We start from the raw sequence: 112,880 nt of genomic DNA on the forward strand, positions 1-112,880 counted from the left end.
GCGACGTCTTCCTTGACGTAGTCCTTGTACAGCTTGTCGGCGTACCAACGCGACTTGAAGTCGGTCGTGACACCGAGCCGGAACCCGTGCGGGTTTACCTTCTGGCCCATTACCGGGTTCCTTCCTTGCTGCTGACGACCACGGTGATGTGGCTGGTCCGCTTGCGGATCCGGTAGGCGCGGCCCTGGGCGCGCGGCCGGAACCGCTTCAGGGTCGGGCCCTCGTCGACGTAGGCCTCGGAAATGACGAGGCTGTCGGCGTCGGTGTGGTCGTAGTTGTGCGCGGCGTTGGCGATGGCGCTGTCCAGCACCTTGCCGACCGGCACGCTCGCGGCCTGCGGGGCGAAACGCAGGACCGCCTGAGCCTCCGTGGCATCCATGCCACGGATAAGGTCCACCACGCGGCGGGCCTTCATGGGCGTGACGCGGATGTACCGCGCCTGGGCCCTGGCTTCCATGGTTGTCCTTCCAGTGTCTGTCATGGTCATTCCACCCCGCTGCTAGCGGCGCTTCGACTTCCGGTCGTCCTTGACGTGACCCCGGAAGGTGCGCGTCGGCGAGAACTCGCCGAGCTTGTGGCCGACCATGGACTCGGTGACAAACACCGGGATGTGGGTCTTGCCGTTGTGCACCGCGATCGTGTGGCCGAGCATCGCCGGGACGATCATCGAGCGACGGGACCAGGTCTTGATGACGTTCTTGGAACCGGCTTCGTTCTGCGTGTCCACCTTCTTGATCAGGTGGTCGTCGACGAAGGGTCCCTTCTTCAAGCTACGAGGCATCTCAACCCGTCCTTAGCGCTTCTTGTTCGTCTTGCGGCGGCGGACGATGTACTTGTTCGACGCCTTCTTGGGCGAACGAGTACGGCCTTCCTTCTTGCCCCAGGGGGACACCGGGTGGCGACCACCCGAGGTACGGCCTTCGCCACCACCGTGCGGGTGGTCCACCGGGTTCATGACCACACCACGCACGGTCGGGCGAACGCCCAGCCACCGCTTACGGCCCGCCTTGCCCCAGTTGATGTTGCTCTGCTCGGCGTTGCCGACCTCGCCGACCGTGGCGCGGCAGCGCTGGTCGACCAGGCGGATCTCTCCGGACGGCATGCGCAGGTGGGCCATCGAGCCCTCCTTCGCGAGCAGCTGCACGGAGGCACCGGCGGAGCGGGCGAACTTGGCGCCGCCACCGGGACGGAGCTCGATCGCGTGGATCGTGGTACCGACCGGGATGTTGCGGAGCGCCAGGTTGTTGCCCGGCTTGATGTCGGCCCCGGGACCGTTCTCGACGCGGTCACCCTGCTGCAGGTTGCGCGGGGCGAGGATGTAGCGCTTCTCGCCGTCGGCGTAGTGCAGCAGCGCGATGCGCGCGGTGCGGTTGGGGTCGTACTCGATGTGCGCGACCTTCGCCGGCACGCCGTCCTTGTCGTGCCGACGGAAGTCGATCACGCGGAAGGCGCGCTTGTGGCCACCGCCCTGGTGGCGAACGGTCACACGACCGGAGTTGTTACGGCCACCCTTGCTGTGCAGGGGGCGGACCAACGACTTCTCCGGCGTGGACCGCGTGACCTCGACGAAGTCGGCGACGCTGGAGCCACGACGGCCCGGCGTAGTCGGCTTGTACTTGCGGATTCCCATTTCTCAGTCCTCGTCCGATTCCGGACGATCCGGACCTCCGTCAGGAGGTCGGACCGCCGAAGATGTCGATACGGTCGCCCTCGGCAAGGGTCACGATCGCGCGCTTGCTGTCGGCACGCTTGCCGAAGCCGGTGCGGGTCCGCTTGCGCTTGCCCTGGCGGTTGATCGTGTTGACCCCGGTGACCTTGACCGAGAAGACCGCCTGGACGGCTTCCTTGATCTGGGTCTTGTTGGAACCCGGGGCGACGACGAACGTGTACTTGTTCTCGTCGAGGAGCGCGTAGCTCTTCTCGGAGACGACCGGCTTCAGCAGCACGTCACGGGGGTCCGTGAACGACTTGCTGACCGGCGTGACGACGGTGTTCTTGCCCTCGGCCTCGTGGCGACGCGCCTTGGCGACGCGCGCTGCCTTGGCGGCCTTGGCCGCCTTGGAGGCGATGCTCGGGTGACGCGTAGCCATCAGGCTTCGCTCCCTTCGGTGTCAGCGGCCTTGTTGGGGCCAGACACGAAGGACTCGAAAGCGGCCTGGGTGAAGACCACGTCGTCCGAGACGAGAACGTCGTACGTGTTCAGCTGGCCCGGCTCCAGGATGTGGATCTGGGGCAGGTTGCGGGCAGACAGCCACGCGGCCTCGTCGGCGCGGTCGACGACCAGGAGCAGGTTCTTGCGCTCCGAGATCTTGCCGAACAGCGTCCGGGCGGCCTTCGTCGACGGGCTGTCGCCCTCGATGACGCCGGAGACGACGTGGATGCGGTTGTGGCGGGCCCGGTCGGTGAGGGCGTGGCGCAGGGCCGCGGCCTTCATCTTCTTCGGGGTCCGCTGCGAGTAGTCACGCGGCTGCGGGCCGTGGACGACGCCACCGCCGGCGAACTGCGGCGCACGGGTCGAACCCTGGCGGGCGCGGCCGGTGCCCTTCTGGCGGTACGGCTTCTTGCCGCCACCACGGACCTCGCCGCGACGCTTGGTCTTGTGCGTGCCCTGGCGGGCAGCGGCGTTCTGCGCGACGACGACCTGGTGGATCAGCGGGATGCTGATCTTCTCCACGCCGAAGATCTCCGCGGGGAGCTCGACGCTTCCGGTCTTCTCGCCGGCAGGCGAAAGGATGTCAACAGTGCTCATCGGTTACCTCAGGCCCCCTTGGCCGCAGTGCGGACCAGGACGAGGCCGCCGTTCGGACCAGGAACCGCGCCCTTGATGAGGAGCAGGCCCTTCTCCGCGTCAACGGCGTGAACGGTCAGGTTCTGGGTGGTGACCCGCTCGTTGCCCATGCGACCCGCCATGCGCATGCCCTTGAAGACACGGCCGGGGGTGGCACAGCCACCGATGGATCCGGGCATGCGGTGCACACGGTGGGCACCGTGCGACGCCTTGCCACCCTTGAAGTTGTGGCGCTTCATGACGCCGGCGAAGCCCTTGCCCTTGCTCTTCGCGGTGACGTCGACCTTCACGCCGGACTCGAAGGCCTCAGCGGTGATCTCCTGGCCGAGGGTGTACTCGCTGGCACCAGCGGTACGGATCTCGACGAGGTGACGACGGGGGGTGACGTCGGCCTTGGCGAAGTGGCCCTTGAGGGGCTTGTTCACCTTGCGCGGGTCGATCTCGCCGAAGGCGATCTGGACCGACTCGTAGCCGTCGACGTCGTTCGTACGGACCTGGGTGACGACGTTGGGGCCGGCCTTGACGACGGTGACCGGAACAACACGGTTGTTCTCGTCCCACACCTGCGTCATGCCGAGCTTCTCGCCCAGGATGCCCTTGATCTGCTTGTTCATCTTCAGATCACCGGCCCTCAGAGCTTGATCTCGATGTCGACACCGGCCGGGAGGTCGAGTCGCATCAGAGAGTCAACGGTCTTGGGGGTCGGGTCGAGGATGTCGATCAGGCGCTTGTGCGTGCGCATCTCGAAGTGCTCGCGCGAGTCCTTGTACTTGTGCGGCGACTTGATGACGCAGTACACGTTCTTCTCAGTGGGCAGCGGCACCGGGCCCGCGACCGACGCACCAGTGCGAGTCACCGTCTCGACGATCTTCTTCGCCGAAGAGTCGATGACCTCGTGGTCGTAGGCCTTGAGCCGGATGCGGATCTTCTGTCCCGCCATGGCTACTCAGCAGTCCTGTCTCTCGTAACGCTCTGGACCCGGTGGTCCCTTTTCTTTCGCTCCCCCTCCGACCCACGCGGTCGGGCGTGTCGCGCTCTCGCTGACATGGATGTCCCTTTTCGGGACTTCCCTGCAGTGGGAGTCGCGGGCCCTTCCGGAACCGCAGACCGGGGGCGAGAGGCCCACCGGGTGCCTGGCCTGCACCCCGCTGACGCTTCCCGGAAGATTCCCGTACGTCCGCCCCTACACCTCTCGATGTAATGCGTGGAGCGACGAGTACTGTGGGACTCGCTTCCGGTCCCCCCGGCGGGAGGCGCGCAGCATCGGCACTCGACCGAGCAACCCCGTTAGTCTGCCATACGGGGTGGGAGGCTGGCGAATCGAAGCGGATGACTGTACCCCACGTCACCGAGGGGTACACGTCGCGGCGTTTTCACCTCGGCTCCAGGCGGCAGCCCGACGGCCTGAGTGATCAGGCGGGCCGGCTCGTCGGGGCGGAGGACACCGACCGGTCGACGGCACACCTCGTTGATCGCCTCCCAAGCCGACGCAGTGTGATCACCTGGCCGCTGACTCACTACCGCGACTGGGACCGACCAGGCCCTCCAAGGCACGCTCGTATTGCCTGACGGCGCTTTTGAAGCCCTCTCGCACCGGGGCGTCGGGACGCAGGATGTCCGGAAGGAACTTGACCCGCCACATCCGGAAAACGTCTGCGGAGGCCCGCTCGTCCCTGATGCCCAGCAACGAACTCGCTTTGCGCACCGCAGAGGCGATGAGCGCCGAAGCCGATTCCACGCCAGGGCCTCTCACAGCAGCAGCACTCACGAGCGCGTGCATGAATGTGGCGAGTTGAAGATCGCTGCCCGCCTGAACCATGTGCCGCAACACTGTCGGGTCACCGATGTCAGGCGGGTAGCTTTCAATGCAACCGGAGTACATCATCAAGTACTCGACGGTGACCTGCCGCTCGACGTTCCACCCTCCCTGCTCTTCGAAAATCACCATGGTTTCATCGGAGAACCTCCCGACCCGTCGGACAGCTCCGAGCAGGTCGTCCAGCTCTTCGCGATTATCCGCAACGAACTGGGCGAGAGACACATGCCGCAGGGATTCCATCCTCGAAGACGCCACGGCAGCCAGTTCCAAAACCCCCCACAGTGGAGAGAATACGTCGTATCCGATACTCGTTTCCGAGACTGGGGCGTACTGGTCCATCAATACCTCACTAGTGATCAGAAGAGCCCGGCAAAGTGGCGCAGCGTCGCCTCCTGCGTGGGAAGAATGTCAGTGATCCCGTTATTTACAATGTCGAGCCCTTCGGGCGTATTGACGAAGAACTCGGGCTGATTGCCGGCGGGTCCGCCCATTTGCCGAATTGATTGTGCGAACTCTTCGGGAACCTGAACGCGCACCATGTGTCCGCCTCGTCCGTAACCTGTTGCGGCTCTGGTGAAGTCGTCGGTCAGGTAGACCCCGGCCTCGGGCGTCCCTGGCCGCCTTCCCGACGCCGACAAATCCAAAGCGAATTGACTCCCTTGCCAATCCATGGAGCCATGATACAGAACCGTGTATGGAGAAAGTCCGAACGGGTCGATCTGGCGAAATGGATTGTTCACATACCCGTACGGGTTCGGCGCGGGATCCAAGCCCAAAGGATCCGAGGATGCGAATCTGGCAGTTTCGGGGTCGTAATATCGATGATAGTTGTAGTGCAGGCCACTTTCGGGGTCGTGATACTGCCCAGCGAACCGTAGAGGCGTGAAAGCCGTACTGGATGTTTTCCAGGTAGTGACTCCCCATAGGGTTCGACGAGCTCTCCAGGCGATGCCTCCCGTTTCATCGACAAGTTCGGTGGGCGTTCCGACGAGATCGGTGACGATGGCGAAGAATCGGGAGTCGATCTCTTCCTGAGTAGCCCGGTCGAGAAGGCACTCGGTTTGAGCCACCGGGCTGAGACCCTCGTGGTTCCACGTCAATGTGACCGGGTGCGGCAGGTCCGGCGCTGTGGTCGTCTGCTCCGCGAGGGTGGCACCGTCCCAGGTGAACAGAACTTCTTCCGTAACGGACACGCCGTCGGCGGCCATGCGGTGCTTGGCGATGCGACGGCCGAACGGGTCGTAGCGGTAGCGCCACACAGTCCCATCCGGCGTGGTCACGGCCACGAGACGGTCTTCCCCGTCCCACTCGTACCGCCAGAGGTCAGGCTTTCGGGAAAGGCGCGCCTTACGCCGTGTCACGATGCGACCGGCCACGTCGTACTCGTATCGCACGGAGCCGGCCTGGGTCAGGCGATTGCCGCCGAGCGTACGGTCGCCCCGTGCCTCTCGACCGGGTTGCTGTTCGTGCCAGACCGCCCGCGTCTGGTTACCCAGTGAGTCATAGGCATAGGACTCCACCCAGTCACTGGCCCGGATCTCGTTCACCCGACCGACCGCGTCCAGGTCCCGGCCCTGTCCGTCGTCCAGCACGAAGGCCAGGTCCGGGTCCAGGTGTTTACAGCGCTCGTTCGTTCGACGGAAAGGTGAGCCGCCCGGGCGTCGGCTCGGCCCTCACCGCGGGCTCGCGGAGGACAACCGCGATCATCACGGGGGTGTCGGTGTCGCTCTGCCTGACGCCTGCCACGAGCTCCCTGCCCGCGACTCTCCATGCCCGGTACTGGATGAAGTCATCCACGTCCGCGACGTTGTCACCCGTCGCTTGCAGTCGCTCGCCGAAGTCTCCGGACGAGAGGTCCGCAACGACCTCCGTGAGTTCCGCTTCGGCGGCGGCGTAGAGGCCGTCCATGAAGGTGTCCAGGTCTGCTCGGGCCTCCTCCTCGACCTCGCGGAACCACAGGGTGAACTCCACGGCGACCGGTCCATCGCCCTGAATCCACGCATGCGCGTCACCACGGCGCCATGTGGTGGCCCAGGACTTCGTCGGGTTTCGCCGCTCACGCGACCACCCCGCCGCTGCGAGTACGGACGCCGCCGCTGAGCCACTTAGTTCGTCGAGATCAGCGAGGTGGGAAAGCTCAGCGCTTATCTGGGACATCCGGCCATCGTCACCGCTCGGTCGACGGAGCCGTCATGACTCCTCGGGGAGCAAGGAGAGGAAAGCGTCGACCTCGTTTCGTACCTGGCGCGAGAGGCCGACCAGTGACTGGACAGCCGCCCTCAGCTCGCGGGCCAGGCTCGGGAACCGTTCCCATACGTACGGCTTCCGGGTCACAACGGCGTACAGCAGGTCGTCGTCGTACCAGCCGCTGTGGTGGCCGGCTGCCGAAATGGCGATCCCGTGGACATCCGGGTTACCGGTACCAGTCCTCTCCGTCACTTCCCAGGGCACTGCACACATAGGCTTCCAGTGTCGGCGATACGAGATTCCGACTGTCCGTTTCGTGGTCCCACACGAACACTTCATTGCGAGGAGGGCGACAGACGAAGGCGAACTGGTCTCCGCCGCCATTGTCCCCGAAGAAAACGAGACAGTCGAAGGGCATGTACAGCGACCGGTACCGTTCGTCGCTGCGGAAAGTCACATTGTCGCCGAGAATCCGTTCCGCAGACCAGACCACTTCGGTACCGTACTCATCCAGCAACCCGTCACTCTCGAGCAGGAGCGAGCGGAGTTCGGCCGGCAAGGCCAGTTCGAGTGTCGTCTGTATCCGTTCCAGGTCGCGAGGCGTCGCAGCTGCTCGGAGTTCGACCGAAGGAAACTCGTGGATTACCTCATGCCACATCGCGTGCACCGACCTTTTCGCGTGCCGCGGAGTTTCGATGGCAGGTTCCAGTCCGATGATTCACTGCCATTCCTGGGGGTTTAGGGACGCCGCGACGAAGCCACCGCCCGTGGTGACGGTCAGGTCGGGCCGGCTCACTCGGAGTGCGATCGCTTCAGCATCGAAGTCGCAGAACTCGAAAACAAAATGCTCAGAGATGGCGGGCCGGTCCAAGAGACAACCATCAGTGTCGACCGATGAGTTCGCACGAGCCGCGCCCTGGCAGAGGACCGACACGAATAGGGGGAAGTGTTCGACGTCCAGGAGTCGATCCGCATCATGAACGACGACCGCGACACCTGCCCTGCCCGTGACATCGCCGCACAGATCGTCCAGACAGTCCACCAGTGCGTCCCAGTTTCTTCCGTAATACTTCGGGAACTGTAAGGCTGCTGCGAATGAGCGATGAATTCCCTGCTCGGTCACCAGGTCGCGGGAGTCGAAACGGTAGACGCGACCTCCCTGCGACTCCAGCTCCGATAGCTGCGCACAGTTCGCGCCCGCACCTTCTCCTTTGGGGATGCAAAATACCCAAGGTTCCGAGGTTCCCGTGAGTTTGAGATCAGTCATTTTCACTTACCCGTCAGGGCCGTCGGCGCAAGGCCTTCCACACGTCACTGACCGCGTAGGTGGCCTCCAGCCGCCAGGTCTCCAGTTTGTCCTGCACCTTTGACACGAGCTTCCACCACTTGAGCCACAGCGGCAGCTGCCGGAACGGCACGTAGTCGAGAGTGTCGTCGACTGCGTTCACGGCGATGCTCTTGCCGCCGGGGCCTTCCGCCCGCAACGCGGCGTACAGCTCCGGCGTCAACTCTCCGTTGAGCCGAGCCGCGGTGCCCGCCGCGGTGAACGCGAATCCACGCTGGGCGGCATCCGGCAGCCGCATCGCCCGGACGATTCGCGGCGACGCCTCCTCCAGCGAGCAGTTGAAGGCCAACCCGATCGCTGCCGTTCCGAGGTGGTCCTCACCGCGCTCGAGCGCGCCGTCCCATTCCTCGGGGTTGTCCAGACCCAACAGGCCCTCGCCGCTCCCCCAATCCCACCCGGCTGCCATACCGGCTTCGCCTCCCCTACTTCGAACAGTCGCGGACCGCACCACACCGCAAGGGGACTGTCCGATCACCACGTTAGGGTCTTTCGGCAGAGGACCGTCGAACAATTGGGGGACGACATGACGGCAGCCGACTCGGGTGGGGTGAAGGCCGGCGAGGGGCAGGAGTCGCGGGCGCTTCGGGACGCCGGCCGTGCGGACAAGTGGTCGGTCGGGTGGATCCTGGTGGCGGTCGGGCTGTGGATGTGGTTCGCCTTCCTGATGCTCTCCTCGTACGGCCCCGAGTCCTACGACGGTGTGCCGCGCTGCGAGGGCCCGCTGATCGCCCCGCTTCAGCGGGACGGCTACTTCTGCGACAGCGAACTACGCCAGTGGCCGGCACTGCTCGGCATCCTGGCCCTGTCGAGCATCGCGACCGTGGTCGCGGCGGCGACGACGGTCTACGCCAAGCTGCTGTCCCGCCTGGTGAAGGTGTCCGGTCCCGAGACGGCGGAGGCGTCCGGCCCCGAGACGGAGCGGTGAGGCACCGGTTCGACCACTGGCGTGCCGAGACGGTCAGCGGATCTGCCTGGTGAGGCGCTCCATGGCCTGGTCGGGTGTGGGTGCCAGAAGCCAGACGTGGTCCATGCCTTCGGCCGGGGCGGTCAGAAGCTCAGCCCACGAACCGGAACGTCGACGTGATCGCGTCGAAGATGTCGAAGAAGGAGTCCGCGAGGTCGAGGACCTGGCTGCTGCCCGCCACCAGGGCGACCTTGCCCTCCTGGCCGGGGACCGGGATGTACGTCTGCATCAGGACGGCACGGACGGTGCGGTTCAGGGCGTCGCCGGGGACCGGGATGTCCTCGATGCCCTGGGTGCGGGCCGCGGGGCCCACGTCGGGGATGTCGACCGTCGTCACCTTGCGCCAGGAGTCGCCGGGCTTCTTCGCCTCCTTGACGGCGAGTTGGCCGGCGATGGCTGCCGGGTCGGTGGGGAGCGGGTCGCCGGACGACGTGCGGCCGCCGACCAGCGACACCGTCACCGAGCCGGTGATCGGGGTGTCGCCGCCGAAGCTCTCCGCCATGCAACCGCAGTACATCGCGCCGGACTTCCACGCGTCCGACGCCGCCTTCTGGAGGAAGGTGACGTAGGCGGAGCGGGAGGGCTCCAACTCCGGGTGCCGGCGGACGCGGTCGTCGACCATGCGGCGGATCGAGTCGTCCCGTGACTCCGGGCGTACGTCGAACTCCCACCACGATTCCGGCACCTTGATGCGGAATCCGCCGCGCTCGACGGTCAGTGCCTCCGTGTAACGGGCCATGTGGTTCCCGGTCTCCCCGTTCGTCACTCGATCAGGTTTTCCGACATCGTCCCATTGATCGAGTGATCGAGTTGGAGGAGACCGAGACGCCGGATTCGTCAGATGACACCCTGCGCCAGCATCGCGTCCGCCACGCGCTCGAAGCCCGCGATGTTCGCGCCGGTGACGTAGTCGCCGGGGGCGTCGTAGCGCTCGGCGGTTTCGTGGCAGGTGGTGTGGATGTTGTTCATGATGTCGGTCAGCTCTTCCTCGACCCGTGCCGACGTCCACGACGTACGGGCGTGGTTCTGCGCCATCTCCAGGGCGCTGACCGCGACGCCGCCCGCGTTGGCCGCCTTGCCGGGGCCGAAGGCGACGCCGGAGCGCTGGAGGAGGTGGACGGCCTCGGGGGTCGTCGGCATGTTCGCGCCCTCGGAGACCGCCTTGACGCCGTTGCGGATGAGGGTGGCGGCGGCGTTCTCGTCCAGCTCGTTCTGGGTGGCCGACGGGAGGGCCAGGTCGGCCGGGACGTCCCACACGCTGCCGCCGGGGACGAAGCGGGCCGAGGAGCCGCGGCGCTCGGCGTACGTGTCGACCCGGCCGCGCTCGACCTCCTTGATCTGCTTGAGCAGGTCGAGGTCGATGCCCTTCTCGTCGACGACGTAGCCGGAGGAGTCCGAGCAGGTGACGGGGTTCGCGCCGAGGGCGGTGAGCTTCTCGATGGTGTAGATCGCCACGTTGCCCGAGCCCGACACGACCGCCGTCTGGCCCTCCAGGTCCTCGCCGCGCTCGCGCAGCATCGCCGCCGCGAAGAGGACGTTGCCGTAGCCCGTCGCCTCCGGGCGGATCAGCGAGCCGCCCCAGCCCGCGCCCTTGCCGGTGAGTACGCCGGCCTCCCAGCGGTTGGTGATCCGGCGGTACTGGCCGAAGAGGTAGCCGATCTCCCGGCCGCCGACGCCGATGTCCCCGGCCGGGACGTCCGTGTGCTCGCCGATGTGCCGGTACAGCTCCGTCATGAACGACTGGCAGAAGCGCATGACCTCCGCGTCGCTCCGCCCGTGCGGGTCGAAGTCGCTGCCGCCCTTGCCGCCGCCGATGCCGAGGCCGGTCAGCGCGTTCTTGAAGATCTGCTCGAAGCCCAGGAACTTGATGACGCCCAGGTTGACGGACGGGTGGAAGCGCAGGCCGCCCTTGTACGGGCCCAGCGCGCTGTTGAACTCGACGCGGAAGCCGCGGTTGACGTGGACCCGCCCCTTGTCGTCCTGCCACGGCACCCGGAAGATCACCTGCCGCTCCGGTTCGACCAGTCGCTCGACCAGCCCCGGCTCGGCGTACTCGGGGCGGGCCGCGAGCACCGGCGCGAGCGTCTCCAGGACCTCGTGGGCGGCCTGGTGGAACTCGGGCTGGGCCGGGTTGCGGTGTTCGATCTCGCTGAGCAGGTGGTCGAGCGCGGTCCTGGTCTCGCTTCGCGTCGTCACGTGGGCCCTTTCTGGCACGGCTGACACCGGAGACCGGGAGAGGACGAGGGGTGCGGACTTCGTCGTGTCGTCCGGTCGGTCCGGTGGTGGGCGCTCGGCGCCGTTGCCGCGCGCGGGACACTTCAGTGTTACGCGCATGTAAACGTCCTGGCCAGCACCAGGTGCCGGGCGCGACCACTATGTGAGACCGCGCTTCCGTATATCGGGGGTTTTCGTGACGTATGAGACGAAGGTCACCTGGACGGCTCGGGCTGCCCAGTCACGCGTCACGCGTCGGCGTTCAGCATCGCAGCCGTGAGGACGCTCCCGGCGACGCCCCACCCGCCGTCGGCGACTTCGTCGACGAGCACGACGGTGGTCGGGCGGGCCCGGTCGCCGTAGATCTCCGCGTAGAGGTCGGTGGTGCGTTTGATGATCTTCTGCTTGTCCTCCGGGGTGAGGGTGCCCTCGGGGACCTTGAAGTGGGCGAAGGGCATGTCAGATCATCCCTCCGTTGGCGCGCAGGATCTGGCCGTTCACCCAGTGACCGGCGGGGCTGCCGAGGAAGGCGACCACGGCGGCGATGTCCTCGGGGGTGCCCAATCGCTCCAGGGGCGGGGTTTTCGCCAGCTGGTCGATCTGCTCGGGGGTCTTGCCGGTCAGGAACAGGTCCGTGGCCGTGGGGCCGGGCGCGACCGTGTTCACGGTGATGTCCCGTCCGCGCAGTTCACGCGCCAGGATCAGGGTCATCGCCTCCACGGCGCCCTTGCTCGCCGCGTACGCCCCGTAGGTCGGGAACTGCGTGCCGACCACGGAGGTCGAGAAGCCTACGAAGCTTCCTCCCGCCCGCAGCCGCCGGGCCGCCTCCCGGGCGACCACGAAGGTGCCGCGGATGTTGGTGCGGTGCATGGCGTCCAGTGCGGCCAGGTCCAGGTCGGCGATGGGTGACAGGGCCATGCGGCCGGCCGAGTTCACCACCACGTCGATCCCGCCGTACTCCGCCTCCGCGCGGTCGAACAGCGCGGCGATCTCCGTCTCCTCCGCCACGTCCGCCTGTACGGCGACCGCCCGTCCGCCGGCCTCGGTGATCGCCGCCACCGTCTCCTTGGCTGAGGCCTCGTCGCGGGCGTAGTTCACGACGACGGCCAGGCCGTCCTCGGCGAGCTTCTCGGAGACCGCGCGGCCGATGCCGCGTGATCCGCCGGTGACGACGGCGACGCGGGTGTCCGCCGCTGTGGTCCGGTTCGTGTTCGCGTTCGCGTTCGTGGTCATGCGTCCACGATGCGCCGCCTCCGCCTGCCCAGCCAGGGGATGTCATCCCATGGGTCACCGGCCTGGTCCGGCGCAGAATGGAGGGCATGAGCGCTGTGAAGTACGCCGAGCTGGGGGCCTTCCTGCGGTCGCGGCGGGAACGCATCCGCCCGGCCGACGTCGGGCTCCCGGCCGGGCCCCGGCGCCGGGTGCCGGGGCTGCGGCGCGAGGAGGTCGCCCAGCTCGCCGGGGCGTCGGTGGACTACTACAACGAGCTGGAGCGCGGTGCCGGGTCCCAGCCGTCCGAGCAGATGATCGCCGCGCTGGCGAGGGCACTGCGGCTGTCCGCCGACGAACGGGACTATCTGTACCGGCTCGCGGACCGGCCCGTGCCCGTGCAGGGCGGGGCCGCCTCGCACGTGCACCCCGGCATGCTCGACCTACTCGGGCGCCTGGCCTCGACCCCGGCACAGGTCATCACCGACCTGCACGTCACCCTTGTACAGAATCCGCTGGCGGTGGCGCTGGTCGGGGACCAGTCCGGGCTACGGGGGCCGCGCGCCAGCTTCGTGCACCGGTGGTTCACCGAGCCCGACACCCGGCGCCTGCATCCCGAGACCGACCACGAGGGCCAGTCCCGCGCCTTCGTCGCCGACCTGCGGGCCGCGGCGGCGCGGCGGGACGCCAAGGACCCGGAGGCCGGGTCCATGATCCGTACGCTGCTCGACGTGTCGCCAGAGTTCGCCGCGCTGTGGGCCGACCATGACGTGGCCTTCCGGCGGGATGACCGGAAGCGGATCGTCCATCCCACGATCGGCGTCATCGAGGTCAACTGCCTCAACCTCTTCAGCGAGGACGGGCGGCAGCGGTTGCTCTGGTTCACGCCGGCCGTGGGGACGGAGAGCGCGGGGTTGCTGGATCTGCTGGCGGTGGTCGGGACGCAGGAGGTCGTCAGCTCTCCGAGGCGTACGGGAGGAAGTTCGTCCACGCGGTCGGGGTGAGGGCGAGGCGGGGGCCGTCTTGTACGTGCTTGGAGTCGCGGACGTGGATGGTGCCGGGGGTCGTCGCGATCTCGATGCAGGACTCGCCGTTGGTACCGCCGCTGTAGCTGCTCTTGAACCAGACCAGTTCGGCCTCGCGGATCATGTCTCTCCCAGCAGTTGCTCGATGAAGGCCAGCGACTCCCGAGGGGGGAGTGCTTGCGCCCGGATGGTTCCATACTGCAGCTCCAGGATGCGGAGTTGCCTCGGTTCAGAGATGGGACGTCCGTTGAACAAGCCGTCGGCGCGCCCCACCGCTGTACCGTCCGGGAACTTCAGCAACTCGATCCTGCCGTCAAGCCCTGGATGGGCGTCAACGTTGGTCGGCATGACTTGCAGCGTGACACTGGCCAACAGCCCAACCTCCAACAGACGTTCGAGCTGTCGTCGCCACTCCATTGTGCCCCCGATCTGCCGACGCAGGGGCGCCTCTTCCAGCACAAAGTGCATCGATGGAGCCGGGTCGCGCTCGTACACCGATTGCCGGGCCAGCCGCGCGGCCACCATGCGTTCGACATCGTCGGGTGAGTAGGGCGGCTGCGCCGCCTCGATCAAGACCCGCGCGTGCTCCGGCGTCTGCAACAACCCTGCGATGATGTTGCATTCGTACACACCGATCTCAACCGCCTTCGCCTCCAGCTTCCCCAGCTCCCGAACCTTCTTCGGGTACCGGACCTTCTTCACGTCCTCCCAGGCCGCCGAGATCAGCCCGGCCGCGTCCAGCACCTCGTCAGCCCTGTCCAGATACTCCTGCCGGGGAATCCGCTTGCCACCCTCGACCTTGTAGACGAGGTCCTCCCCGTACCCGACAGCCACTCCGAAGTCGGCAGCCCGCATCCCCACCGCCTCGCGGCGGAGTTTCAACTGCCGTCCCACCGTGGTGATGACCGCGACGCCCCACTCGTCGTCGGGGTCCACCTCCCACCCCGGCTCTTCCGTCTCGACCGTCATCCCGCGCCCCTTCGTCGTGCTGGCAGCTTTGCCCCAGCGCCCTACCCGCAGGCCCCTCCCGACAGCACCGACACCACCGGACAACAACCGGACAGTCACCGTACGTACCCGCTGAGTCACTTCTCACCGTACGCACGCACCGCCACGCTGAGTGACGTGAACCAGAAATCCGCCGAACTCCCGACCCGTGTCCGCAACTTCAGCGTGCAGCTCTCCCCCACGCCACGCGGCGCCCGCCTCGCCCGCCTGCTCGCGACCGAGCAGCTCCGCACCTGGGGCCTGCCCCTGGACCCGGCACGCCAGCTCATCGCCGAGCTGGCGAGCAACGCGGCGGCCCACGGACGCGTCCCCGGCCGCGATTTCCGGCTCATGCTCTACGTCGTCGGCGACACCCTCCGCATCGAGGTCACCGACACCCGGGGCGAGCGGCTGCCCGACGTCCGGACGCCCGCCCCCGACGCGGAATCCGGCCGTGGCCTGCTGCTCGTCGAGGCGTTGGCGGGCCGTTGGGGAGTGGCCGAGGGCCGCTTTCCGCGCAAGACGGTGTGGGCGGAACTGTGCTGCACACCACCGGAACCCACCTTCTGAGGTTTCGGTGCCGTCGGCGCCCTACCAAGGAAAGAACCCGGAGAGAAAGAACCCGGCCAAGCCCCACCTTTCCGCCCGAGGCACGTAATCACTCGGGCGGGTGAACATCACCGGCTCAGCTGGATTTCCGAGCCCCCAACTCCCCTACGCTCAGCGCAAACAACCGAGGAAAGACATCGGCCCCCGCCAGGACTGCAATCCCAGTGCGAGGGCCTACCACCAAGGAAGAAACGAGCTTCCCGATGGGTACCCAAAACCCTAGCGCGCCCTCGCGCGCCCAGTCAGCCCCTGCAGCCGATCCGCCCCGTACGCATCACCACGGCAGCGGCGGCGTCATCCACGAGAACACCCGCCACACCACCCGCTTCGTGGTGATCGGCAACCACCTGGCCCAGCACAAGGAGCTGTCGCTCCTCGCGATCGGCCTCGCCTGCCACATCCAGTCGCTGCCCACGGGCGCGAGCATCGACATCAAGTCCCTCACCACCCGCTTCCCCGAGGGCCCGACCCGGATCGCCTCCGCCCTGCGCGAGCTGGAAACCTACGGCTACCTGCGCCGCGAACTCGTACGCACGCCCACCGGCCGCATCGTCACCCGCACGGTCTCCTGCAACCAGCCGACGCACCGGCGTGAGGCAGCCGACACCGGGTGTTCCGACCAGCCGGCCCGGCAGCCCCGACCGGCAGTGGAGCAAACGCCCCAGTCCCAGCCCCAGCCCCGGCCGCCGCACGGCGCCCGCACCCGCGCTCGCGCCCGCAAGGCCCTCCCCGCCGTACCGCAGCCCAGCGGCAAGGCCCCCTCGCTCCTCCGGGCGGCCACCGACCTCCTCACCAGCCTGCGGCGACACGACTCCCGGCTGCTGCTCTCCGCCGCCGAGACCGCGCACCTGGCACCCGGCGTCGCCACCTGGCTGGAACGGGACATCGGCTCCATCGCCGTACGCCAAGCCCTGACCACCGATCTGCCGGACGAGCCGCTCCGCCGCCCGGCCGCCCTCCTGGCCCACCGCCTCACCGACCGGCTGCCGCCCCCGGCCCCGTTCCGCGCCCCGACGGCTGCCCCACCGCTCCGACACCCGGTCCGGAACTGCGACGGCTGCGACCGCGGCTTCCGCGCCCCCGAGACCGAAGCCCGCTGCCGCGACTGCCGAACACCAGCCGCCATCCATCCCTGAACCCGGAAAGAACCCACATGGTCAGCTCGTCCCACGAGGCGATGCACCGCATCTTCCAGGACTACCCGGGGCTCTTCTCCCGGGTCTCCGAAGCACTCAGCATCCCGTTTCCCCAGGCCACCGCGGTCACCGTGCTACCCAACGACGTGACTGAGACAAGGCCTGTCGACCGTCGGATCGACACCCTGTTGAAGATCGACACAGAGGGACACGGACCCTTTCTCCTCGCGGTCGAGGCGCAGAAGAAGAAAGACCCGGAGAAACCGGCCAGCTGGGGCTACTACCTCGCGTATTTGCGCAGCAAGTACCGACTGCCGCCGCTGCTGCTCGTGGTCTGCCAGGACCGCGCCACGGCCGAGTGGGCGACCCGGCCGGAGCCCATCGGGTTCTGTTCCTGGCCCTCTCTGACCGTACGGCCGATCGTCGCCGGACCCCACAACATGCCGGTGATCACCGACCCCGACGAGGCACGTACCGACCTTGCTCTGACCGCCTTGGCGGCCATCACGCACGCGGCGAACCCGGACATCGGTGCCATACTGAAAGCCCTGTCCACCGCGCTGCGGGACGTTCCCGAAGGCGTGGCCGACCCCCTCGTCGAATTCACCGCTCAAGGCCTGGGAAACCGCCCGGCCCAATATCTCTGGAGGAAACTGGTGGCCGTGGACCTCTCGTTCTACAAGTCCTACATCTCCGAAGAGATCCGCGACGAAGGCCGCGCCCAAGGCCGCGCCGAGGACATCCTCCTCGTCCTGGAGCAGCGGGGCCTCGCCGTCTCCGACGACGTCCGCAGGCGCGTCACCGACTGCGACGACCCCGAGGTCCTGCGCCACTGGCTCGCCCGTGCCGTCACCGCGCCGAAGGCCGAAGAGATCTTCGAAGAGGAGTGAGCCCGCCTGGCGGTTCCGAGTAGACCCGGACGCTCTGAGGACCGCACTCGCCGCCGTCACCCCGGGTCGCCTGCCGTAGATGCAGGGGCCCGCCCAGAGCCGCGCGACGAGGCGATGAACGCAGTACGCGCTTGAGCTGGCCCCTGACAGGGGGCCTCCCCGTCACAGGTCCGGACCAACCTCTTGCCCCCGCCCCTCCCTCGTCGCAAGCTCCCCTTATGGAGCTGGAGTTGCGGCATCTCAAGACGGTACGGGCCATCGCCGACGCCGGGAGCCTCACCAGGGCGGCGACGGCTCTCGGGCTGGCGCAGCCCGCGCTGAGCGCACAGCTCAAGCGGATCGAACGGGCCCTGGGCGGCGCGCTGTTCGTGCGCGGTCGGCACGGCGTGCGCGCCACCGCGCTGGGCGAACTGGTGCTGGAGCGCAGCCGGATCGTGCTGCCCGCGGTGACCGAGTTGCAGCAGGAGGCGGCCCGGTTCGCGCGGGCGCCGCATACCGCCGAGCGGCTTCGGCTGGGCGGAACGCACGGCCCGCTGCTGGGCGCGCTGGTCGACCGGCTGGCCGATGTGGCGCCCGAGGCCCGGATGACGACCTGCACCTCGTGGTCGGAGCGGGAGCTGGCCGAGCAACTCGCCGAGGGGCGGCTGGACTTCGCGCTCGCCGGGACCTGCGGCTCCGCCGCCCCGCCCGGTGCCGAGGGGCTGGTCTGGCGGGAGGTCGCCGTCGACCCGGTATTCGTGATGATGCCGGTCGGTCATCGGCTCGCCCACCAGGCCGAGGTGGACCTGACCGAGCTGGCGGGCGAGGAGTGGGCCTGCGTACCCGGCGACGGCTGCTTCGGCGACTGCTTCTCCGCGTCGTGCGCCCGCGCCGGGTTCACCCCGCGCCGCATGTACGAGACCGACACCGCGTCCACGGTGCATCTGGTGCAGGTGGGGCGGGCGGTCGGACTGTGCCGGGCGACGTTCCCGACCACGCCCGGCATCGTCACCCGGCCGCTCACCGGCACGCCGCTGGCCTGGCGGCACCTGCTCGGCTGGCACGCGGTGACGCAACGGCAGGACACCGCCGCGACCGTGCTCGCGCAGGCGCGCATGGCGCACGCGGGGGTGGCGGCGAGCAGTGACAGCTACACGGAGTGGATGGCGGCGCACCGCGTGCCCTGATCGCCCCATCACCCTCCTCGTCACCCTCCTCGCTTCCCTCGCACGCCTTCCATAACGCCGGGGAGAGGGCCGACCGACGTCTTATGGCCGCCGGTCGTCCCTCCCTACGGTTTCGGCACCTCCCCACCGAGACCGAGGAGATCCCCCATGCCCCACCGACACCGACACACCAGAGCCATGGGTGCCGCCGTCGCCGCGACGGCCGCCCTGCTCGTGGCCGGGCTCAGCGGCTCCGCGAGCGCCGGGACGGCACCCTCCGACCCCGCACCCGGCGCCCCCACCGCCGCCGAGAGCCTGCGTGTGGACGCCGCTCCGCCCGGCCTGCTCCGGGCCATGCAGCGCGACCTCGGCCTCGACGGGGAGCAGGCCCAACGCCGACTCGTCAACGAGGCCGACGCGGGCGCCACGGCGGGCCGGCTCCGCGCCGCGCTCGGCGGCGACTTCGCGGGCGCGTGGGTGCGGGGCGCCGAGTCCGGCACGCTGACCGTGGCGACGACGGACGCGGACCACGTCGCGGCGATCGAGGCCGAGGGCGCCGTGGCGAAGGTCGTACGGCACTCACTCGGCGACCTCGACGCGGCCAAGTCCCGCCTCGACCGGGCGGCCGCGGGGCTGGACGGGGACGCCACCGACGCGGCCGTCCGGTACGTCGACGTGCGCACGAACACGGTCACCGTGCAGGCGGTACGGCCGTCCGCGGCCCGCGCCCTCCTCGACGCGGCCGGTGTCGGCGCCGGGCTCGCCCGGGTCGAGAAGTCGGCCGAGAAGCCCCGCCCCTTCTACGATCTGCGGGGCGGCGAGGCGTACTACATCAACAACAGCGGACGCTGCTCGATCGGGTTCCCGGTGACCAAGGGGACGCAGCAGGGCTTCGCCACCGCCGGTCACTGCGGGCGGGCCGGGGCGAGCACGAGCGGCGCCAACCGGGTGGCCCAGGGCACCTTCCAGGGGTCGATCTTCCCCGGCCGTGACATGGCGTGGGTGGCGACCAACTCCCAATGGACCGCGACTCCGTACGTCAACGGCGCCGGCGGTCAGAACGTGCAGGTCACCGGTTCCACCCAGGCGCCGGTCGGCGCGTCCGTGTGCCGCTCCGGTTCCACCACCGGCTGGCACTGCGGCACCATCCAGCAGCACAACACCAGCGTGACCTACCCCGAGGGCACCATCAGCGGCGTCACCCGCACCACGGTGTGCGCCGAGCCCGGCGACTCGGGTGGCTCGTACATCTCGGGCAGCCAGGCGCAGGGCGTCACCTCGGGCGGCTCGGGCGACTGCCGCAGCGGCGGTACGACGTTCCACCAGCCGATCAACCCGCTGCTCCAGAACTACGGCCTCACCCTGAAGACCACCGACGACGGCGGCCCCGAGGAGCCGCCGCCGGGTGAGGGCGGTACCTGGGCGGCCGGCACCGTCTACCAGCCGGGCGACACCGTGACGTACGGCGGCGCCACCTACCGCTGCCTCCAGGGCCACCAGGCCCAGCAGGGCTGGGAGCCGTCGAACGTTCCGGCGCTGTGGCAGCGGATCTGAGCGGCTGAGCGGCTGAGCGGCTGAGGAACCCACGGGGGACGGCCCCCGGGACGGCCCGCGGGGGGCGTCCCACGGGGACTACGGGACGGGCCCGGGTGCGCAGTGGGAGAGCGCCCGGGCCCGGTCACGGTCACCGTCGCCGTCGCCGTCGCCGTCACGTGCGGGTGACCCTGCCGCACTCCTCCGACTCGGCCCCCGTGAGGGGCTTGCTGCGGTCGTACGGGTCCGTCCGGGGCCCGGTGGCGGGGTCGCCGCCGGCCGCGTCACCGCTGAACGCAGGGTGCAGATAGCCGTCGTTGATGCCGCAGGCGGTGTTCCCGTGCTCGGAGAAGTACTTCTCCACCAGCAGCTTGCCCTCGGTCACGTCCCACCTCTCGGGGTCGTTCAGCGTCAGGGTGAGCACGCGCCGCACGATCGTGCGCGCCACCTCGCCGTCGTCCCCGTCCGCCCGTACCAGCGGGTAGACGAAGGTGTAGTCCGCGTTGACCTTCACCACGCCCGGCTTCCCCGCGGCAAGCGTCATGCGGCCCCTGACCTTAACCACGTCGCCGACCAGGCGGGTCTCGTCCGGGTCGAAGCGGGTGAAGAGCTTGAGCGGGTCGTACTCCTCGTCCGGCGCGCGCAGCGACCGGCGCAGCTTGGGCAGCAGCTCCGGCTGCTTCGGGTCGAGGACGGCCAGCGCCTTGTCCGGCCGCTCGCCGCGCAGTACGCCGGGGTCGAGGTTGGCGGCGACCAGTAGCTCCTTGGTACGGCGCAGCGCGAACGCCACGTCCTTCTCGCTCATGCCGGAGAGCGCCTTCGCCTCCGGTATCTCGATGGCGTCGGCGCCCTCGGCCCACCGCTCTGCCGGTGAGCCGCGGAAGGGGTGCTCGCGCGTGGCCCGCCCGGACTCGGCGGGGTCCCCGGGAGCACCGGTAGGCCGCGCGTTCTCGGCCGCCAACGGCGGTTGCTCGGTGCCGCCGTCGTCGCCGGGCAGCACCAGCGAGGGGCGCACGGCGACGACCGCGAGCGCCGCCACGACCAGCACGCCGATGACGGCGCCCACCCGGCGCCGACGGGAACCGCCGTTCCCCTCCTGCCCCACGGGGCCCGTGCGCCATCCCGGCGGGGGCGGCGGGCCCTGAGCCTTTCGCTTGCCGCCCGGCCCTCGGCCACCACGACCGCCGCCGGCACCGGCGCGCCGCGCCGCCTCGTCCTCCTCCCGCAACCGCCGGGCCACCATCCGCGCCCGCGCGGAGGGCTCCTTGGGCGTGGCGGTGCCCCCACCCTCGGCGGCCTCCCGCAGGAACGCCTCCAGTTGCTCGTCGGACAGGGGGGAGGCCGACTCGTCGTCGGAACGGTCGGGAGGCGGAACAGTACTCACGGACTCACTTCCGGGGGGGCGGGACGGCACAGGGCTGGGGCTTTCGACGATCAATGGTGGCCTCGGGTGGAGGAGGAGTGCAGCCCCGTGGGGGAGTTGTGACAGAACTGCTGCGCCGTCCGGGGCCACGAGACGCACCCGGCGCTGCCGCAACGGCCTGCCGGGGGGTATGGCCTGCCCTACCCGAGGACTCGCCCCTGCCGCACTGCGCCGGGGTGGGCGCGGACGGTTTCGTGGACTCACCGACGGAGAAGCCCGAGAACCGACGAGTGGGGACAGATGAACAACGACGCCATCGACGCCATCGACGCCATCGACGCGACCGACGCGACCGACGCGATCCGGTTGAGCCGCGTCAGCAGACGGTACGGGTCGGGCGACAGCGCCGTGACGGCCCTCGACGAGGTCTCCCTCACCTTCCCCAGGGGCACTTTCACCGCCGTGATGGGCCCGTCCGGCTCGGGAAAGTCGACCCTCCTGCAGTGCGCCGCCGGCCTGGACCGGCCCACGTCGGGATCGGTCGTCGTCGGCGGCACCGAGCTGACCGGACTGAGCCAGAGAAGGCTGACCCTGCTGCGCCGTGAGCGCATCGGGTTCGTGTTCCAGGCGTTCAACCTGCTGCCGTCGCTGACCGCCGAGCAGAACGTGGCGCTCCCCCTGCGCCTGGCCGGCCGCCGCCCCTCCCGGGCACGGGTGCGCGAGGTGCTCGCCCAGGTCGGCCTCGGCGACCGGGCCCGGCACCGGCCCACGGAGATGTCCGGCGGCCAGCAGCAGCGCGTCGCCCTGGCCCGCGCGCTGATCACGCGCCCCGAGGTGCTGTTCGGTGACGAGCCGACCGGCGCGCTGGACTCGCGGACCGGCCGTGAGGTGCTGGCGTTGCTGCGCGGCATGGTCGATCGCGAGGGCCAGACGGTCGTCATGGTCACGCACGACCCGGTGGCCGCCTCCTACGCCGACCGCGTGGTCTTCCTCGTCGACGGCCGGTCGGACGGCGAACTGACCGGCGCGGGCGCCGACACCATCGCCACCCGCATGACCCGCCTGGAGACCACCCCGTGCTGACCAGCACTCCCACCCACACCCTCCGCACCCGCCCACGCCGACGGGCCGGAGGCCACCCAGTGCTGACCAGCACCCCACCCACGCCCTCACCCCGCCCCGCCCACACCCACACCCGCACCCACCGGCCGGAGACCACCCCGTGCTGACCCTCACCCTCCACACCCTCCGCACCCGCTGGGCCACCTTCGTCGGCAGCTTCGTCGCGTTGTCGCTGGGTGTCGCCCTGCTCGCCGTCATGGGGCTGGCCCTGGCCTCCTCGCCGGACGCGCCCGACCGCTCGCCGGAGCGGTTCGCCGCCGCGCCCGTCGTGGTCCGGGGGCAGGACACCCTGCGGGTGCCGACGCCGATCGGCGACCGTACGGAGAAGCTCGCGCAGCCGCGTGCCGTGCCCGCCCCGACCGTGGCGAGGCTGGCGCGGCTCGGCACGGTCGTCGAGGACCGGTCCTTCCCCGTACGGGCCCACGGCGGGCCCGACGGCCTGGTCGGCCACCCCTGGTCCACCGCCGCCTTCGCCCCGTACGACATCGACGCGGGCCGCGCGCCGCGTACGGCCGACGAGGTCGTCGTCACCGGCGGCTGGGCCGCGCCGGGCGAACGCCTGCGGACGGACCGGGGCACCGTGCGCGTCGTGGGCACCGTGCCCGACCGCGGGTTCGAGGACGCCGTGTTCTTCACCGACACGCGTGCCGCCCGTATCTCCCCCGTCAGCCTCCAGCTCGTGGTGGACGCGGACGCGGCGGCGGTACGCGACGTGGTGCGCGGCAGTGCCGGTGTGCGGGTGCTCACCGGGGACGACCGGCGGTACGCGGACGCCGACCCCGACCAGGACAGCGAGGCGCTGACCGCGATGAACGCCCTGTTCGGCACGGCCGGCGGTGTCACCGCGTTCGTCTCGGTGTTCGTCGTGGCGTCCACCTTCGCCTTCGCGGTCGCCCAGCGGCGGCGGGAGTTCGGGCTGCTGCGCACGGCCGGTGCGACGCCGGGGCAGATCCGCCGCCTGGTGTTCGGTGAGGCGCTTCTGGTCGGCGTACTCGCCGCGGCCGCGGGCTGCGTACTCGGCGCGTACGGTGCGCCGCTGCTCGCCGAGTGGGTGGTCGACGGCGGACTGGCGCCGGCCTGGTTCACCATCGGCGACCACACCTGGCCGTACCACATGGCCTTCTGGACCGGGCTCCTCGTCGCCCTGTGCGGAGTGGTCGCGGCGTCCTGGCGGGCCGGGCGGACCGGCCCCGTCGAAGCGCTGCGCGAGGCCTCGGTGGACGCCGGGGCGATGACCTGGGGCCGGTGGCTGTTCGGCCTCGGGCTGCTGCTGACCGCCCTGGTGACGCTCGGCACGGCCCTGGCCCACGACCCCGGCGACCTCCTGCACCGCAAGACCTACATCAGCCGGCCGATGCTGCTGATCACCGCAGCCGCACTGCTCGCACCGCTCGTGGTGCGTCCGGTGACCCGGCTGCTGGCCTGGCTACCGGCCCGGCTGCCCGGCGCGGCGGGCATGCTGGTGCGGGAGAACGCGGCCACCGGCGTGCGCCGTACCGCGGCCGTCGCGGCACCCGTGCTGGTCACGGTCGCGCTCGCGGGCTCGCTGCTCGGCGCCACCGCGACGCTCAACGCGGCGAAGGCCACCGAGACACGCGAACGCACCACCGCCGACTTCGTGATCACCGCGCCGGGCGGCGGCACGGGCTTCGACGCGCGGGCCGTGGAGCGGCTGCGCGCCGTGCCCGGCACGGCCGAGGTGTCGCCGACCTCGGCCGGCGCGGTGTACGTCCTGGAGGAGGGCGTCGCGCTCATCAGGTCCGAGGCCCGCGCCGTCGGCGGTCCCGAGGCCTTCGCCGCCACCGCACGGCTGCCGCTCGCCGCGGGGACGGTCGCCGACCTCGACGACGGTTCGATCATCGTCAACGAGGAGTGGGAGCGGCACTCCGTGGGGCAGAGCGTGCGGGTGTGGCTCGGGGACGGCACGGAGAAGACGCTGCGCATCGCCGCGGTGATGCACACCGGCACCGGCGACAACGGCGTCTACGTCACTCCCGCCAACGCCCCCGACGCCCCCGTGGACCGGGTGGACGTCGCTCTCGCCGACGGCGCCGACGCCGGGGCCGTGGCCGCGGGGCTGCGCGATGCGGTGCGGTCGGCCGGCGGGCAGGTGTACGGGACGGACGAGTGGGTCGCGGCGACGTACCCGGAGACCAACCGTCCGACCCGGCTCGGGCTGCTGCTCGTACTCGGCATCGCCCTGCTCTACACCGGCATCTCCCTGGTCAGCACGATGGTGATGGCCACCTCCGACCGGGTCCGTGACCTGGCGGTACTGCGACTGGCCGGGGCCACCCACGGGCAGGTACTGCGGCTGGTGGGTGCCGAGTCGCTGATGGTCGTCGCGGTCGGCGCGCTCCTGGGGCTGCTCGTCGCCGGCCTCAACCTGGCCGGGATGTGGGCGGCGCTGGGCCTGCTCTCGGTGCGCCCCGCGCTCGAACTCCCGTGGGCGGCCATCGGTACGACGGTGGGCGCCTGCGCGGTACTCGCGCTGATCGCGTCGGTCGCCCCCGCCGGCCTTGCTCTACGGCGCCAATGACAGAGAGGCATGGCAGAGAGGCATGGCAAAGGGGCCCGTACGACCGAAGTCGTACGGGCCCCTTTGTTCAGGCATCAGCCCATGTCAGGTCAGTCGACCGACAAGCAAGCGGAGCTTACTTGTTGATCTTGGTGACCTGGCCGGCGCCCACGGTCCGGCCACCCTCGCGGATGGCGAACTTCAGGCCCTCTTCCATGGCGACGGGCTGGATGAGCTCCACCTTCATCTCGGTGTTGTCACCCGGCATGACCATCTCGGTGCCCTCGGGGAGGGTCACGACGCCGGTCACGTCCGTCGTACGGAAGTAGAACTGCGGACGGTAGTTGTTGAAGAAGGGGGTGTGACGGCCACCCTCGTCCTTCGACAGGATGTAGGCCTGGGCCTCGAACTCGGTGTGCGGCGTGACCGAACCGGGCTTGATGATGACCTGGCCGCGCTCGACGTCCTCGCGCTTGATGCCACGGAGGAGCAGACCGACGTTCTCACCGGCCTGGCCCTCGTCGAGCAGCTTGCGGAACATCTCGATGCCGGTGACCGTGGTGGTGGTCTTCTCGGTCTTGATGCCGATGATGTCGACGGTCTCGTTGACCTTGAGGACACCACGCTCGATGCGGCCGGTGACGACGGTGCCACGACCGGTGATCGTGAAGACGTCCTCGATCGGCATCAGGAACGGCTTGTCGACGTCGCGCTCGGGCTCCGGGATGGCCTCGTCCACGGCCTTCATGAGCTCGAGGACCGAGTTGCCCCACTCCTTGTCGCCCTCGAGGGCCTTCAGAGCGGAGACCTTGACGACCGGCAGGTCGTCGCCCGGGAACTCGTACTCGGAGAGGAGCTCACGCACCTCGAGCTCGACGAGCTCCAGGATCTCCTCGTCGTCCACCATGTCGGCCTTGTTCAGGGCGACGACGATGTACGGAACGCCGACCTGGCGGGCCAGGAGCACGTGCTCCTTGGTCTGCGGCATCGGGCCGTCGGTGGCCGCGACCACGAGGATGGCGCCGTCCATCTGCGCCGCACCCGTGATCATGTTCTTGATGTAGTCCGCGTGACCGGGGCAGTCGACGTGGGCGTAGTGACGCGTCTCGGTCTGGTACTCGACGTGCGCGATCGAGATCGTGATACCGCGCTGGCGCTCCTCGGGAGCCTTGTCGATCTGGTCGAAGGCCGAGGCCTCGTTCAGCTCGGGGTACGCGTCGTGCAGCACCTTGGTAATGGCGGCCGTGAGGGTCGTCTTACCGTGGTCGATGTGACCGATGGTGCCGATGTTGACGTGCGGCTTAGTCCGCTCGAACTTCGCCTTCGCCACTGGGGTCCTCCTGTGGAGTGGTTCTGTACGCCTTACTCATCGGCGCCAGGTGATCTTTGCTGGAAAGCCCGGGTGCCGGGGGCATTCCGCCGGGTTCACGACGGAATGCCCCATGCAGGCTCCGGGGTCAAGCCTAAAGCGTGAGAACGGGGTCCGTTAAACGGAGTAGTCCGTTACTCGCCCTTGGCCTTCGCGATGATCTCCTCGGCGACGTTCCGGGGAACCTCGGCGTAGGAGTCGAACTGCATCGAGTAGCTTGCGCGACCCGACGTCTTGCTGCGGAGGTCGCCGACATAGCCGAACATCTCCGAGAGGGGCACGAGGCCCTTCACGACGCGGGCACCCATCCGCTCCTCCATGGCCTGGATCTGGCCACGGCGGGAGTTGATGTCGCCGATGACCTCACCCATGTAGTCCTCGGGCGTGGTGACCTCGACGGCCATCATCGGCTCCAGGAGCACGGGCGAAGCCTTGCGCGCGGCTTCCTTGAACGCCTGCGAACCGGCGATCTTGAAGGCGAGCTCGGAGGAGTCGACCTCGTGGTAGCCACCGTCGATGAGCGTGACGCGGACGCCCGTCATCTCGTAGCCGGCCAGGATGCCGAACTGCATGGCCTCCTGCGCACCGGCGTCCACCGACGGGATGTACTCCCGCGGGATACGGCCACCGGTGACCTTGTTCACGAACTCGTACGAGGCGTCGCCGTCCACGATCGGCTCGATCGCGATCTGCACCTTGGCGAACTGACCGGTACCACCGGTCTGCTTCTTGTGGGTGTAGTCCACGCGCTCGACGGTCTTGCGGATCGTCTCACGGTACGCGACCTGCGGCTTGCCGACGTTGGCCTCGACCTTGAACTCACGGCGCATACGGTCGACCAGCACCTCGAGGTGCAGCTCGCCCATACCACCGATGATGGTCTGGCCGGTCTCCTCGTCGGAGTGAACCTGGAAGGAGGGGTCCTCCTCGGCCAGGCGCTGGATCGCGACGCCGAGCTTCTCCTGGTCGCCCTTCGACTTGGGCTCGATGGCGACCTGGATGACCGGCGCCGGGAAGTCCATGGACTCCAGGATCACCGGGTTCTTGTCGTCGGACAGCGTCTCACCGGTGGTGGTCTGCTTCAGGCCCATGACGGCGACGATGTCACCGGCGCCCACCGACTCGATCTCCTCACGCTTGTTGGCGTGCATGCGGTAGATCTTGCCGATGCGCTCCTTCTTGCCCTTGACGGGGTTCAGCACGGCAGTGCCGGACACCAGGCGGCCCGAGTAGACCCGGACGAAGGTGAGCTTGCCGAGGTGCGGGTCGCTCATGATCTTGAAGGCGAGCGCGGCGAGCGGCTCGTCCTCGGACGGCTTGCGCTTGACGACGACCTCGGGGTCCTTGACGTCGTGGCCCTCGATGGCCTCGACGTCGAGCGGGGTCGGCAGGTAGCGCACGACCGCGTCGAGCAGGGGCTGGACGCCCTTGTTCTTGAACGCGGTGCCGCAGAACACCGGGGTGACCGTGGTGTCCTCGGACTTGCCGGAGGCGATGGTGATGCGACGGATCGCGGCGTACAGCTGCTCCTCGGTGGGCTCCTGGCCCTCCAGGAACAGCTCCATGATCTCTTCGTCGTTCTCCGCCACGCCCTCGACCAGCTTGCCGCGCCACTCCTCGGCGGCCTCGGTGTGCGTGGCCGGGATGTCGACGGTGTCGTACATCTCGCCCTTGGCGGCCTCGGCGGACCACACGAGCGCCTTCATGCGGACCAGGTCCACGACGCCCTTGAAGTCGGCCTCGGCACCGATCGGGAGCTGCATGACGAGCGGCTGGGCGCCCAGACGGTCCGAGATCATCTCCACGCAGCGGTGGAACTCGGCGCCGGTACGGTCCAGCTTGTTCACGAAGCAGATACGCGGCACGCCGTAACGGTCGGCCTGACGCCACACCGTCTCGGACTGCGGCTCGACACCGGCGACACCGTCGAACACGGTCACGGCACCGTCGAGCACACGCAGGGAGCGCTCCACCTCAACGGTGAAGTCGACGTGCCCCGGGGTGTCGATGATGTTGATCGTGTAGTCGTTGTCCTCGAGCGGCCAGTGACAGGTGGTCGCAGCAGACGTGATCGTGATGCCACGCTCCTGCTCCTGCTCCATCCAGTCCATCGTGGCGGCGCCGTCGTGGACCTCACCGATCTTGTACGAAACGCCGGTGTAGAACAGGATCCGCTCGGTGGTGGTCGTCTTGCCCGCGTCGATGTGGGCCATGATCCCGATGTTGCGGACCTTGGCCAGGTCAAGTGAAGTGGTAGCCATAAGGCTTCAGTCTTCTCTCGGTCTCGATGTGGGTAGCGACTACCAGCGGTAGTGCGCGAAGGCCTTGTTGGACTCGGCCATCTTGTGCGTGTCCTCGCGCTTCTTCACAGCGGCACCGAGGCCGTTGGAGGCGTCGAGGAGCTCGTTGAGCAGACGCTCGGTCATGGTCTTCTCGCGACGGGCGCGGGAGTAACCGACCAGCCAGCGCAGCGCGAGGGTGTTGGCCCGACCGGGCTTGACCTCGATCGGCACCTGGTACGTCGCACCACCGACACGGCGGGACTTGACCTCGAGGGTCGGCTTGATGTTCTCGAGAGCGCGCTTCAGCGTGATGACCGGGTCGTTACCGGTCTTCTCGCGCAGACCCTCCATGGCGCCGTAGACGATGCGCTCGGCGGTGGAGCGCTTGCCGTTCAGCAGCACCTTGTTGATCAGGGAGGTCACCAGAGGAGAACCGTAGACCGGGTCGATGATGACCGGGCGCTTCGGGGCGGGGCCCTTACGAGGCATTCTTACTTCTCCTTCTTGGCGCCGTAGCGGCTGCGGGCCTGCTTGCGGTTCTTCACACCCTGGGTGTCAAGCGAACCGCGGATGATCTTGTAGCGAACACCCGGCAGGTCCTTCACACGGCCGCCGCGCACGAGCACGATGGAGTGCTCCTGCAGGTTGTGCCCCTCACCCGGAATGTAAGCGGTGACCTCGATCCCGCTGGTCAGACGCACACGCGCGACCTTACGCAGGGCCGAGTTCGGCTTCTTCGGGGTGGTCGTGAACACACGCGTGCAGACGCCACGACGCTGGGGCGAACCCTCGAGTGCGGGCGTCTTGTTCTTCTCGACCTTGTCCTGCCGGCCCTTCCGGACCAGCTGCTGGATCGTAGGCACTACTTCTCCGGTTTCTGTGTGCCGAATGGTGAAGCTAACCTGGAACGTCTCCGACCCACGCGGTCGGGTGTGTCGAAGCCGCGAACCCCTGCCGCGAGGCGGAGGAAAGCGCGGATTGCGGTGGCCGGTCACGACCCTCACTGCGGTTGAAGGCACGCACGAGGGCCAGGGCACACCCCAGGCACAAGGTCTGAGCGTACCTATCGCATTCGCTGCGGTCAAAACAAATGCGCGGGACCGGCAGCGGCACCCGGCTCGCCCCGTTTCCTCCCGACCCGCACACGGCGCCTCCACGCCCCTGGGAGCACCTACGCGGTGACTCACCGCCGTCCCGGCGCGTCAGGCCCGCGGGCCCCGGCGTCTCAGGCCCGTGGGCCCCAGCGCGTCGGGCCCGCAGGCCCAGGCGCCTCAGGCCCGCGGGACCGGAACGCGCGCCCCGCCGGGGGCGGGCGCGGCGGCCGCCCGTGGTTCCGGCGGGCCGACGGAACCACACGCGGACGCGCCGGACGCCTCGGACACGCAGGACGCACCGCTCGCGTCGGACGCGAGGCCGTCCGGGTCGCCGTGACCGTCGGCGGCGGCGGGCTCGGCGGAACGCTGCGGCCGATCCGTGGCGGCGTCGGCGGCGGGCTCGGCCCGTCGGTCCGAAAGCCCGTCCGGGACGGCGTCCGGGGCGGGGGCGGTGCCCCGGGCCGGTGCGGCCCGTGCCGCCGATGCAGGCGGTGCGGCCGATGCAGTCGGTGACACCGGTGCAGCCGGTGCAGCCGGTGCAGCCGGTGCAGCCGGTGCCGCCGGTGCAGCCGGTGCCGCCGATGCCGCCGTGTCGTCGCGGACGAAGTACGTCGGACGGTTCTGCACGGCCGTGTATATGCGGCCGACGTACTCGCCGAGCAGGCCCACGCAGATCAGTTGCACCGCGCCGATGAAGACGATGCCGGTGAAGAGCGACGTCCAGCCCGGCACCGTGCGGCCCAGTGCGAAGGCGGTGAGGGTGTAGACGAGCAGCGCCAGGCAGACCACGAAGGCGCCGGCGCCCAGCCAGGTGGCCAGCCGCAGCGGGGCCGCGGAGAAGCCGGTGACGCTGTCGACCGCGAGGCGGATCATCCGGCCCAGCGGATACTTGGTGCGGCCCGCGGTGCGCGGAGCGCGCTCGTACGTCACCCGCCCGCTCGGGAAGCCCAGCCAGGGCACGAGGAGCCGGTAGACCCGCTGCTGGTCCGGCAGGGCCTTCAGGGCATCCACCGCGGCCCGGCTGAGCAGCCGGAAGTCGCCGGCCTGCGCGGGGACCGACGGGCCCGCCAGGCGCCGCATGAGGCGGTAGTAGAGGCCCGCGCTCCAGCGCTTGAACCCGGTGTCGCTGCTGCGGTCGGCACGGACGCCGTACACGATGTCGAGCCCCTCCGCGCGGGCCAGCGCCAGCATGTCGGGGATCTTCTCCGGCGGGTCCTGGAGGTCGGCGTCCAGGCTCACCACGTAGGCCCCGGACGCCCGGTCCAGGCCGGCGGTGAGGGCGGCCTGGTGGCCGGAGTTGCGCCGCAGCGCGACCACGCGCAGTTCCGGCCAGCCCAGCCGGAAGGCGGCGAGCAGTTCCGCCGTACGGTCGCCGCTGCCGTCGTCCACCGCCACGACCTCGTGGGGGACGCCCAGCTCCGTCAGGACCGGCCGCAGCCTGCTGACCAGCGCGGGCAGGACCTCTTCCTCGTTGTACATCGGAATGACGACCGACAGCACGATCGGTTCGTGCAGTTCCTCGTCCCGTCCCTCGGGCACCGCGCCTCCCCTCCCCTCCCCCGAACATCGAGCACAGATGTGCGACTCTTGTGCGATCTTATGGCAGCAATTGACGGTTGAGGGTGGACTGAGGGGGATGACAGCCATGGACACGGCTGCCGACGACACGGTGACCGACGGATCGCGCGGCGCACCGGACGGGCAGCCCGACGACCGCCTGGAACGCTCCTGGCGGACCTGGCTTACCCGGCGTACATGGCGTCCGACGTTGCCCGACGGCGCCCGCCCCTACCTGCCCGCGCTCGTCCTCTACGGCGTCACGAAGCTCGTCGGCCTCGCGGTCTTCGCCTCCCTGCTGGAGTACGCCGGCGACTACAAGGGGAAGAACCCGCGCTTCGGCGGCGGCGCCCACTGGTGGGACGTCCTGGCCACCTGGGACGGCTGGTGGTACCTCCAGGTCGCCGAGCACGGCTACAGCCCCTCCCTGGTGCGGCTCGGCGGCGACGGCCTGTTCACCGTCCAGCAGAACTCCGTCGCCTTCTTCCCGCTCTACCCGGCGCTGATCCGCATGGTCTCGGAGACCACGGGCCTCGGCCTGTACGGCTCCGGCATCCTCGTCTCCGTCGTCTCGTCGTTCGTCGCGGCGGCGGGCATCTTCGCCGTGGTCCGCCTCGTCGCCGGAGCCCGCGCGGGCACCGTCGCCGCGGGGCTGTGGGCCGTGGCCCCGGGTGCGGGCGTCGAGTGGGCGGTGTACTCCGAGTCCCTGTTCGTCGCCATCGCCGTCTGGGCCTGCTACGCCGTGATGACCGGCCGCTGGGTGACGGCCGGGCTGCTCGCCTTCACCGCGGGCCTGAACCGCCCCACGTCCGCCGTGCTCATAGGCGCCGTGGGACTCGCCGCGCTGGTGACGCTCGCCCGTCCGGCCGGCCGGCGCGAGCACGGGGTACGCGGCCCGGTCTACGCCATGATCGTGGCGCCCCTGGGCCTGCTCTCCTACATCGCCTGGGTCGGCTACCGCACCGGCGAGGCCACGGCGTACTTCACGCTCCAGCGCGAGGGCTGGGCGCACTTCTTCGACTACGGCGCCTACACCCTGGACGTGCTGCGCAACCTCGCGGTGGGCAAGGGCGACTACCACTTCGCCTTCTCCACCCCGGACCTGCTCTCCCTCCAGCTGGTCCAGGCGCTGCCCTTCCTCATCGCCCTGATGCTGCGCAAGAAGCCCCCGCTGGTGCTCGTCGCGTACACCCTGGCGACCATCATCACGGTCCTCGGCACCCAGCAGATGTTCGGCAACACGATGCGCTACCTGCTGCCCGCCTTCCCCCTGCTCCTCGCCCCCGCCGCGGCCCTCAGCCGCCTGAAGCTCCCGAGCCTGGTGGTCTTCTTCTCCACCGCCGCGCTCGCCTCCGGCTGGTACGCCCACTACGTCATCTTCGAGCTGGGCGTGCCATAGCCCTCCCCGCACACACGCCGAAGGGCGGCCACCCCGTGGGGGTGACCGCCCTTCATGCGATCAAGCGACAGCTCGCTTACTGGTTGTACGGACCGTAGTCGTAGTCCTCCAGCGGAACGGCCTGGCCGGAGCCCGTGCCGAACGGCGAGTAGTCGATGTCGTCGTAGCCGACGGCCGAGTACATCGCGGCCTTGGCCTCCTCGGTCGGCTCGACCCGGATGTTGCGGTAGCGGGACAGACCCGTACCGGCCGGGATGAGCTTACCGATGATGACGTTCTCCTTGAGGCCGATGAGGCTGTCGGACTTGGCGTTGATCGCCGCATCCGTCAGGACTCGGGTCGTCTCCTGGAAGGAGGCGGCCGACAGCCAGGACTCCGTCGCCAGCGAGGCCTTGGTGATACCCATCAGCTGCGGACGACCGGAGGCCGGGTGACCGCCCTCCTGGACCACACGACGGTTCTCGGTCTCGAACTTCGTACGCTCGACCAGCTCGCCGGGCAGCAGCTCGGCGTCGCCGGACTCGATGATCGTCACGCGGCGCAGCATCTGCCGGATGATGATCTCGATGTGCTTGTCGTGGATCGACACGCCCTGCGAGTTGTAGACCTTCTGGACCTCGCCGACCAGGTGGACCTGGACGGCACGCTGACCCAGGATGCGCAGCACGTCGTGCGGGTTGGTGGCACCCACGGTGAGCTTCTGGCCCACCTCGACGTGATCGCCCTCGCCGACCAGGAGACGGGCACGCTTCGAGATCGGGAACGCCGTCTCGTCGCTGCCGTCGTCCGGGGTGACGACGAGCTTCTTGGTCTTCTCGGTCTCCTCGATCCGCACGCGGCCGGAGGCCTCGGAGATCGGGGCGACACCCTTCGGGGTACGGGCCTCGAAGAGCTCGACGACACGCGGCAGACCCTGGGTGATGTCGTCACCGGCCACACCACCGGTGTGGAAGGTACGCATCGTCAGCTGGGTACCGGGCTCACCGATGGACTGGGCGGCGATGATGCCGACCGCCTCACCGATGTCGACCAGCTTGCCGGTGGCCAGCGAGCGGCCGTAGCACATGGCGCAGGTGCCGACCTGGGACTCGCAGGTCAGGATCGAACGGGTCTTGACCTCCTCGACGCCGTGGGCGACCAGGGCGTCGATCAGGACGTCACCGAGGTCGACGTTGGCCGGCGCGATCACCTTGCCGTCGATGACGACGTCCTCGGCGAGCATGCGGGCGTAGACGCTGGTCTCGACGTCCTCGGTCTTGCGCAGCGTCCCGTCCGCGTCGCGCGAGGCGATCGGCAGCTTGAGGCCGCGCTCGGTGCCGCAGTCCTCCTCGCGAATGATGACGTCCTGGGAGACGTCGACCAGACGACGCGTGAGGTAACCCGAGTCGGCGGTACGCAGAGCGGTGTCCGCCAGACCCTTACGGGCACCGTGCGTGGAGATGAAGTACTCCAGCACGGACAGGCCCTCACGGAAGGAGGCCTTGATGGGACGCGGGATCGTCTCGTTCTTCGCGTTCGACACCAGACCACGCATACCGGCGATCTGACGCATCTGCATCATGTTGCCTCGTGCGCCCGAGTTCACCATCATGAAGATCGGGTTGGTCTTCGGGAAGTTGTCGTTCATCGCCTCGGCGACCTCGTTGGTCGCCTTGGTCCAGATCGCGATGAGCTCCTGCGTGCGCTCGTCCTTGGTGATCAGACCGCGCTCGTACTGCTTCTGGACCTTCTCGTCCTGCGCCTCGTAGCCCTTGACAATCTCCTTCTTCGCCTCGGGAACGACGACGTCGGAGATGGCCACGGTGACGCCGGAACGGGTCGCCCAGAAGAAGCCGGCCGCCTTCAGGTTGTCGAGCGTCGCCGCCACGATGACCTTCGGGTACCGCTCGGCGAGGTCGTTGACGATCTCGGAGAGCTGCTTCTTGCCGACCTCGTAGTCGACGAAGGGGTAGTCCTCGGGCAGCAGCTCGTTGAAGAGCGCGCGGCCCAGCGTGGTCTTCAGGGTGAAGGTGTCACCCTGCTGCCACTCCGGCTCACCCTCCTCGCGGGCCGGGGGCTCCCAGCCGCGGGGCGGGATGGTGCCCACCGGGAAGCGGATGTCGACCTTCGACTGGAGGGACAGGTCGCCCGCGTCGAACGCCATGATCGCCTCGGCGGCGGAACCGAAGGCACGGCCCTCACCCTTGAGGTCGCGGCCCTCGCCGTCGGTGGTGAGGAAGAACAGACCGAGGACCATGTCCTGGGTCGGCATCGTCACCGGACGGCCGTCGGCCGGCTTCAGGATGTTGTTCGAGGACAGCATCAGGATGCGGGCCTCGGCCTGCGCCTCCGCGGACAGCGGCAGGTGCACGGCCATCTGGTCACCGTCGAAGTCCGCGTTGAACGCGGTGCAGACGAGCGGGTGGATCTGGATGGCCTTGCCCTCGACCAGCTGCGGCTCGAAGGCCTGGATGCCGAGGCGGTGCAGCGTGGGCGCACGGTTCAGCAGAACCGGGTGCTCCGCGATGACCTCTTCAAGGACGTCGTACACGACCGTGCGGCCGCGCTCGACCATGCGCTTGGCGCTCTTGATGTTCTGCGCGTGGTTCAGGTCGACCAGGCGCTTCATCACGAACGGCTTGAAGAGCTCCAGCGCCATGGCCTTGGGCAGACCGCACTGGTGCAGCTTCAGCTGCGGGCCGACGACGATGACGGAACGCGCCGAGTAGTCGACTCGCTTACCGAGCAGGTTCTGACGGAAACGGCCCTGCTTGCCCTTGAGCATGTCGCTCAGGGACTTCAGCGGGCGGTTACCCGGACCGGTGACCGGGCGACCACGACGACCGTTGTCGAAGAGGGCGTCCACGGCCTCCTGGAGCATGCGCTTCTCGTTGTTCACGATGATCTCGGGCGCACCGAGGTCGAGAAGGCGCTTCAGGCGGTTGTTGCGGTTGATCACGCGGCGGTACAGGTCGTTCAGGTCGGAGGTCGCGAAGCGGCCACCGTCCAGCTGCACCATCGGACGCAGGTCCGGCGGAATGACCGGCACGCAGTCGAGCACCATGCCCTTGGGGCTGTTGCTGGTCTGCAGGAACGCGGAGACGACCTTGAGGCGCTTGAGCGCACGGGTCTTCTTCTGGCCCTTGCCGGTACGGATGATCTCGCGGAGGCGCTCGGCCTCCTCGTCGAGGTCGAAGGACTCCAGGCGCTTCTGCAGGGCAGCGGCACCCATGGAGCCGTCGAAGTAGGTGCCGAAGCGGTCGCGCAGCTCGCGGTAGAGCAGCTCGTCGCCCTCCAGGTCCTGGACCTTGAGGTTCTTGAACCGGTTCCACACCTCGTCGAGGCGGTCGATCTCGCGCTGCGCACGGTCGCGCAGCTGCTTCATCTCACGCTCGGCACCCTCGCGCACCTTGCGGCGCACGTCGGCCTTGGCACCCTCGGCCTCCAGCTCGGCCAGGTCGGTCTCGAGCTTCTTGGCCCGGGCCTCCAGGTCCGAGTCGCGGCGCTGCTCGACCTGCTGGCGCTCGACGGAGACGTGGGCCTCCAGCGAGGGCAGGTCGCGGGTGCGGCGCTCCTCGTCGACGTACGTGATCATGTACGCCGCGAAGTAGATGACCTTCTCGAGGTCCTTCGGCGCCAGGTCCAGCAGGTAGCCCAGGCGCGACGGGACGCCCTTGAAGTACCAGATGTGGGTGACGGGGGCGGCGAGCTCGATGTGGCCCATCCGCTCACGGCGCACCTTGGCGCGCGTGACCTCGACGCCACAGCGCTCACAGATGATGCCCTTGAAGCGGACGCGCTTGTACTTGCCGCAGTAGCACTCCCAGTCCCGGGTCGGACCGAAGATCTTCTCGCAGAAGAGTCCGTCCTTCTCGGGCTTGAGCGTGCGGTAGTTGATCGTCTCGGGCTTCTTGACCTCGCCGTGGCTCCACTGACGGATGTCGTCAGCGGTGGCCAGACCGATCCGGAGCTCGTCGAAGAAGTTGACGTCGAGCACTATGCGTCAATCCCTCTCAGGGTTGTAAGTCTTGGGGTCTGAAACGGGGGTCCTGGGGCCGGCCGGAGGCTCAGGGATCTTCGTCGCTGAACCTCCGGACCGGACTCCCGTCAGACCTCTTCGACGCTGCTCGGCTCGCGCCGGGACAGGTCGATGCCGAGCTCCTCCGCAGCGCGGAAGACGTCCTCGTCGGTGTCACGCATCTCGATGGACATGCCGTCCGAGGACAGCACCTCCACGTTGAGGCACAGGGACTGCATCTCCTTGATGAGCACCTTGAAGGACTCGGGGATGCCGGGCTCTGGGATGTTCTCGCCCTTGACGATGGCCTCGTAGACCTTCACGCGGCCGGTCACGTCGTCGGACTTGATGGTCAGCAGCTCCTGGAGGGCGTACGCGGCGCCGTAAGCCTCCAGCGCCCACACCTCCATCTCACCGAAGCGCTGGCCACCGAACTGGGCCTTACCACCCAGCGGCTGCTGGGTGATCATCGAGTACGGACCGGTCGACCGGGCGTGCAGCTTGTCGTCGACCAGGTGGTGGAGCTTGAGGATGTACATGAAGCCGACGGAGATCGGCTCCGGGAACGGCTCGCCGGAGCGGCCGTCGAACAGCCTCGCCTTGCCGGACGGGAGCACCATGCGCTCGCCGTCGCGGTTCGGGATGGTGTGCTGGAGCAGACCGGCCAGCTCGTCCTCACGCGCACCGTCGAAGACGGGGGTGGCGACGTTGGTGCCGGGCTCGACCTTGTCGGCGCCGATGGCCTGGAGGCGCTCGGCCCACTCCTCCGCGAGGCCGGAGACGTCCCAGCCGCGGCTGGCGAGCCAGCCGAGGTGGATCTCCAGGACCTGTCCCGGGTTCATTCGGGACGGGACACCCAGCGGGTTGAGGATGATGTCGACCGGGGTGCCGTCCTCCAGGAACGGCATGTCCTCGATCGGGTTGATCTTGGAGATGACGCCCTTGTTGCCGTGACGGCCGGCGAGCTTGTCACCGTCGGTGATCTTGCGCTTCTGCGCGACGTAGACGCGCACCAGCTGGTTCACACCGGGGGGAAGCTCGTCGCCCTCTTCGCGGTCGAAGACGCGGACGCCGATGACCTTGCCGATCTCGCCGTGCGGCACCTTCAGCGAGGTGTCACGGACCTCACGGGCCTTCTCACCGAAGATCGCGCGGAGCAGGCGCTCTTCCGGCGTCAGCTCGGTCTCACCCTTGGGCGTGACCTTGCCGACGAGGATGTCGCCGGCGACGACCTCGGCACCGATGCGGATGATGCCGCGCTCGTCGAGGTCGGCGAGGACCTCCTCGGAGACGTTCGGGATGTCCCGGGTGATCTCCTCGGGGCCGAGCTTGGTGTCACGGGCGTCGACCTCGTGCTCCTCGATGTGGATCGAGGAGAGGACGTCGTCCTGCACGAGGCGCTGCGACAGGATGATCGCGTCCTCGTAGTTGTGACCCTCCCACGGCATGAACGCGACCAGCAGGTTCTTGCCGAGCGCCATCTCGCCGTTCTCGGTGGCCGGACCGTCGGCCAGGACCTGGCCCTCGATGATCCGGTCGCCCTCGGCGACGATGACCTTCTGGTTGACCGAGGTTCCCTGGTTGGACCGGGAGAACTTGGCCAGGCGGTACGTGATGTACGTGCCGTCGTCGTTGGTGGTGGTGATGTAGTCCGCGGAGACCTCCTGGACCACACCCGCCTTCTCCGACTTGACCACGTCGCCGGCGTCGGCGGCGGAGCGGTACTCCATGCCGGTGCCGACCAGCGGGGACTCGCTCTTGATGAGCGGCACCGCCTGACGCATCATGTTCGCGCCCATGAGGGCACGGTTGGCGTCGTCGTGCTCGAGGAACGGGATCATGGCGGTCGCGACCGACACCATCTGGCGCGGCGAGACGTCCATGTAGTCGACGTCGTCACCGGGGACGTAGTCGACCTCTCCGCCACGGCGGCGGACCAGGACGCGGGCCTCGGAGAAGCGCATGTCGTCGTTGAGCGTGGCGTTGGCCTGCGCGATGACGAAGCGGTCCTCCTCGTCGGCGGTCAGGTAGTCCACGTCGTCCGTGACCTGGCCGTCGACGACCTTGCGGTAAGGCGTCTCGATGAAACCGAACGGGTTGATCCGGCCGTACGAGGCGAGCGAGCCGATCAGACCGATGTTCGGGCCTTCGGGCGTCTCGATCGGGCACATGCGGCCGTAGTGCGACGGGTGAACGTCGCGGACCTCGAAGCCGGCCCGCTCACGGGAGAGACCACCCGGGCCGAGGGCGTTCAGACGACGCTTGTGCGTCAGCCCCGACAGCGGGTTGTTCTGGTCCATGAACTGGGACAGCTGGCTGGTGCCGAAGAACTCCTTGATGGAGGCGACGACCGGCCGGATGTTGATCAGGGTCTGCGGCGTGATCGCCTCGACGTCCTGGGTGGTCATGCGCTCGCGCACGACGCGCTCCATACGGGCGAGACCCGTACGGACCTGGTTCTGGATCAGCTCGCCGACGTTGCGGATGCGGCGGTTGCCGAAGTGGTCGATGTCGTCGGTCTCGACGACGATCTCCCGGCCCGACTCGCCGACCGTCTCGGTCTCACCGGCGTGCAGCTTCACCAGGTACTTGATGGTGGCGATGACGTCGTCGGTGGTGAGCACGCCGGCGTCCAGCGGCTCGTCCGCGCCGAGCTTCTTGTTGACCTTGTAGCGGCCGACCTTGGCGAGGTCGTAGCGCTTCGGGTTGAAGTACAGGTTCTCCAGAAGCGTCTGCGCGGCCTCACGCGTGGGGGGCTCGCCCGGACGCAGCTTGCGGTAGATGTCGAGCAGCGCGTCGTCCTGGCCCTGGGTGTGGTCCTTCTCCAGAGTGGCGCGCATGGACTCGTACTCGCCGAACTCCTCGAGGATCTGCTCGGTGGTCCAACCGAGGGCCTTGAGGAGGACGGTCACGGACTGCTTGCGCTTGCGGTCGATGCGCACACCGACCATGTCGCGCTTGTCGATCTCCATCTCCAGCCAGGCCCCCCGGGACGGGATGATCTTGGCGGAGAAGATGTCCTTGTCGGACGTCTTGTCGATGGAGGAGTCGAAGTAGACACCCGGCGAACGGACCAGCTGCGACACCACGACACGCTCGGTGCCGTTGATGACGAAGGTGCCCTTGTTGGTCATGAGCGGGAAGTCGCCCATGAAGACCGTCTGGGACTTGATCTCGCCGGTCTCGTTGTTGGTGAACTCGGCGGTGACGAAGAGCGGGGCCGCGTACGTGAAGTCGCGGTCCTTGCACTCGTCGATGCTGTTCTTGGGGGGCTCGAAACGGTGGTCGCGGAACGTCAGCGACATCGACCCGGAGAAGTCCTCGATCGGCGAGATCTCCTCGAAGATCTCTTCCAGACCGGACTTGGTGGGGACGTCCTGACCGGACTCCAGAGCCGACTCGACGCGAGCCTTCCACGCGTCGTTGCCGAGCAGCCAGTCGAAGCTCTCGGTTTGCAGCGCGAGAAGGTTCGGAACCTCGAGGGGCTCCTTGATCTTTGCAAAGGAGATGCGCAGCGGGGCGGTGCTGGCAGCGTTGTTCGTATTCGCGGTCGAGGCATTGCGCGAGGCGGCCAAGAGGGGGTCCTTCCGAGGGCTCGGACTCACTACGCGCGTACCGGCCCCTCTTCCGTGCACGAAGACAGGGGGCGCCTGATGTGGCTGTAAAGCCAGGTCAGGCATGCTCTGGTCGTCGGTGCTCGGGCGAGGGCAGACCCCTGGTGACGGGCAGGGGGCAACTAACAGGCAGCGCAAAGGGTCAGTGTAGCCACATGGCACACTGATGTCCAGTGCGGGTCTCGATGACCGTGTTCGCTCCTCGTTGTTCTCACCACCTGCGGCAAGGCCTCGCCCTCAACGCACCGTGATACTGCCCTCTTCGCCGTGGATCCATGCCTCGGATTCGGATCCGTGTGACGACGCGTCCTGAGAATCGCGCGCTGCGTGCGGTTCGTCAAGGCCCCCCTTGCCCGAACCGCCTGCCGCCTGGGGCTCTCAGGGCCCCGGCGACGGCACGACGAAGATCACCATACTCTTCGCCGTCGCGCGTGCAAGGCAGCCGCCGCCGGTCCCCCGGATACGCCGAAGAGCGACCACCCGGATGGATGATCGCTCTTCGGTGCTGTGGCGTTACAGATCCTGACGGATCCGTGGAGCCTTCGCGGTCTTACTTGACCTCGACCGAGGCGCCGGCGCCCTTGAGGGACTCGGCGGCCTTCTCGGCGGCGTCCTTGGCGACCTTCTCGAGGACGGGCTTCGGGGCGCCGTCCACGAGGTCCTTGGCCTCCTTCAGACCCAGGGAGGTCAGCTCGCGCACGACCTTGATGACCTGGATCTTCTTGTCGCCGGCACCGGTGAGGATGACGTCGAACTCGTCCTGCTCGGCCTCGGCCTCGACCGGGGCGCCCGGGGCGGCGGGGCCGGCCACGGCGACCGCGGCGGCGGCGGTGACGTCGAACTTCTCCTCGAAGGCCTTCACGAACTCGGAGAGCTCGATGAGGGTCATCTCCTCGAACTGGGCGAGCAGGTCGTCCTGGCTGAGCTTCGCCATGATGGCGGTCCTTCCACTAATTCGGCAGGTGCCGGATGTACGGGGTGAGGCGGGCGTACGTCGGGCCCGCGTCGACCCTCACCTCATGCGGTTATGCGGCGAGGATCGGAAAGCGAGCCGAATTACTCGGCACCGCCCTGCTCGTCCTGCTTGGCACGGAGCGCGTCCACGGTGCGGACGAGCTTCGAGGGAAGCGCCTGGAAGAGCTGCGCAGTCTGGGACTGCTTGCCCTTGAAGGCACCCGCCAGCTTGGAGAGCAGAACCTCGCGGGACTCGAGGTCCGCAAGCTTCTTGATCTCGTCGGCGGACAGCGCCTTGCCGTCAAGGACACCGCCCTTGATGACGAGATTCGGGTTGTCCTTGGCGAAGTCGCGCAGACCCTTCGCCGACTCCACCGGGTCACCGGTGACGAAGGCGACGGCCGTCGGACCAGCGAAGAGCTGGTCGTCGAGCGTGATCCCGGCCTCGTTGGCCGCAATCTTGGTCAGCGTGTTCTTCACCACGGCGTACTGGGCGTTCTCACCGAGCGACCGGCGCAGCGTCTTGAGCTGCGCCACGGTGAGACCGCGGTACTCGGTCAGCACAGCGGCGTTGGAGCTGCGGAACTTGTCCGTCAGCTCGGCAACCGCGGCAGCCTTTTCGGGCGTCGCCATAGAGCCTCGGCCTCCTTCCGGGTGATTCGGACCGCGCGGACCCGAAGGAGGACTGGGGAAAACGAAACGCCCCGGCGCAGGCGCACGGGGCGTGGCTCGACCGTTCGTCATCCGCACGGGGCGGGGACTTCCGGGAGCTCATCCACAGTCACCTGCGCGGGTCGTCCGCAGTTCAGCGGATCCTTCGGCCACCGTGTCCTCTTTCGAACACACGGCAACGACCAGCGGTCTTTGGCTTCTGGGGAAGCGTACGTGAACGGGGCAGTGTCAAGCAAATCCGCCCGTACGGCGACTCAGCCCTGCTGGGACTCCTGCATCATCTCGGCCAGGTCGACGGTGTCCTTGGCGGGCGGGGCGGTGACCTTCACGGGCTCGTTGAAGCCGAGGAAGGTGACGGTCATGTCCAGCGGGCCCTTGTCGGCGTCGCCGCGCATGCGGAACTGCTTGGTGCGGTCGTCGCCGTCGATCCACATGTCCATCGTGAGCTTGTCGACGCCCATCTTCTCGTACTGCTCGATGCTCTTCTGGCGCTTCTCCCGGGTGTCCTTGTCCTCGTCCCCGATGGACTTCTCCAGGTCGGCGAGGGTGACCGTGCCCTTGTAGTGGGTGGTCTTCACACCGTCGACGGTCTCGGTGCCGGCCTTCTCCACGTCCTTGGCGCCGGTGAGGAAGGTGGACTCGGTCGCCGGGTTCTTGTCGGCCTGGGAGGCGCCGCCGAGCTGGTTCAGCTCCTTGTCGGCACCCAGCGCGGCCAGGTCGAACTTGATCCAGCTCTTGCCGTCCATCTCCTTGGCCGCCTCGGCGCCGCCGCCGATGTACATGGCCTTGTCGACGAGCCGGATCTCCGCCTTGGCGTCGGCGCCCTGGTCGAGTGCCGTCATCTTCATGCTCATCGCGAGCGTGGGCTTGATCTGCATCTCGGCCTCGGCCTTGACCCGGCCCTCCTCCGGGGCCCGTCCGGTCATGCGGTAGCGGAGGGAATCGATCTCCTCCGTGTTCTTCGCCGCCTTGGCGACGGCCGCCGCCGGCGTCATCTTCGGGGACTCCTCGGCCCCGTCACCCTTGGAGCAGCCCACCGCGCCGGCGGCGAGCAGCAGCGCGGCCAGCCCGGCACCCACGGGCATGCGCACGGAAGTCTTCATGGAGTCCCCCCACGGAACACAGAAAGAAACAGCCTTTACACAGCAGGACGCGAGCGTACCCAAGTCGGTTCGAACGGTCTTGTGAATTCTGTGGATCAGCTGCCCTCCCAGCCGCCCTCCTGCGCCTTCAGGAGTTCCTTGAAGTCCGCGGTGTCGGCGGCCGGAGGACGCTCGGCGGAGACGGCGACGCCGTAGTCGCTGTAGTACGCGGTCTGGCTCAGCTCCCCGGTCTCCGTCCGCCCCCGCTCGACCTTCTTGACCAGCAGGTCCCGGTCGTCGACCCAGATGTCGACGGTCTGCGCGGTGGCGCCGCCGATCGTGCCGGTCCAGTGCGTGGTGCGTCGGCCGCGGGTCGTCTCCTCCCCGACCTTGCGTACGTCGTCGGAGGCGAGCAGCCGCTTCACCGCCTCGTGGGGCGTGGTCTTGCGCATCTGGTCCGCGAAACCGGCGCCCGCGCCGTCGCCGAGGCTCTCCAGGTCGGCGTAGACGTACTTGATCCAGTGTCTGCCGCCCACGCGGTCGGCGAACGCGTCGCCCATCCGGGCGTAGTAGGCGTCGGGCAGGTACCGGGCCTCCATGGCGGTGGTGCCGAGCCGGCGCATGGTCTCGGCGGTCGTGCCGCCGGTGTACGTGATCGTCAGGGTGCCGGTGAGGCCGTCGCGCCAGCCGAGGGCTCCGTCGGCGGCCAGGGACAGCTCGCGGCCCATGACGGTCGTGGACTCGACCCTTGCCGAACCCGCACGTCCGGTGGCCCGCTCGACGGAACGCAGCGACTGCTCCGACCGGTCGGTGGCGCCGGTGGAGTCGGTCGGCCCGTCGGCGGAGGTGCAGGCGGTGGCGCACGCCAGCGCGGCCGTCACCGCGATCGAGGCGACCGTATGGCGTGCCGTCGCGCCCGTCATACGCCCACCCCTTGTCCCCGTGTGCCCCCGCGCGCGATTACGCGCTGCCCGCACGCTAACCCAGCGTTTGGACACCCGTACGGGAAAAGGGAACGGGCCCCGCACCTCGGAAGGTGCGGAGCCCGTGAACCGGTTGGGCGAGCCGTGGGCTCAGACCGCCGCCGGGTCCTCCTCGACGAGGAGGTTGCGGGTGCGGTTGGAGTCGATCGGAATGCCGGGGCCCATCGTGGTGCTGATGGCGGCCTTCTTGATGTAGCGACCCTTGGCGGCGGACGGCTTCAGACGGAGGATCTCCTCCAGCGCCGCGGCGTAGTTCTCCACCAGCTGGGTGTCGTCGAAGGACGACTTGCCGATGATGAAGTGCAGGTTCGAGTGCTTGTCGACGCGGAACTCGATCTTGCCGCCCTTGATCTCGGTCACGGCCTTGGCCACGTCCGGGGTCACGGTGCCGGTCTTCGGGTTCGGCATCAGACCACGCGGGCCGAGGACGCGGCCGAGGCGGCCGACCTTGCCCATGAGGTCCGGGGTGGCGACGACGGCGTCGAAGTCCAGACGGCCCTTCGACACCTCGTCGATCAGTTCGTCGGAGCCGACGATGTCGGCGCCCGCGGCGGTCGCGGCCTCGGCACGGTCACCGGTCGCGAAGACCAGGACCCGGGCGGTCTTACCGGTGCCGTGCGGGAGGTTCACGGTGCCACGGACCATCTGGTCGGCCTTGCGCGGGTCGACACCCAGGCGGAAGGCGACCTCGACGGTGCCGTCGAACTTGGTCGTGGAGGTCTCCTTGGCGAGACGGACGGCCTCGAGCGGGGCGTAGAGCTTGTCCCGGTCGATCTTGGCGTCCGCAGCGCGGAGAGACTTGCTGCGCTTGCTCACTACTGCTCCTGTTGGCTTCTGAGGAGTCGTGGTGCGGGCCGAGCAGGCCCTGCCACTACTACTGCTGTCTTACGGGGGTGGAGGTCAGCCCTCGACCGTGACGCCCATGGAACGCGCGGTGCCGGCGATGATCTTCTCGGCGGCGTCCAGGTCGTTGGCGTTGAGGTCGGGCATCTTGGTGGTGGCGATCTCACGGACCTGGTCGCGCGTGATCTTCGCGACCTTGGTCTTGTGCGGCTCGCCGGAGCCCTTCTCCACGCCCGCGGCCTTGAGGATCATCTTCGCGGCCGGCGGGGTCTTGGTGATGAAGGTGAAGGAGCGGTCCTCGTAGACCGTGATCTCCACCGGGATGACCCAACCGCGCTGCGACTCGGTCGCGGCGTTGTAGGCCTTGCAGAACTCCATGATGTTGACGCCGTGCTGACCCAGCGCGGGGCCGACCGGCGGAGCCGGGTTCGCGGCACCGGCCTGGATCTGGAGCTTGATGAGCCCCGTGACCTTCTTCTTCTTGGGAGGCATTCCGGGTCCTCTGTTCCTATGTCTCTTTCCTGATGCCAAAAGGCAACCGCACTACCCTAACGGGTATATCAGCGCGGCTAAAAACCGAGCAGGTCAGACCGGCTGCGGGAGCCTGTCTGACCCGTTCGGTGGCTTGGGACGCCGAAGGCGCTAGTTCTTCTGGATCTGGTCGAAGCTCAGCTCGACCGGGGTCTCGCGGCCGAAGATCTCGACGAGGCCCTTCACCTTCTTCGAGTCGGCGTTGATCTCGTTGATCGTGGCCTGCAGCGTCGCGAACGGGCCGTCGGTGACGGTGACCGAGTCGCCGACCTCGAAGTCCAGCACCTGGACCTCGACCTTGCGCTGCGGCGCCGGCTTGCCCTCGGCCTCGGCGGCCTCGCGGGCGGCCTTCTCCTCGGCCTCCGGGGCGAGCATCTTGACGATCTCGTCCAGCGTCAGCGGGTACGGGTCGTAGGCGTTGCCGACGAAGCCGGTGACGCCGGGGGTGTTGCGGACGACACCCCAGGACTCGTTGGTCAGGTCCATGCGGACGAGGACGTAGCCGGGCAGCTTGTTCTGCCGGATCGTCTTGCGGTCGCCGTTCTTGATCTGGACGACCTCTTCCTGCGGCACCTCGGCCTGGAAGATGTAGTCCTCGACGTTGAGCGAGACGGCGCGCTGCTCGAGGTTGGTCTTCACGCGGTTCTCGTAACCGGCGTACGTGTGGATCACGTACCACTCGCCGGGCAGGACGCGCAGCTCCTGGCGGAGCTTCTCGATCGGGTCGATCTCGGGCTCGGGCTCCGCGGCCTCGGCGGTCTCCGCGTCGGCGTCCTCGGCCTCCGCGTCCTCGCCCGCCTGCTCGGCGGTCTCGTCCTGGGCCTCGGCGGTCTCGTCCGCGTCCGCGACGACGGCGTCGTCGGCAGCCTCGGCCTCGGCGGAGGCCTCGGTGTCCTCGTTGTCGGCGCCCTCGACGATGCCGGGCTCGTCCTCGACGGACTCGACCGGCTCGATGGCGTCGTTCACGTTCGGGTCAGACACGGTGGCTGCTTCTTCCTGGATACATAGGGGTGGAACACGCGAAAGGGGCGCCGGGTACCTCGGCGCCCTTCGCTCTCGACTCAGCCGAAGACGTACTTGGCGGCGTGAGAGAAGCCATAGTCAATCAGAGTCACCAGGCCGATCATGATGACCACGAAGATGATCACGACGGTGGTGTACGTCGTCAGCTGGTTGCGGGTCGGCCAGACGACCTTGCGAAGCTCCGCGACGATCTGGCGGTAGAAAAGCGCGAGGCGCTTCAGCGGGCCCTTCTTGGCGCGCTTGCCGCCCTTGCGCGACTTCTTCTTGGAGTCCGGCGCCTCGTCCTGGGCATCAGGCATGTCGATGGAGCCCACGGCGTCCGTCACTCGTCCTCACCTGATTCCGGGTCGTGGCCGTGCCGCGCCCGGTTGGAGCCGCACGGCGGTGCATTGCTGTACGTACATGCGCACACATCCTGGCGAAGGTGTGTGTAGCAGGGCCGGAGGGACTTGAACCCCCAACCGCTGGTTTTGGAGACCAGTGCTCTACCAATTGAGCTACGACCCTTTGTGTGTCCCCAACGTACCGCATCCGCCCGGATGCTTGGTGTGCACCGAGTGGGCGCGGACCGCTGAAGGCCAACGAGGTGAGAGTGTACGTGCTCGGGGGCCGGGCGTCGAACAGAAAGGACGCGTGGGAGGCTCTGCCGGGTCGTCTTGGCCGAAGATCGCCCTGGCCGCGGGGTGGATCCGGGACGTTTCCGCGGCGGATCCGGACTGTTGTTCAGGCGTTTGCCCCGTCCTGTCCCGGCGCCGTCCGGCCTCTGTCTCGCCTCCCTCTCGCCTCCCTCTGGCCTCCGTCTCGCCTCCGTCTCGCCTCTGTCTCGGCTCCGTTCCGTCCCGTTGAGTGCTGTTCAGTCCGTGAAACCCGTGTGCCCGGGAAGTTTCCGGTCTGGAACGATGGGCCCATGAGCGCTGCAACCCCTCCCACCGAGCGCCGGGTCTCCGCCCGAGTCGGCGCGATCTCCGAGTCCGCCACCCTCGCCGTGGACGCCAAGGCCAAGGCCCTCAAGGCCGCCGGGCGTCCGGTGATCGGCTTCGGCGCCGGTGAGCCGGACTTCCCGACCCCGGACTACATCGTCCAGGCCGCCGTCGAGGCCTGCCAGAACCCGAAGTACCACCGCTACACGCCGGCCGGCGGGCTGCCCGAGCTGAAGGCCGCGATCGCCGCGAAGACGCTGCGCGACTCCGGCTACGAGGTCGACCCGTCGCAGATCCTGGTCACCAACGGCGGAAAGCAGGCCATCTACGAGGCGTTCGCCGCGATCCTCGACCCGGGCGACGAGGTCATCGTCCCGGCGCCGTACTGGACGACGTACCCGGAGTCGATCCGGCTGGCCGGCGGTGTCCCCGTCGAGGTCGTCGCCGACGAGACGACCGGTTACCGGGTGAGCGTGGAGCAGCTGGAGGCCGCGCGCACCAAGAAGACGAAGGTCGTCCTGTTCGTGTCGCCGTCGAACCCGACGGGTGCCGTGTACAGCGAGGCCGAGACCGAGGCGATCGGCCAGTGGGCCGTCGAGCACGGTCTGTGGGTGCTGACCGACGAGATCTACGAGCACCTCGTCTACGGCGACGCGTTCTCCGTCTCCATGCCCGCGCTGCTGCCCGAGCTGCGCGACAAGTGCATCGTGGTCAACGGTGTCGCGAAGACGTACGCGATGACCGGCTGGCGGGTCGGGTGGGTCATCGGCCCGAAGGACGTCGTCAAGGCCGCGACGAACCTCCAGTCGCACGCCACGTCCAACGTGTCCAACGTGGCCCAGGCGGCGGCGATCGCCGCGGTCTCCGGCGACCTGGACGCCGTGGCGAAGATGCGGGAGGCCTTCGACCGGCGCCGTCAGACCATCGTGCGGATGCTCAACGACATCGACGGCGTGCTGTGCCCGGAGCCCAAGGGCGCGTTCTACGCGTACCCGTCGGTGAAGGCGCTCCTCGGCAAGGAGATCCGCGGCAAGCGTCCGCAGGACACGGTCGAGCTGGCCGCGCTGATCCTGGAGGAGGCCGAGGTCGCGGTCGTGCCCGGCGAGGCGTTCGGCACGCCCGGGTACCTGCGGCTGTCGTACGCGCTCGGGGACGAGGACCTCGTCGAGGGCGTGAGCCGGATCCAGAAGCTGCTCGCGGAGGCGCGGGACTGACCGCGCTCGCACAAAGAAACAGGGCTCCCCGGAACGTTCCGGGGAGCCCTGTTTCTTTGTGCGAGCAAGACCACGTACGGGGAAAGTGCTGTCGGGCCGGGCGTGTCGTGCGGCAGGATCACGGAATGCTGTGCTCTTCAGGGGGACACCCCCCGAACCCCCCGCGTGTACGTGATGTCTCTGAACTGCCGAAGGCCCATCTCCACCTGCACTTCACCGGGTCGATGCGGCCCGCGACCCTGCTGGAACTGGCCGACAAGCACGGCGTGCGTCTGCCCGAGACGCTGACCGAGGCGCTGGGCCGCGGGGAGTCCCCGAAACTGCGGGCGACGGACGAGCGGGGCTGGTTCCGCTTCCAGCGGCTGTACGACGCGGCGCGGTCGTGCCTCCAGGAGCCGGAGGACATCCAGCGGCTGGTCCGCGAGGCCGCGGAGGAGGACCTGCGGGACGGGTCGGGGTGGCTGGAGATCCAGGTGGACCCGACGTCGTACGCGCCGCGGCTGGGCGGGCTGATTCCGGCGCTGGAGATCATCCTGGACGCGGTGGAGACGACCGTGCGGGACACCGGGATCGGGATGCGGGTGCTGGTCGCCGCGAACCGGATGAAGCATCCGCTGGACGCGCGGACGCTGGCCCGGCTCGCGGTGCGGTACGCGGGCCGGGGCGTGGTCGGGTTCGGGCTGTCCAACGACGAGCGGCGGGGCATGGCCCGGGACTTCGACCGGGCGTTCGCGATCGCGCGGGACGGGGGGCTGCTGTCCGCGCCGCACGGGGGTGAGCTGACCGGGCCACTGTCCGTGCGGGACTGCCTGGACGACCTGGAGGCCGACCGGATCGGGCACGGGGTGCGGGCGGCGGAGGATCCCCGGCTGATGAAGCGGCTGGCGGACCGGCAGGTGACGTGCGAGGTGTGTCCGGCGTCGAATGTCGCCCTGGGCGTGTACGAGAAGCCGGAGGACGTACCGCTGCGCACCCTGTTCGAGGCGGGGGTGCCGATGGCGCTGGGCGCGGACGACCCGCTGCTGTTCGGGGCGCGGCTGGCCGCCCAGTACGAGATCGCCCGGGACCACCACGGGTTCACGGACGCGGAACTGGCGGAACTGGCACGCCAGTCGGTGCGGGGGTCGGCCGCGCCGGAGGATGTGAAGGGGAGGCTGCTGGCGGGGGTGGACGACTGGCTGACCGAGTAAGGAGGGGTCGTCTCGCGTTCGGTGGTGGTGTGGCGGGGCCCGTCCCGCCCGCGCGCCGGGCGGCGGTTCAGCAGATGCCCGCGAGCAGCGTCCGGACCAGTCGCCGCGCGAAGTCGTCCACCGGTGGGCGGCCGCCGCTCCGCGTCGCCTCGTATGCGAACGCCCGCTGCGAGCAGGCGCCCAGCAGGAGCGACGCGGCGGCGAAGGTGTCCGCGTCGGCGCGAACGCGCCCCGCGGCCTGCTCGGTGCGCAGGTAGGCGTCGAGGCCCTCGATCGGCAGGTGCGGCCCGGTGCCGAGCTCCCGCATCGCGTCGTCGTGCCGTCGCTTGAGCTCCGTCTGGGCGTACAGCGAGGCGGCGATCGGGAAGCTCTGCTCGTAGAAGAGCGCGGCCTGGCGGGTGATCTCCGTGAGGTTCTCCTCCAGTGAGGCACGGCCCGGCTCCGTGGCGAGGCCGTGCAGCAGAGGGGCCAGCCGCGGCAGCCGTTCGGACAGGACGCGGATGAAGAGCTCTTCCTTGCTCGCGAAGTGCTTGTACAGCGCGGCCTCGGAGCAGTCGGCTCCCTTGGCGATCTCCTTGGTGGTGGCGCGGGCCAGCCCGACGGTCAGCATCAGCTCGTGGGCGGCGTCCAGGATGCGTTCCCGGGCCGGCTTGGCGGACGGCATGGCTGCTCCAGTCGGGGCTTGACGTGTGGGTGAGTACTTACTCACCCTAGTGGAGGGGCGGGTGAGTGAGTACTCACCCACCCGCCCCCTCCCCCAGAGCGCAGTCTTCACCAGAGCGCAGCCACGACCCGCCGTGCGGAACGGAGTACGCCATGAAGCTCACCGTCTTCGGTGCCACTGGAGGCATCGGCCAGGAGGTCGTCCGGCAGGCACTCGACGCCGGGCACCAGGTCACGGCCGTCGTACGGGACCCGGCGCGGCTGTCCGTCACCGGCGAGCGCCTGGAGGTGTTCCGCGCGGATCTGAGCGACCCGGCGGCGTTGCGGCCGGCGGTGGCCGGGCGGAACGCCGTGCTGTCCGGGCTCGGCGCACGTCGCCGCGCCGACGCCGGGATCGCGACCAGGCTGACCCGGACGGTACTCGGCGCGATGGAGGCGGAGGGCGCGCGCAGGCTACTGGTCGTCAGCGCCGCCCCGGTCGGGCCCGAGCCGCAGGAGTCCGCACTGCTGGACCGGGGCGTGCGGGGCGTCGTGTCCGCCGTTCTGAAGGACATCTACGCCGATCTGCGCGCCATGGAGGCCGAGTTGGCGCTCAGCGCCACCGACTGGACGGTCGTCCGGCCGCCGCGGCTGCAGGACAAGCCGCTGTCCGGCCGGTACCGGACGGTGGTCGGCGGCTTCCCGTCCAAGGGCCGTGTCATGGGCCGCGCCGACGTCGCCCACGCGATGCTCGCGATGACCGGGGACGCGGGGACCGTGAAGCAGGGTGTGGGTATGGCCTACTGATGCCCTGGGCTTCGGCTAGAGGCTGACGCCGACCGTCACCGGTTCGTTGACCAGTGTGACGCCGAAGGTCTCGCGGACGCCGGTGACGACCTCGCGGGCCAGGGCGAGCAGATCCTCCGTGGTCGCGTCGCCGCGGTTGGTGAGGGCGAGGGTGTGCTTGGAGGAGATGCGGGCGGGCCCGGTGCCGTAGCCCTTGGTGAAACCGGCCTTGTCGATCAGCCAGGCCGCGGAGGTCTTGATGCGGCCCTCCCCGGCCGGGAAGGCGGGCGGCTCGGCGCCGGTACCGAGGCGCTCGTCCACGCGCGCGCGGAACGCGGCGAACTCCTCGTCCGTGAGGATCGGGTTCGTGAAGAACGACCCGGCCGACCAGGTGTCGTGGTCCTCGGGGTCCAGGACCATGCCCTTGCCGGCGCGCAGCTTCAGCACGGTTTCACGGGCTTCGGTCAGCGGGACCCGCTCGCCGGGTTCCACGCCGAGGGCGCGGGCCGTCTCGGCGTAGCGGAGGGGCGTGGAGAGCCCGTCGGCGTTCTCCAGCTCGAAGCGGACGCGCAGGACGACGTACCGCTCGGGCTCGGCCTTGAAGCGGCTGTGGCGGTAGGAGAAACCGCAGTCGCTGTTGGTGAGGGTGACCGTCTCGCCGGATCTGCGGTCGTACGCGGTCACCTCGGTGATCGTCGAGGAGACCTCCTGGCCGTACGCGCCGACGTTCTGGATGGGGGTCGCGCCCGCCGAGCCGGGGATGCCGGCCAGGCACTCGACGCCGGCGAGTCCGGCCTCGACGGTGCGGGCGACGGCGTCGGTCCAGAGCTCGCCGGCCGCCAGCTCCAGCGTCGTGCCGTCGAGGGAGAGGCCGCGCGTGGCGATGTGCAGGGCGGTGCCGTCGAAGCCCTTGTCGCCGATGACCAGGTTGGAGCCGCCGCCGATGAGCAGCAGGGGCGTGCCGGTGTCGTCGGCCTCGCGGACGGCGGCGATCACCTCGGCGTCGGTCGTGGCCGTGACCAGCCGGGTGGCCGGTCCTCCCAGCCGGAAGGTGGTCAGCGGGGCGAGGGGGGCGTCGTGGAGTTCCTGCACGCGCTCAAGACTACGAGACGGCACCGACAGCCCGGAGCAACGGGAAACGCCCCGACCGGTCGGCCGGGGCCTCCTCATGTCCGGCCACGCCCGGCCCTCACCTCAGGCGCTCCCGTACCTCCGCCCAGCTCACCGGGAGCTCGTCGCTCGGTGCCGGCCAGGAGGCGAACTTCGAGTCCCGCATCTGCGCGGACAGCCCGCGGGAGGTCGGCGCGTGGGTGCCGGAGTGCGCGAAGGTCTTGAGGGCCTCGGGCGACTCCCAGGCGGACACCGTCCAGAAGGTCCGCTTGAAGGGCTCCGCCTTCAGGGAGGCGCCGTACGCTCCGGGCGCGCCCCTGACCTGACGCCACACGCCCGGCGTGCGCGCCAGGAACTTCAGCGCTCCCCACAGCGTGCGGGTCTCGAAGCGGGAGGCGAAGACGTGCACCTCGGCGGCCCGCGGCGGCCGGTTCGGCACGGTCCAGGGAAGGGTGGCATGCCGGCTCCTTTCGTTTCCGCTTTCGTTTCTGCTTTTGTTCCTGATGTCGTTTCTGCTTTCGTTTCTCTGCTTCTCGCGTGGCGTGCGGTCAGCGGGAGGCCGCCTCCCCGGTCGTGACGAGCGCGGGTTCGGCTGTCGGTGCCGGTCCGGTCCCGGGCCCGTCGGTGGACGCGTGGTCGTCCCGGCGGCGGCCCGGGATCAAGAGGGCCGCGAAGCCTCCGAGGGCCACCACGCCGGCGCCCACCGCGACCGCGGGCCGCAGCCCGTCGACGAAGGACTGCCCGGACTCGTAGCCGCCCTGTGCCGCGAAGATCGAGCCCATGATCGCGATGCCGAGCGCGCCGCCCACCTCGCGCAGGGCGTTGTTCGCGCCCGACGCGATGCCCTGCTCCTTCGGGACGACGCTGGACATCACCAGGGCGGAGGCGGGGGCGAAGAACAGGGCCATGCCGATTCCACTGATGATCAGACCGGGCAGCTGGCTGCCGTAGGAGGCGTCGACCGTGATCACGTAGGCGAGATAGCCGAGGCCGGCCGCCTGGAGGAAGAGTCCGGCGGCGACGACCGGGCGCCCTCCGATCCGGTCCGAGAGGATGCCGGCGATCGGAGCGACCAGCATCGGCATCCCGGTCCAGGGCAGCATGCGCAGGCCCGCCTCGGTGGGGCGCCGCTCCTCTGCGCTCACTAACTACGTCAAGAGCGGCCGCCTCCTCCGCTCGCCGCCGGCACAGGACGTCGTAGGTCAGTCGTCACAGGACGTCGCAGGTCAGTCGTCACAGGACGTCGTAGGTCAGGTGGGTCGCGGTCGACGTCCGGGTCACATCGCGCTGCACCAGCGTGCGCGGCGCTCCGCCGGTGAACAGCGGCGTTCCGGCGCCCAGCACGACGGGCGCGAGGTGCAGGGACAGGCCGTCGACCAGCCCGGCGTCGAGCGCCGAGCCGATCGTGGCACCGCCGCCCATGAGGACGACGTCGAGGTCCTCGGCGCTGTCCGACGACGCCGCCTCGGCGCGCTCCCGCGCGGCGGTGAGGGCGTCGGGCAGACCGGTGGTGACGAACGTCCAGTCGAGGTCGGTGAGTCGCATCGACTCCGGCGGCGAGCTCGTCACGACGACGAACGCGGGCTTGCCGACCTCCCCGGCGCCGTAGCCGGACGTGTCGTCCCAGCCGTTCGGCCCGTCGACCAAGTCGAAGAGCCGGCGGCCGAGAACGACGGCACCCGAGCGCGCGGTCGCCTCGCGCAGGATCCGGCGGTCGTCGGGATCGTCGGAGAACGCCCAGGTGTGCAGTGCCTCCCCGCCGGCGCCCAGACCGCTGTCCGGGCCGGGGTCGGGTCCGGTGACGAAACCGTCGAGGGAGATCGAGATGTCAGCGATGATTCGGGTCATACAGGGCAGACCCGATCCAGCACCCGGATTCATCGCTCACGCGTGAAACGGGTGCCGGACGGACCGGCGGCCGGCCGCCCCTGTCGCTTCCCCGGGGAAGCCCGGTAAGCCGAAGAGCCAACCGGACATCACGACCGGCCACCCGGTCTCAAGCGAGTCGTACGACCGCCCGGGACATCCCGAGGACCTTCTGGCCGGCGCTGGTGGCCGTGAGGTCGACGCGGACGGTGTTGTCGTCGAGCTTGGCCGCGACCTTGCCGCTGACCTCGATCACTGCACCCTGGTCGTCGTTCGGGACCACGACGGGCCGGGTGAATCGGACGCCGTACTCCACGACCGCGCCCGGGTCGCCGAGCCAGTCGGTGACCACGCGGATCGCCTCGGCCATGGTGAACATGCCGTGCGCGATGACGTCCGGCAGGCCGACCTCCTTGGCGAACTTCTCGTTCCAGTGGATCGGGTTGAAGTCGCCGGAGGCACCCGCGTACCGCACGAGCGTGGCGCGGTCCACAGGAAAGCTCCGCGCGGGCAGTTCGGTGCCGACCTCGACGTCGCTGTAAGCGACCTTCGCCGTCATGGGATGCTCACGCCTCCTCGGCCGCGCGGGCCACGAGCTTGGTCCAGGCGGTCACGACGTGCTCGCCGGCCTCGTCGTGGACCTCGCCTCGGATGTCCAGGATGTCGTTGCCCGCCATCGACTTGATCGCCTCGATGGTCGAGGTCACCGTGAGCCGGTCACCGGCCCGCACCGGACGGACGTAGGCGAACTTCTGGTCGCCGTGCACCACCCGGCTGTAGTCCAGGCCGAGCTGCGGGTCCTCGATGACCTGACCGGCCGCCTTGAACGTGATCGAGAACACGAAGGTCGGCGGAGCGATCACATCCGGATGGCCGAGCGCCTTCGCGGCCTCCGTGTCCGTGTACGCCGGACTGGCGTCACCCACCGCCTCCGCGAACTCGCGGATCTTCTCCCGGCCCACCTCGTAGGGCTCGGTGGGCGGATAGGTCCGCCCCACGAACGACTGGTCGAGCGCCATGGGCTCGCAACCTCCTGCTGCTCTGTGCGGCTGTGGGTGCCGTCTCGGGCCCCGCTGAACAAACGACACGAGGCCGCCCCCAAACCTCGGGGACGGCCTCGTGTACGAGCCTGTTTCTATCGCGTTTCGCGGTGCGCGGTGTGCGCGTTGCAACGCGGGCAGTGCTTCTTCATCTCCAGTCGGTCCGGGTTGTTACGCCGGTTCTTCTTGGTGATGTAGTTCCGCTCCTTGCACTCCACGCAGGCCAGCGTGATCTTCGGGCGGACGTCGGTGGCAGCCACGTGAGTGCACTCCTTGACGAACGGATTGATGGTATTAACGCAAGAAAGAGTAGCCGATTGAAGGACCGACCCCGCAATCGGCTACTGAGAGTAGCGGTGACCGGACTTGAACCGGTGACACAGCGATTATGAGCCGCTTGCTCTACCGACTGAGCTACACCGCTGTGATGCGATCGGGCCCCGCCTCGCGGCGGGAACCTCTCACACCAGAGCCCCAATACGGAATCGAACCGTAGACCTTCTCCTTACCATGGAGACGCTCTGCCGACTGAGCTATTGGGGCGAGCGATGAAGACATTACACGGTCGCCCGCCGTTCGCCCAAATCCGTTTCGCCGCCCCTGCCCCAGCCCGTCCCCCGTCCCGTCCCCGGGCCCGCCGGCCTTGCCGCGCGTACGCCCCGGGGGCCTCCGGCGGGGCCTCCGAAGGGGCCTCCAGCGGTCCCTCCCACGGGCCTTCGGCACGGCAGACCGCGCCGGTACGACTATTGCGCTCCTCCGCGCCACGGACTGATCACCGTCCTAGGCTCGACTCACTCTGCGTGATCTTGCGTCCCCCACTGCGCAGTCCCGAGCCCAGAGGAGCGCGATGCCCGACAGCCAGCCGCAGCCGCCCCACTCGCCCTCCCCCTCGGGCCCCGCCGACCGCGGCTCGCTCCTGCTGTCCGGGGCGCGGCTCACCGACGGCCGGACCGTGGACGTACGGCTGTACGGCGGGCGCATCGAGGCGGTCGGCACGGCCGGCAGCCTGACGGCGGCCCGCACACCCGGCCCCGGCGCCCGCGTGGACCTCACCGGCTACCTGCTCCTCCCCGCCCCCGCCGAACCCCACCTCCACGGCGACACGGCGCTGACCGCCGACGCCCCCGGCCCCGTCTCCCACGACCCCCAGGACGTCCAGCGCCGGGCCACCGAGGCCGCCCTGCTCCAGCTGGGACACGGGGCGACCGCGCTGCGGGCACACGTGCGCGTGGGCGACGTCGCGGGGCTGGGCGCGCTGACCGCCGTGCTGCGGGCGCGGCGGTCGCTGCGCGGGCTGACGGAGCTGACCGCGGTGGCGATGCCGAGGCTGCTGACCGGGGTGGCCGGGGCCGACGGGCTGACGATGCTGCGGGACGCGGTCAGGATGGGCGCGGACGTGGTGGGCGGGTGTCCGGACCTGGACCCCGATCCGGCCGGGTACGTGGAGGCGGCCCTGGAGGTCGCCGCCGAGCACGGCTGCCCGGTCGACCTGCACACGGACGCCGCCGACCCGGCACGGCTGGCCCGGCTGGCGGCGATGGCGGGCGGGCTGCGCCCCGGAGTGACCCTCGGCCCCTGCGACGGGCTGGGCCGGCTGCCCGCCGACGCGGCCTCCCAGACCGCCGACCGGCTCGCGGCGGCCGGGGTGACGGTGGTGTGCCTGCCGCAGGGCGCCTGCGGCGCGGTCGACCACCGCGACGGCACCGCTCCGGTACGGCTGTTGCGCGCGGCCGGGGTACGGGTGGCCGCCGGGAGCGGTGCGCTGCGGGACGTGTCCAACCCGGTCGGGCGCGGTGACCCCCTGGAGGCGGCCTACCTGCTGGCCGCGTGCCACGGGCTGCGCCCCGAGGACGCGTACGACGCGGTGAGCACGGCGGCGCGGGCGGCCCTGGGGCTGCCCGAGGTGCGAGTCGAGGCGGGCTTCCCGGCCGAACTCCTCGCGGTACGCGGGGACCGGCTGGCGGGGGCGCTGTCACTGGCGTACAGCCGGATCGTGGTGCACCGGGGGCGCGTTGTGTCACGGACCAGCGCTGTGCGGGAGTACGGCGACTCGACGACCGCGACTGACCTGGGGCTGCCTCGGCAGGGGCGCGGGGGGCCTGCGGGGCGTGGGGAGGCCTCCTGACGGAGGGAGCGCGACGCGCACGTCCGGTGGATGCGGCCGAAGTCGTGCGGCGCGGGCGGCCGTCGGGGCGTACGGTCGAAGACATGCGCATTGTCATCGCTGGTGGTCATGGTCAGATCGCGCTGCGGCTGGAGCGCTTGCTCGCCGCGCGTGGTGACGAGGTGGCGGGCATCATCCGCAAGGCCGAGCAGGCCGACGATCTGCGTGCGGCCGACGCCGAACCGGTCGTGCTCGACCTGGAGTCGGCCTCGGTCGAGGAGGTCGCGGAGCGGCTGCGGGGCGCGGACGCGGCGGTCTTCGCGGCGGGCGCGGGCCCCGGCAGCGGAGCGGCCCGCAAGGACACGGTGGACAAGGCGGCGGCGGTCCTCTTCGCGGACGCCGCGGTCCGGGCGGGCGTACGGCGCTTCGTCGTCGTGTCCTCCATGGGCGCCGACCCGAGTCACCAGGGGGACGAGATCTTCGACGTCTACCAGCGGGCCAAGGGCGAGGCCGACGCGTACGTGCGCTCCCTGGACGCGCTGGACTGGACGATCCTGCGCCCCGGCGCACTGACGGACGACGCCGGTACCGGCCTCGTGCGCCTGGAGGCACACACCGGCCGCGGCCCCGTCCCGCGCGACGACGTGGCCGCCGTACTGGCGGAACTGGTCGACACCCCGGCCACGAACGGCCTGACCCTGGAGCTGATCAGCGGTTCCACACCCGTGTCGGTGGCGGTGAAGTCGGTGGCCGGGAACTGACGGCGGGGCGCGGGGCGCATGGGGTGCGTGAGGCGCGCCCCGGCACGCACAGTCAGAACAGCGGCAACTGCCCGGGGAAGTCGGGGACCACGTACCCGTCCAGGGACGGCTGCACCGCACCGCCGAGTTGCGCCGTGCGACGCGACCCCGGGCAGGAGACGAGCTCGCCGCTCTCCCGCGTCCCGGGCGGATCGTGACGCGCGTACCGCCCCGCGACGACGGCGATCTCGCGACGGCACTCGGGGCAGGTTCTGCGACGGGAGGACGAGACCATGTCCCCAGTCTGCCCGGCAGCACCCACAGCGAGAGCCCCTCTCTCGGGCCGACACATGACGAAGACCCCGTGACCTGCTGTTTGGGCAGGTCACGGGGTCTTTCGTTCCCGTGTGGCGGCGCCAGGATTCGAACCTGGGAAGGCTGAGCCGGCAGATTTACAGTCTGCTCCCTTTGGCCGCTCGGGCACACCGCCGGGGTTCGCTGCCCGTCGAACCGCCTTTCGGCGGCGCTCCGTGGCAACGACGTAAACAATACCTGATGTGGAGGGGTGCTTCGCCACCCGATTGATCGCCGCTCGGGGGGCGGCGGGTGACTAGGCTGGTCCGGATGCGGCCGAGGCCCCCTGCGGGCTCGCCGGCCGCCGTTGTACGCCGGTACGGACCCGATACGCGGCCCGACACGCACCCAGATACAAGGAGCCACAGGACATGGCCGACTCCAGTTTCGACATCGTCTCGAAGGTCGAGCGGCAGGAGGTCGACAACGCCCTCAACCAGGCCGCCAAGGAGATCTCGCAGCGCTACGACTTCAAGGGCGTGGGCGCCTCGATCTCCTGGTCCGGCGAGAAGATCCTCATGGAGGCCAACTCCGAGGACCGGGTGAACGCTGTCCTCGACGTCTTCCAGTCCAAGCTGATCAAGCGCGGCATCTCGCTGAAGGCTCTGGACGCGGGCGAGCCCCAGCTCTCCGGCAAGGAGTACAAGATCTTCGCGTCGATCGAGGAGGGTATTTCCCAGGAGAACGCGAAGAAGGTGGCCAAGCTCATCCGCGACGAGGGCCCCAAGGGTGTGAAGGCCCAGGTGCAGGGCGAGGAGCTGCGGGTCACCTCCAAGAGCCGGGACGACCTGCAGACCGTGATCGCCCTGCTGAAGGGCCAGGACTTCGACTTCGCTCTGCAGTTCGTGAACTACCGGTGATCTGCTGAGCCGACGACGCGGGCGATGAGGGTGGGCACCTACGGTGCGTGCTCTCATCGTCCGCCGTTCGACTGCCGTGGCCCCACCGCGTTCAGTCGCGCGAGTTGCCGAACAGGAGCCGGTAGGCGACCAGAAGCACCAGGGAACCGCCTATCGCCGCCGCCCACGTGGCACCGTCGTAGAAGTCCTTGCTGACCGGGTGGTCCAGCCAGCGGGCCGATATCCAGCCACCGATGAACGCCCCCGCGATGCCGATGAGGGTCGTGCCGACGAGCCCTCCCGGGTCGCGGCCCGGCAGCAGGAACTTGGCGATGGCTCCGGCCAACAGTCCGAGGATGATCCAGCCGATAACGGTCATGCCGTGAACCTGCCCTTTCTCGCTGTGCCCGCGCTGTCCCAGTGCTGTGGGCTCGTTCCTCCGCGCGTCTTCATGTACTGCTGGTGAGGAAGACGTTCCGGTTGCGCCCGGTGGTTGCGCTGATCACCGGGGCGCGGCCGGCCGCGGGGAGCATGTCGGGGCACCGAGAGCGGTGAAGAACAGGGCTGCTACCAGCCGGCCCGCTGCGTGGGGCCGGTGGCCGTGAACGGCTGGTCCGTCCGCACGATCTCGCGCCCCATCGGGAGCAGCGAGACCGGGATCAGCTTGAAGTTGGCGATGCCGAGCGGGATGCCGATGATCGTGACGCACAGCGCGATGCCGGTGACGACGTGGCCGATGGCAAGCCACCAGCCGGCGAGGATCAGCCAGAGCACGTTGCCGACGCAGGACGGCGCCCCCGCGTCGCGGCGCTCCACGGCCGTGTACCCGAAGGGCCACAGAGCGTAGACACCGATGCGGAAGGCCGCGATGCCGAACGGTATTCCGATGATCGTGATGCAGAGCAGCGCGCCCGCGACCAGGTAGCCGAGGAACAGCCAGAAGCCGCTGAGCACGAGCCAAATGACGTTGAGGATGGTCTTCACTGCTGACGACCTGCCATCTTTTCGAGTCGGGCGATTCGCTCCGCCATCGGCGGGTGGGTGGAGAACATCTTTGAAAGTCCCTGTCCCGGCCGGAAGGGGTTCGCGATCATCATGTGACTGGCGGTCTCGATCCGGGGCTCCGGGGGCAGCGGGAGCTGCTTCGTGCCCATCTCGAGCTTGCGCAGGGCGCCGGCGAGGGCGATCGGGTCACCGGTGAGCTGGGCGCCGGAGGCGTCGGCCTCGTACTCCCTGGAGCGGCTGATCGCCAGTTGGATGACGGTGGCGGCGAGCGGACCGAGGATCATGATGAGGAGCATGCCCAGCAGACCGGGTCCGTCATCGTCGTTGGAGCGTCCGATGGGGATCAGCCAGGCGAAGTTGACCAGGAACATGATCACGGAGGCCAGGGCACCGGCGACGGACGAGATCAGGATGTCGCGGTTGTAGACGTGGCTGAGTTCGTGTCCGATGACGCCGCGCAGTTCCCGCTCGTCGAGCAGGCGCATGATGCCCTCGGTGCAGCACACGGCCGCGTTGCGCGGGTTGCGGCCGGTCGCGAAGGCGTTCGGTGCCTCCGTCGGCGAGATGTAGAGGCGGGGCATGGGCTGGCGGGCCTGGGTGGAGAGCTCGCGGACCATGCGGTACAGCGCCGGGGCCTCGAACTCGCTGACCGGGCGTGCGCGCATCGCGCGCAGCGCGAGCTTGTCGCTGTTCCAGTACGCGTACGCGTTCGTGCCCAGGGCGATGAGGACGGCGACGACGAGCCCCGCTCGGCCGAAGAAGCTGCCGATGACGATGATGAGCGCGGACAGTCCCCCGAGGAGTACTGCGGTCCTGAGCCCGTTGTGCCGGCGGTGCACGGTACGCCCTCCAAGTGGTGCAGCAGGGGAACCCTTTGCTTGCTGGTGTCGCTCGCTGTGGTTGCTTCCTGGTCTCCGATGCCACCGGTGCCGTGGCATCACGTCCAGTGGACCCTTCTGTACTGGTCAACGCCAGGCGAGGGCCGCCAGTTCCCTGGCGCCCACGAGAGCGCGCTTGGTCCGGACGGGTGATGGCCGGCGGCGGGCGGCACACGCGCGTGGAGGACGGGCAGCGCACGCGCGCGTGCGCTAAGCGGCTGCGGCTGCGGCTGCGGCTCAGAAGAGTGCGGTGTCGGCGAAGCGCAGGATCAGCTGGGGTGCTCCCGAGAGGGCGACGGCGAGGACCGCGGTCACGGTGATCGCGGCCGTGAGGGGGACGGGGACGCGGTGCTTCACGGTCGCGCCCTCGGGCGCCCGGAACAGCAGGGCCGTCCACTGGAGGTAGTAGAACAGCGCGATGACGACGTTGACGGCCATGACGACGGCCAGCCAGCCGAGACCCGCGTCGACGGCCGCGGAGAAGACGGTGACCTTGGCGAAGAGGCCGATGATGCCGGGCGGCAGTCCGGCGAGGCAGAGCAGGAAGAACGCCAGGAGCAGGGCCGCCAACGGGTGGGACGCGTACAGGCCGCGGTAGTCGGCGACGCGGTTCATGGACTTCGTGCGGGCGACGAGTGCGGCCACCGCGAAGGCGCCGAGGTTCACCGCGGCGTACATGAGGGCGTAGGCGACGGTGGAGCCGATCGAGCGTTCGGGGGCGCCGGAGTAGGCGGCTGCGGCGATCGGGACGAGGAGGTAGCCGGCCTGGCCGACGGACGACCAGGCGAGCAGGCGTACCGCGCTGTACGCGCGCGTGGCCTGCTGGCGGAGGGCCCCGACGTTGCCGACGGTCATGGTGAGCGCGGCCAGCGCCGCGAGGGCCGGCCCCCAGACGTCGGCGTAGGACGGGAGGGCGATGACCGTGACGAGGATCAGACCGGAGAAGCCGACCGCCTTGCCGACCACGGACAGGTAGGCCGCGATCGGCAGGGGCGCGCCCACATAGGTGTCGGGCACCCAGAAGTGGAAGGGCACGGCGGCCGCCTTGAAGGCGAAGCCGACGAGGGTGAGGACGACGCCCGTCTGGACGAGGGTGGTGAGCTGCCCGTCGACGTGCTGGATGCGTTCGGCCACCTGGGTGAGGTAGAGGGTCCCGGTGGAGGCGTACACGAAGCTGATGCCCATGAGGCTGACCGCGGTCGCGGTAACCGACGACAGGAAGAACTTCAGCGCCGCTTCGGAGGACCGGCGGTCGCCCTGGCGCAGGCCCACGAGGGCGAAGGCGGGCAGCGAGGCGACCTCCAGGGCGACGATGAGGGTCGCGAGGTCGCGGGAGGCGGGCAGGAGCGCGGCGCCGGCCGCGGAGGAGAGCAGCAGGAACCAGAACTCGCCCTCGGGCAGCCCGCGGTCGGCGTCCTTCACGGCGGTGACCGAGAGCAGGGCGGTCACGAGGGCGCCGCCGAGGACCAGGAACTGGATGGCGAGGGTGAAGGTGTCCGCGGTGTAGCTGCAGACGTCGGCGTCGCCGGTAAGGCAGAACGTCGAGCGGTCGCCGTTCACCAGGGGCAGCAGCATGAGCGTGGCGGCGGCGAGTCCGGCGACCGACATCCAGCCGAGCAGCGACTTGCGGGCGTCCTTGACGAAGAGGTCGGTGACGAGGACGACGAGGCCTACGACGGCCGCGATGGTGGGCGGTGCGATGGCGAGCCAGTCGACGGACTGGACGAGGTTCTGGGCCAGTGGCGCCGCCACGACCTGGGCCGGGGAGCTCATCGGGTGCCTCCTGAGAGGAGCTGCTGCACGGCCGGGTCGGTCAGCCCGAGGAGGACCTTGGGCCAGAGTCCGGCGACGACGGTGAGGGCGACGAGCGGCGTCCAGGCGGCGAACTCGTAGGTGTGTACGTCGGCGAGCTTCGGGGCTTCCTGCGCTACGGCGCCCATGCAGACGCGGCGGACCACGATCAGCATGTACGCGGCTGTCAGCAGGGTGCCGAACGCGGCGACGGCCATGAAGGTGAGATAGGCGGGGCGACTGAGGTCGTCGTGGGGGTCGAAGGCGCCGAACAGGGCGAGCATCTCGCCCCAGAATCCGGCCAGGCCCGGCAGACCGAGCGAGGCGACCGCTGCGAAGGCGAGCAGGCCGCCGAGGCGCGGCGCCTTGCCGTACAGGGCGGCCCCGGTCTCCTCGGCGAGGGTGTCGAGGTCGGTGGTGCCGGTGCGGTCCTTGAGCGCGCCTACCACGAAGAAGAGCAGGCCGGTGATGAGGCCGTGGGCGATGTTGGCGAACAGGGCGCCGTTCACGCCGGTCGGGGTCATCGTCGAGATGCCGAGCAGGACGAAGCCCATGTGGCCGACGGAGGAGTAGGCGATGAGGCGCTTGAGGTCGCCCTTCGCGCCCCGTTTGGCGAGGGCCAGGCAGGCCAGGGAGCCGTAGATGATGCCGACGACCGCGAGGGCGGCGAGGTAGGGCGCGAAGGTCTGGAATCCGTCCGGTGCGACCGGGAGCAGGATCCGGACGAATCCGTACGTACCCATCTTGAGCAGGACACCGGCCAACAGGACCGAGCCGACGGTCGGAGCGGCGGTGTGGGCGTCGGGCAGCCAGCTGTGCAGCGGCCACATCGGGGTCTTGACCGCGAGCCCGATCCCGATCGCCAGAACGGCGATGACCTGCACGGATGTGGTCAGCGACCGGCCGTTGTCAGTGGCGAGTGCCACCATGTCGAATGTGCCCGCCGTGATTCCGATCAGGAGCAGGCCGAGCAGCATGACGACGGAGCCGAGGAGGGTGTAGAGGATGAATTTCCAGGCGGCCCCGGCCCGTCCCTCGCCGCCCCAGCGGGCGATGAGGAAGTACATCGGGATGAGGACCATCTCGAAGGCGAGGGAGAACAGGATCAGGTCGAGGACGGCGAAGGTCGCGAGGGTGCCGGACTCCAGGACGAGCAGCAGCGCGACGAAGGCCTTCGGGCTCGGGCCCGACGCCCGCGGCGTCAGCCGCTCATGTTGCTGCTTGAAGTACGAGTAGAGCGCGCAGAGGAAGGTCAGCAGCGCGGTCAGGACCAGCAGGGGGAGGGAGATGCCGTCGATGCCGAGGTGGATGCGCACGTCGAGTGCGGGGATCCAGCTGATGTCCGTGCTGGCCTGCATCTTCGACGGATGGTCGTGGTCGAAGCCGAGCACGAGGACGATCGCGGCGATGAGGACGGCGCCGGTGACGGTGACGCCGTGCCGGAGGACTGCCTGCTCGGGCGACTTCCCCTTCAGCCCGGGCGGAGCCGGCAGGAGAGCGGCGGCGGCGCCCAGGAGCGGGCCGACGACGATCAACGCCAGAAGGAACTGCATCACGGACTCGTTGATATCGATCACGCCTGCTCACGCTCCCGTGGCGACGAGGACGGCGGCGACCGTGAGGACGACGGTGCCGGCGAGCAGCGCGCTCACATAGGTCTGCACATTGCCGGTCTGGGCCCGGCGTACGGCGGTCCCGAGCCAGCGGGGCAGGGTGCCCGCCCCGCGCACGTAGGTGTCGACGACCTCGCGGTCGAGGAACCGGACGAGACTCGCGCCGGCCTGGACCGGACGGACGAAGAGGGTCGTATACACCGCGTCCAGGTGGAAGCCGACGGCCGCGTGCCGGTGCAGCGGCCCCAGCAGCAGCCGTCCGGGGTCCGACGGGTCGGGGGCGTAGGCGATGTCTCCGTAGGCGGGCTCGTGGCTGGCGATGGCCTCGGCCTCCACCAGGGCGGCGTCACCCTCCGGGTGGGCCGCGACGGCGCCCAGCGGGGTGCGGTCCGCGAGCGCCGTGGTGTGGCGCCAGGCGGCGTAGGTGACGATGCCGCCGACCAGCGCCACGCCCGTGCCGAGCACGGAGGTGGTGAGGGTGGGGGTGAGGTCGTGTCCGTCGAACCAGTCGGGCAGCAGGCGGAAGGCGAGTCCACCGAGGGCGAGTGAGGGGATGGCCAGGACCCAGAGCACGGCGTTCATGGCCACCGGCTGCCTGCCATGGTCGGGGGCCTCGGCGCCCCGCCCGCGGAAGGCCAGCAGCCACAGACGCGTCGCATACGCGGCGGTGAGCAGGGCCGTGAGCAGGCCGGCGACGAGGACGGTCCAGCCCGCGGCGCCGGGCGCGTGCTCGGTCTGGCCGGTGGCGACGTGTTCCGCGGCGACGAGGACGGACTCCTTGGAGAAGAAGCCGCTGAAAGGCGGGATCGCGGCGAGGGCCAGCAGCGCCACGGTCATCGTCCAGTAGGCGTCCGGAACGCGGTCGCGCAGGCCCCGCATGCGGGACATGGCGGCCAGCGAGTTGGTGCCGGCGGCGTGGATGATCACGCCGGCGGCGAGGAACAGCAGCGCCTTGAAGGCGCCGTGCGAGATGAGGTGGAAGACGGCGGCACCGCGGTCGCCGGCGGCGAGGGCGCCGGTCATGTAGCCGAGCTGCCCGATGGTCGAGTAGGCGAGGACGCGCTTGATGTCGTCCTGGGCGAGCGCGGCGAGCGCCGAGCCGACCATCGTGACCGCGGCCATGACGGCCAGGACGATCATCGCGGCCCGTGAGGCCTCGAAGAGCGGAAGGAGCCGGGCGACGAAGTAGACACCCGCGGCGACCATCGTCGCGGCGTGGATCAGCGCGGAGACGGGTGTCGGGCCCGCCATCGCGTCGGGGAGCCAGGTGTGCAGCGGGAACTGCGCCGACTTGCCCGCGACACCGGCCAGGAGCAGCAGGGCGATCAGCGTCGGGTGGTCGAGCGAGCCGTTCGCGACCGCGCCGAGGATCTTGGTGATGCGGAAGGAGCCGGCCTCGGTGGCCAGCGCCAGCAGGCCGATCAGGAAGGGGACGTCGCCGAGCTTGGTCACCAGGAAGGCCTTGAGGGAGGCGGCGCGGGCCTCCGGGGTCTCCCAGTAGTGGCCGACCAGGAAGTACGAGCAGATGCCCATGATCTCCCAGCCGACCAGCAGCACCATCAGGTCGCCGGAGTAGACGACGAGGAACATGGCGGAGGTGAAGAGGGAGACGAGAGCGGCGTACGAGGGGTAGCGCGGGTCGTCGCGCAGGTAGCCCGTCGAGTAGATCTGCACACAGGTCGCGACGGTGCCGACCAGTACGGCGACGAGGGCGGCGAAGCCGTCGATGCGCAGGGCGAGCTCGACGGGGACGGAACCGGTGGGCGTCAGCTCCGTGACGGCGTCGACGGCCCGGCCGCCGCCCTGACGGGCCGCGACCACTACGGCTAGGACGAGGGCCGCCAGCGTCGGCAGGACGGCGAGCGGGCGGACGAACCCGGGCGCGGTGCGGCCCAGCAGGAGGCCGACGACTGCCCCCAGGAAGGGGAGGAGGGGGACGAGTACGGCGAGGGTGGTCGTGGTCACGCGGTGGCCTCAGCCTTCTCGGCGGCCGTCCCGGTCGCGGGAGCATCGGGGTCGGGGCTGTCGGGGTCCTCGCTGCCGTGGCCCTCGGCGGTGTCGCGGAGCTTGTCGATGTCCGACGTGCCGCGGTTGCGGTGGACGGCGAGCACGATCGCCAGGCCGATGCCGATCTCGGCGGCCGCGATGGCGATCGTGAACAGCGTCAGGGCCTGGCCGGAGTGCAGGGTCTCCTCGGCGGCCTTGCTGAGCCAGACGTCGAAGGCGACGAGGTTGAGGTTGACGGCGTTGAGCATCAGCTCGACCGACATCAGGACCAGGATCGCGTTGCGGCGGGCGAGGACGCCGTACAGGCCCGTGCAGAACAGGAGGACGGAGAGAACGGCGGGATAGGCGAGGTGCATCAGCGGTCACCACCCTTGTCGGCACCGTTCGGGTCGGCAGGCCGGTCGGTCTCGGTCGTACGGCTGGTGTCGGCTGTGCGACCCGTGTCGGCTGCGGGGCCCGTGTCGGCTGCGGGGCCGGTGTCGGCTGTGCGGCCCGGGCCGGGCGCGCGGTCCGTCCTGGCCTTGCGGGACAGGACGATGGCGCCGACCAGGGCGGCGAGGAGGAGGACGGAGAGGGCCTCGAAGGGGAGGACCCAGTTCTGGAAGAGGCTCGCTCCGGTCACGGCTGTGGAACCGGCGGCCGGGCCGTCCAGGTCGATCCAGGTGGTACGGAAGGCGTCGACGACGACCCACACCAGGGCCGCGGCGGCGGCCACGGCCACGGTGAGGGCGGCCCAGCGGTTGCCGGAGTCCGCGTCCGGGGACCGGCCGATGGGTGCCCTGGTGAGCATCAGGCCGAACAGGATGAGGACGACGACGGCACCGACGTAGATGAGGACCTGTACCCACGCGATGAACTCGGCGGTGAGCAGGAGGTACTCGACGGCGAGGCCGCCGAGGGCCACGACCAGCCACAGGGCGGCATGGACGAGCTGCCGGGTGGTGACGGTGACGACGGCGGCGCCGAGGGTGACGAGGCCGACGAGGAGGAAGGCGATCTCGACGCCGGTCGGGGAGAGGAAGCCGTGGGATTCAGCGGCCATGGTCGTGGAGTCCGCGGCGAGGTGACCGACGGTCGTTGCGAGGGTCATTCCCGGCCCTCCTGATCCGGCTGGTCCGGCTGGTCCGGCTGGTCCGATGTGGGCTCCGACTGATCCGACGTCGGCCTCGGCTGGTCCGTCTGCTGCTTGGAGTCGCCCATCGGGCGGGTGGGCTGCTCGGCGGCGCGGGCCTGCTCGTCGGCGTGCGGTTCGGTCGCCCGGGCCGTCTCCTGTTGGACCGTCTCCTGCTGGGCCGTCTCCTGTTGGGCGGCCAGCTTGTCGGCGGTCTTACGGGCGGCGGCGAGTTCCTTCGGTTCCTCCGCGCCGGGGTCGAGGGCGGGCGGGGCCGGAACCGTCCACATCCACTCGCGGAGCTTGTCGCGTTCGTGGGTGAGCTCACGGATGTCGGTCTCGGAGTACTCGAACTCCGGGGACCAGAACAGGGCGTCGAAAGGACAGACCTCGATGCAGATACCGCAGTACATGCACAGGGAGAAGTCGATGGCGAAACGGTCGAGGACGTTGCGGCTGCGGTCGCGTCCGCCGGGGGTCGCCGCCGGGACCGTCTCCTTGTGGGAGTCGATGTAGATGCACCAGTCCGGGCACTCGCGGGCGCACAGCATGCAGACCGTGCAGTTCTCCTCGAACAGGCCGATCACACCGCGGGTGCGGGGCGGGAGTTCGGGCTGGGCGTCCGGGTACTGCTCGGTGACGGTCTTCTTCGTCATCGTGCGGAGGGTGACGGCCAGGCCCTTGGCCAGGCCGCTGCCGGGGATCGACTGGCGGGACATGGTTACTGGATCACCACCTTGACGATGCCGGTGAGGGCGATCTGGGCGAGGGACAGGGGGACGAGGAGCGTCCAGGACAGTTTCTGGAGCTGGTCCTCGCGCAGGCGCGGGTAGGTCACGCGCAGCCAGATCACGACGAAGGCGAGGACGGCCGTCTTCAGCAGCGTCCACACCCAGCCGAGGCCGTCGGCGCCCCAGGGGCCGTGCCAGCCGCCCAGGAAGAGGACGGTGGTCAGCCCGCACAGGACGACGATCCCGGCGTACTCGGCGAGGAGGAACAGGGCGAAGCGCAGGCCGGTGTACTCGGTGTAGGCGCCGAAGATGATCTCCGAGTCGGCGACCGGCATGTCGAAGGGGGGCCGTTGCAGCTCGGCGAGCCCGGCGACGAAGAAGACGATCGCGCCGACGATCTGCCAGGGCAGCCACCACCACTCGAAGGCGTCGAGGATGCCGACGAGCGAGACGGTACCGGCCGCCATCGCGACCGAGGCCGCGGTGAGCAGCATCGGAAGTTCGTACGCGAGGAGCTGGGCGGCGGTCCGCAGGCCGCCGAGGAGGGAGTACTTGTTGGCGGAGGCCCAGCCGGCCATGAGCGAGCCGAGGACGCCCACGCCCATGACGGCGAGGACGAAGAAGATACCCGCGTCGACGACCTGGCCGACCGCGCCCTCTCCCGGGCCGATGGGGATGGCCAGGAGAACCAGGAGGTACGGCAGGAGGGCCACGGCCGGAGCGAGCTGGAAGATACGGCGGTCCGCGTCGGCGGGGACCACGTCCTCCTTCTGCGCGAACTTCACGCCGTCCGCGACGAGCTGGGCCCAGCCGTGGAAGCCACCTGCGTACATCGGGCCGAGGCGGCCCTGCATGTGGGCCATCACCTTGTGCTCGGTCTGGCCGACGAGCAGGGGGAAGGTGAGGAAGACGACGAAGACGACGAGGAGGCGCAGGGTGACGTCGAGCGCGTCGTTCACTGCGGGCCTCCTGGGGGGTTCGGGCGGTTGTGGTTCTTGGGGGTGCCGGAGTCGTCGGGGGCGCCGGCTTCGTGAGGGGCTTCGGTGTCGTCGGTGTCGCCGTCACGGAGGCCGGTGTCGTCGGGGGCGCCGGTTTCGTCGGACGTCTCGTGGGCTCCGGGTGCCTGGTCAGGTCCCTGTTCCGGCTCCCGCGCCTGCCCCTTCCCCTGCCCCTGCCCCCGCACGGGCTTCTCTTCCGCCGTGACGTCCGGGGCCGCCCTGTCCGGCCCCGGCTCCGGCTCCGTCCCGGGGCGCGACTCGGGCTCGGCCTCGTCGAAGGCAGGGCGGGCGTGGTGCCACGGGGCGTCCGGGCTGCGCGGTGTGGAGGGGGCGGTCTTCGGGGCCGGTTCCTCCGTGCGTGGGGACGTGGCGGGGTCGTCGCCGACGGGGGTGGCGGGGTCGGCGGCCGTCTCGTCCGGCGTCCCGGCGTCGGAGGCGGAGCGCATGCTCGCCGAGCCCTCGGACGCACTCCGGGCCCGCCGGGGCCCCCCGGTGTCGCCTGTTCCTGCCCGCTGCGACGCCGAGCCCTCACCGGCGCTGCGCGCGCGTCGAGTCGGCGGGGCGGCCGAGGGTTCGGCAGCTGAGGGTTCGGCAACCGCGGGCTCGGCCGCCGCGGGCGTCTGACTGGCGGAGCCCTCCGCCGCCGTGCGGGAGCGGCGGGGGGTGGCGGGGGTGTCGGTGCCGGGAGCCGTCTGGCTGGCGGAGCCCTCGCCGGCCGTGCGGGTCCGACGGGCCGGGCGGTCACCTGCCGCGCGGGCCGGACGCTCCCCGGCCGCACGCCCCGCCCCACGCGCCGGGCGGGCCGGAGCGGGAGGCAGCTGGCCCTTCAGCGGGCCCCACTCGTTGGGGTCGGGGACGCCCGGCGGCAGCATCTGGCGGCGCCGGGGGCCGCCGTGGTCGGACTCGCCCGGCTCCTTGGCCCCGGGCCAGGCCTTGGCGACGCGGGCGGCGAGGACGAAGTCCTTCCGCAGGGGGTGTCCCTCGAAGCCCTCCGGAAGGAGCAGGTGGTCCAGCGCCGGGTGGTCCTCGAAGGCGACGCCGAACATCTCGTGCGTCTCGCGCTCGTGCCAGGCCGCGCCCGCGTACACCGCGACGGCGGTGGGCAGCACCGGGGTCTCGTGCGGGACCGTCGTACGCAGCAGCAGCCGGCGTACGGGGCCGAGGGCGACGACGTGCGCCGCGACGCGGAACCCCGTGCCCGGTTCGTCGACCGCGCTCAGCCAGTCGAAGTACGTGCAGCCCAGCCGGTCACGCGCCGTCTCCAGGGCGGAGATCCAGGACGCCGGCGGCACGTCCACGGTCAGGACGTCGTACGACTCCTCGGCCGTGGCCTGTGCGCCGAAGAGTTCCTCGGCATCGGCGGGCAGCCAGCCGACCGCGGTCATCGGGCCTCCCCCGAGCCCGAGGCACGGTCCTCGGCGGAGTCCGGGGCCGGGGCCGCGTCAGGGGACGGTGGCCGCACCAGGCCGCTCTGCAGCGCGGCCGCCGACGGCCGGGGCGAGGTGCCGTACCGCTCCCCCAGCGACTCCCGAGCGATCTTCTCCTGAAGTTTCAGGATCCCCTGGAGCAGCGCCTCGGGGCGCGGCGGGCAGCCGGGGACATAGACGTCGACCGGGATGATCTGGTCGACGCCCTTCGTCACGGAGTAGGAGTCCCAGTAGGGGCCACCGCAGTTGGAGCAGGCGCCGAAGGAGATGACGTACTTCGGCTCGGGCATCTGCTCGTACAGGCGCTTGACGGCCGGCGCCATCTTGTCGGTGACCGTGCCGGAGACCACCATCAGGTCGGCCTGACGGGGGCCCGGCGCGAACGGGATGACGCCGAGCCGGATGAAGTCGTGGCGCGCCATCGACGCGGCGATGAACTCGATCGCGCAGCAGGCGAGGCCGAAGTTGAAGACCCACAGGGAGTACCGGCGGCCCCAGTTCAGGACGACCTTCATCGGTTCCGGTGCGAGACGGGCGAGCGCGCCGAGCCGCTTGGGCTCCGGGAGCGGCACGGGTCCGGCGGGGTTCACGTCCACGACAGGACGCCCTTCTTGTATGCGTACAACAGACCCACGGCGAGGAATCCGAGGAAGATGAACATCTCCACGAGGGTCGTCGCGCCGTAGCCGGGGTCGGCGAAGACCGTCGCCCAGGGGAACAGGAAAATCGAGTCGACCGCGAAGATGACGTAGAGGAACGCGTAGACGTAGTAGCGGACCTGGGTGTGCGCCCAGCCGTCGCCGACGGGGTCCACCCCGCACTCGTACGTCAGCAGCTTCTCGGGGGTCGGGACCACGGGCCGCAGCAGGTGCCCGGCCCCGAATGCGACGGCGACGAAGAGCACGCCCACGACGGCGAGCAGCCCGACGACCGAGTAGGACTGGAAATAGTCCGCGGCGAGCCCGACGGTCGGTTCCGGCACGTGCGTCCCTCACTCCCTGTCCTGACGCCCTGTCCTGACGCTCTGCCCTGACGCTGCTGTTCTGACGCTGCTGTTCTGACGCTGCTGTTCTGATGCTGCTCATCTGACGCTGCAGTCCGACGAGACGCTGCAGTTCGACGATCTGTGCGTACGGGAGTCTAGGGCCTGATAAAGAGACGGTAAGCAGCCCGTCACACCTTGGGACGCGGGGGTGGGGTTTTCCTCAGTGGATCCCGGCGGTCCACCTCATGGCGCGGCGCCGCGCCGCACGGCACGCTGACTCGTATGACCGAACGCCTCTCGACATCGACTCCCGCCGGGACCAGCGGCGCAGCGACCGGCGACCGCCTGCCGCCGGCCCGTTTCGCCTACGACCGGCACACCTGGAAGGAGATCGCCCACCTGCTGGCGAATCTCCCGGCGGCGCTGCTCGGATTCATCTACGTCGTGACGATGCTGGGCGTGGGCGCCGGGTTGACGGTCACGGTGATCGGGTTCCCACTGCTGGCGGCCGGCCTGCTGGGTGCGCGGCAGTTGGGCGAGCTGGAGCGGGCGCGGGCCCGTGCGCTGCTCGGCGTGCGGGTGGACGAGCCGAGCCGGCTGCCGTTGCGGAGCAAGGGCGGGTTCTTCCCGAAGTTGTGGATGGCGCTGAAGGACCCGGTGGGCTGGCGCACGGTCCTGTACGACTTCATACGGCTCCCCTGGGGCATCCTCACCTTCGTCATCACGCTGACGTCGTTGTTCGTACTGTGGCCGGTGCTGCCCTTCATCGCGCGGGGCCTGGCCAACGCGGACCGGGCGATGGTGCGCGGCCTGCTGTCCCCCTCCGACGAACTGGAGCGGCGGATCGCCGAGCTGGAGTCGGACCGGGGGGTCGTGGTCGACGCGGCCGCGGCCGACCTGCGGCGCATCGAGCGCGACCTGCACGACGGGGCACAGGCCCGCCTGGTCAACCTGGCCATGGGCCTGGGTCTGGCCAAGGAGAAGCTCCTGGAGGACCCCGACGCGGCGGCGGCGATGGTCGACGAGGCACACGGCGAGGTGAAGCTGGCCCTGCAGGAGCTGCGGGACCTGGCGCGCGGCATCCATCCCGCCGTGCTGACCGACCGCGGCCTGGACGCGGCGCTCTCCTCGGTCGCCTCCCGCTGCACCGTGCCGGTCAAGGTGACCGTGGACCTGGCGGAGCGCCCCGCGGCGGCCATCGAGGGCATCGCCTACTTCACCGTCTCGGAGCTGCTCCAGAACGTCAGCAAGCACAGCGCGGCGAGGTCCGCCTCCGTGGAGGTGTGGCGGTCGTCCGACCGACTGCTCATGCAGGTGGGGGACGACGGCCGCGGGGGCGCACGCCTCGACGGTGGTACGGGGATGAAGGGCCTGGCCGACCGGCTGACCGCCGTCGACGGTCTCTTCGTCGTCGACTCGCCGGAGGGCGGCCCGACGACGGTGACGGCCGAGCTGCCGTGGCGCGACCGGGAGGACGCCAACACCACCTCCCGGGCCTCGGGCCCGAGGTAACGGACCACGAGGCAGCTGACAGGGACCACCTCCCAGTCCATTCCCCCGCCCCAGGGGGGTGGGGAAAACCCCCCTCTTGAGACGCCGACGAGCTCCATGGCCCGTGGGTGTGCGGTCGAGGAGGGTGGAGTTACGACAGCGCAGCCGTAGGACGAGGAGAAGGACGGCACCGATGGCCACGGAATACGGACAGGGTTACGGGTTGGGGAGCGGGCCCGGCTTCCCCGGGGACACCGATGCGCGACGTCACCGGCTGCCGGCGGGGCTGCGGGCACCGTTCGAGGCACGCAGCTGGCGCGAGTTCGGCTATGTGCTGCTCAGCCTGCCGATCGGCATCCTGCTCTTCACGTACGCCGTCACGATGACGTCGCTGGGAGCGGGCCTGCTGGTGACGTTCCTGGGTGTCCCGGTGCTGGCGGCGGCACTCGCCGGGTGCCGCGGCTTCGGCGCGATGGAACGGGCGCGGGCCCGTGCCCTGCTGGGGCTCCGGGTGTCCGACCCGGAGCCGCTGCGGCTGAAGAAGCAGGGCGCGATGGGATGGATAGGCGCCGTGCTCAAGAGCGGCACCTCCTGGCGGAGCCTGCTGTACGCGGTGCTGCAGTTCCCGTGGTCGGTGTTCTCGTTCGTCGTGGCCGTGAACGTCTGGGCGGTCGGCTGGGCGATGCTGACGTACCCGCTGTGGTTCTGGGTCTTCCCGATGTACGCCGGCCAGGACGGGCTCCAGCTGTACGGCGACCAGACGCACCGGATCTACTTGGACAACCCCTTCGAGATCACCGTGACCGCGCTGGTCGGGCTGCTGTTCACGCTGGCGACGCCGTGGATCGTCCGGGCGTTGACGACGGTGGACCGGCTGATGGTGCACGGGCTGCTCGGACCGTCGAGGCTGGCGACTCGCGTGGTGGAGCTGGAGTCGGACCGAGGCGTCGTGGTCGACACGGCCGCGGCCGACCTGCGCCGCATCGAGCGCGACCTGCACGACGGGGCACAGGCCCGCCTGGTCAACCTGGCCATGGATCTGGGCCTGGCCAAGGAGAAGCTGCGGGAGGACCCGCGGGCGGCGGCGGTCATGGTGGACGAGGCGCACGGCGAGGTGAAGACGGCACTCCAGGAGCTGCGGGACCTGGCCCGGGGCATCCATCCCGCGGTCCTGACCGACCGCGGTCTGGACGCGGCGCTGTCGGCGGTCGCCTCGCGCTGCACCGTGCCGGTGCGGGTGGAGGTAGACCTGGCGGAACGGCCGGCGTCGGCGATCGAGGGGATCGCGTACTTCACGGTGTCGGAGCTGCTGCAGAACATCAGCAAGCACGCGCGGGCCACGTCGGCCGCCGTGGAGGTCTGGCGGGTGGAGAACCGACTGATGCTTCAGGTCGTGGACAACGGCGTGGGCGGGGCGGCTGCGTCGGCCGGGTCGGGACTGGCGGGACTCGCGGAGCGGCTCGACGCGGTGGACGGGATCCTCGTGGTGGACTCACCGGCCGGCGGACCGACGCGGGTGACGGCGGAGCTGCCGTGGCGGAACGAGCCGGTGGCCAGGTAAGGCCAGGTAACGGCCGAAGGGCCATCGCGGGAACCACCGAGAGGGCCGTGCGAGAGTCGCCGCGAGGACCATCGCGAGCGCCGCCGCGGGGCTCATCGCAAGAACCGCCGCTGAGACGGCCCGCATCGCCCGATGCGGGCCGCACTGCCCGATGCGGCCCGCACCGCCCGGCGTCGCCCGCACCGCCCAGCGCAGCGTCTTTCCGCGCCGCGCCGCGCCGCGCGGCGCCGTCGACCGATAGCCCCAGCCCTTTCCCCCAGGGCCCGGCGGCGTGATCGAAAACCGGCCACCGAGCGGCCGGACCCGGACGGGAGCCCCGCTCTTCCCGCTCGCTTTCCATTGCTCGAACGCATACCGCCTCCGATGCTGGGATGCTGGACCTGTCGCACGGACGGTTCGTGGACGCGGCGTGGGCCGCGCGGGCCGTGGGGTGGACGGGCTGTGGGGGGCCGAAGATCGTGGAGGACAGGGTGCGGGTGGTCATCGCCGAGGATTCAGTGCTGCTCCGAGAGGGGCTGACCCGGTTGCTGACCGACCGCGGGCACGAGGTCGTGGCCGGTGTCGGCGACGGTGAGGCACTGATCAAGACCATCACCGAGCTGGCCGCGCAGGGCGAGCTTCCGGACGTCGTGGTGGCGGACGTACGGATGCCGCCGACGCACACCGACGAGGGTGTGCGCGCCTCGGTGCAGTTGCGTAAGGCGCACCCGGGCCTCGGCGTACTGGTGCTGTCCCAGTACGTGGAGGAGCGGTACGCCACGGAGCTGCTGGCCGGTTCCAGTCGCGGCGTCGGTTATCTGCTCAAGGACCGGGTGGCTGAGGTACGGGAGTTCGTGGACGCGGTGGTGCGGGTGGCGGAGGGCGGTACGGCGCTGGACCCGGAGGTCGTCGCGCAGTTGCTCGGGCGCAGCCGCAAGCAGGACGTGCTGGCGGGACTCACCCCGCGGGAGCGGGAGGTTCTGGGGCTCATGGCCGAGGGCAGGACGAACTCGGCGATCGCCCGCCAGCTCGTCGTGAGCGACGGGGCCGTCGAGAAGCACGTCAGCAACATCTTCATGAAGCTGGGACTGTCCCCGAGCGACGGTGATCACCGGCGGGTGCTCGCCGTGCTGACGTATCTCAATTCCTGACATCAGCGGCCCACCTGACATCAGCGGCCCACCCGCCGGAACGGCGGCCTGATCCGACTGCCTGGGTGCTCATCCGAACGAATGAGAAACCGACGCACGTGCGGGGTGCGTCTTCACGAACGTCACGAGCGCCGGGGGGCGGGGAAACGTGGAGTTCAGGGGCGACGGGCCATCTCGAGGTCGTGTCCATCATGCGAATGTCCACCGGAAGTCAACACCTGCGGACGTAGGGTTGATCCCGGGACGGTCGGTGGGAGACCGGTCCCCGGACAGCCGCCTCGAGGGAGGTCCAGTTCAGTGACCAGTCAGGTCAGCAGCCCAGCGGAGCAGGCCGACGGAACCGACGAGACCGTCGTGGGAGCGCAGCGCAAACCGGTCGGGGCGAAGGACGTCCGCCGGCTGGACCGGGTGATCATCAGGTTCGCGGGGGACTCGGGTGACGGGATGCAGCTCACCGGTGACCGTTTCACCTCGGAGACCGCGTCGTTCGGCAACGACCTGTCGACGCTGCCGAACTTCCCCGCCGAGATCCGGGCACCCGCCGGCACCCTCCCGGGTGTCTCGTCCTTCCAGCTGCACTTCGCCGACCACGACATCCTCACCCCCGGCGACGCCCCCAACGTTCTCGTCGCGATGAACCCGGCCGCGCTGAAGGCCAACATCGACGACCTGCCACGCGGCGCGGAGATCATCGTCAACACCGACGAGTTCACCAAACGGGCCATGCAGAAGGTCGGCTACGACACCTCCCCCCTGGACGACGGGTCCCTCGACGGCTACCACCTGCACCCGGTACCGCTGACCACCCTGACCGTCGAGGCCCTCAAAGAGTTCGACCTCACCCGCAAGGAGGCCGAGCGCAGCAAGAACATGTTCGCGCTCGGGCTGCTGAGCTGGATGTACCACCGGCCCACCGAGGGCACGGAGAGGTTCCTGCGGGCCAAGTTCGCGAAGAAGCCCGACATCGCCGCCGCGAACATCGCCGCCTACCGGGCGGGCTGGAACTTCGGCGAGACGACCGAGGACTTCGCGGTCTCCTACGAGGTCGCCCCCGCGGCCACCGCGTTCCCGCCCGGCGTGTACCGCAACATCTCCGGGAACCTGGCCCTGTCCTACGGCCTGATCGCCGCCTCCCGCCAGGCCGACCTGCCGCTCTTCCTCGGTTCCTACCCCATCACCCCCGCCTCCGACATCCTGCACGAGCTGAGCCGGCACAAGAACTTCGGCGTGCGCACCTTCCAGGCCGAGGACGAGATCGCCGGCATCGGCGCCGCACTGGGGGCCGCCTTCGGCGGCTCGCTGGCCGTGACCACAACCAGCGGCCCGGGCGTGGCACTCAAGAGCGAGACGATCGGACTCGCGGTCTCCCTGGAACTGCCGCTGGTGGTCGTGGACATCCAGCGCGGCGGACCCTCCACCGGTCTGCCGACCAAGACGGAACAGGCCGACCTGCTGCAGGCCATGTACGGGCGCAACGGCGAGGCGCCGGTCCCCGTCATCGCCCCCCGCACCCCCGCCGACTGCTTCGACGCCGCCCTGGAAGCGGCCCGGATCGCGCTGGCCTACCGCACCCCCGTCTTCCTCCTCTCCGACGGCTACCTGGCCAACGGCAGTGAGCCGTGGCGGATCCCGGAGACCGACGAGCTGCCCGACCTCACGGTGCAGTTCACCCAGGGCCCCAACCACACCCTGGACGACGGCACCGAGGTGTTCTGGCCCTACAAACGCGACCCGCACACCCTCGCCCGCCCCTGGGCCGTCCCGGGCACGCCCGGCCTGGAACACCGGATCGGCGGCATCGAGAAGCAGGACGGCACCGGGAACATCTCCTACGACCCGGCCAACCACGACTTCATGGTCCGCACCCGCCAAGCCAAGGTCGACGGCGTCCACGTCCCCGACCTCGAAGTCGACGACCCGGACCGCGCCGGCACGCTGGTCCTGGGCTGGGGGTCCACGTACGGACCCATCACCGCCGCCGTCCGACGGCTGCGCGCCGAAGGCCAGGCGATCGCCCAGGCCCACCTGCGCCACCTCAACCCCTTCCCGCCCAACCTCGGCACGGTGCTGAAGAGTTACGACAAGGTGGTGATCCCCGAGATGAACCTCGGCCAGCTCGCCACGCTCGTCCGGGCGAAGTACCTGGTCGACGCACAGTCGTACAACCAGGTCAACGGCATGCCGTTCAAGGCGGAACAGCTCGCCACGGTCCTGAAGGAGGCCATCGATGACTGAGGCACTGAAGCTGGTCCCCAGGGCCGAGGGCAAGCAGTCCATGAAGGACTTCAAGTCCGATCAGGAAGTGCGCTGGTGTCCCGGCTGCGGCGACTACGCCGTCCTCGCCGCCGTCCAGGGCTTCATGCCCCAGCTCGGCCTGGCGAAGGAGAACATCGTCTTCGTCTCCGGCATCGGCTGTTCCTCCCGCTTCCCGTACTACATGAACACCTACGGGATGCACTCCATCCACGGTCGCGCTCCCGCCATCGCCACCGGACTCGCCACCTCCCGCCGCGACCTGTCCGTCTGGGTCGTCACCGGCGACGGCGACGCCCTCTCCATCGGCGGCAACCACCTCATCCACGCCCTGCGCCGCAACGTCAACCTCAAGATCCTGCTCTTCAACAACCGGATCTACGGGCTGACGAAGGGGCAGTACTCCCCGACCTCAGAGGTCGGCAAGATCACCAAGTCGACGCCGATGGGGTCGCTGGACGCGCCCTTCAACCCGGTCTCCCTGGCCATCGGCGCGGAGGCGTCCTTCGTCGCCCGGACCGTCGACTCGGACCGCAAACACCTCACCGAGGTCCTGCGCCAGGCCGCCGAACACCCCGGCACGGCCCTGATCGAGATCTACCAGAACTGCAACATCTTCAACGACGGCGCCTTCGACGCCCTCAAGGACAAGCAGCAGGCCGAGGAGGCGGTCATCCGCCTGGAGCACGGGCAGCCGATCCGCTTCGGCACCGACGGCACCAAGGGAGTCGTACGCGACCGGCGGACCGGCGACCTGAGCGTCGTCACCGTCACCCCGGACAACGAAGCGGACATCCTCGTCCACGACGCCCACGCCACCTCCCCCACCACCGCCTTCGCCCTGTCCCGCCTCGCCGACCCGGACACCCTGCACCACACCCCCATCGGCGTCCTGCGCTCCGTCGACCGGCCCGTCTACGACACCCTCATGTCCGACCAGCTCGACACCGCCATCGAACAGAACGGCAAGGGCGACCTCGCCGCGCTCCTCGCCGGCAACGACACCTGGACGGTCGTCGGCTGACACCGGCGGCGGTTCACGGCTTCGAAGAGGCCCGGGCGGAAACGCCCGGGCCTCTTCGTCTGCCGTTCCGGCTCAGGCCCTACAAGGCTTTCTCATACGTAAGTAACTAACTTCAAAGTGGGCACTTTCCTTCAGTTAGCGCAGCTTTTAGGGTTAGTGGCATCGCACCCCTCACAAGGAGTACCGAAGCCATGAGCATCGTCGTCACCGGAGCCACCGGACACCTCGGCCGCCACGTCGTGCGGCAGCTACTGGAGAAGGTGCCGGCCGACCAGGTCACCGCCATCGTCCGCGACCGCGACAGGGCCGCCGATCTCGCCGCCCGCGGCGTACGGCTCGCGGTCGCCGACTACAACTCCCCCGAGACCTTCGACGACCTGTTCGCGGCCGGCGACCGGGTGTTGCTGATCTCCGGCAACGAGTTCGACAAGGGCCGCGTCCAGCAGCACACGGTCGTGATCGACGCGGCCAGGAAGGCCGGTGTCGCCCTGCTCGCCTACACCAGCGCCCCCAGCAGCCTCACGGCCGCACTCGCCGACGATCACCGCGCCACCGAGGAGGTGCTGATCGGTTCGGGCGTGCCGTACGTGCTGCTGGGCAACGGCTGGTACCACGAGAACTACACCGAGCAGCTCGCCCCGGTCCTGGAGCACGGTTCCGTCGTACAGGCGGCCGGCGAGGGCCGGATCTCCTCCGCCTCCCGCGCCGACTACGCGGCCGCCGCCGTCGCCGTACTGACCGGGGAGGGCCACGAGAACACGGCGTACGAGCTGGGCGGCGACGAGGCCTGGAGCTTCGCCGAGTACGCGGCCGAACTGAGCCGGCAGACCGGCAAGGAGATCGTCTACAACACCGTCTCCACCGAGGCCTACACCGGCATCCTCACCGGCGCCGGGCTGCCCGGACCGCTGGCCGCCGTCCTCGCGGGCGTGGACGCCGCCATCGAGAAGGGCGAGCTGGTCGTCTCCACCGGTGACCTGTCCCGCCTGATCGGCCGCCCGACCACACCGCTCACCGAGGCCGTCGCCGCCGCGCTCAAGGGCTGACCCGCACCGCCCGCCTTCACCACACCCACCCCGTCTGTCATGACCGTATGCCGATACGGGCATGACAGGCGGCCGGGTGCGGCGCTACCTTCGTCCTGGCATGCATCCGTCCCGGCATGCCGAGTGCGAGAAGGAGGTGCCCGTGGCCGGGTCGTCCAGGAGTGAGCAGCGAATAGGCCTGCTGAACGGCTTCGCGGCGTACGGGATGTGGGGGCTCGTCCCACTGTTCTGGCCGTTGCTGAAGCCCGCCGGAGCCGGGGAGATCCTCGCCCACCGGATGGCGTGGTCCCTCGTCTTCGTCGCCGTCGCCCTGCTCGTCGTACGGCGCTGGGCCTGGGCCGGCGAGCTGCTGCGGCAGCCGCGCAGACTCGCCCTGATCACCGTGGCCGCCGCGGTCATCACCGTCAACTGGGGCGTCTACATCTGGGCCGTGAACAGCGGTCATGTCGTCGAGGCCTCCCTCGGGTACTTCATCAACCCGCTGGTCACCATCGCGATGGGCGTGCTGCTGCTGAAGGAGCGGCTGCGGCCCGCGCAGTGGGCGGCGGTCGGGACCGGCTTCGCGGCCGTGCTCGTCCTCACCATCGGCTACGGCCAACCGCCGTGGATCTCCCTCTGCCTCGCCTTCTCCTTCGCCACGTACGGCCTGGTGAAGAAGAAGGTCAACCTCGGCGGCGTCGAGTCGCTGGCCGCCGAGACGGCGATCCAGTTCCTGCCCGCGCTCGGCTACCTGCTGTGGCTGGGCGCACAGGGCGACTCCACCTTCACCACCGAGGGCGCGGGACACGCGGCCCTGCTCGCCGCGACCGGCGTGGTCACCGCCATCCCCCTGGTCTGCTTCGGCGCGGCGGCGATCCGCGTGCCGCTGTCCACGCTGGGGCTGCTGCAGTACCTGGCCCCGGTCTTCCAGTTCGTGCTCGGTGTCCTCTACTTCGGCGAGGCCATGCCGCCCGAGCGCTGGGCCGGCTTCGGGCTGGTGTGGCTGGCGCTCGCGCTGCTCACCTGGGACGCCCTGCGCACCGCCCACCGAACCGCCCGGACGCTCAGGGCACAGCTGGACCGGGCGGGCGGCGGCGTGCCGCCGGTCAAGGGGAGCACCGCGCGGGAGTCGGAAATCGTGGCCTCCGGAGCGCCGGCCCCTGGTGCCGCCGGGTCCGAACAGCTCGACACGGCGACAGGGAAGCCGTAACCGCCCGACCACCCCGCCGCCGTCCTTCGTCAGCGCCCTGCCGCTGTCCTTCGTCAGCCCTTCTCGGGCGCCCGCCGCGCGCGGTGTGCCCGGGCCTTCTCCCGGTTGCCGCAGTGCTCCATCGCGCACCAGCGGCGGCGACCCGGGCGTGAGGTGTCGACGAAGAGCAGACGGCAGTTGTGGGCACCGCACTCCCGGATGCGGTCGGCGTACGGGCCGGTGAACAGCTCGATCGCGTCGCGCGCGACCGTCGCCAGCAGGCGGACGCCCGTGGCACCCGGAGCCCAGCCGCGGGTGCCGTCCGCCTCGATGCGGGCGACGAGCGGGGGCGCGGCCGCGGCGGCGTTGACGGTGTCCAGGCGGTCGGGCTGGAGCGGACGCCCGTGCGCGCGGTCCGCGGTGAGCAGGAAGAGGGCGTCGCGCAGTGTCCGGGCCCGCTCCACATCGGTCCGGTCCACGGTCAGGTCCAGTCCGTCCGGCAGCCGGCTGCGGTCGGCCCAGGCGGCCAGGTCGGCGGGCTCGTGCAGCACCTCCCAGCGTGCGTAGGCGCCCGGACCGCCCGTCGTCAGCAGTTCGAGGCAGAGCGCGCCGGGGTCGAAGCGGTACGACTTGCCCTCGTGCGACCGCAGCGTCAGTCCGGGGAGGCCGGGTGGACCGGATAGACCGGGAGGACCGGGTGGACCGGGAGGCGGTTTCGGCGATTCCGTTGCCCGCTCACTCATGTAACCAATATAACTGGTTACATGACATCGACCTCCGGACCGGCTCCCCTGCACTTCAAGATCGTCATCGACGCCGCCGCCCCGCACGCGCAGGCGGACTTCTGGGCCACCGCCCTCCACTACGAGGTGGAGGACAACAGCGCACTCATCGAGAAGCTGCTGGGCTTCGGGGCCGTACCGGCCGAGCTGACCGTCGCGTCCCACGGCCGCCGCGCCTGGCGGGACCTGGCCGCCGTACGGCATCCCGACGACCCCTTCCAGGAGGAGAGCGGCACCGGGCTGGGGCGGCGGCTGCTGTTCCAGCGTGTACCGGAGGCCAAGACCGGCAAGAATCGGCTCCATCTCGACCTGCACCCGGGCGAGGGTCGGCGCGAGGCGGAGGTCGCCCGGCTGGAGGCGCTGGGAGCGAGCGTCCTGCGGCAGGTGAAGGAGCAGGGCGGGGAGTGGGTGATGATGGCGGATCCGGAGGGGAACGAGTTCTGCGTTCACTAGAGCTGGAGCGCACATTCCACGCTTAACGGGGCGCGCTCTCCAGGGGCTTCCGATATACGCGACACCGTGGCCGAATAGCGGTCTTGACGGTTGGTCAGTATCGGCCACACCATCCAGGCACCCCATTCACTGCGGAGTCCCCTCCCCAGGGCCTCCCTAGGAATCTGGAGCCCCCCACATGAAGCTCCCCCGTTCCGGGCGTGCGCTGACGGCCGGTGCCGTCGCGGTCGCCACGCTGATCACCGGCGGATCGATGGCCGGCGCCGCACCCGCACCCGCACCCGCACCCACGGCCGACCCCGCCTCCGCGGCCGTCGCCGCGCCCGACATACCGGTAGCCAACGTCAAGGCCCACCTCACGCAACTCCAGTCGATCGCCACGGCGAACGGCGGCAACCGCGCCCACGGCCGCCCCGGCTACCAGGCCTCGCTCAACTACGTGAAGGCCAAGCTGGACGCGGCCGGTTTCACCACCACCGTCCAGCGCTTCACCGCTTCCGGCCGCACCGGCTACAACCTGATAGCCGACTGGCCCGGCGGCGACGCGAATCAGGTTGTCATGGCCGGGTCACATCTGGACAGCGTCTCCTCCGGCCCGGGCATCAACGACAACGCCTCCGGCTCGGCAGCCGTCCTGGAGACCGCGCTCGCCGTCGCCCGGTCCGGCCACCAGCCCACCAAGCATCTGCGGTTCGCCTGGTGGGGCGCGGAGGAGCTGGGGCTGGTCGGCTCCCGCTACTACGTCAACAGCCTCGGCTCCACGGGCCGCGCGAAGATCAGCGGCTATCTGAACTTCGACATGATCGGCTCGCCCAACCCCGGCTACTTCGTCTACGACGACGATCCCACCATCGAGAAGACCTTCAAGGACTACTTCGCCGGCCTCGGCGTCTCCACGGAGATCGAGACCGAGGGCGACGGCCGTTCCGACCACGCGCCCTTCAAGAACGCGGGCGTCCCCGTCGGCGGCCTCTTCAGCGGCGCCGACTACCGGAAGACGTCCGCGCAGGCGGCCAAGTGGGGCGGCACCGCGGGCCAGCCGTTCGACCGCTGCTACCACTCGTCCTGCGACACGACCGCCAACATCAACGACACGGCCCTGAACCGCAACAGCGACGCCATCGCGTACGCGATGTGGGAACTGTCGCAGTAGGGCCGACGCGCCGCGTCCTCGGGCCCCGCCCGGTCAGCCGGTCTGGGCGCGGGCACGTTCGGTGAGGCGCCCCATGCGGCACCGGGCGGACTCCAGTTGCTCGGAGTCCTCCGCGGCCGGTCCCTCCTCGGCGGCGAGTTCGCTCCACAGACCGACCAGCTCGTGCCCCAGCTCCAGGCCCCGTGCGGGGTCGCGTACGGCGCGCCAGGCGGTGGCCGCGCTCTGGACGTTGCCGTACGCGGCCTCCGCGTCGCCCGCGCGGCGGTGTATCCGGGCCAGGTCGAGGGAGAGGCGGAAGGCGCGGTCCGGGTCGCCCGACAAATAGGCGATGTACGCGGTGAGTTCGCGGAGCCGGAGGACCTCCGGGTGCTCCGGCCCCAGCGTCCCCGAGGCTTCGGCCACGGTCTGCTCCGCCAGTTGCGCGGCCGCCTCCGTCCGGCCCTCCTTGACGGCCTCGTTGATGCGGGCCGTCGGCTCCGCGAGGAGCGCGGGGGCGGTGGCGTCACCGGGTGCGGTGAGCGGTTCGTCCCCGAGCACGGCCTCGGCCACGGCGTCGAAGCCGCGGGCGGGAGTGGGCTTGGGGTCGGGGTCGAGGTCGGCGACAGGCTCGGGGACGGGGGGCGGCTTCGGAGCGGCGACCGGCCTGGGGGCGGCGATCGGCTCAGCACCGTCCTTCGATTCGGCACCATGGATCGGCTCGGCACCATGGATCGGCTCAGGACCATGGATCGGCTCAGGACCATGGATCGGCTCAGGACCATGGATCGGCTCAGCAGTTTGGATCGGCCCAGGTGCGGCCGGTGATGCAGGCGGTGCCGGCGGTGCCGGCGGTGCCGCGTCTTCGCGGGCGCCGGTCGCGGAAGCTCCGTCCATCCGGGGCGGCGGACCGAACTCCCCCGTGGGCGGCGCCACCGTGCCGGGCGCCGCGCCCTCGGCCGGTTCCGGCAGGGCACGCAGCGTGAACGTCGGCGCGGACTCGCCGGCCGGCGTCCGCTGCGGCTCGGGCACGTTCGGGAGGCGGAACGTCGGGGCGCTGTCCCGTACCGGCTCCACCGTCCGCAGGACGTGCGTGTGCTGGTCACGCCGTACGGCCGGTTCCTCGGGAGCCGTCGGAACCGGCTCCGCGGCGAGGTGGCTGGAGCCGTCCGGGTCGACGCGGAGCGGGACGGAGTAGCCGATGCGCTCGTCGTGGATCATGGCGTGGACCGGGTGACCGGCGGCGAGGGCGAGGCGGTGGAGGCGGTTCAGGACGGCGTTCTGGATCTCCTCGCCGGGGGCCGCGACGATCAGCGAGCCGTCGATCGAAGCGCTGCGTGCGTCGGAATCGGCCACCGGCACGCGGACGTCGATCGGCGTCGCAGCGGGGGCGGGCGAGCGCTCGGCGCCCTCGTGGTCCCGCTGCTTCTCGCGGCCGAGTCGAGACATCGTTCCCCCACTCATCGGCGGCTTCCGTCGGCGGTTTCGATTACCTGCCGTCCAGAGCCTGTCATGCCTGTCGTACACCTACTGTCGAGTCTCTCCGCTCGCTCGCGATTCTCACGTCACCGGGGTGTCACAGGCTCGTTCCAGGAGGTCACGACCGTATCGGCGGGTCGATACGGGGCGGGCGCGCGGGGGCGTGCCACGGAAGGGGACCGGGCAGGCGGACTGGCATGCGACAGGGACCGGAGATCTGGATCCGCGGACCGGTGGCCGTACCGGAGCCGCCCGCGACGCCACCCACCCCAGGGCAGCCCGCCCCGGCACCACCCGCCTCAAGGCAGCCCGCCCCGGCACCACCCGCCTCAAGGCCGCCCACCCCGGCGCAACCGTACTCAGAGCCGCCCACCCCGGCGCAACCGTCCTCAGAGCCGCCCGCCTCGGAGCCCCCGGCCCCGGGACCGCCGCGCGCCCCCTCCCCCACCGCCCCCCGGCGCTTCTCCTGGGTCGGCGCCCACGGCGGCGCCGGCGTCTCGACGCTCGCCGCCGTGTACGGCGGGCAGGACTGCGGACGCGGCTGGCCCGGCCCAGGCGACCCGTCGTCGGTGCTGCTCGTCGCCCGTACGCACGCGGCCGGGCTGACGGCGGTCCACCGTGCCGTGGCGGCCTTCCGGCACGGGCAGGCTCCGGCGGGGCTCGACCTCGACTCCGTCGTCCTCGTCGCGGACGCGCCCGGGCGGCTGCCCCGGCCACTCGCCCAGCGCGTGAAGCTGCTCGAAGCGGCCGTGGACGTCCATCGCGTTCCATGGGTCCCCGCCTGGCGCCTCGGCGACACGGACGGAAGCCCTCCACGGGGCACCGGCTCCCTGGTCCGCCTCACCGGGCGGGTGCGCTGAGCCACTCGCACACAGTGGACAGATAGAGATAGTTACTTGCGTGTGCATATAATGCACGTGCTGGTATTCGCGCACGCCAACCATTCCAGGGAGATCTCATGGCCCGCCGCTTCCTCTTCGTGCTGGGCAGCAGCCGACCCGACGGCAACACCGAACTGCTCGCCCGCCGCGCCGCCGAACAACTGCCCACGGACGTCGAGCAGACGTGGATCGACCTGGCCGAGCATCCGCTGCCCGATTTCGAGGACCTGCGGCACGACAGCGACCACCTCCGCCCCACGGAGGGCAGCGCGGGCCTGCTGCTCGACGCCACGCTCGCCGCCACGGACATCGTGATCGCCTCGCCGCTGTACTGGTACTCGCTGTCCGCCCCGGTCAAGCGCTACCTCGACTACTGGTCCGGCTGGCTGCGCACCCCCGGCCTCGACTTCAAGGCGACCCTGGCCGGCCGCACCCTGTGGGGCGTCACCGCGCTCGCGCATCAGGAGCAGGAGGTCGCCGACCCGCTGATCGGCACCCTGAGCAACTCGGCGGCCTACATGGGCATGCGCTTCGGCGGGGTACTGCTGGGCAACGGCAGCAAGCCCGGTGACGTCCTGAAGGACACCGAGGCGCTGGCGGGCGCCAAGACCTTCTTCGCACAGGAGGCGCCGCTCGCCCGTTTTCCGTACGAGCAGACGGACACCGTGCCTACGAGGTGATGTCCTTCGCCGTGAACCGCGCCCAGGCCGCCGAGCCGAACACCGCCGCGTAGAGGGCCTGGAGGCCGAGGTTCCGCACCAGGTCGTCCCAGTAGACCGGTTCGCGCATCAGGTCGGCGAAGGACAGCCAGTAGTGCGAGAAGAAGTACGGCTGGAGCGCGTCGAGCTGCGGGATCTGGTCGAGGATCTGGACGGTGATCAGCAGCCCTACCGTGGTCGCCATCGCCGCGACGCCACTGCCGGTCAGGGTCGAGACGAACAGGCCGAGGGCCGCGACACCGATGAGCGAGGCGGCCACGACCAGGGCGATGAGCAGGGCGCGGCCCAGGCCCTCGGCGTAGGTGATCCGGGTGCCGGAGATGGTGGTCAGTTCACCGACCGGGAACAGCAGCGCCCCGACCGCGAGCGCCGAGACCGCGACCACCAGGGTGGCGGCGAGGCAGAAGGCGATCACCGTGGCGTACTTGGTGAGCAGCAGCCGGGTGCGGCCGGCCGGGGCGACCAGGAGGTAGCGGAGCGTGCCCGCGTTCGCCTCGCCCGCGATCGCGTCGCCCGCGACGACGCCGACGGCCATCGGCAGGAAGAACGGGAGGGTCGCGGCGAGCGCGGTGAAGACCAGGAACAGACCGTTGTTGCTGATCTGCGAGATGAACGCCGGGCCCTCGCCGCCACCGCCTCCGCCACCACCGCCGAACGACGCCCCGTCGCTCGTCTCGATCTTCACGGCGATCCCCACCAGGACCGGCACGGCGGCCAGCACGCCCAGCAGGGCGAGGGTGCGCCAGCGCCGGAAGGTGATCAGCAGTTCGCTGCGGAGCAGCCCGAAGGACCACAGCGGGCTCGGGGCACGCACCGCGGGCCGGGGTGCCTCGGCCCGCGCCTCTGCCTGCGACGACTCGGCCCGCGAGGACTCGGCCCGTGACGTGTCAGCCCCCGACGTGTCAGCCCGCGACATCGAAGCCCTCCCCGGTAAGCGCCACGAACGCGTCCTCCAGGGAGGCGCGTTCCACTCCGAAGCCGCGGACGCGGACACCGGCCGCGACCAGGGCGGCGTTCAGGTCGGCGAGGTCGCGGTCCGGTGGCTCCGCCGTCACCCGGTCCTCGGCGACGACCACGTCCCCGGCCCCCTGTTCCTTCAACACCCTGGCCGCCTCCCCCGCGTCCGGTGTGGTCACCACCAGCCGGCCGCGCGCCCCGGCCGCCAGGTCGGCGACCGCGCCCTGGCTGATCAGTCGCCCCTGCGTCATCACGGCGGCGTGCGTGCACACCTGCTCGATCTCGTCCAGCAGGTGGGAGGAGAGGAAGACGGTCGTGCCGTCGGAGGCCAGTTCGCGCACGAGCGCGCGGATCTCGCGCATGCCCTGGGGGTCGAGCCCGTTGGTCGGTTCGTCCAGGACCAGCAGGCGGCGCGGCTGGAGCAGCGCCGCGGCGAGCCCGAGGCGCTGCTTCATGCCGAGCGAGTACGCCTTCGCCTTCTTGCCGGCGGCGGCCGCGAGGCCCACCCGATCCAGCGCCGCCGCGACACGCTCACGCCGGGTGCGCGGGTCGGCGGCCGGGTCGGCGGCGTCGTAGCGCAGGAGGTTGTCGCGTCCGGAGAGGAAGCCGTACAGGGCGGGGCCCTCGATGAGGGCGCCGACCTGGGGCAGTACGGTGCGGGCCGCGCGCGGCATGGGCCGGCCCAGGACCCGGGCGGTGCCCGAGGTGGGCTCGATCAGGCCCATCAGCATGCGGATGGTGGTGGTCTTGCCGGAGCCGTTCGGGCCGAGGAAGCCGAAGACGCTGCCCGCCGGGACGGTCAGGTCCAGACCGTCGACGGCGAGCTGTCCGCCGCGGTAGCGCTTGGTGAGCGCCCGGGTGGCGATGACGGCGTCGTCCGCGCCGTCCCCCTGGTCCGGGCTCTCCGCTTCCGTGGCGGACGCTTCGGCCATCGGCTCCCTCGCTTCGTCGTAGCTGCTCCGTGCCATACGCCTGACGCCTGCCTGACGGCTGACGCCTGCCTGACGCCTGAACCTGCCTGACGCCTGCGCCTGACGCCTACTGGGCCGCGTCGGCCGCCTTCACCAGTGCGTCCTTGGTGACCGCACCGGCGTAGACCTTGCCGTCGTCCGTGATCAGGGCGTTGACCAGGCGGGTCTTGAAGACCGTGCCGGAGCCGAAGTCGCCCTTGACCTGGTCGCCGAAGGAGCCGAGGAAGCCGCCGAGGTCGCCGCCCGCGGAGGCCGTGGGCAGGCCCTGGCCGCCGGTGTCGAAGGTGGCGATCGAGTTCCAGCCCTCGCCGATGACCTTCAGGCCGTCCGTCCCCTTCAGGCCGTCCGTCCCCTTCAGGCCCTCCATCTCCTCGGCGAGGTCACCCTCGGCCTCCCGCCCGTGCTCCGGCGCCTTGGCCACCTCGTCGCCCTCGGTGACCTTCGCACCCTTGGGCGGGGTGAAGTCGAACGTCGACGCGTCCGGCTTCGCGAAGCTGACCTTGGTGAAGCCCGCGTCCACCACGGCGGCGCCGCCGCTCGACGGGGTCAGCGTGAACTTCAGCGGCATGCCGGTCTCGGCGTCCACCGCGACGCTGATGGCGCCGACCGTGGAACCCTCCTGCTTGGGCTTGATCACCAGTCGGTACGCGTCCCGGCCGGCCACCTGCGCGGTGCCGTCGACGGTCACGGACGTGGTGTCGTCGACCGCCTTGAGAGCCTGGTCGGCGAAGTCCTTCGGGGTGGCCGGCACCTCCTTCTCCGGCTGCTCGGCGCTGCCGGACGTGGTGGAGTGGTAGACCTCGTTGGACTCGCTGTCGTAGCCCCAGACGTCCTTGCCGTTGTGGATCAGGCTGTACTCGGCGGCGTTCTCCAGCAGCGACAGCTTCTGCCGGTCGGGGCCGTCGGCGGCGACCCGCAGCGTGTGGGTGCCGGACACCAGCTCGGTGAGCTTGGCCGACGGGTCGGCGGCGGAGCCGTCCTCGTCCCCTCCCGAGCCCGGACCGCCGGACATACCGGACATCAGGCCGCTCTCCAGGCCGCCGAGGTCCGGCAGACCCAGGTCCGTGCTGATCTTGACCGTGCCGGACAGCTGCTCGACGTCCGACTTGGCGATCTTCTCTATGAGCTGCTCCGCGGTGACCTTCGGAAGGTCGGGGTCCCCCGAGTCGGCGAGCGCGGGGACGAGCCCGATCGTCGCGGCCGCCACTCCCATCACCGCGACCGGGACGACGTACCGCGCGGCCCTGCGCCGTCCGGCGCGCAGGCCCTCGCCCTCCCCGGCGGTCGTGTTGTCGTCGGAATCGATCGGTGCCATGTGTGCCCTACCTCCGTCGTCGGCGGCGGCTGTCTCACGACCTCGCGCTCGTTCACCCGTGAGCCGCCATTCTCACCCGAATCGGTGAGGATTGGTGTTTCCGTGGTGTCCATCTGACCAAATCGGCCAAGCGGAATCGTCAGACCGCGGGCTCAACTCCGCCTACTCCTGCGGGATGACACGGAGGGAGTGCGACTCCCCCGGCCCGTAGGGGGCGGGGTACGCGACCGGGCGGTCAGCCGGCCCGGTGCACCACGGCATCGCACAGCTCCACCAGCGCGGACTTGGCCTCGCACTCCTTGAGCGGGGCCAGCGCCGCCCGGGCGTCCTTGGCGTACCGGACGGTGTCCCGCCGCGCCTGCTCCAGCGCGGGGTGGGCGCGCAGCAGCCGCAGCGCCTCCGCGTGCCGCGCGTCGTCGCCCAGGTCGGAGTCCAGCAGCTCGCACAGGGCGATGTCCTCGGCGAGCCCCAGCCGGGCCGCCCGCTCGCGCAGCCGCAGCACCGGGAGGGTCGGGATGCCCTCACGCAGGTCGGTCCCGGGCGTCTTCCCGGACTCGTGGGAGTCGGAGGCGATGTCCAGGACGTCGTCCGCCAGCTGGAAGGCGACGCCGAGTCGCTCGCCGTACTGGGTCAGCACGTCCACGACCGTCTCGTCCGCGCCGGACATCATCGCGCCGAACCGGCAGGAGACCGCCACCAGCGAGCCCGTCTTGCCGCCCAGCACGTCCAGGTAGTGGTCGACCGGGTCCCGGCCGTCCTGCGGCCCCGCCGTCTCCAGAATCTGGCCGGTGACGAGCCGCTCGAACGCCAGGGCCTGCACGCGGACCGCCTCGGGACCGAGGTCGGCGAGGATCTGCGAGGCGCGGGCGAACAGGAAGTCGCCGGTGAGGACCGCGACCGAGTTGTCCCAGCGGGTGTTGGCGCTGGCGACGCCGCGCCGTACGGCGGCCTCGTCCATCACGTCGTCGTGGTACAGGGTGGCGAGGTGGGTCAGCTCCACGACGACGGCCGAGGGCACGATGCCGGGGGCGTAGCGGTCGCCGAACTGGGCGGAGAGCATCACCAGCAGTGGCCGGAAACGCTTACCCCCGGCCCGCACCAGATGCTGGGCGGCCTCCGTGATGAACGGAACCTCGCTTTTGGTTGCCTCAAGCAACCCTTCCTCGACAGCAACCAATCCGGCCTGGACATCGGCTTCCAGAGCCTGGTCCCGCACGCTCAGCCCGAACGGCCCGACGACGGTCACGAGGGGTCTCCTGTCTGCTGGTGTCTACTGGCGATTACCTGGTTTGTCGATAGGTCGCTGCCACCACTCAAGTCAGCGTATCCGGTCACCTTTCGATCACCGCTAGCGCCCACCGTTACAGGCCGGTCGGTATCGGATCATGCGCGGTATGTTTTTGATCAGGTGATATGAGCAGATATTGATCGCCATCACCGGGGGCCGAAACCCGCCGTCGAAGATCACATCACCCCTCCCAACGGCCCGCACGCCGAATACGTCACCCGCTCGGATCACCCCGATCCCGCCCCGATCCCGCCCCACTCCCGTCCCGATCCCGTCCCGAACGGATGCCCGCACAGCGCGCGGAAACACCGACCGGAGCGGGGCCGGAGACGAGACGCGCAGGACGGCGGGCCCGCCCGGCAGCCGGCCGAGACCCGAAGCCCTCCTGACCTGTGGCCGATTGACTCCAGGTTGGCCCTAATGCCCGATTTGCCAGCCTTGTTGAAGCCCGTGAGTTGGCTCACTCCGCCCCACCTGGAGGCAACCCCGCCGCCGACTGTGCCCTCCCTTTGCCCCGCAAGCCAGTTGAGCCTTGGCAGCCGCAAAGGATCAAGCGCCTCAAACACCTCAGACCAAGGTCAACAGGCGCGTTGGGTGATTCCTGCACTTGTTTCGGACATGTGCTCTCGCATACGTTCCCGGCCTGTCGGGCGGACGCCGAATCCTGCCACCGCCCGGACGCACAGTCATCCGCCAACAAACTCGCAGGCAGGAGCGGGGGACCCAGGTAAGTCGCCGCACCGGTCACCACCGGAGCGGCTCGGGGTGAAGCCGTGCCCGTCAGGGCCCGGCCGGGCACCTCCCCGCCCGAACCCGACAGCTCACCTCGCAGGCGTAAGGAGAGGGACTCAAGCATGTCTGCCAACGGTCAGAACCGTCACGCCCGCACCACCCGCCTCGCCCGGAAGCTCGCCGTGGCCGGCACCGGCGCCGCCGTGCTCGCCCTGCCGCTCATCGGGGCCACCAGCGCCTCCGCGGCCACCCCGGCCGCCGCCACGACCGCCGCGACCGCCACCACGGCGGCGACGACGTACCCGGACAACCTCGACGGCTGGATCCGGGAGTCGCTCGACATCATGGCGCAGCACGGCATCCCCGGGTCGTACGAGGGCATCCACCGCAACATCATGCGGGAGTCCTCCGGCAACCCGATGGCCATCAACAACTGGGACATCAACGCCATCAACGGCACCCCGTCCAAGGGCCTGCTCCAGGTGATCGCCCCGACCTTCGAGGCCTACCACGTGCCCGGCACCTCCTGGGACCCGTACGACCCGGTCGCCAACATCACCGCCGCCTGCAACTACGCGGCCGACCGGTACGGCTCGATGGACAACGTCTTCGGCGCGTACTGAGCCGCACCAGAGGCTCTGAGCCGTATCAAGAGGCTCTGAGCCGTATCAAGAGGCTCTGAGCCGTATCAAGAGGCTCTGAAGATCCGTTCGAGGACGACGGCCACGCCGTCGTCCTCGTTCGTCGTGGTGACCTCGTCGGCCACCGCCTTGAGTTCGGGGTGGGCGCCCGCCATGGCGACACCGTGGGCCGCCCAGTCGAACATGGGGATGTCGTTGGGCATGTCCCCGAAGGCGATCGTCCGCCGCCGGCCCACGCCCAGGCGCTCGGCGGCCAGCGCCAGGCCGGTGGCCTTGGTGATGCCGCACGGCTGGAGCTCCACCGTCCCCGGACCCGACATCGTGACGGTGGCGAGGGAACCGACCACCGCGCGCGCCGTCGCAGCCAACTCGTCGTCGGACAGCTCGGGATGGCGCAGCAGCACCTTGCTGATCGGCGCGCTCCACAGCTCGTCGCGCCGCTCGACCCGCACCGCGGGCAGCGTCGGGTGCGGCATCAGGTAGCCCGGCTCGATGAGCGTCAGGCCGTCGACACCGTCCTGGTCGACCGCCGCGTGCACCTGCCCCACCTCGGCCTCGATCTTGCCGAGCGCGGTCTCGGCCAGCTCCCGGTCCAGGGTGACCGACCACAGCATCCGGTGCGCGCCGGCGTCGTACACCTGGGCGCCCTGGCCGCACACCACGAGCCCCGTGCGGCCGAGGCGGTCGAGCAGGGGCCGCACCCGGGGCGCCGGCCGCCCCGTCACCACCAGATGCCGCGCACCGGCCTCGGACACCCGCGCCAGCGCGGCCAGTGACCGGTCGGACACGGTGTCGTCGCCGCGGAGCAGCGTGCCGTCGAGGTCGGTGGCGACGAGTGAATACGCGGTGCGGTCCATGATCAGAGAATACGGACACCGCACCTGTCCGACTCACCCGCGATCGCTTCCGAACGAGGACGCGCGAGGTCCGCACGAGTCCGCACGAGTGCGGCAGGACTGCGCACGAGGACGCACGTTCGTGTCCAAAACCTGGCACATCATCGGCTTCATCGGCTAAGGCCGGTTAAAGGCCTGTGCACCGGTTGGCAACAAGATGGTCCGCTACCTACCGGCCGGACGGCCCCCGGGGGTACCTTCCTTCTGTCCAGGGGGGACTTGATCGGGGGGTCGGGTTGAACAGCGGACGTGTGCGTGTGCTCAGGCCGGAGGAACTGGGCGAGGGGGAACGGGAGCACTGGCGCGAGCTGCGCGCCAAGTCGACGGCACCACGCAATCCGTTCATGGAACCGGAATTCACCGACGTCGTGGGCCGGGTGCGGCCGCGGGCGCGGATCGCGGTGGTGTACGACGGCGGTGAGGCGGCGGGTTTCCTGCCGCACGAGCGCGGACCGCTGGGCCAGGGCCGGGCGATCGGACTCGGGGTGTCGGACTGCCAGGGGGCGGTGCTGCGCCCGGGCCTCGCCCCGGACATCCGCGAACTGCTGCGGGCCTGCTCCCTGTCGAGCTTCGCCTTCGACAACCTGGAGGCGGAGCAGGAGCTCTTCGTGCGCCACGCCGCCGAGGAGCACACCACCTACGTCATCGACGTGGAGAAGGGCTACGGGGCGTACGAGAGCGTGCTGCGCGACGGGTCGCCGAAGTTCCTCAAGACCACCCTCGCCAAGGAACGCAGGCTCGGCCGTCAGGTCGGGGACGTGCGCTTCGTGTTCGACGAGCGGGATCCGGCCGCGCTGCGCACGCTCATGGAGTGGAAGTCGGCGCAGTACCGCAGGACGGGACGCCGGGACCGGTTCGCGCAGGAGTGGATCACCCGGCTCGTCGGGCGGCTCGCCAGGACCCGGGCACCGGAGTGCACCGGCACGCTGTCCGTGCTCTATGCCGACGGCCGGCCCGTCGCCGCCCACTTCGGACTGCGCTCGGCGACGGTCCTGGCGTGCTGGTTCCCGGCGTACGACCCGGAGTTCGCCAAGTACTCGCCGGGTCTTGTGCTCCATCTGCGGATGGCCGAGGCAGCCGCCGCCGAGGGCATCGGCATGCTCGACATGGGGCGGGGCCCCGCGGAGTACAAGGACGCGCTGAAGACCGGTGGCCTGCCCGTGTACGAGGGGGCGGCGACGCGAGTGGGGGCGGGCGCCGCGCTGCACTGGCTCGGCCGCGAGCCGGCCCGCCGCGCGCACGGCTTCGTGCGCGACCGGCCCCGGCTGGCGTCGCTGGCGGTACGGACGTTGAGGGGCGCGGCCCGGCTGCGCCGGTCGTGACGGAGGGCAACCACGAGGGGGTGGGCGCATGGCCGGTGTGCGGCGTGCGTGGCAGGAGACACGGACACGTCAGGAGATAGAGGGGTTCCTGAGCATCGGGCCGGTGCAGGTCGCCGAGCTGGATCTCGGCCCCGGGGAAGACGGGCGGGCGGCGGGCGCCGAGGGGGCGGAGCTGAGACCCGGGCCGGGCAGCCCGCCGGTGACGTCCGGCGCGGTGTTCCTCCTGGTCAGACGGGCGGGCCGACCCGTCGGTACCGTGCTCGGACAGGTACCCGAGGGCGCGGATCCCACGGAGGTACTGTCCGGGCTCGCCCGGAAGCTGCCGCAAGGGGCGCCGCCCGGGCCGTTGCCCCGGCCGCCGTCCGCCAGTGTCGTGGTCGCCACCCGGGAACGCGCGGACCAGCTCGCCCGCGCGCTGGACTCGCTGCTCGCGCAGGACCACCCGGACTTCGAGATCGTCGTCGTCGACAACGCGCCCGTGACCGGCGAGACCCGGGAGCTGGTCGAGCGCAAGTACGGCGAGCGGGTGCGGTACGTGTGCGAACCGGTGCCCGGACTCGCCATCGCCCACAACCGGGGTCTCGCGGCCGTACGGGGCGAGGTGGTCGCCTTCACCGACGACGACGTGGTCGCCGACCCCCGCTGGCTCAGCGAGCTGACCGCCCCCTTCGCCGCCGACCCGCGCCTGGGCTGTGCCACCGGGCTGATCCTGCCCGCGCGGCTGCGCACCCCCGCCCAGGTGCTCCTGGAGAGCCACGGCGGCTTCGCGAAGGGGTTCACCCCGCGGACGTACGACCCCGGGCACCCGCCCGCCGACGAGCCGCTGTTCCCGTTCACCGCGGGCCGGTTCGGCTCCGGCGCGAACATGGCCTTCCGTACGGCCGTGCTGCGGACGGTCGGCGGCTTCGACCCCGCGACCGGCGCGGGCACGCGCGCGCGGGGCGGCGACGACCTCTACGGCTTCGTGCGCGTCCTCGCCCAGGGGCAGCGGCTGCGCTACACGCCGCACGCGCTGGTCTGGCACCACCACCGGGAGACCTGGCGGGACCTGGAGACCCAGGCCTACGGCTACGGCGCCGGCCTCACCGCGTATCTCACGGCGATCCTGGTGAACCGGCCCGCGCTGCTGCCGGCCTTCCTCGCCCGGGTGCCGGGCGGACTGGCGCACGCGCGGGGGCTGACCGCCGTACGCGCGACCGGCGACGGTGCGGACGCGGCGGCGGAGGGGCCGGGCGGGCACGACTCCCGTACGCATCCCTGGCCGCGGCGCCTGTCCCGGCTGCAGCGCCGGGGCATGCTGTACGGCCCCGTCGGCTATCTGCGGGCCCGTCGCGCCCTGCGTACGGTCGGACTGGAGGCGCGATGAGTGAGGCGTCCGGGGCGCGAAAGGGCGTGCCCTCAGCGGGCGGGGTGGGTGGGGCCGGCGGGGCTGGCGGGCACATACCCGTCTTCCTCTACCACGCGGTGATGGACGATCCACCCTCGTGGATCGCCGAGTTCACCGTCACCCCGAAGGAGTTCGCCGCTCATCTGGACGCGATCGTGGACAGCGGCATGACACCGGTCACGATCAGCGTGCTCGCCGACCACCTCGCCGGGCGGGCGCCCCTGCCGCCCCGGCCGGTGCTGCTCACCTTCGACGACGGCTTCGCCGACCTGCCCGGCCCCACGGCCGAGGCGCTGGCCGAGCGTGCGCTGCCCGCCACCGCCTATCTCACCACCGGAGCCATCGCCCCGGGCGGCCGCAGTCTGCTCCCCCCGGCCCCGATGATGACCCTGGACGCGACGGTGGAGCTGGAACGTTCCGGCATGGAGATCGGCAGCCACACCGTCACCCACGCCCAGCTCGACACGCTGTCCGCCAAGGGTCTGGCGTACGAACTGCGCACGTCCAAGGCCGTACTGGAGGACGCCCTCGGGCATCCGGTCCGCCACCTCGCCTACCCGCACGGCTACAACAGCGCGAAGGTGCGGTCGCTGTCGGCCCGCGCCGGGTACGAGACGGCGACCGCCGTGCGGCACGCGCTCAGCTCCGACCGCGACGAGCGGTACCGCATCGCCCGGCTCATCGTGCGGCGCAGCCACACGGTCGCCGACGTCGAGGCGTGGCTGGCGGGAGGGGGCGTCCGGATCGCCCCCTACCGCGACGGGCCGAGCACGGTCGCGTGGCGGTGGTACCGGCGGGGGCGGGCCATGGTGCGGGGGCCCGAGTTCGCCGGCTGACCGCGGTCACTCGCGGGGCTGGTTGAGGTGGGGGTCGGCGACCACCTCGCGCAGGCTGGCCCACGCCCGGTCATTGGCCACGGCCAGATCGCAGTGCGGTCCCGGGTCGCGGTAGTTCCACTGGAGGGCGGCCTTGACGCCCTCCAGTTCCTTGAGCACGCCGGGAACCTGCGCGTACCAGTCCGCCTGCCGGTCCGGCCGCTTCGGGTCGGAGGCGCTGCCGAACTCCGAGAGCATCAGGGGCTTGTCGTCGGAGAGATTGGCGCGGATCCAGTCGTGGGTGGCGTGCTGCGTCTGCGCGAAGCTGAGCCAGTCCGTCTTGTGGCAGAGGTAGTAGTTGTACTGGTTGTAGCCGATCCAGTCGACGTACTCGTCGCCCGGATACATCTTCTCGAACAGGTCGGCGTGGTCCAGGTAGCCGGTGATGATCCAGGTCCACACGACGTTGTCGACGCCCAGCTCGCGGAACCGGTCGTGGATGTGCCGGTAGGCCCGCACGTAGTCGGCCGGTGTGCCGTTGTCCGGGGTGCGGGTGTCCATCTCCAGGTCGAAGGAGAGGAACACCTTCTTCCCCGTGCGCTGCCCGTACTCCTTGATGCGCTGGGCCTGCACGTCGATCACGGAGTCGTCCAGGTCGCCGGCGGCTATCTGCTTCCAGGTGGGCTGCTGCTGCTTCGTACCGCCCCACCACTTGCTCTCCCAGGACAGCAGCAGCATGCGGTCCTCGCCGACGCGCTGTTCCTGCTCGGTGAGGAGCTGACCTTCCAGGCGGGTGTCCGTGACCGCGGACATGTCGTGGTACGTGTACACGATGTCGAGCTCGCGCCCGACGTTCTTCTCGTACGCGTGCACCTTCTCGGCCAGGTCGGACTTGTCGTGCGGCACGAAGGCACCGAACCAGGCGCCGCAGGGCGGTTCGAGGAGCTCGGTCGGACGGCACTTCGGGTCGTCGGCCGGGTCGGCGGGGCCGGAGGCGTCGCGCAGGGCGAGCACCGCGACCAGGACCGCGCAGGTGGCCGTGATGGATGTGATCAGCAGTCGGCGCCGGCCCGGTCCCCCGCGGTCCTTGGGGGCCTTGGGCCGGCGGTGCTGTCCGGTCGTCGTCGAGTCTCCGGCCGTGCGGCGAGCGGGACGGGCGAACCTCACAGAGTGGAACCCTTCCGTGTCCTCGGCGCCGCCCCCGGCGCCGTGCTGGGCGTCGGCGGGGAGGCGCGCAGGCGCGGGCAGAACGCGGCGAGCGTGGTCAGCAGGGTGAGTGTCAGCAGGACGCGGTCCCCGCTGAAGGCGTGCGCGGCTATCAGCACCGTGGCGACGAGCATCGCGGCGCTCACGCTCAGCAGGACGGCCAGCATCAGCCGTTCCAGCAGGTCGGAGTGGCGTTCGAAGGCCGCGTCCCGGCGCTCGACGGGCGCTTCGGCACGGCGGGCGCGCAGCGCGGGGCCGCAGATCCCGACCAGGGCGGCGCCCGGCCCGACGGCCAGGAACGCGGCGACCGCCGCGCCGCGCAGTGGTGAGCCGCCGGGCAGGGCGAGCGCGGCGAGCGCCAGCCAGCCGGCGAACGGGGGCAGCATACGGATCACGAGGTCCTGCGGTGTCATGGCTGACTCGCTCCCCTTCTCAGCTCGCCGGTTTCAGGACGTAGAGCACGCCGGCGCTGTTCTCGGCGACCAGCTCGAACTTCGGTGACGCCGCCACGGACTCCCGTACGCGCTCCAACTGCGCCTTGTCCAACTGGCCGTTCATCTCCGAATTGGCCGTCTGCCCCTGGGTGAGCAGGAAGTAGGCGCGTGCCGGTGCTTCCACGGCGGCCATGTCGCTGGCCAGGACGGCGGCCGGATTCCGGACGATCTCGTCGACGTGGCGTCGCTCGTCGTCGAGGAACCAGTAGTGGTCGACTCTCCAGTACTGCTCGTAGGCGAGCGGGTAGTTCCGGTTGGCGGCGACGACCAGGGAGTCGTCGGGCGCCTGGTCGAAGAGCTGCTGGACGAGGGCCACTTCCCGGGGCGGGAAGTAGTTGATGCGGTCCTTGCCCGAGTAGCTCGGTACGAAGGCGAGGGTCCCGGCGAGCAGCACCAGCGGCGGCACCCACACGCCGTACCGCGACGGGGGCAGGGTGGGCAGTGGGAAGCGGCGGCGCCGGGCGGTGGCGGCCGGCGAGCGTCCGCCCGTCTCCCGCGCGGCGGCGTCGGCGGCCAGCGTGCGGACCTTGGGCAGCAGCGCGGCGGCGGCGAAGAAGGCCGCGCCGGGCAGCGTGAACATCAGGACCCGGAAGATCATCTCGCTGCCGTAGCTGCTCGCCACGAACATCGGCAGCGGCGCCGCGGCGACCAGCAGCAGCGGCAGCGCCCGGTGCCGCAGGACCCGCTGGCGCAGTACACCCACCAGCGCGAGCAGGAGCACGGAACCCGACAGCAGCCGGGCCGCCCAGGAGGTCGCCACCGCTCCGGTGCCGGTGGGGGTGGCCCCGTACCCGGTCTCGACGTTGGCGCCGACGTCGCCGATGGAGCGAATCATGTCCGGCATGGCGGCGGACAGGAAGGGCAGCGCGGCCGTGAGGCACCAGGCCAGGAAGATCACGACCGTCGTGACCGCCGGGACCCAGTGGCGGTAGCGGCGTGTGAAAGCCAGCGCGACGAGCGTGACGACGAGCATGCCGGGTGTCAGCTGGTGCGAGACGACGATGGCGGTGACCAGCACGCTGAGCAGTACGGTCCACACGGCCTGCCCCTGCCGACCGCCCCGCCCGCCGGAGCGGCCGTAGCGGCGCAGTACGACCGCGATGACGCCCAGGTGCAGGACGAAGGCGACGGACTGCGGCGAGAAGTAGTCCTGACCCACCCAGTTGCCGACGCAGAACAGCCATACGCCGGTCCAGATCAGCCGCCGGTCCTCGGTGAAGGTCCGGTAGATCAGCAGCAGCGGGAGGAGCAGCAGCACGCTGGAGACCAACGGCCACCAGGCCATGTACATCGCGGCGTTGTCCACACCCAGCAGCCGCACCAGCGCCGCCTGGGCGGCGAAGAAGCCGGGCCACTGGTCGTAGACGGCCATGTCGCCGAGCTGGTCCGCGGTCTGGAGACCGCCGGACGTCAGCAGGTGGTCGATGACCGCGTCGTGCTTCCACGCCCACGCGTAGAGCGGGGTCGGGTAGAGAACGGCCTGGGTGGCCCGCTCCATCACCAGCAGCCCCAGAACGTACGCGAGCGACCAGCCGTTGCGACGGCGCGGGTCGCGGACCGTGCACCAGAAACCCGCGGTGAGCACCGCGAGGCCGGCCCAGAACGTGGGGTGCAGGGCGCTGACCAGGCCGTAGTCGTCCAGGGCGGACACGTCGGTGTGCCGCATCGCGTAGACCCACAGGGCGAGGGCGACGAGGAGGGGCACGGCCGGCCAGGCGGCGGCCGCGCGGGCCGGCCAGGCGGCTGGAGTGAGGTCGGACAGATCCGTCACGGGCAGCTCGGCGGCGGAGCCGGGGGGCTCCGGGGTAGGGAGACGGTGGGCGCGTGCGGTGGTCCTCCGGCCCGGCCGGGCGGACGCTTCGTCCGAGGTCGTGGTGGCCGACTCCTGCGAGGTGCGGGGCTCCCCGGCCTCCGGCGCGTCCTCGTTCGTCGCGTCCCGGGTTTCCTGACCGGGCGCGGGCTCTGGTGCGGATCTCTCCCGTGGAGTTGCTGGCGGACGCACGACGGTTCCCCCCTGGCTCTTCGGCTCTGTGCTTGATCAGTCCCTGGACATGCCGTTCGGTCTGGTGCGGTGCGGGAGCTCCGTCAGGCCTGTCGTGTCCGTCGTGCCCCTCATGAAGGCCGGGTGGCGCAAGGACAGGAGCAGGACGACGAGGACGAGCAGCAGGAGGAGAGGCGGCGCGATCGGCGCGAGCTCCTGACGCCAGACCCAGCCCCCCACCGCGACGAGATACAGAACCCCCCAGCGTCCCTGCCACGGCAGCCGGCCGCCCGCCTTCCCCAGCAGCAGCCACAGCGGTACGAGACACAGCAGATGCAGGACGAGCGGAGCCCAGCGCAGTAGTGGGCCGGGCCCGTCGAGCCCCGCCGCTTCCGCGATAAATCCGGCCGTCTCGGTGTATAACGTCCCACCGACCGCCTCCGGTTCCCGCCCGAGCGCCACGGGCGCCGCGTGCAGGGCCAGTACGGCGGCACCCAGTGCGCCACCGGGCAGCCACGGGTCGGGCGAGGCGCACAAGGTCACGGACGCCACGAACACCAAGAGCATCAGGGCCCCCGCGACCAGCGCCGGCAGAGGAAGCCCCCGCAACAGCTCCTGCCCGGTGAGTTCGGCCCCGACCTCGGAGGCGCCGCCCAGCCACGGCAGGTCGCGCGACGCCACCAGGAAGACGACGGTGGCGACGCCGAGCAGCAGCCACAGGGCAGGCCTCAGACGCCGCTCGGGGATCGCCCCGATCCCGCCGTCGTCACCCTCTCCGAAGTCGAGGCCCGAGTTCGCGTGGGGCACAGCGGCTGCGTCTGGCCCATCGGACTCGTGGGGAGCAGCAGTCGCGTCTGGCCCATCGGACTTGTGGGGAGCATCGGGCACGTGGGGCGGACCGGATGTGTGGGGCGGATCGAGCGCGTGGGGCCCATCAGACGCATCGGGCTCAGTGGCCGCATCGGTCAAGTCCGGCGTCGGGTCCTGGCCGGACGGGGCTCCGGTCTCGGCGTCGGGGTGCCGGGGCCGCCGGACGATCACCGCGAGGGTGTCCGCCTCCAAGGCTTCCCGTTCGTACCCCGGGCGCCCTATGAACAGGGCGACGGTGTCGTCCCGTGGCGCCTCGTCGGACCGCCCGTGCTCGTACGCCGCCCGGCGCGCCCAGCTCGTGCCGTACCCGGCGGTGGCGTTCAACTGGGCCCAGTGGGTGCCGTAGGAGGTGCCGGGACCCGGCTTCCGCACGCCCCGCAGCCCGATGCCACCGGAGGCGTCCGAGCCCCGGGGCCCGCCGGAACGACCGGCTCCGTCACTGCCGCGCAGAGTGGCCCGCAGGCCGGGCACACAGCCGACGGCGACCACCGTCATGCCCCCCAGCACCGCCCAGCCGGCGCCCGCGATCCCGGCCGGGCTGAAGAGCATCGCCGCGCTGCCCAGCACGAGGACGCACATGGTGCCCTGCACGGCGGCGAGTACGCCGGTACGCCCCTGGACGCGCAGCACGCCGATGTACAGCTCGACCACGATCCTCGGCAGCGCCCCGATGGCCAGCAGCCGCAGCACCGTGGAACCGTGCTCGGCGTAGTCCTCGTCGAAGGGCGCGAGGATCTGCGGCGCGAAGACGACCAGGAAGAGCACCACCGGCACCAGCAGCAGCGTCATGCGGCGCAGTGCTCCGCGGACGCCGTCGGCGAGGCGTCGCGGGTCGTGCGAGGCGTGCGCGGTGAGGGAGGAGGCCATGTTGATGGCCATGAACTCCATCGTGCCGCCGACGGTGTACGCCACGTAGAAGTAGCCGTTCTCCGCGGCGCTGAAGTTGACCGCGACCATCACCGGCAGCAGGTTGATCATCGCCAGGCTGAACACCGCGCCCAGCGAGTCCCCGGCCAGGAACCGCCCCATCTCACGGACCTTGGGCGGCTCCACGTCGTGGTCGGCGGCGGCCTGGCGCGGGATGAGTCTGCGGAAGATCAGCCAGCCGAGCGGCAGGGTGGAGAAGGCGATGGCCACGGCCCAGGACACGAAGATGCCGAGCACCGGCACCGTGGTGGCGAAGAGGGCCAGCAGGATCAGCTTCCCGACCGAGAACACCGCGTTCCCGGCGGGCACCCACTCCGCCTTGCGCAGCCCGGTCAGCACGCCGTCCTGGAGGGTGAGCAGCGCCCAGGCCACGCACGCCGCGACGAACAACGCCCCCGCCTCGGCGGTGCCCAGCGGGGCGTACGAGGCGCCCCACAGGTCGAGGGTGAGCAGGAAGACGACGGCGGCCACGGCGACGACCACCGAACTGGCCGCGTACGCACGCCACACCAGCGGCCCGGTCGCGCGGCCGGCCCGCGGTACGAAACGGACCACGGCGCCGATCATCGTGGTCGCCGTGATGCTGGCGAGCAGCCGCATGGCGGCGATGGCGGCGGAGCCCTGCCCGACGGCCTCCTCCGAGTAGTAGCGGGCGGCCACGAGCCAGAAGCCGAGGCCGAGCACGGCGGAGACGCCGGTGCTGAGCATCAGGAAGTAGGCGTTCTTGAAGAGCGAGTCGCCTCCGTGCCCGCTCCCGGACGGCGTCGGGCCGCCGCCCGCGGGTGCCGACGCGGTCTCGTGCACCTGGGTCTCAGCCACCGGTCGGAACCAGCCCTTCCGGTGCCTCGGCCGGTCGTACTCCGGACTCCTCCAGCGCGGCGACGGCCGCACGGGCGCGCAGCGGATCCACGGGCAGCGCGTGCCGCGCGAACCAGCGCGCCCCCTCGGGAGCGGGTGACGGGTCGGTGAAGGCGGCGCCCGCGTAGTCGTCCAGCGGCGGGTCGTAGAGGTAGCCGACGACGATGCCGCGCCGGGCCAGCGCCCGCACCGCCGCGCCCCGGTCCGCCACGAGCAACGGCACGCGGAACAACGGCTGTGTCGCGCCCGGTGATCGGGTCCTCGCGCCCTCCCACCCGGCCGGCGCAGCCCAACGCGTCGACAGCAGCAGCTCCGTACCCGCACGGCAGTCGGCGAGTACGTCGTCCAGCCGGTCGAGTCCGCGTCCGATGCGCCCGAGCCGGAACCGGCCGGCGCGCAGCCGGTAGTCGTGCATGTCGACGCGGACCCAGGGGTCGTGGGCATCGAGGGAGTCCTGGGCACCGAGGTCGGGGGCCGAGGCGACCGCGCGGGCCAGCTCCTCCGGACGCAGCGGCATCCGGATCTCCTCCCGCTCCATCAGCCCCAGCAGCCGCATCGCGGCCCAGGCGGCCCGCCGCAGCCGCAGCCCCCGTACGGCGGCCTCCGCGTACGGCCGTACGGCGTAGGCGAGTTCGGCCGTCGTACGGCGCGGCAGCAGCAGGTCGTCGCAGGCCTTCTCCAGCGTGTCCCGCAGCCCCGGGTCGGCGACCGCGAGGATTCCTCCGGCTTTGGCGCCGACGTGCTTGGACAGGCTGAAAACGGAGGCGTCGCCCCAGGCGCCGACCGGCCGGCCGCCCACCTCGCTGCCGATGGCGTGCGCCGCGTCCTCGAACAGCGGGATACCCAACGCGTCGCAACGGGCCCGCAGTCCGGGCGCCGGGTCCGGGTTGCCGTACAGGTTGGTCGTCACTACGGCGGACAGCGAGCCCCACAGCTCCTCGGGCACGGCATCGATGTCGATGGACGCGTCCGACGGATTCAACGGCGCCTGGACCGGCCGCAGTCCGGCCGCGAGCACGACGAAGAAGATGACGTCGTCGTTGACCGGCGACATCAGCACCCGGCCGCCCGGCGGGCACCAGTGACGCAGTGCCGCGTACAGCCCGAAACGGCACGACGGTACGTACACGCATTCCCGGCCGAGTCGGCTGCGCATGGTCTCTTCCAGCCGCTTCCTCGGCTGCGAACCATTCCGCACCGAACCCGGACCGGCCTCCCCTGTGGCCATCCGCCCCCCTGGTGTGCCATCGAAGGCCCCCTCCCCGAGGCCTTCCGGCACCCGCCCAGAGTCGCCCCGTTCGCACCGCTCCGTCAAGATTGCGTACCGGCCTGTGGACAACTTCCCGTACACAAGCGGAAGCGGAGCGCCACATCTCCGGCCGTCCGCGCGGGCGTACGCGGGCGGCGAAGGTGCCGCCCCACCGGTCACTCCCCCGTCTCCACGCACGGGCGCCCGGACCACTCCCCGCACGTCAGCACACCTGAACGCGCCTCCCCCGCCACGCACCGCCACCTCCCGACGCACTGCCCAAGACCGGGATGTCACCCGTAACGTGTGGCCCGGCCACGAACCACGTGGCGCACACGGCGCGCACGGCGCATGGCGAGCACGAAAGCGAGGCAGCACCCGATGCCCCCCTTCGATGTCCCCGAGGGCGACCCCTTCGGCCCGCACAACCTTCCGTACGGCGTGTTCTCGATCCCCGGCAGGCAGGAGCGGACGGTGGGCGTCCGGCTCGGCGACCACGTCCTCGACGCCGGCGCGGCGGCCCACGCACTCGGATCGCCGTACGCCTCCCTGCTCGCGCGGCCCACCCTGAACCCGCTGCTGGCGGCCGGCCGCACCGCCTGGTCCGACGTACGGCGCGCGCTCACGGCATGGGTGACGGTCCCCTCCCACCGCGAGACCCTGGAACCCCTGTTCCACCCGCTGTCGTCGGTGGCCCTGCACCTGCCCTTCGAGGTCGCGGACTACGTCGACTTCTATGCCTCCGAGAACCACGCCCGGAACGTCGGCCAGATCTTCCGTCCCGACGCAGCCGACTCCCTCACCCCGAACTGGAAGCACCTCCCCATCGGCTACCACGGCCGCTCCGGCACGGTGGTCGTGTCCGGCACGGACGTCGTGCGGCCGTCCGGGCAGCGCAAGGCCCCCACCGACACCGCTCCCGTCTTCGGCCCGTCCGTCCGCCTCGACATCGAGGCCGAGGTCGGCTTCGTGGTGGGCGTGCCGTCCGAGCTGGGCAGCCCGGTGGCGCTCGGGGACTTCCGCGAGCACGTCTTCGGGCTCTGCCTGCTCAACGACTGGTCCGCGCGGGACGTCCAGGCCTGGGAGTACGTCCCCCTCGGCCCGTTCCTCGGCAAGTCCTTCACCACCTCGGTGTCGGCCTGGATCACGCCGCTGGACGCCCTGGAGGAGGCACGGGTGGCCCCGCCGGAGCGCACGCACGAACTGCTGCCCTACCTCGACGACACGGACGGGGAACTCGACGAACCCGGAGGCTACGACCTGCGGATCTCCGTCGCCGTCAACGGCCACGTCGTCTCCGAGCCGCCGTTCTCCACCATGTACTGGACGGCCGCCCAGCAACTGGCCCACATGACCGTCAACGGCGCCTCGCTGCGTACCGGCGACCTCTACGGCTCCGGCACGGTGAGCGGACCGACCGACCGGGAGCGCGGGTCCCTGCTGGAGCTGACCTGGAACGGACGCGATCCCCTCGAACTTCCCGACGGCAAGCGGACGTTCCTGGAGGACGGCGACGTGGTGACCCTGTCCGCCTGGGCACCGGGGCCGGGCGGCATCCGGGTGGGACTGGGCGAGGTGACCGGCCAGGTGGCCGCGCCGCGGGCCGAACGGTAACCACACGACTCCCGCGGCTCCCGCGACTCCCCCGCGCTCGGATCCGTTGCCCGTCAGGTCCTGACTCACACCGCCCGTCACCGTCATACTGGCGTCGGGCGGTGTGCGCGGCATGCTCGCACCCGCGCGACGAGCACCGTCACGCCGGCCCGACCGCAGCCGCACCGCAGTCGCACCACTGTTCGCACCATCGCCCCACACAGCCAGAGCCGCCCTTCCGACCAGGATCCGGAGCCCGTGGCATGACCCTCTGCCTGCTCCTGCTGTTCGTCGTCGCCGTGACCGCCGCGGTACCGGTGCCGCGCGCGCTGACCCGGTCCGCGTGGCCCGAGCGGGATCCCGTGGTCGCGCTCTGGGTGTGGCAGTGCCTGGTCGCCACCGTCCTGCTGTGCTGTCTGACGGCCCTCGCCCTCGGCGCCGCCGCCGTCTTCGGCACCGTACGCGCCCAGCTCTTCGCGCCGGCGCCGCCGGCGGTGACCGCGGCCTACAACCTCTCCGCCGGCCCGCCCTGGGCGGCCGCCCTCACCCTCCTGCTGGCCGGCGGCGCCGCCTGGACGACCGCCATGCTCGCCCGCGAACTCGTCGAGGCCCGCCGACGGCGCTCCCACTCACGCGCCACCCTGCGCGAACGCGCCCCTGACCTGCCCGCCGGACTCCCCGCCGCCCGCGGTCCCCTGCTGGTCCTGGAGGACGAGTACCCGGACGCCTGGTGGATGCCCGGCAACCCGCCCCAGCTGATCGTCACCACCGGTGCGCTGCAGCGCCTCACCGACCATCAGATCGACGCCGTCCTCACCCACGAGCGAGGCCACGCCCGGGCCCACCACGACTGGCTGCTGCACCTGTCCACCGCCCTGGCCACCGGCTTCCCGCGGGTCCCGCTGTTCGCCCACTTCTGCGACCAGACCCACCGCCTGGTCGAACTCTCCGCCGACGACACCGCCTCCCGCCGCTGCGGCCACCTGACCACGGCCCTGGCCCTGATCGAGCTGAACCAGCACCGCGGCGTCCTGTCCTGCTCCTCCAGCCACCGGCTCCTCGGCGAACGCGTCGACCGCCTCCTGGAACCCTCGCCCCGCCTGCTCCCCCGGCACCGGGCCCTGACCACGGCGACAGCCGCTCTGATCCCCCTCCTTCCGCTGCTGATCACCTTTGCCCCGGGCCTGACGGCGCTGGCGTAGGGAGCCGCGCGCTCCCGTCGCCTATATCCAGTCGTCGGGCTCGGGCTCCGGCTCGTGTTCGGGCCAGTCGTCCGCGCCGGAACCAGAATCAGAACCAGAGCCTGATCCGGCCGACGGGCCGCCCGGCACGGGCGCCGTGGCCGTGGCCGGTCCGTTCAGCCCCGCCAGCACCGCGAGCACGCCCTCGCCGTACGTCGCCAGCTTCTTCTCGCCGACCCCGCTGATGCCTCCGAGCTGCCCGATCGAGGTGGGCCAGGCGGTGGCGATCTCCCGGAGCGTGGCGTCGTGGAAGATGACGTACGCCGGAACGCCCTGCTCGCGGGCCTGCTCCGCGCGCCAGGCGCGCAGCGCCTCGAAGGCGGGGAGCAGTTCCTCGGGCAGTTCGACCGCGGCGGCCTTGGGCTTGCGGTCCCCCCGTCCGCCACCTGCCGACCGGGTCGTGGCCGGCTTCTTGGGCTCCTTGCGCAGCGGCACCTCCCGCTCCCGGCGCAGCACCGACCCGCTGGTCTCGGTCAGCACCAGCGTGCCGTACTCGCCCTCGACCGCGAGCAGTCCCTGGGCCAGCAGCTGCCGGGCGACGCCCCGCCACTCGCCCTCGGTCAGCTCCTCGCCGATGCCGAACACGGAGAGCTGGTCGTGGTCGAACTGGATCACCTTGGCGGTGCGCTTGCCCAGCAGGATGTCGATGATCTGCCCCGCGCCGAACTTCTGCCCGCGCTCCCGCTTCAGCCGCACCACCGTCGACAGCACCTTCTGTGCCGGGACCGTGCCGTCCCAGGTCTCCGGGGGCGTGAGGCAGGTGTCGCAGTTGCCGCAGCCGGCCGGGTCCGGGTCCTGCCCGAAGTAGGCGAGGAGCTGGCCGCGGCGGCACTGGGCGGTCTCGCACAGGGCGAGCATCGCGTCCAGATGGGACTGGGCCCGGCGGCGGAACGCCTCGTCGCCCTCGCCGGACTGGATCAGTTTGCGCTGCTGTATGACGTCGTTGAGGCCGTACGCCATCCAGGCGGTCGACGGCAGGCCGTCCCGGCCGGCACGGCCGGTCTCCTGGTAGTAGCCCTCGACCGACTTGGGAAGGTCCAGGTGGGCGACGAATCGCACGTCCGGCTTGTCGATGCCCATGCCGAAGGCGATGGTCGCCACCACGACCAGGCCCTCCTCCCGCAGGAACCGGGACTGGTGCGCGGCCCGGGTGCCCGCGTCCAGGCCCGCGTGGTAGGGCACGGCCTCGATGCCGTTGCTCGACAGGAACTCGGCGGTCTTGTCGACGGAGTTGCGCGAGAGGCAGTACACGATGCCCGCGTCGCCGGGGTGTTCCTCGCGCAGGAAACTCAACAGCTGCTTCTTGGGATCCGACTTCGGCACGACCCGGTACTGAATGTTGGGCCGGTCGAAGCTCGCCACGAAGTGCCGCGCGGCCGGCATGTTCAACCGCTCGGTGATCTCGCTGTGCGTCGCGTGCGTGGCCGTCGCCGTCAGCGCGAGCCGGGGTACGTCCGGCCAGCGCTCGCCGAGCAGGGACAGGGCGAGGTAGTCGGGCCGGAAGTCGTGGCCCCACTGCGAGACGCAGTGCGCCTCGTCGATCGCGAAGAGGGAGATCTTGCCCCGGGAGAGCAGGTCGAGGGTGCCCTCCAGGCGCAGCCGCTCGGGCGCCAGGTACAGCAGGTCCAGCTCGCCGGCGAGGAACTCGGCCTCCACCACGCGGCGCTCGTCGAAGTCCTGCGTGGAGTTCATGAAGCCGGCCCGCACACCGAGCGCCCGCAGCGCGTCCACCTGGTCCTGCATCAGCGCGATCAGCGGCGAGACCACGATGCCCGTGCCGGGCCGGACCAGGGACGGAATCTGGTAGCACAGCGACTTGCCGCCACCGGTCGGCATGAGCACGACCGCGTCGCCGCCCGCCACCACGTGGTCGACGACCGCCTCCTGCTCACCGCGGAAGGCCTCGTACCCGAAGACCCGGTGCAGCGTGGCCAGCGCCTCGCCACCCACGCCGGTCACCTGCGCTGTCTCTGCCATCTCGCCGATCACGCCCGTCCCGCCCATCGTCCCGTCCCCCGTACGTCCTGCTGCGCCCGTCCGGCCCATCCGGTCTGTCTGGTCCGCCCTGTCCCGACCACTGCCTCAACGATAGGGGCCCGCGCCGACAGCCTCGGAGTTATCCACAGGCTTCACCCGTCGCCGATCGTCACCAGCAGATAGCCTGAAGTGACATCCGACACTCCTATCACTGGGAACTCACAAAAGTGGCAACCGAGGCCTCCCTCCCCAAGTGGCCGATCCCTCCTGCCGAGGGCTGGAGCGCTGACGATCTGGACCGCCTCCCCAACCTGCCGGCGCATACGCAACTGATCGACGCCGGTCTTGTGTTCCCTTGCCCGCAGTCGGTCATCCACGAGCGAGCAACGTCCTTCTTCGGCCGACAGCTCTCCGTAGCCGCACCTCAAGGGCTCGATGTCCTGTGCAGGTTCACTGTGGACGTGGACCGGCAGAACAGGCCGGAGCCGGACGTGCTGATGCTGCGGGAAGAAGCACTGACGAGTCCCGACCAGACCCGGGTCCCGGCATCAGCCGTCGTACTGACCGTGGAGGTCGTCTCACCGGACTCCGTCTCCCGCGACCGCGAGACCAAGCCCCTGAAGTACGCCCGGGCGGGCATCGCGCACTATTGGCGGGTGGAGAACGAGAAGGGCCTCGCCGTCGTCCACGCCTTCGAGCTGGAGCCCACCACCGGCACCTACGTCGGCGTCGGCATCTTCCGTGAACGCATGAAGGTGAGCGCGCCCTTCCCGATGGATCTGGACCTGACCGCCATCAAGGCCCGTCGCGGCGGCGAGTAGACCCTGGACAGACGCGGCGGCGGCCCCGCACCCCCCGAGGGCACAGGGCCGCCGCCGTCTCCGTACCGGCGAGCGCCGTGTCAGCGCACGAACACCCCCGCCTGTCCCGCCAGGTCCAGGAAGTACTGCGGCGCCACACCGAGCACCACCGTGACCGCCACTCCGACGCCGATCGCCGTCATCGTCAGCGGTGACGGCACCGCGACGGTCGGGCCCTCCGGCCTCGGCTCGCTGAAGAACATCAGCACGATCACGCGGATGTAGAAGAACGCCGCGATCGCCGACGAGATCACACCGATCACGACCAGCGGGGCCGCGCCGCCCTCCGCCGCCGCCTTGAACACGGCGAACTTCCCCGAGAAGCCGGAGGTGAGCGGGATGCCCGCGAAGGCCAGCAGGAACACCGCGAACACGGCCGCCACCAGCGGCGATCTGCGCCCGAGCCCGGCCCACTTCGACAGGTGCGTCGCCTCACCGCCCGCGTCGCGCACCAGCGTCACCACCGCGAAGGCGCCGATCGTGACGAAGGAGTACGCGGCCAGGTAGAAGAGGACGGACGAGATGCCGTCCGGCGTGGTCGCGATGACACCGGCGAGGATGAAGCCCGCGTGCGCGATCGACGAGTACGCCAGCAGCCGCTTGATGTCGGTCTGAGTGATCGCGACGATCGCGCCGGCCAGCATGGTGACGATCGCCACGGCCCACATCACCGGCCGCCAGTCCCAGCGCAGGCCGGGCAGGACGACGTAGAGGATGCGGAGCAGGGCGCCGAAGGCCGCGACCTTGGTTGCCGCCGCCATGAAACCGGTCACCGGTGTCGGCGCGCCCTGGTACACGTCCGGCGTCCACATGTGGAACGGCACCGCGCCCACCTTGAACAGCAGGCCCATGACGATCAGCGCGGCCCCGACCAGGAGCAGCGCGTCGTTGCCCATGGTGTCGGCGAGCGCCGGGGTGACGTTCTGGACGGTGCCGTCGACGACCTGCGCGATCGTGCCGTACGACATCGAGCCCGCGTAGCCGTAGAGCAGGGCGATGCCGAACAGCGTGAAGGCGGAGGCGAAGGCGCCGAGCAGGAAGTACTTGACCGCCGCCTCCTGCGACATCAGCCGCTTGCGGCGGGCCAGCGCGCACAGGAGGTAGAGGGGAAGGGAGAAGACTTCCAGGGCCACGAAGAGCGTCAGCAGGTCGTTGGCCGCCGGGAAGACCAGCATGCCGGCGACGGCGAAGAGGAGGAGCGGGAACACCTCCGTGGTGGTGAAGCCGGCCTTGACCGCCTTCTGCTCGCTCTCGCTGCCCGGTACGGACGCGGCCTGTGCGGCGAAGGAGTCGACGCGGTTGCCGTGCGCCTCCGGATCGAGCCGCCGCTCGGCGAAGGTGAACAGACCGACCAGGCTCGCCAGCAGGATCGTGCCCTGCAGGAACAGGGCCGGTCCGTCGACGGCGATGGCGCCCATCGCCGCGATGCCCGCCTTGGTCGTGCCGTATCCGCCCGCCGCGAGCGCGACGACCGCGGCGAAGGCGGCGACGAGCGCGACCGCGGACACGAACGTCTGCACGTAGTAACGGGACCTGCGCGGCACGAAGGCCTCGATCAGGATTCCGATGATCGCCGCACCGAGGACGATGAGGACGGGCGACAGCTGCCCGTACTCGATCTTCGGCGCGTCGATCTTCCCGATCGGGTCGGCCGCCGTGGCCGCGGTTGTCCACAGGCTGTGGACGGCTGTTGCGCTCACTTGGCCGCCTCCACCTCAGGCTGGGGGTCCTTCTTGTGTACGTCGGACATGGTCTGCTCCACCGCGGGGTTGACGATGTCCGTGAGGGGCTTCGGAAAGACGCCCAGGAAGATCAGCAGCGCCACCAGCGGCGCCACGACGACCAGCTCACGCACCCGAAGGTCGGGCATCGCGGACACCTCCGGCTTCACCGGGCCCGTCATCGTCCGCTGGTAGAGGACGAGGGTGTAGAGCGCGGCGAGAACGATGCCGAAGGTGGCGATGATGCCGATCACCGGATAGCGCGTGAACGTGCCGACCAGGACCAGGAACTCGCTGATGAACGGTGCCAGGCCGGGCAGGGACAGGGTCGCCAGGCCGCCGATCAGGAAGGTGCCGGCGAGCACCGGGGCGACCTTCTGCACTCCGCCGTAGTCGGCGATGAGCCGCGAGCCGCGCCGCGAGATCAGGAATCCGGCGATCAGCATCAGTACGGCGGTCGAGATCCCATGGTTGACCATGTAGAGCGTCGCACCGGACTGGCCCTGGCTGGTCATCGCGAAGATGCCCATGATGATGAAGCCGAAGTGCGAGATCGACGCGTAGGCGATCAGCCGCTTGATGTCGCGCTGGCCGACCGCGAGCAGCGCCCCGTAGATGATGCTGATGACCGCCAGGACGAGGACGACCGGCGTCGCCCACTTGCTCGCCTCCGGGAAGAGCTGGAGGCAGAAGCGCAGCATCGCGAAGGTGCCGACCTTGTCGACGACCGCCGTGATGAGCACGGCGACCGGGGCGGTGGACTCCTGCATGGCGTTGGGCAGCCAGGTGTGCAGCGGCCACAGCGGCGCCTTCACCGCGAAGGCGAAGAAGAAGCCGAGGAACAGCCAGCGTTCCGTG

At 70.2% G+C, this 112,880-nt stretch carries 105 protein-coding genes, 4 tRNA genes, 3 pseudogenes and 1 riboswitch (2 of these 113 only partly in view); of the genes and pseudogenes, 34 read left to right on the forward strand and 78 right to left on the reverse strand.

From position 1 onward, the window contains the following. The 15 genes and pseudogenes from rpsC to ACFCZF_RS00880 all read right to left on the reverse strand — a co-directional run. A protein-coding gene (gene rpsC / locus ACFCZF_RS00810; protein WP_376669817.1) for a 30S ribosomal protein S3 crosses the window boundary here: on the reverse strand, window positions 1-110 show its 5' portion. Its footprint begins 742 nt before the window's first position; only the first 110 of its 852 coding nucleotides appear in the window; the start codon lies at window positions 108-110; its stop codon lies off the left edge, out of view. Continuing rightward, window positions 110-457, reverse strand: coding sequence for a 50S ribosomal protein L22 (rplV, locus tag ACFCZF_RS00815; protein WP_030619142.1), 348 nt, complete (start codon window positions 455-457; stop codon window positions 110-112). Before rplV ends, rpsC begins: the two co-directional genes overlap by 1 nt. Before the next feature lie 42 nt (window positions 458-499). Further along, window positions 500-781, reverse strand: a complete 282-nt coding sequence (rpsS, locus tag ACFCZF_RS00820) for a 30S ribosomal protein S19 (RefSeq protein ID WP_055418366.1) — start codon at window positions 779-781, stop codon at window positions 500-502. 12 nt (window positions 782-793) lie between these two features. After that, the gene (gene rplB / locus ACFCZF_RS00825) at window positions 794-1,630 is read right to left on the reverse strand and encodes a 50S ribosomal protein L2 (RefSeq protein ID WP_103546601.1); all 837 of its coding nucleotides are present in this window, start codon (window positions 1,628-1,630) and stop codon (window positions 794-796) included. A gap of 40 nt (window positions 1,631-1,670) precedes the next feature. Further along, window positions 1,671-2,090 (reverse strand): 50S ribosomal protein L23, encoded by a 420-nt coding sequence (gene rplW / locus ACFCZF_RS00830; RefSeq protein ID WP_210957938.1) that lies wholly within the window; start codon window positions 2,088-2,090, stop codon window positions 1,671-1,673. After that, the gene (rplD, locus tag ACFCZF_RS00835; protein WP_376669818.1) at window positions 2,090-2,749 is read right to left on the reverse strand and encodes a 50S ribosomal protein L4; all 660 of its coding nucleotides are present in this window, start codon (window positions 2,747-2,749) and stop codon (window positions 2,090-2,092) included. The genes rplW and rplD overlap by 1 nt, the downstream gene beginning before the upstream one ends. 8 nt (window positions 2,750-2,757) lie before the next feature. Then, entirely contained in the window at window positions 2,758-3,402 is a 645-nt protein-coding gene (gene rplC / locus ACFCZF_RS00840) for a 50S ribosomal protein L3 (RefSeq protein ID WP_375906996.1), read from the reverse strand. 17 nt (window positions 3,403-3,419) lie between these two features. After that, window positions 3,420-3,728 (reverse strand): 30S ribosomal protein S10, encoded by a 309-nt coding sequence (gene rpsJ, locus ACFCZF_RS00845; protein ID WP_003948644.1) that lies wholly within the window; start codon window positions 3,726-3,728, stop codon window positions 3,420-3,422. A 558-nt stretch (window positions 3,729-4,286) separates the two neighbouring features. Next, entirely contained in the window at window positions 4,287-4,946 is a 660-nt protein-coding gene (locus ACFCZF_RS00850; protein WP_376669819.1) for a hypothetical protein, read from the reverse strand. A gap of 356 nt (window positions 4,947-5,302) precedes the next feature. Continuing rightward, window positions 5,303-6,172: pseudogene (locus ACFCZF_RS00855) on the reverse strand (RHS repeat-associated core domain-containing protein); the annotation flags it as partial. A 52-nt stretch (window positions 6,173-6,224) separates the two neighbouring features. Continuing rightward, on the reverse strand, window positions 6,225-6,764 hold the full coding sequence (locus tag ACFCZF_RS00860) for a hypothetical protein (protein ID WP_376669820.1): 540 nt from the start codon (window positions 6,762-6,764) through the stop codon (window positions 6,225-6,227). Window positions 6,765-6,797: 33 nt separating this feature from the next. Continuing rightward, the gene (locus ACFCZF_RS00865; protein ID WP_376669821.1) at window positions 6,798-7,046 is read right to left on the reverse strand and encodes a hypothetical protein; all 249 of its coding nucleotides are present in this window, start codon (window positions 7,044-7,046) and stop codon (window positions 6,798-6,800) included. Then, window positions 7,021-7,452 (reverse strand): SMI1/KNR4 family protein, encoded by a 432-nt coding sequence (locus ACFCZF_RS00870; RefSeq protein WP_375906981.1) that lies wholly within the window; start codon window positions 7,450-7,452, stop codon window positions 7,021-7,023. Before ACFCZF_RS00870 ends, ACFCZF_RS00865 begins: the two co-directional genes overlap by 26 nt. A 60-nt stretch (window positions 7,453-7,512) precedes the next feature. Beyond that, window positions 7,513-8,061 carry a barstar family protein gene (locus tag ACFCZF_RS00875; RefSeq protein ID WP_376669822.1) on the reverse strand — a complete coding sequence of 183 codons (549 nt, stop codon included), beginning with the start codon at window positions 8,059-8,061 and terminating at the stop codon, window positions 7,513-7,515. Window positions 8,062-8,074: 13 nt separating this feature from the next. Continuing rightward, on the reverse strand, window positions 8,075-8,545 hold the full coding sequence (locus tag ACFCZF_RS00880; protein ID WP_376669823.1) for a hypothetical protein: 471 nt from the start codon (window positions 8,543-8,545) through the stop codon (window positions 8,075-8,077). A gap of 117 nt (window positions 8,546-8,662) precedes the next feature. Here ACFCZF_RS00880 and ACFCZF_RS00885 point away from each other — a divergent pair, with 117 nt between their 5' ends. Continuing rightward, complete coding sequence (locus ACFCZF_RS00885) at window positions 8,663-9,064, forward strand: hypothetical protein (protein ID WP_376669824.1); 402 nt, start codon at window positions 8,663-8,665, stop codon at window positions 9,062-9,064. Between the two features lie 130 nt (window positions 9,065-9,194). Here ACFCZF_RS00885 and ACFCZF_RS00890 read toward each other — a convergent pair whose 3' ends face one another. From ACFCZF_RS00890 to ACFCZF_RS00905, 4 genes are all read right to left on the reverse strand, one after another. Continuing rightward, window positions 9,195-9,842 (reverse strand): hypothetical protein, encoded by a 648-nt coding sequence (locus tag ACFCZF_RS00890; RefSeq protein ID WP_376669825.1) that lies wholly within the window; start codon window positions 9,840-9,842, stop codon window positions 9,195-9,197. Window positions 9,843-9,940: 98 nt separating this feature from the next. Then, window positions 9,941-11,299 carry an NADP-specific glutamate dehydrogenase gene (gene gdhA / locus ACFCZF_RS00895; RefSeq protein ID WP_376669826.1) on the reverse strand — a complete coding sequence of 453 codons (1,359 nt, stop codon included), beginning with the start codon at window positions 11,297-11,299 and terminating at the stop codon, window positions 9,941-9,943. Between the two features lie 266 nt (window positions 11,300-11,565). Then, window positions 11,566-11,775: a 4-oxalocrotonate tautomerase family protein gene (locus ACFCZF_RS00900; RefSeq protein ID WP_376669827.1), complete on the reverse strand. Its 210-nt coding sequence runs from the start codon at window positions 11,773-11,775 to the stop codon at window positions 11,566-11,568. 1 nt (window position 11,776) lies between these two features. Then, entirely contained in the window at window positions 11,777-12,550 is a 774-nt protein-coding gene (locus ACFCZF_RS00905; RefSeq protein WP_376669828.1) for an SDR family oxidoreductase, read from the reverse strand. 77 nt (window positions 12,551-12,627) lie between these two features. Here ACFCZF_RS00905 and ACFCZF_RS00910 point away from each other — a divergent pair, with 77 nt between their 5' ends. Beyond that, the gene (locus ACFCZF_RS00910) at window positions 12,628-13,530 is read left to right on the forward strand and encodes a helix-turn-helix transcriptional regulator (RefSeq protein ID WP_376669829.1); all 903 of its coding nucleotides are present in this window, start codon (window positions 12,628-12,630) and stop codon (window positions 13,528-13,530) included. On the opposite strand, the gene ACFCZF_RS00915 is transcribed toward ACFCZF_RS00910, so the two are convergent. Next, window positions 13,481-13,675: a DUF397 domain-containing protein gene (locus ACFCZF_RS00915; protein ID WP_376669830.1), complete on the reverse strand. Its 195-nt coding sequence runs from the start codon at window positions 13,673-13,675 to the stop codon at window positions 13,481-13,483. The two genes, ACFCZF_RS00910 and ACFCZF_RS00915, sit on opposite strands and share 50 nt — an antisense overlap. Beyond that, a complete protein-coding gene (locus ACFCZF_RS00920) occupies window positions 13,672-14,520 on the reverse strand; it encodes a helix-turn-helix domain-containing protein (protein WP_376669831.1) in 849 nt (282 codons plus the stop codon). Before ACFCZF_RS00920 ends, ACFCZF_RS00915 begins: the two co-directional genes overlap by 4 nt. A 156-nt stretch (window positions 14,521-14,676) precedes the next feature. On the opposite strand from ACFCZF_RS00920, the gene ACFCZF_RS00925 reads away from it, so the two are divergent. The 5 genes from ACFCZF_RS00925 to ACFCZF_RS00945 all read left to right on the forward strand — a co-directional run bounded on the left by ACFCZF_RS00925 (window position 14,677) and on the right by ACFCZF_RS00945 (window position 19,872). Further along, window positions 14,677-15,108 carry an ATP-binding protein gene (locus ACFCZF_RS00925; RefSeq protein WP_376669832.1) on the forward strand — a complete coding sequence of 144 codons (432 nt, stop codon included), beginning with the start codon at window positions 14,677-14,679 and terminating at the stop codon, window positions 15,106-15,108. 242 nt (window positions 15,109-15,350) lie between these two features. Continuing rightward, window positions 15,351-16,283: a helix-turn-helix domain-containing protein gene (locus ACFCZF_RS00930; RefSeq protein WP_376669833.1), complete on the forward strand. Its 933-nt coding sequence runs from the start codon at window positions 15,351-15,353 to the stop codon at window positions 16,281-16,283. Window positions 16,284-16,300: 17 nt separating this feature from the next. Continuing rightward, the gene (locus tag ACFCZF_RS00935; RefSeq protein WP_376669834.1) at window positions 16,301-17,173 is read left to right on the forward strand and encodes a hypothetical protein; all 873 of its coding nucleotides are present in this window, start codon (window positions 16,301-16,303) and stop codon (window positions 17,171-17,173) included. Window positions 17,174-17,391: 218 nt separating this feature from the next. Then, complete coding sequence (locus ACFCZF_RS00940) at window positions 17,392-18,339, forward strand: LysR family transcriptional regulator (protein ID WP_376669835.1); 948 nt, start codon at window positions 17,392-17,394, stop codon at window positions 18,337-18,339. Window positions 18,340-18,486: 147 nt separating this feature from the next. After that, window positions 18,487-19,872, forward strand: a complete 1,386-nt coding sequence (locus ACFCZF_RS00945; RefSeq protein ID WP_376669836.1) for a carbohydrate-binding protein — start codon at window positions 18,487-18,489, stop codon at window positions 19,870-19,872. Between the two features lie 154 nt (window positions 19,873-20,026). Here ACFCZF_RS00945 and ACFCZF_RS00950 read toward each other — a convergent pair whose 3' ends face one another. Next, a complete protein-coding gene (locus ACFCZF_RS00950) occupies window positions 20,027-21,235 on the reverse strand; it encodes a hypothetical protein (protein ID WP_376669837.1) in 1,209 nt (402 codons plus the stop codon). 279 nt (window positions 21,236-21,514) lie between these two features. Between ACFCZF_RS00950 and ACFCZF_RS00955 the strand changes: the two genes are divergently transcribed. Continuing rightward, window positions 21,515-22,297 carry an ABC transporter ATP-binding protein gene (locus ACFCZF_RS00955; protein WP_376669838.1) on the forward strand — a complete coding sequence of 261 codons (783 nt, stop codon included), beginning with the start codon at window positions 21,515-21,517 and terminating at the stop codon, window positions 22,295-22,297. Window positions 22,298-22,436: 139 nt separating this feature from the next. Beyond that, a complete protein-coding gene (locus tag ACFCZF_RS00960; RefSeq protein WP_376669839.1) occupies window positions 22,437-24,875 on the forward strand; it encodes an FtsX-like permease family protein in 2,439 nt (812 codons plus the stop codon). A 115-nt stretch (window positions 24,876-24,990) separates the two neighbouring features. Here the strand turns inward: ACFCZF_RS00960 and tuf are convergent, their stop codons facing one another. From tuf to ACFCZF_RS00985, 5 genes and pseudogenes are all read right to left on the reverse strand, one after another. Then, a complete protein-coding gene (tuf, locus tag ACFCZF_RS00965) occupies window positions 24,991-26,184 on the reverse strand; it encodes an elongation factor Tu (RefSeq protein WP_351389576.1) in 1,194 nt (397 codons plus the stop codon). A 173-nt stretch (window positions 26,185-26,357) separates the two neighbouring features. Then, complete coding sequence (gene fusA / locus ACFCZF_RS00970) at window positions 26,358-28,484, reverse strand: elongation factor G (RefSeq protein ID WP_375913385.1); 2,127 nt, start codon at window positions 28,482-28,484, stop codon at window positions 26,358-26,360. Window positions 28,485-28,523: 39 nt separating this feature from the next. After that, on the reverse strand, window positions 28,524-28,994 hold the full coding sequence (gene rpsG, locus ACFCZF_RS00975; RefSeq protein ID WP_003974303.1) for a 30S ribosomal protein S7: 471 nt from the start codon (window positions 28,992-28,994) through the stop codon (window positions 28,524-28,526). A gap of 2 nt (window positions 28,995-28,996) precedes the next feature. Next, the gene (gene rpsL, locus ACFCZF_RS00980; RefSeq protein WP_003948652.1) at window positions 28,997-29,368 is read right to left on the reverse strand and encodes a 30S ribosomal protein S12; all 372 of its coding nucleotides are present in this window, start codon (window positions 29,366-29,368) and stop codon (window positions 28,997-28,999) included. 768 nt (window positions 29,369-30,136) lie between these two features. Then, a pseudogene (locus ACFCZF_RS00985) lies at window positions 30,137-31,138 on the reverse strand (glycosyltransferase family 2 protein); the annotation flags it as partial. Between the two features lie 106 nt (window positions 31,139-31,244). Here ACFCZF_RS00985 and ACFCZF_RS00990 point away from each other — a divergent pair. Further along, window positions 31,245-32,555: a hypothetical protein gene (locus ACFCZF_RS00990; protein WP_376669939.1), complete on the forward strand. Its 1,311-nt coding sequence runs from the start codon at window positions 31,245-31,247 to the stop codon at window positions 32,553-32,555. Between the two features lie 76 nt (window positions 32,556-32,631). Here ACFCZF_RS00990 and ACFCZF_RS00995 read toward each other — a convergent pair whose 3' ends face one another. The 11 genes from ACFCZF_RS00995 to ACFCZF_RS01045 all read right to left on the reverse strand — a co-directional run bounded on the left by ACFCZF_RS00995 (window position 32,632) and on the right by ACFCZF_RS01045 (window position 46,761). Continuing rightward, window positions 32,632-36,531, reverse strand: coding sequence for a DNA-directed RNA polymerase subunit beta' (locus tag ACFCZF_RS00995; RefSeq protein WP_376669840.1), 3,900 nt, complete (start codon window positions 36,529-36,531; stop codon window positions 32,632-32,634). A 110-nt stretch (window positions 36,532-36,641) separates the two neighbouring features. Beyond that, complete coding sequence (gene rpoB / locus ACFCZF_RS01000; protein WP_375913378.1) at window positions 36,642-40,127, reverse strand: DNA-directed RNA polymerase subunit beta; 3,486 nt, start codon at window positions 40,125-40,127, stop codon at window positions 36,642-36,644. Window positions 40,128-40,716: 589 nt separating this feature from the next. Beyond that, window positions 40,717-41,100, reverse strand: coding sequence for a 50S ribosomal protein L7/L12 (gene rplL, locus ACFCZF_RS01005; protein WP_376669841.1), 384 nt, complete (start codon window positions 41,098-41,100; stop codon window positions 40,717-40,719). A gap of 122 nt (window positions 41,101-41,222) precedes the next feature. Continuing rightward, the gene (gene rplJ / locus ACFCZF_RS01010; RefSeq protein WP_376669842.1) at window positions 41,223-41,753 is read right to left on the reverse strand and encodes a 50S ribosomal protein L10; all 531 of its coding nucleotides are present in this window, start codon (window positions 41,751-41,753) and stop codon (window positions 41,223-41,225) included. 293 nt (window positions 41,754-42,046) lie between these two features. Then, entirely contained in the window at window positions 42,047-42,895 is an 849-nt protein-coding gene (locus ACFCZF_RS01015; RefSeq protein ID WP_376669843.1) for a DUF1396 domain-containing protein, read from the reverse strand. A gap of 95 nt (window positions 42,896-42,990) precedes the next feature. Further along, window positions 42,991-43,797, reverse strand: a complete 807-nt coding sequence (locus ACFCZF_RS01020; RefSeq protein WP_376669844.1) for a hypothetical protein — start codon at window positions 43,795-43,797, stop codon at window positions 42,991-42,993. A 150-nt stretch (window positions 43,798-43,947) separates the two neighbouring features. After that, window positions 43,948-44,673: a 50S ribosomal protein L1 gene (rplA, locus tag ACFCZF_RS01025; RefSeq protein WP_375913365.1), complete on the reverse strand. Its 726-nt coding sequence runs from the start codon at window positions 44,671-44,673 to the stop codon at window positions 43,948-43,950. A gap of 84 nt (window positions 44,674-44,757) precedes the next feature. Continuing rightward, window positions 44,758-45,192 (reverse strand): 50S ribosomal protein L11, encoded by a 435-nt coding sequence (gene rplK, locus ACFCZF_RS01030; protein ID WP_006130605.1) that lies wholly within the window; start codon window positions 45,190-45,192, stop codon window positions 44,758-44,760. Between the two features lie 150 nt (window positions 45,193-45,342). Next, window positions 45,343-46,212, reverse strand: a complete 870-nt coding sequence (gene nusG / locus ACFCZF_RS01035; RefSeq protein WP_375913361.1) for a transcription termination/antitermination protein NusG — start codon at window positions 46,210-46,212, stop codon at window positions 45,343-45,345. An 80-nt stretch (window positions 46,213-46,292) separates the two neighbouring features. Next, window positions 46,293-46,580, reverse strand: a complete 288-nt coding sequence (secE, locus tag ACFCZF_RS01040) for a preprotein translocase subunit SecE (RefSeq protein WP_210957964.1) — start codon at window positions 46,578-46,580, stop codon at window positions 46,293-46,295. 108 nt (window positions 46,581-46,688) lie between these two features. Beyond that, a tRNA-Trp gene (locus tag ACFCZF_RS01045) sits at window positions 46,689-46,761 on the reverse strand. Between the two features lie 400 nt (window positions 46,762-47,161). Here ACFCZF_RS01045 and ACFCZF_RS01050 point away from each other — a divergent pair. Further along, window positions 47,162-48,388, forward strand: a complete 1,227-nt coding sequence (locus tag ACFCZF_RS01050) for a pyridoxal phosphate-dependent aminotransferase (protein ID WP_375913358.1) — start codon at window positions 47,162-47,164, stop codon at window positions 48,386-48,388. 125 nt (window positions 48,389-48,513) lie between these two features. Next, entirely contained in the window at window positions 48,514-49,578 is a 1,065-nt protein-coding gene (locus tag ACFCZF_RS01055; RefSeq protein ID WP_376669845.1) for an adenosine deaminase, read from the forward strand. Window positions 49,579-49,645: 67 nt separating this feature from the next. Here the strand turns inward: ACFCZF_RS01055 and ACFCZF_RS01060 are convergent, their stop codons facing one another. Beyond that, window positions 49,646-50,242 carry a TetR/AcrR family transcriptional regulator gene (locus tag ACFCZF_RS01060; protein ID WP_376669846.1) on the reverse strand — a complete coding sequence of 199 codons (597 nt, stop codon included), beginning with the start codon at window positions 50,240-50,242 and terminating at the stop codon, window positions 49,646-49,648. 152 nt (window positions 50,243-50,394) lie between these two features. Here ACFCZF_RS01060 and ACFCZF_RS01065 point away from each other — a divergent pair, with 152 nt between their 5' ends. Continuing rightward, window positions 50,395-51,027: an NAD(P)-dependent oxidoreductase gene (locus tag ACFCZF_RS01065; RefSeq protein WP_376669847.1), complete on the forward strand. Its 633-nt coding sequence runs from the start codon at window positions 50,395-50,397 to the stop codon at window positions 51,025-51,027. A 15-nt stretch (window positions 51,028-51,042) separates the two neighbouring features. Here ACFCZF_RS01065 and ACFCZF_RS01070 read toward each other — a convergent pair whose 3' ends face one another. From ACFCZF_RS01070 to ACFCZF_RS01110, 9 genes and pseudogenes are all read right to left on the reverse strand, one after another. Then, window positions 51,043-52,098 carry a UDP-N-acetylmuramate dehydrogenase gene (locus ACFCZF_RS01070; RefSeq protein WP_376669848.1) on the reverse strand — a complete coding sequence of 352 codons (1,056 nt, stop codon included), beginning with the start codon at window positions 52,096-52,098 and terminating at the stop codon, window positions 51,043-51,045. 97 nt (window positions 52,099-52,195) lie between these two features. Beyond that, entirely contained in the window at window positions 52,196-52,555 is a 360-nt protein-coding gene (locus ACFCZF_RS01075; RefSeq protein ID WP_376669849.1) for a DUF3291 domain-containing protein, read from the reverse strand. A gap of 109 nt (window positions 52,556-52,664) precedes the next feature. After that, window positions 52,665-53,240, reverse strand: a pseudogene (locus tag ACFCZF_RS01080) (MFS transporter); the annotation flags it as partial. Between the two features lie 109 nt (window positions 53,241-53,349). Next, window positions 53,350-53,964 (reverse strand): dihydrofolate reductase family protein, encoded by a 615-nt coding sequence (locus ACFCZF_RS01085; protein ID WP_376669850.1) that lies wholly within the window; start codon window positions 53,962-53,964, stop codon window positions 53,350-53,352. A 148-nt stretch (window positions 53,965-54,112) separates the two neighbouring features. After that, window positions 54,113-54,541: a MaoC family dehydratase gene (locus ACFCZF_RS01090; protein ID WP_376669851.1), complete on the reverse strand. Its 429-nt coding sequence runs from the start codon at window positions 54,539-54,541 to the stop codon at window positions 54,113-54,115. Window positions 54,542-54,548: 7 nt separating this feature from the next. After that, window positions 54,549-55,001 carry a MaoC family dehydratase N-terminal domain-containing protein gene (locus tag ACFCZF_RS01095; RefSeq protein WP_310871764.1) on the reverse strand — a complete coding sequence of 151 codons (453 nt, stop codon included), beginning with the start codon at window positions 54,999-55,001 and terminating at the stop codon, window positions 54,549-54,551. Between the two features lie 116 nt (window positions 55,002-55,117). Beyond that, on the reverse strand, window positions 55,118-55,282 hold the full coding sequence (rpmG, locus tag ACFCZF_RS01100) for a 50S ribosomal protein L33 (protein ID WP_003948671.1): 165 nt from the start codon (window positions 55,280-55,282) through the stop codon (window positions 55,118-55,120). Between the two features lie 91 nt (window positions 55,283-55,373). Then, window positions 55,374-55,446 (reverse strand) — tRNA-Met (locus ACFCZF_RS01105). Window positions 55,447-55,492: 46 nt separating this feature from the next. After that, window positions 55,493-55,565: transfer RNA gene (locus tag ACFCZF_RS01110), tRNA-Thr, on the reverse strand. Window positions 55,566-55,869: 304 nt separating this feature from the next. Between ACFCZF_RS01110 and ACFCZF_RS01115 the strand changes: the two genes are divergently transcribed. Beyond that, on the forward strand, window positions 55,870-57,147 hold the full coding sequence (locus ACFCZF_RS01115; RefSeq protein ID WP_376669852.1) for a hydrolase: 1,278 nt from the start codon (window positions 55,870-55,872) through the stop codon (window positions 57,145-57,147). 83 nt (window positions 57,148-57,230) lie between these two features. Next, entirely contained in the window at window positions 57,231-57,887 is a 657-nt protein-coding gene (locus tag ACFCZF_RS01120; protein ID WP_376669853.1) for an SDR family oxidoreductase, read from the forward strand. Window positions 57,888-57,939: 52 nt separating this feature from the next. On the opposite strand, the gene ACFCZF_RS01125 is transcribed toward ACFCZF_RS01120, so the two are convergent. Both ACFCZF_RS01125 and ACFCZF_RS01130 read right to left on the reverse strand, forming a co-directional pair. Then, the gene (locus tag ACFCZF_RS01125) at window positions 57,940-58,161 is read right to left on the reverse strand and encodes a hypothetical protein (RefSeq protein WP_376669854.1); all 222 of its coding nucleotides are present in this window, start codon (window positions 58,159-58,161) and stop codon (window positions 57,940-57,942) included. A 113-nt stretch (window positions 58,162-58,274) separates the two neighbouring features. After that, window positions 58,275-58,356 (reverse strand) — tRNA-Tyr (locus tag ACFCZF_RS01130). A 235-nt stretch (window positions 58,357-58,591) separates the two neighbouring features. Here ACFCZF_RS01130 and ACFCZF_RS01135 point away from each other — a divergent pair. After that, window positions 58,592-59,080, forward strand: coding sequence for a YajQ family cyclic di-GMP-binding protein (locus ACFCZF_RS01135; protein ID WP_121748622.1), 489 nt, complete (start codon window positions 58,592-58,594; stop codon window positions 59,078-59,080). Window positions 59,081-59,171: 91 nt separating this feature from the next. On the opposite strand, the gene ACFCZF_RS01140 is transcribed toward ACFCZF_RS01135, so the two are convergent. The 13 genes from ACFCZF_RS01140 to ACFCZF_RS01200 all read right to left on the reverse strand — a co-directional run bounded on the left by ACFCZF_RS01140 (window position 59,172) and on the right by ACFCZF_RS01200 (window position 71,602). Further along, the gene (locus ACFCZF_RS01140; protein WP_055418406.1) at window positions 59,172-59,438 is read right to left on the reverse strand and encodes a GlsB/YeaQ/YmgE family stress response membrane protein; all 267 of its coding nucleotides are present in this window, start codon (window positions 59,436-59,438) and stop codon (window positions 59,172-59,174) included. A 188-nt stretch (window positions 59,439-59,626) separates the two neighbouring features. After that, complete coding sequence (locus tag ACFCZF_RS01145; protein WP_376669855.1) at window positions 59,627-60,043, reverse strand: YccF domain-containing protein; 417 nt, start codon at window positions 60,041-60,043, stop codon at window positions 59,627-59,629. Next, window positions 60,040-60,903, reverse strand: coding sequence for a zinc metalloprotease HtpX (gene htpX / locus ACFCZF_RS01150; protein ID WP_210957975.1), 864 nt, complete (start codon window positions 60,901-60,903; stop codon window positions 60,040-60,042). The genes ACFCZF_RS01145 and htpX overlap by 4 nt, the downstream gene beginning before the upstream one ends. Window positions 60,904-61,179: 276 nt before the next feature. Beyond that, complete coding sequence (locus tag ACFCZF_RS01155; RefSeq protein WP_376669856.1) at window positions 61,180-62,715, reverse strand: NADH-quinone oxidoreductase subunit N; 1,536 nt, start codon at window positions 62,713-62,715, stop codon at window positions 61,180-61,182. Then, window positions 62,712-64,310 carry a NuoM family protein gene (locus tag ACFCZF_RS01160; protein WP_376669857.1) on the reverse strand — a complete coding sequence of 533 codons (1,599 nt, stop codon included), beginning with the start codon at window positions 64,308-64,310 and terminating at the stop codon, window positions 62,712-62,714. Before ACFCZF_RS01160 ends, ACFCZF_RS01155 begins: the two co-directional genes overlap by 4 nt. Before the next feature lie 6 nt (window positions 64,311-64,316). Further along, window positions 64,317-66,311: an NADH-quinone oxidoreductase subunit L gene (locus ACFCZF_RS01165; RefSeq protein WP_376669858.1), complete on the reverse strand. Its 1,995-nt coding sequence runs from the start codon at window positions 66,309-66,311 to the stop codon at window positions 64,317-64,319. Further along, window positions 66,308-66,709 (reverse strand): NADH-quinone oxidoreductase subunit NuoK, encoded by a 402-nt coding sequence (nuoK, locus tag ACFCZF_RS01170; protein WP_375913305.1) that lies wholly within the window; start codon window positions 66,707-66,709, stop codon window positions 66,308-66,310. Before nuoK ends, ACFCZF_RS01165 begins: the two co-directional genes overlap by 4 nt. Further along, window positions 66,709-67,443 (reverse strand): NADH-quinone oxidoreductase subunit J, encoded by a 735-nt coding sequence (locus tag ACFCZF_RS01175; protein WP_376669859.1) that lies wholly within the window; start codon window positions 67,441-67,443, stop codon window positions 66,709-66,711. Before ACFCZF_RS01175 ends, nuoK begins: the two co-directional genes overlap by 1 nt. Beyond that, window positions 67,440-68,183: a 4Fe-4S binding protein gene (locus ACFCZF_RS01180; RefSeq protein WP_376669860.1), complete on the reverse strand. Its 744-nt coding sequence runs from the start codon at window positions 68,181-68,183 to the stop codon at window positions 67,440-67,442. The genes ACFCZF_RS01175 and ACFCZF_RS01180 overlap by 4 nt, the downstream gene beginning before the upstream one ends. Before the next feature lie 2 nt (window positions 68,184-68,185). Next, window positions 68,186-69,154, reverse strand: coding sequence for an NADH-quinone oxidoreductase subunit H (locus ACFCZF_RS01185; protein WP_375913296.1), 969 nt, complete (start codon window positions 69,152-69,154; stop codon window positions 68,186-68,188). Continuing rightward, window positions 69,151-70,578: an NADH-quinone oxidoreductase subunit C gene (locus tag ACFCZF_RS01190; RefSeq protein WP_376669861.1), complete on the reverse strand. Its 1,428-nt coding sequence runs from the start codon at window positions 70,576-70,578 to the stop codon at window positions 69,151-69,153. Before ACFCZF_RS01190 ends, ACFCZF_RS01185 begins: the two co-directional genes overlap by 4 nt. Continuing rightward, window positions 70,575-71,216 (reverse strand): NADH-quinone oxidoreductase subunit B, encoded by a 642-nt coding sequence (locus tag ACFCZF_RS01195; RefSeq protein ID WP_376669862.1) that lies wholly within the window; start codon window positions 71,214-71,216, stop codon window positions 70,575-70,577. The genes ACFCZF_RS01190 and ACFCZF_RS01195 overlap by 4 nt, the downstream gene beginning before the upstream one ends. Next, window positions 71,207-71,602 carry an NADH-quinone oxidoreductase subunit A gene (locus tag ACFCZF_RS01200; RefSeq protein WP_375913287.1) on the reverse strand — a complete coding sequence of 132 codons (396 nt, stop codon included), beginning with the start codon at window positions 71,600-71,602 and terminating at the stop codon, window positions 71,207-71,209. The genes ACFCZF_RS01195 and ACFCZF_RS01200 overlap by 10 nt, the downstream gene beginning before the upstream one ends. A 285-nt stretch (window positions 71,603-71,887) precedes the next feature. On the opposite strand from ACFCZF_RS01200, the gene ACFCZF_RS01205 reads away from it, so the two are divergent. From ACFCZF_RS01205 to rarD, 7 genes are all read left to right on the forward strand, one after another. Further along, window positions 71,888-73,117: a sensor histidine kinase gene (locus tag ACFCZF_RS01205; RefSeq protein ID WP_376669863.1), complete on the forward strand. Its 1,230-nt coding sequence runs from the start codon at window positions 71,888-71,890 to the stop codon at window positions 73,115-73,117. Window positions 73,118-73,289: 172 nt separating this feature from the next. After that, complete coding sequence (locus tag ACFCZF_RS01210; protein ID WP_375913281.1) at window positions 73,290-74,657, forward strand: sensor histidine kinase; 1,368 nt, start codon at window positions 73,290-73,292, stop codon at window positions 74,655-74,657. A 458-nt stretch (window positions 74,658-75,115) separates the two neighbouring features. After that, on the forward strand, window positions 75,116-75,787 hold the full coding sequence (locus tag ACFCZF_RS01215) for a LuxR C-terminal-related transcriptional regulator (protein WP_376669940.1): 672 nt from the start codon (window positions 75,116-75,118) through the stop codon (window positions 75,785-75,787). 297 nt (window positions 75,788-76,084) lie between these two features. Beyond that, window positions 76,085-78,022 (forward strand): 2-oxoacid:acceptor oxidoreductase subunit alpha, encoded by a 1,938-nt coding sequence (locus tag ACFCZF_RS01220; protein ID WP_376669864.1) that lies wholly within the window; start codon window positions 76,085-76,087, stop codon window positions 78,020-78,022. Next, on the forward strand, window positions 78,015-79,064 hold the full coding sequence (locus ACFCZF_RS01225; RefSeq protein ID WP_376669865.1) for a 2-oxoacid:ferredoxin oxidoreductase subunit beta: 1,050 nt from the start codon (window positions 78,015-78,017) through the stop codon (window positions 79,062-79,064). The genes ACFCZF_RS01220 and ACFCZF_RS01225 overlap by 8 nt, the downstream gene beginning before the upstream one ends. Before the next feature lie 191 nt (window positions 79,065-79,255). Then, on the forward strand, window positions 79,256-80,110 hold the full coding sequence (locus ACFCZF_RS01230; RefSeq protein WP_376669866.1) for an SDR family oxidoreductase: 855 nt from the start codon (window positions 79,256-79,258) through the stop codon (window positions 80,108-80,110). 142 nt (window positions 80,111-80,252) lie between these two features. After that, on the forward strand, window positions 80,253-81,299 hold the full coding sequence (gene rarD / locus ACFCZF_RS01235; protein WP_376669867.1) for an EamA family transporter RarD: 1,047 nt from the start codon (window positions 80,253-80,255) through the stop codon (window positions 81,297-81,299). Between the two features lie 53 nt (window positions 81,300-81,352). Here the strand turns inward: rarD and ACFCZF_RS01240 are convergent, their stop codons facing one another. Then, entirely contained in the window at window positions 81,353-82,021 is a 669-nt protein-coding gene (locus ACFCZF_RS01240) for a CGNR zinc finger domain-containing protein (protein WP_376669868.1), read from the reverse strand. Window positions 82,022-82,042: 21 nt separating this feature from the next. Here ACFCZF_RS01240 and ACFCZF_RS01245 point away from each other — a divergent pair, with 21 nt between their 5' ends. Together ACFCZF_RS01245 and ACFCZF_RS01250 are read left to right on the forward strand one after the other, a co-directional pair. Beyond that, entirely contained in the window at window positions 82,043-82,513 is a 471-nt protein-coding gene (locus ACFCZF_RS01245; protein WP_376669869.1) for a VOC family protein, read from the forward strand. 178 nt (window positions 82,514-82,691) lie between these two features. Then, window positions 82,692-83,666 carry a M28 family metallopeptidase gene (locus ACFCZF_RS01250; protein ID WP_376669870.1) on the forward strand — a complete coding sequence of 325 codons (975 nt, stop codon included), beginning with the start codon at window positions 82,692-82,694 and terminating at the stop codon, window positions 83,664-83,666. Window positions 83,667-83,699: 33 nt separating this feature from the next. Here ACFCZF_RS01250 and ACFCZF_RS01255 read toward each other — a convergent pair whose 3' ends face one another. Next, complete coding sequence (locus tag ACFCZF_RS01255; protein ID WP_376669871.1) at window positions 83,700-85,091, reverse strand: tetratricopeptide repeat protein; 1,392 nt, start codon at window positions 85,089-85,091, stop codon at window positions 83,700-83,702. A gap of 227 nt (window positions 85,092-85,318) precedes the next feature. Here ACFCZF_RS01255 and ACFCZF_RS01260 point away from each other — a divergent pair, with 227 nt between their 5' ends. Then, window positions 85,319-85,981, forward strand: coding sequence for a DUF6668 family protein (locus ACFCZF_RS01260; RefSeq protein WP_376669872.1), 663 nt, complete (start codon window positions 85,319-85,321; stop codon window positions 85,979-85,981). Between the two features lie 98 nt (window positions 85,982-86,079). Next, a complete protein-coding gene (locus ACFCZF_RS01265) occupies window positions 86,080-86,682 on the forward strand; it encodes a flavodoxin family protein (protein WP_376669873.1) in 603 nt (200 codons plus the stop codon). Here the strand turns inward: ACFCZF_RS01265 and ACFCZF_RS01270 are convergent. From ACFCZF_RS01270 to ACFCZF_RS01285, 4 genes are all read right to left on the reverse strand, one after another. Next, a complete protein-coding gene (locus ACFCZF_RS01270; protein ID WP_376669874.1) occupies window positions 86,672-87,637 on the reverse strand; it encodes an ABC transporter permease in 966 nt (321 codons plus the stop codon). The genes ACFCZF_RS01265 and ACFCZF_RS01270 overlap by 11 nt on opposite strands. Beyond that, window positions 87,624-88,610 (reverse strand): ABC transporter ATP-binding protein, encoded by a 987-nt coding sequence (locus ACFCZF_RS01275; protein WP_376669875.1) that lies wholly within the window; start codon window positions 88,608-88,610, stop codon window positions 87,624-87,626. Before ACFCZF_RS01275 ends, ACFCZF_RS01270 begins: the two co-directional genes overlap by 14 nt. A gap of 106 nt (window positions 88,611-88,716) precedes the next feature. After that, the gene (locus ACFCZF_RS01280; RefSeq protein WP_376669876.1) at window positions 88,717-89,964 is read right to left on the reverse strand and encodes an outer membrane lipoprotein carrier protein LolA; all 1,248 of its coding nucleotides are present in this window, start codon (window positions 89,962-89,964) and stop codon (window positions 88,717-88,719) included. 235 nt (window positions 89,965-90,199) lie between these two features. Continuing rightward, a complete protein-coding gene (locus ACFCZF_RS01285; protein ID WP_375912628.1) occupies window positions 90,200-91,210 on the reverse strand; it encodes a polyprenyl synthetase family protein in 1,011 nt (336 codons plus the stop codon). Window positions 91,211-91,933: 723 nt separating this feature from the next. Next, window positions 91,934-92,101: riboswitch (cyclic di-AMP (ydaO/yuaA leader) on the forward strand. A gap of 5 nt (window positions 92,102-92,106) precedes the next feature. Between ACFCZF_RS01285 and ACFCZF_RS01290 the strand changes: the two genes are divergently transcribed. Then, a complete protein-coding gene (locus ACFCZF_RS01290; RefSeq protein ID WP_376669877.1) occupies window positions 92,107-92,607 on the forward strand; it encodes a transglycosylase SLT domain-containing protein in 501 nt (166 codons plus the stop codon). A gap of 65 nt (window positions 92,608-92,672) precedes the next feature. On the opposite strand, the gene ACFCZF_RS01295 is transcribed toward ACFCZF_RS01290, so the two are convergent. Beyond that, window positions 92,673-93,482, reverse strand: a complete 810-nt coding sequence (locus tag ACFCZF_RS01295) for an HAD family hydrolase (protein WP_375912634.1) — start codon at window positions 93,480-93,482, stop codon at window positions 92,673-92,675. A 296-nt stretch (window positions 93,483-93,778) separates the two neighbouring features. Here ACFCZF_RS01295 and ACFCZF_RS01300 point away from each other — a divergent pair, with 296 nt between their 5' ends. The 3 genes from ACFCZF_RS01300 (at window position 93,779) to ACFCZF_RS01310 (ending at window position 97,066) form a co-directional block, all read left to right on the forward strand. Further along, window positions 93,779-94,843 carry a GNAT family N-acetyltransferase gene (locus ACFCZF_RS01300; RefSeq protein ID WP_376669941.1) on the forward strand — a complete coding sequence of 355 codons (1,065 nt, stop codon included), beginning with the start codon at window positions 93,779-93,781 and terminating at the stop codon, window positions 94,841-94,843. Between the two features lie 28 nt (window positions 94,844-94,871). After that, window positions 94,872-96,209: a glycosyltransferase gene (locus ACFCZF_RS01305; protein WP_376669878.1), complete on the forward strand. Its 1,338-nt coding sequence runs from the start codon at window positions 94,872-94,874 to the stop codon at window positions 96,207-96,209. Between the two features lie 101 nt (window positions 96,210-96,310). Beyond that, on the forward strand, window positions 96,311-97,066 hold the full coding sequence (locus ACFCZF_RS01310; protein ID WP_376669879.1) for a polysaccharide deacetylase family protein: 756 nt from the start codon (window positions 96,311-96,313) through the stop codon (window positions 97,064-97,066). Window positions 97,067-97,072: 6 nt separating this feature from the next. Here the strand turns inward: ACFCZF_RS01310 and ACFCZF_RS01315 are convergent, their stop codons facing one another. The 5 genes from ACFCZF_RS01315 to ACFCZF_RS01335 all read right to left on the reverse strand — a co-directional run bounded on the left by ACFCZF_RS01315 (window position 97,073) and on the right by ACFCZF_RS01335 (window position 104,609). Next, window positions 97,073-98,212, reverse strand: a complete 1,140-nt coding sequence (locus ACFCZF_RS01315; protein ID WP_376669880.1) for a glycosyl hydrolase — start codon at window positions 98,210-98,212, stop codon at window positions 97,073-97,075. After that, complete coding sequence (locus tag ACFCZF_RS01320) at window positions 98,209-98,664, reverse strand: hypothetical protein (RefSeq protein ID WP_376669881.1); 456 nt, start codon at window positions 98,662-98,664, stop codon at window positions 98,209-98,211. Before ACFCZF_RS01320 ends, ACFCZF_RS01315 begins: the two co-directional genes overlap by 4 nt. A gap of 19 nt (window positions 98,665-98,683) precedes the next feature. Then, window positions 98,684-100,516 (reverse strand): glycosyltransferase, encoded by a 1,833-nt coding sequence (locus ACFCZF_RS01325; RefSeq protein WP_376669882.1) that lies wholly within the window; start codon window positions 100,514-100,516, stop codon window positions 98,684-98,686. Window positions 100,517-100,783: 267 nt separating this feature from the next. After that, window positions 100,784-103,342: a lipopolysaccharide biosynthesis protein gene (locus ACFCZF_RS01330; protein WP_376669883.1), complete on the reverse strand. Its 2,559-nt coding sequence runs from the start codon at window positions 103,340-103,342 to the stop codon at window positions 100,784-100,786. Beyond that, window positions 103,335-104,609 (reverse strand): DegT/DnrJ/EryC1/StrS family aminotransferase, encoded by a 1,275-nt coding sequence (locus ACFCZF_RS01335; protein WP_376669884.1) that lies wholly within the window; start codon window positions 104,607-104,609, stop codon window positions 103,335-103,337. Before ACFCZF_RS01335 ends, ACFCZF_RS01330 begins: the two co-directional genes overlap by 8 nt. Before the next feature lie 402 nt (window positions 104,610-105,011). Between ACFCZF_RS01335 and fahA the strand changes: the two genes are divergently transcribed. Continuing rightward, window positions 105,012-106,244: a fumarylacetoacetase gene (fahA, locus tag ACFCZF_RS01340; RefSeq protein WP_376669885.1), complete on the forward strand. Its 1,233-nt coding sequence runs from the start codon at window positions 105,012-105,014 to the stop codon at window positions 106,242-106,244. Window positions 106,245-106,486: 242 nt separating this feature from the next. Next, window positions 106,487-107,425 (forward strand): M56 family metallopeptidase, encoded by a 939-nt coding sequence (locus tag ACFCZF_RS01345; RefSeq protein ID WP_375912657.1) that lies wholly within the window; start codon window positions 106,487-106,489, stop codon window positions 107,423-107,425. 21 nt (window positions 107,426-107,446) lie between these two features. Here ACFCZF_RS01345 and recQ read toward each other — a convergent pair whose 3' ends face one another. Then, window positions 107,447-109,468, reverse strand: a complete 2,022-nt coding sequence (recQ, locus tag ACFCZF_RS01350) for a DNA helicase RecQ (protein WP_376669886.1) — start codon at window positions 109,466-109,468, stop codon at window positions 107,447-107,449. A 200-nt stretch (window positions 109,469-109,668) separates the two neighbouring features. Between recQ and ACFCZF_RS01355 the strand changes: the two genes are divergently transcribed. Then, complete coding sequence (locus tag ACFCZF_RS01355; RefSeq protein WP_376669887.1) at window positions 109,669-110,262, forward strand: Uma2 family endonuclease; 594 nt, start codon at window positions 109,669-109,671, stop codon at window positions 110,260-110,262. 80 nt (window positions 110,263-110,342) lie between these two features. Here ACFCZF_RS01355 and nuoN read toward each other — a convergent pair whose 3' ends face one another. Beyond that, window positions 110,343-112,001 (reverse strand): NADH-quinone oxidoreductase subunit NuoN, encoded by a 1,659-nt coding sequence (gene nuoN, locus ACFCZF_RS01360; RefSeq protein WP_376669888.1) that lies wholly within the window; start codon window positions 111,999-112,001, stop codon window positions 110,343-110,345. After that, window positions 111,998-112,880: the 3' portion of an NADH-quinone oxidoreductase subunit M gene (locus tag ACFCZF_RS01365; RefSeq protein WP_375912668.1), read on the reverse strand. Its footprint extends 689 nt past the window's final position; 883 of the gene's 1,572 nt are visible here — the last part of the coding sequence; its start codon lies off the right edge, out of view — the gene reads right to left on this strand; the stop codon is at window positions 111,998-112,000. The genes nuoN and ACFCZF_RS01365 overlap by 4 nt, the downstream gene beginning before the upstream one ends.

This window comes from Streptomyces sp. NPDC056296, from assembly GCF_042268605.1.
GTDB lineage: Bacteria > Actinomycetota > Actinomycetes > Streptomycetales > Streptomycetaceae > Streptomyces.

Excerpts from the sequence above, each read along its gene's own strand:
- rplV (WP_030619142.1), bottom strand. The coding sequence starts at position 457 with ATGGAAGCCAGGGCCCAGGCGCGGTACATCCGCGTCACGCCCATGAAG.
- rpsS (WP_055418366.1), bottom strand. The coding sequence starts at position 781 with ATGCCTCGTAGCTTGAAGAAGGGACCCTTCGTCGACGACCACCTGATC.
- rplB (WP_103546601.1), bottom strand. The coding sequence starts at position 1,630 with ATGGGAATCCGCAAGTACAAGCCGACTACGCCGGGCCGTCGTGGCTCC.
- rplW (WP_210957938.1), bottom strand. The coding sequence starts at position 2,090 with ATGGCTACGCGTCACCCGAGCATCGCCTCCAAGGCGGCCAAGGCCGCC.
- rplD (WP_376669818.1), bottom strand. The coding sequence starts at position 2,749 with ATGAGCACTGTTGACATCCTTTCGCCTGCCGGCGAGAAGACCGGAAGC.
- rplC (WP_375906996.1), bottom strand. The coding sequence starts at position 3,402 with ATGAACAAGCAGATCAAGGGCATCCTGGGCGAGAAGCTCGGCATGACG.
- rpsJ (WP_003948644.1), bottom strand. The coding sequence starts at position 3,728 with ATGGCGGGACAGAAGATCCGCATCCGGCTCAAGGCCTACGACCACGAG.
- ACFCZF_RS00850 (WP_376669819.1), bottom strand. The coding sequence starts at position 4,946 with ATGGACCAGTACGCCCCAGTCTCGGAAACGAGTATCGGATACGACGTA.
- ACFCZF_RS00860 (WP_376669820.1), bottom strand. The coding sequence starts at position 6,764 with ATGTCCCAGATAAGCGCTGAGCTTTCCCACCTCGCTGATCTCGACGAA.
- ACFCZF_RS00870 (WP_375906981.1), bottom strand. The coding sequence starts at position 7,452 with ATGTGGCATGAGGTAATCCACGAGTTTCCTTCGGTCGAACTCCGAGCA.
- ACFCZF_RS00875 (WP_376669822.1), bottom strand. The coding sequence starts at position 8,061 with ATGACTGATCTCAAACTCACGGGAACCTCGGAACCTTGGGTATTTTGC.
- ACFCZF_RS00880 (WP_376669823.1), bottom strand. The coding sequence starts at position 8,545 with ATGGCAGCCGGGTGGGATTGGGGGAGCGGCGAGGGCCTGTTGGGTCTG.
- ACFCZF_RS00885 (WP_376669824.1), top strand. The coding sequence starts at position 8,663 with ATGACGGCAGCCGACTCGGGTGGGGTGAAGGCCGGCGAGGGGCAGGAG.
- ACFCZF_RS00890 (WP_376669825.1), bottom strand. The coding sequence starts at position 9,842 with ATGGCCCGTTACACGGAGGCACTGACCGTCGAGCGCGGCGGATTCCGC.
- ACFCZF_RS00900 (WP_376669827.1), bottom strand. The coding sequence starts at position 11,775 with ATGCCCTTCGCCCACTTCAAGGTCCCCGAGGGCACCCTCACCCCGGAG.
- ACFCZF_RS00905 (WP_376669828.1), bottom strand. The coding sequence starts at position 12,550 with ATGACCACGAACGCGAACGCGAACACGAACCGGACCACAGCGGCGGAC.
- ACFCZF_RS00910 (WP_376669829.1), top strand. The coding sequence starts at position 12,628 with ATGGAGGGCATGAGCGCTGTGAAGTACGCCGAGCTGGGGGCCTTCCTG.
- ACFCZF_RS00915 (WP_376669830.1), bottom strand. The coding sequence starts at position 13,675 with ATGATCCGCGAGGCCGAACTGGTCTGGTTCAAGAGCAGCTACAGCGGC.
- ACFCZF_RS00920 (WP_376669831.1), bottom strand. The coding sequence starts at position 14,520 with ATGACGGTCGAGACGGAAGAGCCGGGGTGGGAGGTGGACCCCGACGAC.
- ACFCZF_RS00930 (WP_376669833.1), top strand. The coding sequence starts at position 15,351 with ATGGGTACCCAAAACCCTAGCGCGCCCTCGCGCGCCCAGTCAGCCCCT.
- ACFCZF_RS00935 (WP_376669834.1), top strand. The coding sequence starts at position 16,301 with ATGGTCAGCTCGTCCCACGAGGCGATGCACCGCATCTTCCAGGACTAC.
- ACFCZF_RS00940 (WP_376669835.1), top strand. The coding sequence starts at position 17,392 with ATGGAGCTGGAGTTGCGGCATCTCAAGACGGTACGGGCCATCGCCGAC.
- ACFCZF_RS00945 (WP_376669836.1), top strand. The coding sequence starts at position 18,487 with ATGCCCCACCGACACCGACACACCAGAGCCATGGGTGCCGCCGTCGCC.
- ACFCZF_RS00955 (WP_376669838.1), top strand. The coding sequence starts at position 21,515 with ATGAACAACGACGCCATCGACGCCATCGACGCCATCGACGCGACCGAC.
- fusA (WP_375913385.1), bottom strand. The coding sequence starts at position 28,484 with ATGGCTACCACTTCACTTGACCTGGCCAAGGTCCGCAACATCGGGATC.
- rpsG (WP_003974303.1), bottom strand. The coding sequence starts at position 28,994 with ATGCCTCGTAAGGGCCCCGCCCCGAAGCGCCCGGTCATCATCGACCCG.
- ACFCZF_RS00990 (WP_376669939.1), top strand. The coding sequence starts at position 31,245 with ATGGACACGGCTGCCGACGACACGGTGACCGACGGATCGCGCGGCGCA.
- rplL (WP_376669841.1), bottom strand. The coding sequence starts at position 41,100 with ATGGCGAAGCTCAGCCAGGACGACCTGCTCGCCCAGTTCGAGGAGATG.
- rplJ (WP_376669842.1), bottom strand. The coding sequence starts at position 41,753 with ATGGCGACGCCCGAAAAGGCTGCCGCGGTTGCCGAGCTGACGGACAAG.
- ACFCZF_RS01015 (WP_376669843.1), bottom strand. The coding sequence starts at position 42,895 with ATGAAGACTTCCGTGCGCATGCCCGTGGGTGCCGGGCTGGCCGCGCTG.
- ACFCZF_RS01020 (WP_376669844.1), bottom strand. The coding sequence starts at position 43,797 with ATGACGGGCGCGACGGCACGCCATACGGTCGCCTCGATCGCGGTGACG.
- rplK (WP_006130605.1), bottom strand. The coding sequence starts at position 45,192 with ATGCCTCCCAAGAAGAAGAAGGTCACGGGGCTCATCAAGCTCCAGATC.
- ACFCZF_RS01050 (WP_375913358.1), top strand. The coding sequence starts at position 47,162 with ATGAGCGCTGCAACCCCTCCCACCGAGCGCCGGGTCTCCGCCCGAGTC.
- ACFCZF_RS01055 (WP_376669845.1), top strand. The coding sequence starts at position 48,514 with ATGCTGTGCTCTTCAGGGGGACACCCCCCGAACCCCCCGCGTGTACGT.
- ACFCZF_RS01060 (WP_376669846.1), bottom strand. The coding sequence starts at position 50,242 with ATGCCGTCCGCCAAGCCGGCCCGGGAACGCATCCTGGACGCCGCCCAC.
- ACFCZF_RS01065 (WP_376669847.1), top strand. The coding sequence starts at position 50,395 with ATGAAGCTCACCGTCTTCGGTGCCACTGGAGGCATCGGCCAGGAGGTC.
- ACFCZF_RS01085 (WP_376669850.1), bottom strand. The coding sequence starts at position 53,964 with ATGACCCGAATCATCGCTGACATCTCGATCTCCCTCGACGGTTTCGTC.
- ACFCZF_RS01090 (WP_376669851.1), bottom strand. The coding sequence starts at position 54,541 with ATGACGGCGAAGGTCGCTTACAGCGACGTCGAGGTCGGCACCGAACTG.
- ACFCZF_RS01095 (WP_310871764.1), bottom strand. The coding sequence starts at position 55,001 with ATGGCGCTCGACCAGTCGTTCGTGGGGCGGACCTATCCGCCCACCGAG.
- ACFCZF_RS01115 (WP_376669852.1), top strand. The coding sequence starts at position 55,870 with ATGCCCGACAGCCAGCCGCAGCCGCCCCACTCGCCCTCCCCCTCGGGC.
- ACFCZF_RS01120 (WP_376669853.1), top strand. The coding sequence starts at position 57,231 with ATGCGCATTGTCATCGCTGGTGGTCATGGTCAGATCGCGCTGCGGCTG.
- ACFCZF_RS01125 (WP_376669854.1), bottom strand. The coding sequence starts at position 58,161 with ATGGTCTCGTCCTCCCGTCGCAGAACCTGCCCCGAGTGCCGTCGCGAG.
- ACFCZF_RS01135 (WP_121748622.1), top strand. The coding sequence starts at position 58,592 with ATGGCCGACTCCAGTTTCGACATCGTCTCGAAGGTCGAGCGGCAGGAG.
- ACFCZF_RS01140 (WP_055418406.1), bottom strand. The coding sequence starts at position 59,438 with ATGACCGTTATCGGCTGGATCATCCTCGGACTGTTGGCCGGAGCCATC.
- ACFCZF_RS01155 (WP_376669856.1), bottom strand. The coding sequence starts at position 62,715 with ATGAGCTCCCCGGCCCAGGTCGTGGCGGCGCCACTGGCCCAGAACCTC.
- nuoK (WP_375913305.1), bottom strand. The coding sequence starts at position 66,709 with ATGCACCTCGCCTATCCCGCCGTTCTCTCCGTCCTCCTGTTCTGCACG.
- ACFCZF_RS01175 (WP_376669859.1), bottom strand. The coding sequence starts at position 67,443 with ATGACCCTCGCAACGACCGTCGGTCACCTCGCCGCGGACTCCACGACC.
- ACFCZF_RS01180 (WP_376669860.1), bottom strand. The coding sequence starts at position 68,183 with ATGTCCCGCCAGTCGATCCCCGGCAGCGGCCTGGCCAAGGGCCTGGCC.
- ACFCZF_RS01190 (WP_376669861.1), bottom strand. The coding sequence starts at position 70,578 with ATGACCGCGGTCGGCTGGCTGCCCGCCGATGCCGAGGAACTCTTCGGC.
- ACFCZF_RS01205 (WP_376669863.1), top strand. The coding sequence starts at position 71,888 with ATGACCGAACGCCTCTCGACATCGACTCCCGCCGGGACCAGCGGCGCA.
- ACFCZF_RS01210 (WP_375913281.1), top strand. The coding sequence starts at position 73,290 with ATGGCCACGGAATACGGACAGGGTTACGGGTTGGGGAGCGGGCCCGGC.
- ACFCZF_RS01225 (WP_376669865.1), top strand. The coding sequence starts at position 78,015 with ATGACTGAGGCACTGAAGCTGGTCCCCAGGGCCGAGGGCAAGCAGTCC.
- ACFCZF_RS01230 (WP_376669866.1), top strand. The coding sequence starts at position 79,256 with ATGAGCATCGTCGTCACCGGAGCCACCGGACACCTCGGCCGCCACGTC.
- ACFCZF_RS01240 (WP_376669868.1), bottom strand. The coding sequence starts at position 82,021 with ATGAGTGAGCGGGCAACGGAATCGCCGAAACCGCCTCCCGGTCCACCC.
- ACFCZF_RS01245 (WP_376669869.1), top strand. The coding sequence starts at position 82,043 with ATGACATCGACCTCCGGACCGGCTCCCCTGCACTTCAAGATCGTCATC.
- ACFCZF_RS01250 (WP_376669870.1), top strand. The coding sequence starts at position 82,692 with ATGAAGCTCCCCCGTTCCGGGCGTGCGCTGACGGCCGGTGCCGTCGCG.
- ACFCZF_RS01255 (WP_376669871.1), bottom strand. The coding sequence starts at position 85,091 with ATGTCTCGACTCGGCCGCGAGAAGCAGCGGGACCACGAGGGCGCCGAG.
- ACFCZF_RS01260 (WP_376669872.1), top strand. The coding sequence starts at position 85,319 with ATGCGACAGGGACCGGAGATCTGGATCCGCGGACCGGTGGCCGTACCG.
- ACFCZF_RS01265 (WP_376669873.1), top strand. The coding sequence starts at position 86,080 with ATGGCCCGCCGCTTCCTCTTCGTGCTGGGCAGCAGCCGACCCGACGGC.
- ACFCZF_RS01270 (WP_376669874.1), bottom strand. The coding sequence starts at position 87,637 with ATGTCGCGGGCTGACACGTCGGGGGCTGACACGTCACGGGCCGAGTCC.
- ACFCZF_RS01275 (WP_376669875.1), bottom strand. The coding sequence starts at position 88,610 with ATGGCCGAAGCGTCCGCCACGGAAGCGGAGAGCCCGGACCAGGGGGAC.
- ACFCZF_RS01280 (WP_376669876.1), bottom strand. The coding sequence starts at position 89,964 with ATGGCACCGATCGATTCCGACGACAACACGACCGCCGGGGAGGGCGAG.
- ACFCZF_RS01290 (WP_376669877.1), top strand. The coding sequence starts at position 92,107 with ATGTCTGCCAACGGTCAGAACCGTCACGCCCGCACCACCCGCCTCGCC.
- ACFCZF_RS01295 (WP_375912634.1), bottom strand. The coding sequence starts at position 93,482 with ATGGACCGCACCGCGTATTCACTCGTCGCCACCGACCTCGACGGCACG.
- ACFCZF_RS01305 (WP_376669878.1), top strand. The coding sequence starts at position 94,872 with ATGGCCGGTGTGCGGCGTGCGTGGCAGGAGACACGGACACGTCAGGAG.
- ACFCZF_RS01310 (WP_376669879.1), top strand. The coding sequence starts at position 96,311 with ATGGACGATCCACCCTCGTGGATCGCCGAGTTCACCGTCACCCCGAAG.
- ACFCZF_RS01320 (WP_376669881.1), bottom strand. The coding sequence starts at position 98,664 with ATGACACCGCAGGACCTCGTGATCCGTATGCTGCCCCCGTTCGCCGGC.
- ACFCZF_RS01335 (WP_376669884.1), bottom strand. The coding sequence starts at position 104,609 with ATGGCCACAGGGGAGGCCGGTCCGGGTTCGGTGCGGAATGGTTCGCAG.
- fahA (WP_376669885.1), top strand. The coding sequence starts at position 105,012 with ATGCCCCCCTTCGATGTCCCCGAGGGCGACCCCTTCGGCCCGCACAAC.
- ACFCZF_RS01345 (WP_375912657.1), top strand. The coding sequence starts at position 106,487 with ATGACCCTCTGCCTGCTCCTGCTGTTCGTCGTCGCCGTGACCGCCGCG.
- recQ (WP_376669886.1), bottom strand. The coding sequence starts at position 109,468 with ATGGGCGGGACGGGCGTGATCGGCGAGATGGCAGAGACAGCGCAGGTG.